Raw genomic sequence first — 108503 nt, 5'->3', positions numbered from 1 at the left:
GGTACACACCGTGGGCGATCCAGCGGAGCGGCGGCAGGGTCAGCAGCGCGCCCAGGACGGCCCAGCCTCTTCCGGCGCTCAGCAGCAGCTTGGCGACGGCCTGCGCACCGCCCTGGATCACGCCGGAGGGAGTGACCCACAACAGTTCGTACTCCGCTCGCTCCCGGGTGGCACCGAGGGCGTCCATCTCCGCGAACTGCCACGGGGTGATCTCACACCTCGGCCGGATATGCCGTTCGGCGAACTGGACTGAGGAGGTGCAGAAGGCGCAGTCTCCGTCATAGATGAGCACAGGTCGCGTTCGCATGGCCTCATCATGCCGCACAGCAGGGCGGCGACGTCCGTGACGTACTGCGCGTGCCCGTCCGGGGCGACGACACGGCCGGGACCTCGCGGGTGAACGGGCGTGCCCGCCCTAGTCTGGGGCGGCCAGACCGCTGTCGGCCGTGCCGTACGCCCTGGACACCCCGAACCATCGGGGCCTGTCCGCATCGCAGGCAGGCGGGCGGGAGCACTCTCGGACCCAGGAAGTCTCACCTTCGTGCCCACCCCTCTCCCCCGCCGCGCCGCACTCTCCGCGCTCGCCGGTCTCGTTGCCGGTCCGCTCGCCGGGTGCGGCTCGGTCGCCCCTGACGCCGCGCCGCGGGCCCCCTCCGGGGGAGCACCCTCCTCTTCCGAGCACACCGAACAGGCCGAACAGGCCGCACAGGCCGCGCATCGAAGGGAACAGGCATTCGGCGAGCTTGAGCAGAAGTTCGACGCGCGGGTGGGCGTGTACGCGGTCGACACCGGCAGCGGGCTGACCGTCTCACACCGCCCGGACGAGCGCTTCGCCTACGCCTCGACCTGCAAGGCGCTCCTGGCGGGTGCCCTGCTGAGGACATACAAGCTCCCGAAGCTCGACCGGCGCATCCGGTACGGCCCGGACGATCTCGTCGCCAACTCCCCGGTCACCGGGCAGCACGTGGACACGGGGCTCACCCTCCGCGAGCTGTGCGACGCGGCCGTCCGCCACAGCGACAACGCCGCGGCCAATCTCCTCTTCCGTGAGCTAGGAGGCCCCCGTCGCCTCCAGGACGCACTCGTCGCTCTCGGCGACCGCACCACCCGGTGCGACCGCATCGAGCCCGATCTCAGCGAGGCCGCGCCCGGCGATGTCCGCGACACCAGTACGCCCCGCGCCCTGGCCGGCGATCTGGGCGCCTATGCGCTCGGCACCGCTCTCGACGCGGACCGGCGGGCCGTGCTGAACGCCTGGCTGGAGGGCAACACCACGGGCGACGCCCTCATCCGTTCGGGTGCTCCGGCCGGATGGGTGGTGGGCGACAAGACCGGCACGGGCGGCTACGGCACGCGCAACGACATCGCCGTCGTACGGCCGCCCGGCTCCGCGCCGGTCGTCCTCGCCGTGCTCTCGCGCCGTGACGTCCGTGACGCGGAGCCGCAGGACGCCCTAGTCGCGGAGGCGGCCCGCGTCGCGCTCGACGCCTTCGCCCGGGGGAACCGTCCCCCTGAGGGCGCTCAGGGCCGGTAGCGGAGCGGATGGTCGGCGGGCACCTCGGTCAGCACGATGCGGTGGCCGTCCGGATCGGCGATCCACATCTCGATCAGGCCCCAGGGTTCCTGGAGGGGTGGGCGGAGGACCCGTGCCCCACGGGCCGCGATCTCCTCGTGCGCGGCCGCGCAGTCGTCGACCTGCATCCAGAGCCGCAGGGTGTCGGTCGGCGGTACGTCCGAACGCCCGGACACCTCGAGGAAGCCTCCGCCGAGGAAGTACACCGTTCCCCGGTCGGGGCCGGTACCGAACTCCCGGTAGACGGGCAGCCCGAGCGTCCGTCCGTAGAAGTCGCGGGAGGCCTCCGGGTCTGCGGGCCTCAGCAATACCCTGCTGCTCAGTACATGCACCATGGCCCCGACCCTACGCGGGGCCGGTACGGGCTGCGGCGTACCTCGTCAGGAGGACTCCACGGCGGCTCTGATCCGCTGTCCGAAGGCAGGGGCGTCCTTCCGCGCGGCGGCGGCGGCGAACCCGACGAGGAGTTTTCCCACGCCGTGGCCCTCCAGGTCGTTGAAGATCCGCACCCGCGTCCGGCCGTCCGAGAGGGGCTCCAGGTCGTAGCCGCCTTCCCGGGCCGTCACGAGGTTGGACGAGAGTTCGTTCCAGCGGATGCGGGTCGGAGCGGCGAGTTCGCTGATCCGGAACTCACGCCGGGTCGTCATCCCCGCGTCCTTCACCGTGCTGCGGAAGACAGTGCCCACAGCGGTCGGGCCGGCCGGGGACTTGGCGATGTTCTGGACACGGGGGCTGAACTTCCTGTCGTTCTCGCCGTCCGCCAGGAAGGCGAACACCTCTGCGACAGGGCGGTCGATGTCGACCGTCGCCTCGAACCGGGGCATGAGGTTTCCTCTCGTACGACGGGCGCGGCACACCGCGTGGCACACCCTGAGTGACGCCGACTCCCAGGATCCGTGCTCCGGCCACGGTCGGCAGCCGGACCGGCGTCTCCGGCGGGCAATCGGGTGTCTCCGCTCCCGCGCCGGGTGGCCGCGGGCCGCCGCCCGGCGCGGGAGCGGTCCGCTAGCTCCTCGACCCTGCCGGTCCGGCTCGGCACCTGAGTCCGCACCGGTCCGGTGCGGCCCGGCGGACAGGAACCGCCGGGCCGCACGGATCACCTGCCCGGGTTCAGTGGGCGATGGTGTCGATCAGCTCGCGTGCGCCCTGGCGCAGCAGGGCGACGGCCACGGAGGTGCCGAGGGTGGCGGGGTCGAGCGGTCCGGCCCACTCGTGCGCGTTGAGGACGGTCTTGCCGTCGGGGGTGAACACGCAGGCGCGCAGCGAGAGGTCTCCGTTGCGGTGCGAGGTGGCGTACCCGGCGATCGGTGAGTTGCAGTGGCCCTGGAGGACGTGGAGGAACATGCGCTCGGCCGTGACCTCCCGGTAGGTGCCCGGGTGGTTGAGGACACTCACGGCGTCGATGGTCCGGGTGTCGTCCTCGCGGCACTGCAGCGCGAGGACGCCCGCGCCGATGGGCGGGCACATCGTCTCCGGGGTGAGGACGTCGCTGATGACGTCGGGGCGGCCGATGCGGTGGAGGCCCGCCACGGCCAGGAGGAGCGCGTCGGCCTCCCCCGCGGCGAGCTTCGCCAGTCGCCGGTTGGCGTTCCCGCGGAACGGTACGCAGTCCAGGTGGGGGTGCGAGGCGGCGAGTTGGGCTGTCCTGCGGACCGACGAGGTGCCGACGCGGGTGCCGTCGGGGAGCTGGTCGAGCGTGAGTCCGTCCGGGTGGACGAGGGCGTCGCGGATGTCGTCGCGCTTCAGGAACGCGGCGAACGTCGTGCCGGCGGGGAGCGGGCGGTCGGCGGGGATGTCCTTGACACAGTGGACGGCCAGGTCCGCCTCGCCGGCGAGCAGGGCGGCGTCGACCTCCTTGGTGAAGGCGCCCTTCCCCTCGACCTTCGACAGGTCCCCCATCCACTTGTCGCCCGTGGTCCTGACGGGGACGACCTCGGTGGTGATGGAGGGGCTGTGGGCGGCGAGTTCGGCCCTGACGCGTTCGACCTGGGCCAGGGCCATGGGTGAGTCGCGCGAGACGATGCGGATCAGCTCAGGGGCGGACATGGCAAACACGATAGACCGCCGGGACCGTACGGCGGTCCCGCGACGCGTTGCCTGGTGCCCCTTCAGGCCCGCTGTGGTGGGATCGGCGGGTGCGGTTGCCGTCGATTTCCAGCCGCGTTGGAATGACGCTCATCCCGGCGCCCGCACGGGCCCCTGGCATAGTAGGCCGGGCGACAAGAGATGTTTCGGCAGGAAGAGTTGACGCCCTGTCGGCTCGAAGTCCCGGGCAGCCGGGACGGTGCCGGGCACGACGGCGTCCGGCAAGCGGCCGTGTGTGGCCGATTCGGGCCCCTGCGGCCTTGCCTCACTCCCGCGAGGACTGTCAGCCACCCTGAGAGATCCCTAGCATGACCCCTCACGGACACCGACTTCTCTCACCGAGAACCGCGAGGGCTGGATGAGCAACGGGGACACCTCCATTCCGAAGAACATCGACGTGAACGTGCCGAGCGTCGCGCGGATGTACGACTACTACCTGGGCGGCAAGGACAACTACCCTGCCGACCGGGTGGCGTGTGAGCAGCTCCTGGAGCATGTGCCGAGCACCAAGGTCCTGGCGGTGAACAACCGAAGGTTTCTGCGGCGTGTCGTGCACCACCTGGCGTCCGAGTACGGGATCCGGCAGTTCATCGACCATGGATCCGGCCTCCCGACGCAGGACAACGTCCACCAGGTCGCCCAGCTCGTGGACCCCGGCTCCCGGGTCGTCTACATAGACAACGACCCCATCGTCCTGGCGCACGGCAAGGCCATACTGGAGGAGAACGACCGCACGGCGGTGATCCAGGCGGACATGCGGGACACCGAGGGGATCTTCGGCCACCCGGAGGTGCGCCGGCTCATCGACTTCGAGGAGCCGGTGGCCGCCCTGTTCGTGTCCGTACTGCACTGCATCCCCGACAAGGACGATCCGGCCGACCTGGTGCGCCGCACGGCGGCCCGGCTGGCTCCGGGGAGTTTCCTGGTGGTGTGCCAGCTGGTGAGCGAGGACGCGACCACCCGTGACTTCGTCACCGACTTCATGGCGAAGAGCACCGGCGACCAATGGGGACGGGTGCGTCAGCAGGCGGACGTGCACACGTTCCTGGAGGGCCTGGACGTCCTGGAGCCGGGCCTGGTGGAGGTCTCGACATGGCGGCCCGACTCGGACCTCGCGCCGAAGCAGGCGACCCGGGAGTGGATCGAGTTCGGCGGCGTCGCCCGTAAGTGGTGACCTGACGCCCGGTGCCGGGGGCGGCCGAGCCGACGGCTCCCCGGCGGACCGGAGGCGTCACGTCACACGACGACGCCGCCTCCGCCGTAGCGCTTGAGGGCCTCCCACAGCAGGTCCCTGCTCGCGGCCGGGCTCGGTGACTGGGCGCTGAGCGAGTCGAGGATCCAGCGGTACTCGTCCGTGCTCTCCTGCTTGTTCACCGACGTGGCGTTGGTCAGGTGCTCGATGTACGCCACGTCGGGGAGCCCCTCGACCGCGAAGCGCAGATAGGTGATCCCGTTGCCCGGGGACGTGTGCGCGGTCACGTCGAACGGCGCCACCTGCACGATCACATGGGGCAGTTCCGTCATCTCCAGCAGATGGGCGAGCTGCTCACGCATGACCCGGGTGCCGCCGGTGGGGCGCATCAGCACCGCCTCGTCCAGCAGTACCCAGAGCTTGGGCGCGTCCCGGCGCTCCAGCAACTGCTGGCGCCGCAGCCGCAGTTCCACACGGCGCCGGGTGATCTCCTCCGATTCGAGGGCGTGGCCGGAGCGGACCACCGCATAGGCGTAGTCGGCCGTCTGGAGCAGCCCCGGCACGTAGTGGCCCTCGTACGTACGGATGGACGCCGCGGCCTCCTCGAGACCCACCAGGGGCTCGAACCAGTCCGGCAGCACGTCGGCGTAGGTGCGCCACCAGCCGCGCTGTCCGGCCTTGCGCACCAGATCGATGAACTCGGACGTCCTGTCGGGGTCGGTCACTCCGTAGAGCGCGAGGAGGTCGGCGGCGTCGCGCTCCTTGCAAGGCGAGTGTCCGGTCTCCATTCGGCTGATCTTCGCCGTCGAGCACCGGATCCGGTCGGCGGCGACTTCGGGGGTGATGCCCGCCTCTCCCCGCATCCGCCGCAACTGCGCCCCCAGAACCAGCCGCAGCGCTGTCGGGCTGGCCCCCGTGGACGGGGTGAGCGTCGGCTTGCGTGACGGCTGAAGCGGTTCGATGCCGGGCATGCGGACTCCTGAGGACGGGCGTCGTGACGCCAGTGTGCCATCAGGAGCCCCTTCACGGCCCGGCCGATGCGAGAGTGCCGTGCTTTTTCAGCCCTCCTGCCGTGTGTTCAGGGGGTCATGGTGTCGAAGTCGCCGTCCCTGACGCCCGCGAGGAAGGCGCGCACCTCGTCCTTGGTATAGACGAGCGCGGGCCCTTCGGGGAAGCGGGAGTTGCGGACGGCCACGGATCCACCGGGCAGAAGCGCCATCTCCACGCAGTTCCCACTGGGATTGCTGTGATGGCTCTTCTTCCACTCCACGCCGGTCAGGGAGTTGGCGGGAACGCCGTTGTCGATGTGCTGCATACGGTCCGTCCTTTTCGTTGCGCCGACGCGTACGGGTGAGTCAGGCACCCGCGCCGGGTGAACAGGTGTCCTTGGGTCACACCCTTGGGTGCAATTCCGGATGCAATTGCACCGTGGATGCGGACGGCGAGGATACTAGTGGTCATCCGGCCCCCACGGCACCCCTGACCAGGCTTCAGCGGAGAGTGATCAGCGCTCATGTACGCGGAGAGCACGCCACGTCACGGAGCGGCAGCGCCCGCCCCCGGTCCGGCAGGAGGCGGCGCGGACCCGCACGAGGAGCTGGCGCGGGATCTCGGGATCGGCGCCCCTGGGTTCACCACGCGCGGCCTGGGGGCGGATCCGGAGAGCCTGCGGGAGGCTCGCGCCTTCGTCCGTGCCGCGCTCGCGGCCTGGGGCCTGCACGCGTGCGCGGACGAGGTCACCCTGGTCGCGGGCGAGTTGGTGAGCAACGCGGTCTGTCACGGGCTGCCGCCTGCCTCGGGTCACCCCGGGCAGCAGGCCGCCCGGCTCGGCCTCGCCTGCCAGGACGGGACGCTGGTCTGCGCCGTCAACGACCCGAGCCCCGCCCTGCCCGTGCTGCGCCGGGCGGACGAGTCCGTCGAGCGCGGCCGGGGCCTGCGCATCATCGACGCGCTGAGCAGTTCCTGGGGCTGGTCGCGGCCCTCCGGCGCGGGCAAGACCGTGTGGGCGCGGATCCCGGTCGCACCGGCGGGATAGGACCGGCGGGCGGGATCTTCACCACGGGCCCTACAGCCCGGCCAGTGCCGTCCAGGCGTCCGCGAGGAGCGTGTGCCCGAGGGGAGTGGGGTGGACGCCGTCGCCCGCGATGTGCTCACCGCCGCCGGCGTCACGCGCCGCCTGGTTGAGCAGGCCGTCCGCCGCCAGCAGCGTGGCGCCGAACTCCTGGGCCAGCCTGCGGACCACCTGGATCCGGGGGTCGAGGTCCTCGCGCCAGGCCCACTGCTCGTCCCACACCGGCACGAGGAAGGGCTCGATGAGGATCAGCTGGGCGTCCAGCTCCTCCCGTACCTGCGTGAGGATGGCGCGGTAGTCGTCCTCGTACGCACGCGCGGAGGTGACCACGCCGGAGTCGTAGCGGCGCCAGGTGTCGTTCACGCCGATCAGGACGGACACCACGTCCGGCTCGAGGTCCAGGGCGTCCGCACGCCAGCGGGTGCGGAGATCCGAGACGCCGTCGCCGCTGACGCCCCGGTTGACGAAGGTGATCCCGCTGTCGGGCCGGGCGGACCGCACCCGGTCGGCGGCCATCCGGACGTAGCCGTGCCCCAGAGGGGCGTCCTCACCCATCAGCCGTCCCACGTCGGTGATGCTGTCGCCCTGGAACAGGACGGTGGCCGAGCGGTGCAGGTCGATGGTCACGCGGTGCTCCGGGGGTGAGGATCCAGGGGACGACGGAGATGATCCTGCCCACGGAGGCCCCGCTTGATCCGTTCCGGCCCGCGAGGACCCGGCGTGGCCCGGAACGGGCTCAGCGGGCGGCGGCCGGCGCGCGCACCGCGCTGAAGTCGAGGGCGCTCTCCACCTCGAGCAGGGTCTCCTCGGCCACCCGCCGCACCTCGGCCGGTACGTCGCCCTGCTCCTCCACCAGACCGGCGTAGATCGGTGCGTCGGATGCCTCTGCGAAACTCACGTGAACTGCCTATCGATCGGTTATGCCCGCCAATCAGCGGAAACGGGAGCCGAGTGTACGCGTTCGCCTCCGGCCGCCGGGGGGCGGACCCCGGAAACGGACACCGGCCCCCGGAATTCCGGGGGCCGGGGCGACGGGCCGCGTCTCCGTTCCGTGACGGTCGGGCGACCGGTGGTCCGACTATTCGATTCCGACTATTCGATGACGAGCTCGACGTCGATGTTGCCGCGGGTCGCCTTGGAGTAGGGGCAGTACGCGTGCGTCGCCTCGACCAGTCGCCGGCCCGTCTCCCCCTCGAGCTCCTCGGGCAGCTCGACGCGCATGACGACCGCGAGACCGAAGCCCGAGTCGTCCTTGCCGATCGAGACCTCGGCCGTGACGGCGACGTCCTTGGTGTCGACCTTCATCTCGCGGGCGACCGCGCTCATCGCGCTGGCGAAGCACGCGGCGTATCCGGCGGCGAAGAGCTGCTCCGGGTTCGTGCCCTTCCCGTCGCCCCCGAGGGCCGGCGGCAGCGCGAGCGCGAGGTCGATCTGCCCGTCGGAGCTCACCGCCCGTCCTTCCCGTCCGTTGGCGGTGGCGGCAGCGGTGTACAGCGCGTCCATGGGGTGACCTTCTCTCGTACGAGGGTGACCGAGGCCCGGCCACCCCTTGAGAGTTGCACACAATTGAATTGCACACAACCCAATAGTGGGAGGCGGGTTACTCTGGACCCATGACGCCTCCACCGACCCCTGCCCCCGGCCTGCCGGACACGGAACTGCTCAAGCTGGACCACCAGGTCTGCTTCTCGCTGCAGGCGGCCTCCCGCGCGTTCGGCGGCGTCTACCGGGAGGCCCTCAAGGACCTCGGCCTCACCTACCCGCAGTACCTGGCGATGATGGTCCTCTGGGAGCACGGCCCCCTCCCGGTCAAGACCATCGGCGAGCGGCTGCACCTGGACTCCGGCACGCTGTCGCCGCTGCTGAAGCGGCTGGAGACGGCCGACCTCGTCAGGCGTGAGCGCAGCCGGGAGGACGAGCGGTCGGTCACGGTCCACCTCACCGACGCCGGAGCGGGACTGCGTGAGCGGGCGCTCCCCGTGCCCCGCGCGATCCTCAAGGCCACCGGCCTGTCGGTCCAGGAGATCCTGGACCTGCAGAAGACCCTGGCGCGGCTCACCGAATCCCTCGGCCGGGCAGGCTGAACCGGCCGGGGACCGGCCCCCGCGAGAGCGGGCCCGGGCCCGCGTACAGCGCTCGCCGGAGCTCCCGCGCCGAAATATGATGCAGGAACCATCCCCACGCGGAGCGGCCCATGAACCGGCGTCGAACTCCCCGGTCGGCGAGCGCCGAGGACCTGCTCAGCACCCTGCAGCATCTGACCGCGCGCGCCCGGGAAGAGGTGGAGCTGCACCAGGCCCGCGTCGAACTGGCCCAGGCCCTGCAGCGCAAGATGCTGCCCGCCACGCTTCCCGCCTTCCCCGGACTGCGGACGGCCGCCCGCTACGCGCCCGCGCGCGACGGGCTGGACATCGGCGGGGACTGGTACGACAGCTTCGTCCTGCCGGACGGATCGCTCGGCCTCGCGATCGGCGACGTACAGGGGCATGACGTGGAGGCGGCGTCCTTCATGGGGCAGATCCGGATCGCCATGCGCGCCATCGCGAGCTCGGCCGCCGATCCCGGTGAGGTGATGGGCAGGACGAACGACCTGATCCTGTCGATGGACTCCACCCTCTTCGCGACGTGCTCGTTCCTCCGGCTCGATCCGCGGACCCGGGAACTGTGGAGCGCCCGCGCGGGTCATGTCGCTTCGGTGTGGGCGACGGCCGACGGACGCTCGGGCATCACCGCCGACGCGGGCGGGCTCCCGCTCGGCATCGAGATGCGCCAGCACTACCCCGTCACCCGTCGCGAACTCGACGTACCGGGCGCTTTCGTCCTGCTCACCGACGGGGTCGTCGAGGGGCCCTCGCTCACGATCGACGCAGGGCTGGAGCGGATCAGGCGCCTGCTGGGCACCCACGTCGGCGCCGACGCCGAGGAACTGGCGGACCGGGTGCTCCAGGCGGCGGTGTTCACGGGTCACGAGGACGACGCGGCCGTTCTCGTCCTGTGCCACGGCGACGCCTCCCCGGGCCCTGGGTGAGCGCCTTCCCCGGCCGCGCGTGTCACGGCGGCCTGCCGTGACGAGCGGTGTCTTATGAGTGGCGTGATCCGCAGCGAGGGAACCAGACGCCGAGCCGTGCTCGTTCTGCAGATGCTGGGCATCGCCGCCGCCTATTACGCGTCCGGACGGCTCGGTCTCCTCAGGGAGGTCAAGGTCGACGGCTCGGTCGTCACCCCCCTCTGGCCGCCCTCCGGGATCGCGCTGGCCGCCCTGCTGTATCTGGGGACCCGGATCTGGCCCGGCATCGCGCTCGGGGCGCTTCTCACCGTCATCGCCCTGAGTGACGGCCTCACCCTCTGGGGGCTCGCCATCGCCGTGGGCAGCACGCTGGCCCCGCTGTGCTCCTTCCTGGCCCTGCGCGCGGTGGGCTTCCGTACGGAGCTGGACCGCCTGCGCGACGGGGTCGCCCTGGTCTTCCTCGGGGCTCTCGGCGGCATGGTCATCAGCTCCACGGCGGGCACCGTGGTCCAGTTGCTGAACGGGTCGCTGTCGGGGTCCCGGTACTGGGCGGTCTGGTCGGCCTGGTGGGCGGGGGACGCGATGGGCGTGCTCATGGTCACCCCCCTGCTTCTCGTCCTGCGGAAGGCGCGCATGCCCAGGGCGGACGACCGGTGGGCGGAGGCGGTGGCTCTCGCCGTGGTCGCGGTGACGGCGACGACGGTCGCGACCAGGAGCCCGCTGTCCATGATCTATCTGCTCTTCCCGGTGCTCGTCTGGGCGGCGCTCCGCTTCCAGCTGGCCGGCAGCGCCCCCTGCGCCCTCCTGATGTCGGTCATGGCGATCGTCGCCGGAACCGAGGGCGTGGGGCCCTTCGCCGGCCACCCGGTGCTCGAGATCATGCTCAACCTGTGCGTGCTCAACGGCTGCGTGGCCCTCACGGCGCTCCTCCTCGCCGCGATCGTGACCGAGCACAACAACATCCGCCACGAGACGGAGGTGGCGTGCGAGGAGCTGGCCGCCCTCGTGGAGAAGCTCGCACCGGGACCGCAGGGGAGGCTCCGCCGGCCCGACGAACCGCCGGGAGGATGGGATTGAGGGCCCGCCCCGCCCGTGGGCCCGCCGACGCCGACGCGGGCGCGGGTGCCTGAGCCTCAGCCGGTACGCGGAAAGTGCTCCGCCAGGAAGTCGTTGCGGAAGGTTCCGCCGGGGTCGACCCGCTCGGTGAGCCGCTCGAAGTCCGTGTAGTGGGCGTACAGCTCGCGGAGCCGGCCGGGCGGAGTGGTGAAGACCTTGCCCCAGTGCGGCCTGGCGCCGAAGGGCGCGAGGGCCTCCTCGATGGCGCCGAGCACGGGCGTGACGGCGGCGGTGTCCGGCACCCAGGTGAAGTGGAACGCCACGGAGTCCCGTCCCTGCGCCGGGCTCAGCCACAGGTCGTCCGCCGCGACCGTACGGATCTCGCCGATCTGGAGCAGCGGCGAGAACTGCTGCCGGATCCGGTCGAGAGCCTCGTACGCCGCCACCGCGTCGTGCCGGGCCACGAAGTACTCCGACTGGAGTTCCTCGCCGTTGCTCGGGGTGAACTCCAGGCGGAAGTGCGGAAGCCTGGCGTGCCAGGGACCGGGGGCACCCTGCTGCCGTGTGCAGTGCTCCGCCGCCACGCCGGGGACCGGATGCCTGGCTCCGTCCGCGAGCGTGGCGCCGAGCCAGGTCGGCGGTGCGGTGCGGGGGCCGTCGTCCGCGACACGGTGCTTGAGCCAGACCTGGTCGATCGGACCGCCGTGCCATCCGGTGAAGAGGCTCACGCTGTAGGCCTCGGACATCACCTCGTCGAACCGGCCGAGCAGCTGGTCCTGCGGGAGTCCCTCGTACACCCACTGCTGGATCTCGAAGGCCGGTACGAGGTCGAGGGTCAGCCGGGTCACCACTCCGAGCGCGCCCAGGGAGACCACCGAGCCGTCGAAGCCGGCGTCGCCCCGGGCCGACGTGACCATGCTGCCGTCGGCGGCGACGAACTCCAGCGCCCTGACGGCACCGGGCAGGGAGCGGTTCCCCACGCCCGAACCGTGGGTGCCCGTGGCGCACGCTCCCGCGACCGAGATGTGCGGCAGCGAACCGAGGTTGTGCAGCGCGAATCCGCTGTCGTGGAGGATGCCGGTGAGCTCCCCGAAGCGCAGCCCCGCGCTCACCGTCGCGGTGCGGGCCTCCTGGTCGATCTCGACGGTACGCGGCAGGCCCGCCACGGATATCAGGGAGCCGTGGGTGTCGGCGACGGTGTTGAAGGAGTGACCGGTGCCCAGCGCCCTGACCGCCGTGCCCTCGGACACGATGTCCTGGAGCTCCGCGAGGGAGGTGGGCGTGTGCAGCCGCTGCGCGCCGAAGGTGATGTTGCGGGCCCAGTTGGTCCGGCGGGCGGACGGGGCGTGCGCCGAATGGTCGATCATGACTCCGGAGCTTACGCTCCGCCCGGCCCGACCCTCAGGGCTTGCGTCCCACACCGCTGACGGCGTGGGACGGCGGTCCGTCCTGCGCGGTCCGGCCGGGGTCGGGGCGCCACTCCGACGTCCTGACGACGCCCGGCTCGACCAGTTCCAGTCCGTCGAAGAAGGCGGCGATCCGGGCCGGGCCGCGCAGGTGGTACGAACTCGCGGAGTGCGCGTTGTACGCCTCGATCGCCCGGTTCATCGTCTCGCTGGTGTCCGTGCCGTCGGCGAGGACGAGGTAGCTGCCGGATGCGAGCTCACCGAGCAGGCGGGACACCAGGGCCCACGGGTCCTCCTCGTCGGGCAGCTGCCCCATGATGCCGAGCAGCGTCAGCCCGACGGGGCGGTCGAGGTCGAGGGTCCGGGCGGCCTCCTCGATGACGCGGCCGGTGTCGCGCACATCGGCGTCGACGTACGCGCAGGCGCCCTCCGGGGTGCTGGTCAGCAGCGCGCGGGCGTGCGTCAGCACGAGGGGGTCGTTGTCGACGTACACGATCCGGGACTCCGGGGCCGTCCACTGGGCGACCTCGTGGGTGTTGTTGGCCGTGGGCAGCCCGGTGCCGATGTCGAGGAACTGCCGGATCCCCGCCTCCGCGGCCAGGTAGCGCACGGAGCGGGCCAGGAAGGCCCGCTGGTCGCGTGCGATGCCCGCGATGTCCGGGAAGGCCCGGAGGATCATCTCCCCCACCTCGGCGTCGGCGGGGTAGTTGTCCTTGCCTCCGAGCAGGTAGTTCCAGACTCGGGCCGAGTGCGGCACATCCGGCCTCAGCCGGTCGGCCGGTGGCTCTCGGTGATCGTTCATGTCGAAGCCTCACCCACCGCGGTGGTGACGGAACCGGGCGCCCGCCGGGCCGTGACTCCGCGGCTCAGTACGGCAGGGGGCGGCCGGACGGTGTCCGCAGGTCGAGCGGGGGCGGCCCCGTGGGGGGCTGCGGACGGCGCACGATCCGGATGCGGCCCACGGCCACCACCTCCTCCTGGTCACCCGGTATCTGCCCATCCAGCCGCCCTTCACACGTCCGGCGCCCCTCGGGACCGCCCGGAGGCGCTCGCGGATGCGGTTCTGGCGATGTGCGGTGACCCTGGATGGGTGGGGGAAGCCGAGACGAGGAGGATCCGCCATGTCCGCGCTGGACAAGATCAAGAAGATGCTCAAGGGCCACGAGGACCAGGCCGGAAAGGGCGTCGACAAGGCCGGAGACATGATCGACGACCGGACGCAGGGCAAGTACAGCAAGCAGGTCGACTCCGGTCAGGACAAGCTGAAGCAGCAGTTCGGCGCGGACCGGGACCAGGACAACCCGCCCCGGTCCTGACGACCGGAACCCATCGGGTCGCCGTTCGGCCCTCATCCCGGTGCCCGGCCCGGTGACGGCTCACGCCGTCACCGGGCCGGGCGTGCTGTGCGTCCGGATCCGGGAGCGGATCTCGAGCACATGACCGGATTCCTGTTATCGTCCCCGCCGCACAGCGTCTCCCGAGTGTGGGAAGTGACGGAACAGGACCCCGGAAGAGTGAGCAGAGCATGGGCGAGGCACGCGAGACGGCGTTGATCAAGGCCGCGCAGAAGGGCGATCCCGAGGCGCAGGACCGGCTCGTCGCGTCCTATCTGCCGCTGGTCTACAACATCGTCGGCCGGGCGTTGAACGGGCACGCCGACGTCGACGACGTGGTGCAGGACAGCGTGCTGCGCATGCTCCGCGGTCTGCCGTCGCTCCGTACTCCGAAGAGCTTCCGGTCCTGGTTCGTGGCGATCACCATGAACGAGATACGCGGGCACTGGCGTGAGCGCAGGACCGGGGAGATATCCGCGGACCGGGTGGAGGACGGCCACGACGTCGTCGATCCCGCGGCCGACTTCGTCGAGCTGACGATCGTCCGGCTCGGGCTGATCGGCCAGCGCCGGGAGGCCGCCGAGGCCACGCGGTGGCTCGACGACGACGACCGCGAGCTGGTGTCGCTGTGGTGGCTGGAGACCGCGGGAGAGCTGTCCCGGGCGGAGGTCGCGAGCGCCCTCGACCTGTCGCCCCAGCACACCGCGGTGCGTGTCCAGCGGATGAAGGAGCGGCTGGAGGCCGCCCGGGTGGTGGTGCGCGCCCTTGCGGCGGAGCCGCGCTGCGTCCTGCTCGAGGACCTGACGGCCCGGTGGGACGGGGTGCCGTCCGCGCTGTGGCGCAAGCGTCTGGCGCGTCACGCGCGCGAGTGCACGGTGTGCGCGGGCCACAGGTCCGGCCTGGTCCCCGCGGAAGGCCTGCTGGTGGGGCTCGCCCTGGTACCCGTGGCGGCGTCCGCCGGCGGCCCGGCCACCGACGTCCTGCCGACGGCGTTCCTGCCGGCGGCGGCCGTGGCCGGACCCGGTCGTGCCGCGCGCCGGCGGAACGGCGCCAGACGCCGCCGCCGCACCACCGTGGCCGCCGGTCTCACGGCGGTGGCGGTCCTGGGGGGCGGAGGAGCCGCGGTCCACCTGTACACGGACGACACGGGCGAGGGCCCGGCGACCGCCGTGGCTCCGCTCACCGGCCCGTCGGCGTCGGTGACGACATCGGCGTCACCCTCGGCGCCGCCCTCCTCCCCCACCCCCTCGGCCTCGTCGGCCTCCCCGTCGCCGTCCGCGACATCGCCCTCCCCGGCCAGGAGCCGGAGCACCTCGGCCGCTCCCGAGAAGACGCAGCGGCCGCGCACACCGTCGTCCGCCCCGGCTCCGGCGCCGAAGATCTCGTCCGCCCCGTCGGTGGCGGACGAGGTGATCGCTCTCGTCAACGAGGAGCGGGCGAAGCAGGGCTGCTCGGCGGTCAGCGGCAACAGCCTGCTGACGAAGGCCGCGTCAGGTCATTCCGCCGACATGGTGGCGAGGGACTACTTCTCGCACACCTCGCCGGACGGGACCGACCCGGGCGCGCGCATCACCGCCGCCGGGTACCGGTGGAGCACGTACGGCGAGAACATCGCCAAGGGACAGCAGACCGCCGCGGCGGTGATGGACTCCTGGATGAACAGCGAGGGCCACCGGGCGAACATCCTCAACTGTTCCTTCAAGGAGATCGGGATCGGCAGGGAGGACTCGTCCGGCGGCCCCGTGTGGACCCAGAACTTCGGCGCCGCTCTCTGACACCCGTGGTCCGGGACACCGTCATGCCGCCGAAACGGACAGGTAGCACACCCTCCATGTAAAAGATCTAGGCTGGGCACGAGCCAAGGCCGAAGGCGTCCGCCGGCGAAATCGTCTTCCCCGCGGACAGGAGCACGGTGCCCACGCCTTCCCCTCTCGCCACCCGACTCCCTCCTTGGCTGGCCCACGCCCTGCGCGCCCAGCGCGGACCTGTCCCGTGGAACGCGGCGCTGCGCGGGGCGCTGGCCGCCGTGCCGTTGCTCGTCGCGGTACTGGCGGAGCGGCCGACCGCCGGTGTCCCGGCCGCCCTCGGCGCGATGCTGGCCGGTATCAACGACCGGCCCGGCAGCCGCCGCGCCTCGGTCGCCCGCCTGGGTCTGCCCGCCGTGGCCGGGGCGGCCGGTCTGCTGCTCGGCACCGCGCTCGCGGCAGCCGTGGGCGGTGGCCGGTCGCTCGTCGTCCTGCCGCTCGCTTTCGGGCTGCTGGGTCTGGTCGCGGGGGCGTTCAGTTCGACGGGGCCCGTCGCGTCCTCCTGCGGCACGCAGGTGCTGGTCGCGGTCGTGATCGGGGCCGGTATGCCGCTGCCGGAGCCCGGCCCGGTGCGCGCGCTGCTCTTCCTGGCCGGCGCGGGATGGCTGCTCCTGCTCCGGCTGGTGCTTCCGTCGCCGGGCGGCCTCGGCCGCGGGCCGTACCGGCTCGACGGCGAGCGGGAGGCGGTCGCCGCGGTGTACGAGGCGGTGGCGGGCCTGCTGCGGGCCGTAGGAGGCCCCGGAGCCCGCGCGGGGCGCGCGGCGCTGAGTGCCGCGCTCGACCATGCGCAGGACGCTCTGGCCGGTCCCCGGCTGCGGCGCTACGCGAGCTCCGCGGCGGAGCGCCGGCTGCACGCCCGGTTCGCGGCGGCGTTCCCTCTGGCCGAGGCAGCGACCGCGCTCGCCTGGGCCGGTGAGCCGCTGCCCGCCAGGATCGTCGAGGGTCCTCGCCGGCTGGCGGCCGCGGTGCGGGCCGACGGACCCTGCGGCCCGCTGGCGGCGCCGCCCAGGACGGACGCCGGTCTACGGGCGCTGGACGAGGCCCTGCTGCGGGCGGCGGCGTCCTTCGACCGCCCTGCCGGGACGCCGCCGGGCAGGCGCGACCCGCGCTCGTACGTGTCGGTCCTGCGCCGGGTGTGGAGCGCGGCGGGGCGTGAGTACGGCCTCCGGGTCGCGCTGTGCTGCGCGACGAGTACGGTCGTGGCGCAGTGGCTGCATCACGACCACTGGTACTGGCTGCCCGCCACCACGGTGTTCCTCGTCAAGCCCGATCTCGGGCCGCTGGCCTCGCGGGTGATGTGCCGGGCGGTGGGCACGGCCGTGGGTGCCGCCGTCTTCGGTGCCGTGGCCCTGGCGGCTTCGGGGCCCGTCCCGCTGGTCGCCTCGGTGGCGCTCTGCGGCGCGCTCCTACCGGTGGCCACCCGTCACTTCGCGGTGCAGACGGCGGTGGTGACCGTCCTCGTGCTGTCCCTGGTCGTGCTCGGCGGTGAACCGCCCGCCTCCTGGGGGCGGCTGGTGGAGTCGCTCCTGGCCTGCGCGACCGTGCTGCTCGTCGGGCACCTCCCGCTGCCGGGCCGGCGGGGTCACGCCGTACGGGCCGCTCTCGACACGGCGGTGGGCGCGGCGCACCGCTATGTGGGGCATGTCCTGGAGGCCCGCGAGGACCACGCCGGGAGGGCCGCCCTTCGCAGGGACGCCTACCGGTCGCTGGCGGCGGCTCGTTCGGCGATCGATGTCTCGGCCGCCGAACTCCCGCCGGTGGCAAAGCATTCGGCCGGGTCGGCGGGTGTCGCGGGCGCGCTGGAACGGCTCATCGACACCACGACGGCGTGTGCGGTGCAACTGGACCACCCGGCCGCCGAACTCCCGTCCCCGCACGCCGAACTGCTCGCCACGCAGCTGTCCGAGCTGGACCGCGCGTGGGCGGCCCCCGCGCGATGAGCGCGGTTCCTGGGATGTTCCGCGTGATCGCTGCACTGCGGTGTGGTGCTGGACCGTCCCGACCCGGCGCTGCCGGCCCGGTTCTACGCGGGAACGCGGCGCGCGGCCGACGGGTGTCGCGGATCCGGCCGGGCATCCGTTCTGTCTGCCGCGCCACTGACCTCGGGTGCCCGCGTCGTACGGGCCGGGCACCCGAGGCGGGGTCAGCGGCCGATCAGGGTCAGGGCGGTGCAGGTGCCGCCCACCGTGCCGACGGTCAGGACGGTCCAGGCCACGCAGCGGGCCCTGAGCCGGTCGTAACGCGCGGTGTACTCGCCCCGTAGTTCCACGGCGCGGCCGGCGATCCTCGTGAGCGTCTCCCGGCAGACCTCCATCCTGTCCGCCTCGTAGACGCGTTCGACGTCCTCACGCTGGGCGGTGGTGAGCCAGGGCAGCGCGTCGGTGAAGCGGCGGGCCTGCCGGCGCGCCTCCTCCACCTCGGCGTTCCAGAGCAGATAGCCCTCCACCTGGGCGAGGCCCCGGGCGCTCTCCTTGTCCGGCTTCACGTGCTCCTCCTCTCCTCGGCCCGTCGCTCCGGGGATCAGACCTGCTTGTCCCCGGGAGCCACGGTGACGGAATCGTGAGGACGGGTCGCCTCCTCCTCCAGGGCGCGGATCGCGGGGTAGTGCAGGTCGAACGCCGGCGATTCGGAGCGGATCCTCGGCAGCGTCAGGAAGTTGTGCCGCGGCGGCGGGCAGGACGTGGCCCATTCGAGCGAACGGCCGTAGCCCCAGGGGTCGTCGACGCCGACCTGCTTGCCGTACTTGGCGGTCTTCCAGACGTTGTACATGAACGGAAGCATCGACAGTCCGAGGAGGAACGAGGAGATCGAGGAGATCGTGTTGAGGGTGGTGAAGCCGTCGGCGGCGAGGTAGTCCGCGTAACGACGCGGCATGCCCTCGGCACCGAGCCAGTGCTGCACCAGGAAGGTGCCGTGGAAGCCGACGAACAGCGTCCAGAAGGTCATCTTCCCGAGCCGCTCGTCCAGCATCTTGCCGGTGAACTTCGGCCACCAGAAGTGGAATCCGGCGAACATCGCGAAGACCACGGTGCCGAAGACGACGTAATGGAAGTGCGCGACCACGAAGTACGAGTCCGAGACGTGGAAGTCCAGCGGCGGCGAGGCCAGGATCACGCCGGTCAGACCACCGAAGAGGAAGGTGACCAGGAAGCCGACCGACCAGAGCATCGGTGTCTCGAAGGACAACGACCCCTTCCACATCGTGCCGATCCAGTTGAAGAACTTCACACCGGTCGGCACCGCGATGAGGAAGGTCATGAAGGAGAAGAACGGCAACAGCACGCCGCCCGTCACATACATGTGGTGCGCCCACACCGTCGCCGAGAGGCCGGCGATGGCGATCGTCGCGCTGATCAGGCCGATGTAGCCGAAGATCGGCTTGCGGCTGAACACCGGAATGATCTCCGAGACGATCCCGAAGAACGGCAGGGCGATGATGTACACCTCGGGATGGCCGAAGAACCAGAAGAGGTGCTGCCAGAGCAATGCGCCACCGTTCGACGCATCGAAGATATGGGCGCCGAATTTACGGTCGACCTCCAGCGCGAGCAGCGCGGCGGCGAGAACCGGGAAGGCCAGCAGGACCAGAACACCGGTCAGCAGGACGTTCCAGGTGAAGATCGGCATCCGGAACATCGTCATGCCGGGGGCGCGCATGCAGACGATCGTGGTGATGAAGTTGACCGTACCGAGGATCGTGCCGAAGCCGGAGAAGGCCAGACCCATGATCCACATGTCTCCCCCGACTCCCGGAGAGCGGATCGCGTCGGTGAGCGGGGAGTAGGCGAACCAGCCGAAGTCGGCCGCGCCCTGCGGGGTGAGGAAGCCGGCCACGACGATCAGCGAGCCGAAGAGGTACAGCCAGTACGCGAACATGTTCAGCCGCGGGAACGCCACGTCGGGCGCGCCGATCTGCAGCGGCATGATCCAGTTCGCGAACCCGTTGAACAACGGTGTCGCGAACATCAGCAGCATGATCGTGCCGTGGATCGTGAACGCCTGGTTGAACTGCTCGTTCGAGACGATCTGGTCACCCGGACGGGCCAGCTCGGCGCGCATGACGAGCGCCAGGATGCCACCGACGATGAAGAACGCGAACGAGGTGACCAGATACAGCGTGCCGATGGTCTTGTGGTCGGTGGTGGTCAGCCACCTGATGACCATGTTCCCCGGCTGCCGACTCCGAACAGGCAGTTCGTCCTGGTAGGCGGCATCGGCTTCCGCCGATACTGAGGGACCCCTCGTCGTCACTGCGGCACTCCTTCGGTCGACGGCCGACTGCTGACTCGGCGACCAGGATGGACTCCCCGCGGCGGAACCGCAGGTCATCTCCGTGCGCACTGCACCAGTGGCGGCAAACGACACTCCACTGGCCGATGGTGGTCACTGCTGTGTTGACGCGTGGGCGCTCCCGGGGAGGCGGACGCGCCCCTCGGAGCGGTCCGCCTCCGGGCGGGCGGCCTCGCCCTCAGGCCGTGGCCCAGTCGCGCATCGCCTTCCGCGAGGCGAAGTCGGCGACGTTCTTGTCGAGCGGATCGTCGGTGTACTGGTGGATGCGCCAGTCCGCTTCGATCCGCGGCGCTGCCGCCTTGCCGTAGTCGGCGATCCAGAGCCCGTCGCCCGCGTACGAGCTCGTGTCGTGGTTGAGCCAGAAGGTGCGGTTGCAGTAGAGCAGGACTCGGTGATGGGGCCTCAGCCTCTTCACCTCGCGGATGAAGCGGTCCTTGTCCGCGCTGCTCGCGTGCGTCCCCTCACCGGTCTGCTCCCAGTCGACGGCGAGGAGGTCGCCCTCCTTCTCCGGTGCCTTGTCGAGGAAGTACTCCGCCTGCTCCTTCGCGTTCCCCGGCCAGAGGAAGTGGTAGAAGCCGACGACGCAATCGGCGTCCCGGGCGCGTTTCACCTGGCTCTTCAGCCGCGGATTCACATAGGTGCGGCCCTCGGTCGCCTTGACGAAGACGAAGTCCGAGCCGTCCGTGTCGTACTCCGGCTGGAAGGCGCTGACATCGACGCCGTGCAGCACGGGCACCACCTCCAAGTGGGGCATTGTGGTTCCGTTTCTCTCTCCCATACGTGCCCACCCGGCGCCGTCCCATCCTCCGCCCGGTTGCTGAACCGATTCGGCGCCCCCGGAATAGGGGCTGTGGCGCCGGGGTTGGTGATCCGGCGAGACCCCCTCACTCCAGGCACTCGGCATCGGAAGGTCGGACGTCATGAAGATCGGCATCATCGGCGCGGGCAACATCGGCGGCAATCTCACCCGGCGGCTCACCGCGCTCGGGCACGACGTGTCCGTGGCCAATTCGCGTGGGCCCGAGACCTTGAAGGAGCTCGCCGAGGAGACGGGCGCCACTCCGGTCAGGGCGGCGGAGGCGGCGCGGGGAGCGCGGGTCGTCGTGGTGACCGTGCCTCTCAAGGCGGTCCCCGGTCTGCCCTCGGACCTCCTCGGGGAGGCGGCGGACGACGTCGCCGTCATCGACACGGGAAACTACTACCCGCAGCGTGACGGCCGTATCGCCGCCATCGAGGGCGGGCTGACGGAGAGCCGGTGGACCGAGCAGCAGATCGGCCACCCGGTGATCAAGGCGTTCAACGGCACGTACGCCCAGGACATCCTCGACAAGGGGCAGCCCCAGGGCGCGCCCGGCCGGCAGGCGCTCCCCGTCGCGGGGGACGACGCGGCGGCCAAGCGGACCGTGCGGGACCTGATCGACGAGCTGGGCTTCGACACCGTGGACGCGGGCGGCCTCGACGACTCCTGGCGCCAGCAGCCGGGCACACCCGTCTACGGGAGCCGGGGCGACGCGGACGCCATCGCGAAGGCGCTGGCCGACGCCTCCCCCGAGCGCACCGCCGAGTGGCGTGCCTGAGCGGCACCGCGCCGCGCACCGGCGGGCCCGGTGCGCGGCGCGGTCGTGGGAGCTCCGGTGCTCAGCTCTCCGCAGGGAGGCTGTCCATGAAGGAACTGACGGAGAACACGGCGCGACCGGGCCCGGGGGGACCGTATCCGGGCGGTGAGGACAGGCCGTACTCCTCCATGGTCGAGCGGTAGGCGTCGAGCAGCCTGATGTGGTACTCGAGCGGCGCACCGTCGGGGTTGGTCTTCCCCAGGGGTGTCGTCGGCTCGGGGCACCAGGTGGTGAAGCGCGGGGTGATGCCGTGCGACATGAAGAAGCGGAGGCCTTCGGTGGTGGACGCGATGGCCTCGTCGACGGTCGTGAAGCCGAAGGGCTCGGCCATCTCCACACCGGCGACGAAGTTGGGGATCACGTTGCGGGCACCGAAGACCTCGGCGGAGTCGAGGATGCGGCGGTGCCATTCGTCGCGGCCGACGTAGCGTTCCTTGCCCGGGCAGTACAGCTCGAACAGCCTTCGGTCCCACACCTCGTAGTTAGGGTGGTAGATCTGCACGCCGTAGTCGTGGAAGCGCTGGACGTCGGCCTTGGGGAGCGCCTGGGCGACGACCTTGCCGGTCCAGCGGCCGGGGAAGCGTTCCTCGATCGCCTTGGCGTAGTGCCCGTAGAAGTCGGCCTCGTCGCGGCCCTGGATGTGGGACGTGATGGCGCCGCCGGTGAGTGTGTAGGCGGTGGTCGTCCTGGCGGTGTCGTGGCGGTCGATGATCTCGAGGGCCTCGAGCACCTCCTCGACGTCCTTCACGCCCGTGTAGGGGCGGCCCGCCGCCTTGTGCTGGCGCCAGTTGTGGTTGATGTCGCAGTACTGGCACTCCTCCTTGGCGCCGAAGTACTGGCAGACCCGGAAGACCGTGAGGTAGATCAGATAGCCCCACTGGATGGTGGGCGCCACCTCCATGACGGACTTTCCGTTGGACAGGGTCTGGCGGTAGTAGTCCGGCATCGGGGGCAGGCCCACGTCGGAGATGCGGATCCCGTCGAGGTAGAGGCCGAGGACGCCGTCGGACCCGGCCGCGACGCGGTACGGCGAGGCGGGGTTGACCCGCACCGACACCACCGTACGGCGGAGGTCGTAGGGGCCGCCGGTGAGCACGATCTCCTCGGGCGGTCGGCGCAGCGCCGCGGCGCCCAGCTCGGGCAGCGTGCCGTGGTCGAAGGAGAAGATGAAGTACGACTTGGGCTTGATGTCCCCGTGCTCGTTGTCGCTGAGGGCGGAGTCGTCGAACGCCATGCCGCCGCGCAGCAGGTCCTCCTTGAGAACGGCCTCTCTCGGTACATGGGGGAACCGCTCCATGAGCTGCTCCACCAGACGCGTCCGGTCGCCGGTGACGGCGGTGCGGGTGGGGCCGGTTTCACTGGGGCTTGGCATGTGCGGGCTCCTCGGGTCCGGTGTTCAGGACGCTGTTGCGTGTAGGCCACACTGTCCAACGAACCAGCGTCGCCGAGCGTTCGCGGATGATCCGTCCGGCTTACGCGCGATGCCCGGGCCGGCCCAGGACGAGGAGTACCTCACATGCCCCGCACCATGTCCGTATCCGACAGCATCCTGATCCGGGCGGCACCGTCCGCCGTGTACGAACAGCTGAGCGATCCCAGGGTGATGGGCCGCTGGAGCCCGGAGAACCTGGGTGCGCGGATACTCGGGGATCCCGGTCGGACGCATGTCGGCATGGTCTTCGACGGGCGCAACAAGCGCGGATCCTTCCGCTGGACGACCAGGTGCACGGTGACGGCCGCCGACCCCGGGGAGAGGTTCGCCTTCCGGGTGCACGCGATCGGGGTGCGGCGGCCTCGGCTGCCCGGTGCCATCGCCCTGTGGGAGTACCGCCTGGAGGCGGTCGACGGATCCACCCGGGTCACGGAGACCTGGACCGACAACCGGCGGGCGTGGCCCGATTTCCTCGCCAACGCCTTCGACCGGGTCGCGACGCGCGGTCATACGTTCGCGGAGTTCCAGCGCGGGAACATCCGTACGACGCTGGAGCGTCTCAAGGCGGCGCTGGAGCAGCACGGCCCGGAGGAGGGCGGCGGGAAGGCGCCGCACCGGGGGTGAGCCCCGGCCGGGGACCCTAGGAGATGCCGCCGGGCATCACGATGCGGGTCAGGGCCTCGGCCGTCGTGGGGACCACGGGTATGAGGACGCCGACGCCGGTGACGTCCAGCAGCCTCGTGACGTGTGACGGTACGGCGGCCAGGGTCAGGGACCCGTGCCGGTCCTTCGCGTACCGCAGGATGCTGATCATCGCGTTGAGGCCGGAGGAGTCGCAGAACTCCACGGATTCCAGGTCGAGCACCAGGTGCGGTCTGCCCTGTCTGATCAGTTCCAGGGATCTGGTCCGCATGGCGGGAGCACTGTCCACATCGATCTCGCCGGCGACAGTGAGGACGGCGATGCTCTCCGCCGGATGCCGGACGGTGAGCGTGAGGGTCTCGCTGTGGGTCATGGGGTGTCAGTGCTCCAGGCCTGGAGCGGGCTGCCGTCACGGAGGAAGCGGCGCTGGCCCGCTGGAAGATCACGCATCGGATGTCAACTGCGAAACCTTACCCTATGGCAACTATTGCCATGCGGAAACTAACCTGTGGGCCGACTGTGGCCACGGATGCCGTGGCAGACAGGGGTACGATATCCGGGGCCACGCGTGTGTCCCGGAACCTTTTCCTGGCTTTCCATACCAGCGCGTCGAATGCCCGGCTCATTCGCCCGGTCCGGTGGCCAGACGGACGAGCGAAGCGATGCCGGATCGGAGTGTCATCAATATGGGCCTGAACCCCGAACCCGATCACCGGTCCAGGGATGCGGCCCGTGAGGGTTCCGAGTTCGTCGAACTCCTCGAGGTCCTCTGGGAGCACGGGCGTGAGGCGGTGCCGACCGGCCCGGTCTCCCCCTCCCAGCTTCGCGTGCTGTACACGCTGGACCGCGAGGAGGGCATCAATCTGCGGATGCTCGCGGAGGCCCTCGGGTCGGCCTCACCCTCGGTCAGCAGGCTGTGCGACCGCCTCCAGGCCACCGGATTCGTGGAGCGCACCCCCAGCCCCGTGAGCCGGCGGGAGCTGGAGCTCCGCCTGACCAGCCACGGCAAGGCGTACCTCGTCGACCTGCGTACACGCAGGGAGGAAGTGCTGATGTCCACGATCGACGCCATGCCGACGAAGGCCCGGCGTTCGCTCCTCGAAGGGCTCAGAGCCTTCCGCAACGCGGCCGCCGGCTCCGGACAGGACAGCGGCGGGGCGAGACCCTTGCGGTCGACCGGATGAGCCCGGCCGGTCCTCCGCCCCTCACCATCGGTCAGGCGGACGCGTCACCGGTGGAGGACTGCCGGCCGAACCAGTCCAGGCAGACCACCAGGGCATCGTCGTCCAGCGGCGCCGGACCTCGGTAGTCCCGCAGATCGCGGAGCACCGCAAGCGGCACCTGACCGGACGGCAGGAAGCGGTGCGCGGACAGCGACCGCGCCAGGGCACGCTCGCTGTAGCGCTCCCCGGCCGCCGACGTGCTGTCGTAGACGCCGTCGCTGCCGATGAGCAGCCGGTCGCCCGGTTCCACGCGGAAGTGCTCCGCGACGTACTCCGTCTCCTCGAACATGCCCAGCGGGAGCTGCGCGTCGAAGTCGACGGCCGAGACATCGCCTTCCCTCAGCCGCCACATGCGCGGGGATCCCGCGTCCACGGCTTCGACCTGGCCGGTGGCCAGATCGAAGCGCAGCAGCAGGACCGACGCGTGCAGCGCGCCGCGGTACTGGGCGTAGACGGCCTGATCGGCGAGGCTGGCCTGCCCCGGGAGGTCGAGGCCGGCCCGCCGGGCGTTGCGCAGCGCGTTGACCACGAGGTTCGTCAGCAGCGCCGCCTCCATCCCCTTGCCCATGCCGTTGGTCACGGTGAGGGTGAGGTGATGGGCCGAGACCGACCAGTCGAAGTTGTCGCCGAAGATCGCGTACGCGGGTTCCAGGTGGGCGCCCAGCGAGAATTCGGGACGGGCCACGGAACGGCCGGGCAGCAGCTGCCACTGCATCTCCGCGGCCAGGGTCAGCCGTGTGGCACGGCGGGCGAGGAGATAGAGGTCGGTGTCCCGTTCGGCGACGAGGATCTCGTGGCCGAGCGCTTCGCAGATCTGCTGCATCTCCGCGAGGCTCTCCGAGGAACAGCTCGCCTCCGGCGCCGTGAGGGTCAGCACCCCGAGCCGGTCGCCCCGGACGGTCACCGGCAGGTGCGCGGTCACGGGACCTTGCGTCGCCCGCGACTCCACGTACGGCTCCTGGGCTCCGAAGGCGCGACCCTGAGGGCTGTCATGGATGTGCACCGGTTCGGCGAGCGGCGCCTCGGACACCACCTGAAGTGTGGTCATGCCGTAGTCGGCGAGCCGCAACTCCACGCTCCGTACGCCGTACTGCTCGCGCAGAGCCGCCGTGACGACGTCGAGGAGCAGATGGGGTGCGGCCTTGCGCAGCTCCCGCTCGACGGCAGCGAATCTGTCCACGTGATCCTGTTTCTCATCGTGCTGCGCCGGGACCCGGACCGCCTGGGGGGGGTCCCGGCCGTCGGCTTCCAGCCTACGGGTCCTGTGCCCGATCCAGCGCGGCGCGCCCGAAAGGTCGCACCGGTGGCCGGTGCTCCCATCTTACGATGCCAGGAGACAACTGTTTCCACGCAGCAAGAAATTTGGCGACTTCACGCATGGGCTCTCCGGGGCGGGGCAGGGGCTGGTCACGAAGTGCGCTCAGCACCAGGGAGGGTGGAACACACAGTGATTGCTGAACAGACCGCCGGGACCGTACCGGCTGACGGGGCGACCGCTACGGAGACTGCGCCGGGACACGTCGGTGAGCTGCCCTGGATCGAGGACGCGGGCAAGGTGGCCCCGAAGGACGCGCGCGCTCTGTCGATGCTGTTCTTCGAGCAGTTGCAGGTCCTGGAGGAGGGCACGCACGAGTACCAGTACGCGCGCAACACCCTCATCGAGATGAACATCTCCCTCGTCCGGTTCGCCGCGCGTCGTTTCCGCAACCGCGGCAGCGGTGACATGGAGGACATCACCCAGGTCGGGACGATCGGCCTCATCAAGGCCATCGACCGGTTCGAGCTCTCCCGGGAGGTGGAGTTCGCCACCTTCGCCGTCCCCTACATCGTCGGTGAGATCAAGCGGTTCTTCCGGGACACGACCTGGGCCGTGCACGTCCCCCGGCGCCTCCAGGAACTCCGTGTCGATCTGGCCAAGGCGAAGGACGAGCTCGCCACGCTCCTGGACCGCGACCCGACGGTGAAGGAACTGGCCGAGTACATGGACCTCTCCGAGGAGGAGGTCACCGAGGGCGTCATCGCGTCGAACGGCTACACCGCGGGGTCCCTGGACCTTCCGACCGACGGCAGCGAGACCACCGGCGCGGCGACGCGTACCTTCGCCGACATCCTGGGCGAGCCGGACGCCGCCATGGAGACGGTGGAGAACCTGCACGCCCTGGCCCCGCTCCTCAAGGAGCTCGACGAACGCGAACGCCGCATCATCGAGATGCGCTTCGGACAGGAGATGACGCAGTCACAGATCGGCGCCGAACTGGACGTCTCCCAGATGCACGTCTCCCGCCTGCTCACCCGCACGCTGGGCAAGCTCCGCAAGGGGATGCTGGCCTGACCCGGCTTCCGGCCACGCGCCGGCACCGGCGGCCCGCCCACGGAATCCGGGCCCGTCGGCCGCCGTGGGTCGAATATCGCTGTCCCGGCCGCCCGTGGACGTGCAGACTCGCTCTCCATGACGGACATGCGCGCATTCCGGGAAGCGGTCGGCCAGTGGGCGGCCGGTGGCCCCGGCGGGCCGGCGGGTGCACTGGCGGCTCGGCTGAGCCTGCGGACGGCGGTGCTGCTGGAGGGACCGAGCGACCTCGCGGCGGTCGAGGCCCTGGCAGCGCGACGGGGCCGGGACCTCGCCGCCGAGGGGGTGTGCGTCGTACCGATGGGCGGCGCCATGAGTGTCGGACGCTATGCCGGTCTCCTCGGACCACCCGGTCTCGGTCTGCGCCTGAGGGGGCTGTGCGACGAGCGCGAGCAGCGCTTCTACGACCTGGGCCTGCAGCGGGCACGAGCACCGCGGCAGGGCTTCTACGTGTGTGTCGCGGACCTGGAGGACGAGCTCATCCGCGCGCTGGGCACCGCGAGGGTCGAGGAGGCCATCACCGCCGAGGGCGACCTGCGGTCCTGGCAGACCTTTCTGCGCCAGCCGGCCCAGCACGGGCGTCCCCGCGAGCAGCAGTTGCGGCGCTTCCTCGGCACGAAGAAGGGCCGCAAGATCCGTTACGGCCGCCTCCTGGTGGAGGCCCTCGGCCCCGGAGAGGTACCGGCCCCGCTGGACGCACTCATCACCGGCCTGTGACCTGCTACCGGCCGCTCGCCTCCCAGTGCGAGGGCCGGGTCAGGGAGTCCGGCAGCTTCGTTCCGGTGTTGCCCTTCGCCGCGTTGAGCTGGGCCTGGGTGAGGAAGAGGGCACCGGTGAGGTCGGCGTCGGACAGGTCGGCATCACGGAAGTCGGCACCGATGAGCTCCGCCCGCCGAAGGTCGGCTCCGCGCAGGTCGGCGGCGATGAGGTAGGCCCCGCGCAGCTCGGCTCCACGCAGGTCGGCCCCTTCGAGCCGGGCTCCGATGAGGTCGGCTCCGCGTCCTCCGCGCCTGCTGCGCCGCGGGACGGTGGCGCGTTCGAGCTCCCCGGCGCGCAGCAGCAGGGCCGCGGCCATGTCCCGGTGCGCGGAGACATCCAGCTCCGCGAGCTCACCGGCGGGCAGGCGGGTGAGACGTTCGGTCGCTTCGAGGGCGTCGCGGAGGCCGGCGTACAGACCGGTGGCGGCCGGCAGGGTGAGGGCCTCGGTGAGATACCAGAGCAGTTCGTGAAGCTGCCTCATCACCGGGAAGACCTGGAACATCTGCTGGGCGGTCCCGGCGGCGGTCCGCCAGTCCCGGCCGCCATACGTCTCCTGGGAGACCTTCTGGCCCGCGCCGAAGCAGTCGTACACGGTGCAGCCGGAGAAGCCCTCCGACCGCAGCCGGGTGTGGATGCCGCAGCGGAAGTCGTCCGCCAGATTGCGGCAGGGTGTCCCCGCTTCCTTGTTGATCGCGAAGTCGGCCGATCTGGTCAGCGTCAGCGCGACGCAGCACAGCCCGAAACAGCTCGCGCAGTCGGCACGCAGGGCGGCGCGTCCGGTGACGGATACGGCGGTCGGGTCGGCCTCGGACACGTGCGTGGTTCCTCCGGTGTGCGGTCTCCGTCAATCCTACGGGCGCCCGTGGATCCGGCGGCTTGTCAGTGCGGAGTTGCACACTTGGCGAGAGGGGCACGGCGTCGGTGAAGGGGACAGCACATGAGCGCGTCGCAGGAGCAGGAGGGGGGATTCGAGCCCGCGACCGGTGACGGCCCCGTGGCCCCCGGGACCGGTGACCGACGCGCCGGAGAGGTGCGGACCGCCTTCGAGGGGTTGCTCCAGATCCGGCGGCTGACCGGTGCGGGACGTGCGGATCCCGAGGGTGTGCCCGCCCCCTGGGAGCTCCACCGGCCGCTGCGCGCGATGGCGTTGACTCTGGAGGCCGCCGGGATACCGGCGTCGGCGGTCGGCCCGTCCGGGGAGCGGACCGCCACGGGCTATCGCGTGTGCGAGGGCGAGGCGTCCGGCTCGGTGCGGGTCGAGTGGGCCGGCCCGCCGGGCAGCGGGGCGGCGCACGGGGAGGAGGAGGCGCTGGCCGGGTGTGCCGCGGTGCTGCGGCGGCTGGGGTGGACGGCTCTGCTGTACCGCGGGCCGCGGCGCCGCCGCTTCCTGGAGGTCGAGCCTCCTCCCCCGGCGCGGACTTGAGGCCGTTCGGCAGCGGTTGCGAGGGCATTGTCAGACCCATGAGGGATGCTTGACGGTCCGACACCTCTGACCGGGAGATGCTGAGATGCACGAAGCCGAAATCACCGCGGCCCAGGCGTACATCCGTCTGCTGGCGGCCACGCGCGCCGCCCTCGCCGACCCGGCCGACGCGCCTCTGTACATGCCGTTGCTCGCCTCGCCGATCGAAGAGGCGGACGAGGCTCTGCGGAGCGCGGGCCTCGCGGGCAACGAGGACCGGCTCTTCGCACTCGTACGCGAGCTGCGGCCGAGCCTGACGGGTTCCGGGCGCTGACTCACCCGCTGCCGTACAGGAGGGAGCCGGGGGTGGTCAGGATCTCCCCCGTCTCCAGCCAGGTCTTCAGGCCGGACAGGATCATCGGCCAACCGCCGTACAGGTCCTCGCAGGCACCCTCGCGCAGTTCGTCGTGGGTGACGGTCAGCCGGCAGGAGTCCCCGACGGGCTCGATCTCCCAGGTGACCCTGGTCGGGCCCTCGCTCCGCGCCTCGTCGCTCCAGAGCGCCACCATGCTCTGGACGAGCCTGCGCGGCGGATCGACCTCGATGTTCCGGCCCTCGCCGAGCGAGCCCGGAGCGCCGGGGGCGCCCATCTCGAAGCGCGAGCCCTGGGTCCAGTCGGAGATGACGCGGGCGCCGAAGTTGTACTTGCTTCTGATCTCGGGATCGGTGATCGCCTCCCAGAGGCGTTCGGGAGTGGTGCGGATGTAGCTCTCGAAGACCTTTTCCACGGGATTCTCCAGTCGGCTCTCATCGAGGTCGCCGGGCCCGGCGGCCAGGGCTCGGCGACTTGCCCGCCGCCCGGTTCCGGACCGGCGGATCTGCACCGGAGCAGGGAAGCGCGGGCCTCCGGTGCACCCAGTGTCCGCCCGTCGCGGTGGATGAGCGCGTCGACCGACAGCAAGCGCTTTCACCGGGATGCGGTGAATTGATTCAAATCGCCTGGAAACTTGACTGACCGCTTGACTAGCATCAGTGACCAAACCTAGCGTACGTTCCGGATGAAACGATTCACATCCCGATCCTGACCGGTCGCCGGATGACTCTGCTTACGAGGTGTTCATGTCTGATGTGTCGGCCGTCAAGGCAGCTCTGAAGTCTCAGGTCATCGAGACCCCCTCCTGGGGCTACGGCAATTCGGGGACCCGCTTCAAGGTCTTCGCCCAGCCCGGTGTGCCGCGCGACCCGTTCGAGAAACTGGCGGACGCGGCACAGGTGCACGCCTTCACCGGGGTGGCTCCCAAGGTGTCGCTGCACATCCCCTGGGACAGGGTCGAGGACTACGCGGCGCTGACCCGGTATGCCGAGGGGCTCGGCCTGCGGATCGGTGCGATCAACTCCAACGTCTTCCAGGACGACGACTTCAAGCTGGGCTCGGTCACCCATCCGGACCCCAAGGTCCGCCGCAAGGCCACCGACCATCTGCTCGAATGCGTCGACATCATGGACGCCACCGGCTCGCCCGACCTGAAGCTGTGGTTCTCGGACGGCACCAACTACCCGGGCCAGGACGACATCGCGGGCCGTCAGGACCGTCTGGCCGAGGCTCTCGCCGAGGTCTACGAGCGGCTCGGTGACGACCAGCGGATGCTGCTGGAGTACAAGCTCTTCGAGCCCGCCTTCTACACCACGGACGTCCCGGACTGGGGCACCTCGTACGCCCACTGCCTCAAGCTCGGGCCGAAGGCCAAGGTCGTCGTCGACACCGGCCACCACGCTCCGGGCACGAACATCGAGTTCATCGTGGCGTTCCTGCTGCGCGAGGGAAAACTCGGCGCGTTCGACTTCAACTCCCGTTTCTACGCGGACGACGACCTGATGGCGGGCGCCGCGGACCCGTTCCAGCTGTTCCGGATCATGCATGAGGTGGTCAAGAACGGCGGCCTGGAGGCCGCCGCCGACGTCAACTTCATGCTCGACCAGTGCCACAACATCGAGGCCAAGATCCCGGCCGTGATCCGCTCGGTCACCAATGTCCAGGAAGCGACCGCGAAGGCCCTGCTGATCGATGCGGAGGCCCTGGCCGGCGCGCAGCGCTCCGGTGATGTCCTGGCCTCCAACGGAGTGCTGATGGACGCGTTCAACACCGACGTGCGGCCGCTGCTCGCCGAGGTCCGCGAGGAACTCGGCCTGGCGCGCGACCCGTTCGCGGCGTACCTCGCCTCCGGCAATCAGGAGCGCATCGCCGCCGACCGGGTCGGTGGCGAACAGGCGGGCTGGGGCGCCTGAGCCCAAGCCCCGCTCCCCCGCCTCGTGCCTCCGGCTGTTCCCTCTTCCCGGCCGGCGCTCCGCTCCCCCGCGCCCCTTTCCCCGCCGGCGCTCCCGCCCGCATCCTCTTCCCGAAGGAACCCTCATGACGTCCGCGACGCACACCGAGGTCGCCGCGCTCCTGGAGCGCGCCCACCGGATCGGCTCCGACCCCCGCAACACCAACTACGCCGGGGGCAACGCCTCGGCCAAGGCGACGGGGAGCGACCCGGTCACCGGTGGCGAGGCCGAACTGCTCTGGGTCAAGGGCTCGGGCGGCGACCTCGGCACGCTGACCGAGGCGGGGCTCGCCGTGCTGCGACTGGACCGGGTGCGGGCCCTCAAGGAGGTGTACCCGGGGGTGGAGCGTGAGGACGAGATGGTCCCGGCCTTCGACTACTGCCTGCACGGCAAGGGTGGTGCCGCTCCCTCGATCGACACCGCGATGCACGCCCTGGTCGAGGCGGCGCACGTGGACCATCTGCACCCGGACTCCGGGATCGCGCTGGCGTGCGCCGCCGATGGCGAGAAGCTGACCGCCGAGTGCTTCGGTGACAAGGTGGCGTGGGTGGGCTGGCGCCGGCCCGGCTTCCAGCTGGGTCTCGACATCGCGGCCGTCAAGGAGGCCAACCCGCGGGCGGTAGGTGTCGTCCTGGGCGGCCACGGGATCACGGCCTGGGGTGAGACCTCCGAGGAGTGCGAGCGCAACGCCCTCTGGATGATCCGTACCGCCGAGACGTTCCTCGAGGAACACGGCAGGGCCGAGCCGTTCGGCCCCGTACTTCCCGGCCGGGAGGCTCTCGAGGAGGAAGCGCGGCGTGAGCGGGCCGCAGCGCTCGCTCCGGTGATCCGCGGCCTGGCGTCCACAGACCGTCCCCAGGTCGGGCACTTCACCGACGCCGCGCCCGTGCTGGACTTCCTCTCGCGCGCCGAGCACCCGCGCCTCGCCGCGCTCGGGACGTCGTGCCCGGACCACTTCCTCCGTACGAAGGTCAGCCCGCTGGTCCTCGACCTGCCCGCCGCCGCGCCGCTGGAGGAGGCGGTGGCCCGGCTGGAGGTGCTCCACCGGGAGTACCGGGAGGCGTACCGGGCGTACTACGAGCGCCACGCCGCGCCCGACTCGCCCGCGATGCGGGGCGCGGACCCGGCGATCGTGCTGGTGCCCGGCGTCGGCATGTTCTCGTTCGGCAAGGACAAGCAGACCGCACGGGTCGCCGGGGAGTTCTACCTCAACGCAGTCAATGTGATGCGGGGTGCGGAGGCCGTCTCCTCGTACGCGCCGATCGAGGAGTCGGAGAAGTTCCGCATCGAGTACTGGGAGCTGGAGGAGGCCAAGCTCCGCCGGATGCCGAAGCCGAAGGCGCTGGCCACGCGGGTCGCGCTCGTCACCGGGGCGGGGTCGGGCATCGGCAAGGCCATCGCGCACCGGCTCGTCGCGGAGGGCGCGTGTGTGGTCGTCGCGGATCTGAACACCGTGAACGCGGAGGCCGTCGCCGAGGAGCTCGGTGGTCCGGACAAGGCGGTCGCGGTGACCGTGGACGTCACCTCGGAGGAGCAGATCGCCGCCGCCTTCAAGGCCGCCGCTCTCGCCTTCGGCGGGGTGGACCTGGTCGTGAACAACGCCGGGATCTCCATCTCCAAGCCGCTGCTGGAGACCACGGCCCGGGACTGGGACCTGCAGCACGACATCATGGCGCGGGGTTCGTTCCTGGTCTCCCGCGAGGCGGCTCGGGTGATGCGGGCCCAGAATCTCGGCGGCGACATCGTCTACATCGCGTCCAAGAACGCCGTGTTCGCGGGCCCGAACAACATCGCGTACTCGGCCACGAAGGCCGATCAGGCACACCAGGTGCGTCTGCTGGCGGCGGAGCTCGGTGAGCACGGCATCCGGGTCAACGGGGTCAACCCGGACGGGGTGGTGCGGGGATCCGGCATCTTCGCGGCGGGCTGGGGAGCCCAGCGTGCGGCGACCTACGGCATCGAGGAGGAGAAGCTGGGCGAGTTCTACGCCCAGCGCACGATCCTCAAGCGCGAGGTTCTCCCTGAGCATGTCGCCAACGCCGTCTTCGCGCTGACGGGCGGCGATCTCACCCACACCACCGGCCTCCACATCCCGGTCGACGCCGGTGTGGCGGCGGCCTTCCTTCGCTGACCATGTGCCACCTCGCCGTGCCCCGTGCGCTGTTCCGTACGTGCTCGGGGCGCGGCTCGGCCCGGATCGGATGAGACCTTCCATGTCTGTGACCTCACTGCACGACCCGGTGTTCGCCGCGGTGGACCTGGGCGCCACCAGCGGCCGCGTGATCACCGGCAGGGTCGGCCCCGGCGTGCTGGAGCTGACCGAGGCGCACCGCTTCGCCAATACGCCGGTCCGGCTCCCGGATGGGCTCCACTGGGACGCGCTCGGCCTGTACCAGGGCATGCTGGACGGGCTGCGGGCGGCCGCGCGCCGGTCCCCGGTGACCTCCGTGGGCATCGACACATGGGCCGTGGACTACGGCCTCCTCGACTCCGACGGGTCCCTTCTCGGGCTCCCGTACCACTACCGCGACGAGCGCAACGCGCCCGCGGCCGAGGAGGTGCTGGCCGGCATCGAAGCACGGGAGCTGTACGGCATCGGCGGGTTGCAGCACCTGCCGTTCAACACGGTCTTCCAACTGGCGGCCCACCGCTCCACGGCTCAGTGGCCGGCGGCCCGGACGCTGCTGCTGATGCCCGATCTGCTGGTGTACTGGCTGACGGGGTCGGTGGGTGCGGAGGTGACCAACGCGTCGACGACCGCGCTGTTCGACGCGCGCTCCGGCACGTGGTCCGACGCGCTGATCGCACGGCTCGGGCTGGAGCGTTCCCTGTTCCCGCCCCTGCGCGAGCCGGGACAGCGGGCGGGCACTCTGCTTCCGCACGTGGCGGAGTTCACCGGTCTGCCGCCGGGGACGCAGGTGACGACCGTGGCCTCGCACGACACGGCGTCAGCCGTGGCCGCGGTCCCCGCGACCGGGCCGGGATGCGCGTACGTGTCGTGCGGTACCTGGTCGTTGGCCGGCCTCGAACTGGACGCGCCGGTGCTGACCGAGGAGTCGAGGGCCGCGAACTTCACGAACGAACGGGGGGTGGACGGCACGGTGCGCTACCTCCGCAACATCATGGGGATGTGGCTGCTGGAGGAGTGCCGTCGGACGTGGGAGCGCTCCGGTACGCCCACGGGCCTGCCGGGGCTCCTCGCGGAAGCGGAGCGTGCCCGGCCGTTCGCCGCCGTGATCGACCCGGACGATCCGGTGTTCCTGGCGCCGGGTGACATGCCGTCGCGGATCGACGCCGCTCTGGCCCGGACGGGGCAGAAGGCGCCGGACGGGCAGGGCGGGTATGTGCGGTGCGTGCTGGAGAGCCTGGCGCTGGCCCATCGGAGGACGCTGCGGCGGGCCGCCGCGCTGGCGGGGCGTGAGCTGACACGGATCCACCTGGTCGGCGGAGGTTCGCGCAACGCGCTGCTGTGCCAGTGGACCGCCGACGCGACGGGGCTGCCGGTCACCGCGGGACCGGCCGAGGCGACCGCGCTCGGCAATGTGCTGCTCCAGGCGCGGGCGCACGGCCTGGTGGGTGGACTGAGCGAGATGCGGAGCCTGGTCGCGCGCACGCAGGAACTGCGCCACTACTCCCCCCGGGGGGACCGGGGGGCCTGGGACCGGGCGGCGGGGCGGCTGGAGGCCGGCGGCTGAGCCCGTCCGGCGCCCGGCCCCGGCCCCCGCCGCCGGCTTGAGCGGCGGGGCCGGCCGGGACGGGCGGCAGGGCCCAGCCGGGAACTCGGTGCACCGGCCACCGGCCACGGGCCACGGGTTCAGGATCGGGGCCAGAAGGCCCGCCCGGCGGGCGGGGAGGTCAGGCCGGGGCCAGGCCCAGTTCCTGGTCGCCGAGCGGCTCGAAGTGGCGTGCCACGTCGGCAGCGGTGACGTCGCCGAGCTCGGCGGGACTCCATCGCGGGGTGCGGTCCTTGTCGATGATCCGGGCGCGTACGCCCTCCACCAGGTCATGTCCGGCGAACGCCCGGCAGGAGACACGGAACTCCTGGTCGAGAGCGGCTTCCAGGCCGGCGAGCCGCTTCGTCCGGCGTACGGAGGCGAGGGTGACCTTGAGCGCGGTCGGTGAGGCGGTGAGGAGCCCCGCAGCGGTCTCCTTGGCGGCCGGGACGCCGCTGTCCGTCAGCCGGTCGATGATCTCCTCGACGGTGTCGGCGGCATAGCAGGAGTCGATCCACTCGCGCTGGGCGGCCAGCTCTCCGTCCGGTGCGTCGGTCGCGTACCGGCGCACGGTGGCCGTGACCTCGGCGGGCGTCCCACTGGTGGCGAGTGCGGTCGTGAGGTCGGCGAGACGGTCCGACGGGACGAAGTGGTCGGCCAGTCCGCACAGGAGGGCGTCGGCCGCGCCGACGGCCCTGCCGGTGAGTGCGAGGTGGGTACCGAGCTCGCCCGGTGCGGCGGCCAGGAGGTAGGTGCCCCCGACGTCGGGAACGAACCCGATCCCGGTCTCGGGCATGGCGACGCGTGAGCGCTCGGTGACGACACGCACGTCGCCGTGGGCCGACACCCCGACCCCGCCGCCCATCACGATGCCGTCCATGAGTGCCACGTACGGCTTGGGGAACCTGGCGATCCGGGCGTTCAGCCGGTACTCGTCACGCCAGAAGTCCACGGATGCGCGTCGGCCGGCACGGGCGTCCTCGTAGATCGACCGGATGTCGCCTCCCGCGCAGAGGCCCCGCTCACCGGCCCCGGCGATCACGACGGCCGTGACGGCGTCGTCGTCGGCGGCCAGGGTGAGCGCCTCGTCGATGCCGCGCACCATGGTGTGGGTGAGCGCGTTCAGGGCGCGGGGGCGGTTGAGGGTGATGTGGAGGATGCGGCCCTCGGTGTGCAGCAGGACGGGTTCTTCGTCGTTCATGTGTGCGCTCCGGTCAGCCGTGGACGATCTCTGCTGCCATTCTGCGACGGCCCTCGCGGAGCCCTGGCGCCGGGTCGCCCGTGAAACCGCTGTGGCACTCCCGCATCGCGGGCTCGACAATTGAGACCGATGGGCCGCGACGTCCAGCAGCCCCGCCGGACGACCTCCGGAGAAGGCATGACCGACTCTTCACGGCGAGCAGACGGCGACGCAGCGTCGCCGCCCCGGTCCGATCGGCGCGATGCCGGTGGGACCGGCATCGAGGAGCGCCTCGCCCTGAACCGCACAGGCAGCTTCGAGTGGGACCTGGACGCGGAGACGCTGGACATCGACGAGGCGGGGCTCGTGGTCTTCGGCCTGGACCCCTCGACCTTCGACGCGCGGCCGGGGATCGTGCTCCAGCGGCTGGACGCCACGGACCGCGCGCGCCTCGAAGCCACTGTCGACGAGGCGATCTCCGGGGGGAGCGACTCGTACAGCGTGCACTTCCAGGTGCCCCTGGAGAACGGGGACTGGCAGTGGACACACGTCCAGGCGCGGATCCTCCGGTCGGAGGACGGCCGGGCACACCGTGTCATCGGTGTGGTGCGGGACGCGACGGCCGAGGTCACCCATTCGGCCTTCGTGCTGGATGTGGAAAAGCGGCGGCGCCGCCAGACGAGCATCGTCGAACGCACCACCGCCGCGATGTCACGTGCGGTGACCGTCGACGATGTCACGGCTGCGCTCACCGGCCCGGGCGGCCTCGTCGGGATCGGCGCGGACGGGCTGGCCCTCGGGCTGGTGGAGAACTCCGCCCTCAAGATCATCGCGCTGAGCGGTGACTCGGTGGAGGTGCTCGAAGGCCTGGGTTCCGGGCAGCTCGACGCCACACTTCCCCTCGGGGACACCATCCTCAGCGGGCGCCCCCGCTTCATCACCTCACTGGGATCGCTGATCCGGCGCTATCCGGCGCTCGAACCCCACATCGGCCGGCTGAACTTCCAGGCCGTCGCCTACCTTCCGCTGATCGCCCAGGCCCGCTCGCTGGGCGGCCTCGCCCTCTTCTACCGCGAACGCACGGTGTTCAGCGCCGACGAGAGGATCCTGTGCCTGGGCCTGGCGGCCATCGTGGCCCAGTCCCTCCAGCGGGCGATCCTCTTCGACGAGGAGCGCGAATTCGCCACCGGCCTCCAGTCGGCCATGCTTCCGCGGCGGATCCAGGAGATCGAGGGCGGCGAGATCGCGGTCCGGTACCACGCGGCGTGGAGCGGGCGGGAGGTCGGCGGCGACTGGTACGACGTGATCACACTCCCCAGGGGCCGTATCGGGGTCGTGGTGGGCGATGTGCAGGGGCACGACACGCATGCGGCGGCGATCATGGGTCAGCTGCGCATCGCCCTGCGTGCGTACGCCGCCGAGGGGCACCCCCCGGCGACCGTACTGGCACGGGCTTCCCGCTTCCTGGCCGAGCTGGACACCGACCGGTTCGCGACGTCGACGTACGCACAGGTGGATCTCGCCACGGGAGCGGTGCGCGTGGTGCGCGCGGGCCACTTCGGGCCGCTGATCAGGCATACGGACGGACGGGTGGGGGTCCCGCAGGTGCGTGGGGGCCTGCCGTTGGGCCTCTCCTCGGATTTCTGGGACGAGGAGTATCCGGAGACCCGGCTCGATCTGGTGCCGGGCGAGACTCTCGTCCTGTACACGGACGGGCTGGTCGAGGAGCCGGGCGCAGATGTGGACTCGGGGGTCGCCGCGCTGATCCACGAGGTGAGCGACGGGCCCGACGGCGCCGAGGCGCTGGCCGACCATCTCTCGGACCGGTTGTGGGAGCGGTGGGGCTCGGGGGACGACGTGGCCCTGCTGGTCCTGCGGCGCAGCCCGGACCTCGGGTCGCCGCGTGCTCCCCGGCTGCACCAGTACATCCATCAGGCGGATCCGCAGGGGCTGTCGGAGGCCCGGTCGATCGTGCGTCAGGCCCTGACGGACTGGGACCTGGCGACTCTGGCGGACGACGCGGAGCTGGTCACCGGTGAGCTGTTGGTCAATGTGCTGCTGCACACGGAGGGCGGGGCGGTACTGACGCTGGAGGTACTGCCGGAGCCCGTCCGGCGCATCAGACTGTCGGTCCAGGACCGCTCCAGCGTCTGGCCACGGCGCCGCACCCCGGGCGAGACGTCGACGTCGGGGCGTGGCCTGCTGCTCCTGGACGCGGTCGCCGAGCGCTGGGGCATCGAGCCCCGGGGCGAGGGCAAGGCCGTCTGGTGCGAGATCGGCCCCCTGTCCTGATCCCCCTGTCCTGATCCCCCTCCTGATGCCCTCCCCCGGCTCCCGTCTCCTGATCCCGTCTCCTGATCCCGGGACTGCGCCGGGCCGCGGCTGAGACAGCCGGTCGGGAGGCTGGAGTGCGAGGGGCCGCCGGGGCCGTGCAACGCGACGGGGGCGCACCGCAACAGAGTTGTCGCGGTGCGCCCCCGCCCGGCGCGGCGGTGTTCTTCCACCACCGCGCCGGGATGCCTGGGTGGCGTCAGTGCTGCGCGGTACGGCGCTTACGGACGGACCACAGGATGCCGCCGCCGGCGAGGAGAACCGCGACAGCGGCTCCACCGATGACGGGCGTGGCCGACGACGAACCGGTCTCGGCGAGGTCCGGAGCACTGCTGCTCGGCTCCGCCGGGGCAGGCGCGGCCTCCGTGGCGGTCTCGCTCGGCGTCGCACTCGGCTCAGGGGTCTCCGAGGCCGGCGGCTCCGTGCTCGGGGCCTCCGAAGGCGTCGCCTCGGTCGGGGTGGGCGACGGGCTGTCGTCCTCACACACCGGAGCGGTCTTCGTGTCGTCGAAGGAGTACCGGTCGCTGTCCCCGGCCTTGACGACGAGGCGGACGGTCAGCTCCTTGTCGTGCTCGGGGAGCTGGAGCGGCGTCTTGGTGCTGAACTCACGGCCGAACTTGGTCGTGGCAAGCAGATCGTCGCCGCCCACGACGGAAACGGTCACCTCGTTGGTGGCGTTGCCCGAGTAGGCCGTCAGGTTGAGCGTCACTTCGGAGCAGGTCACGGCCCAGGTGGGGGTGTGAGCTGCGGCCGGACCTGCGGAGAGGACTCCGCCGGCCAGGCCGACTACCGCGGCGGCCGCGAATGCTCCCGCGCCGCGCCACGATCTCCTGGGTATGGTCATGGATTCTTCCTCCATATGAGTTCACCGCTGGGATGGCGGTGGGGCGCACAGTACTGCCCTCCGCACCAGGGGACGCACCCGCCCCATGTCTCAGTGATGCGCCAACCATGCCCACATCACCGCTACTTGGGACATGACGGACACGCCAGGATGGCCGGAAGCCGTTGGCCTCACGGTCGCCCCGGTCGACTGTGAGGGTGGTTTCAGAGGGACTTGTGCATGATGTGCAGCCCGACATAGCCCTGCGTGGGGTGGTTGAACCCCTCGGGCAGGGTCCCGATGACCTCGAATCCGAGGGAGCGGTACAGCCCTACGGCGTGGGTGTTCGTCTCCACCACGGCGTTGAACTGCATGGCGCGATATCCCGCCGTACGCGCCCAGTCCACGGTGTAGGCGCACAGGGCCCTGCCCACGCCCCGGCCGGAGTGCTCCGGAGCGACCATGTAGCTGGCGCTGGCGATGTGCGAGCCGTTGCCCATGTGGTTCCTGTTCATCTTGGCCGTACCGAGGACGGTCCCGGCCTCGTCGACGGCGACCACCGTGCGCCCCGGCTCCGGGAGGAGCCACCAGCCCTGGGCATCGTCCTCCCCGAGGTCCAGAGGGAACGTGAAGGTCTCCCCCGCGGCGACGATGGTATGGAAGAACGGCCAGATGGCGGGCCAGTCCTTGTCCGTGGCTTCTCTGATCAGCATGGAGGCCAAGATGCCCGGCCGAACGGCCGTAAGCAATTCCTTAACGGTCCCCGCGCCCCGGTCTGCGCAGGCCGATCCGGACGAGCAGCCCTCGCCGGGCATCGGGCCTTCCCGCGGGCCGGCTCCGGACGCGGCGACTCCCGGCGGGGCGGAACGCGGGACCGTGCCCGGGGCGCGGCGCGGGGCGGAGCTCGCGCGCCTGCTCCAGCTCAAGCGTCAGATTCACCCGGCGCCAGAGGATCTCGTCCGGGTCGTCCGCCAGCATCAGCCTCTCCATGGCTTCCCTCCCGGACGCGGACCCCGGGCGGCCGAAGACGGAATCGGGCTGCACCCGGACCAGATAGGCCCGCTCGTACGGATCGTCGACCACCTCCGCGAGCTGGACCGGGTCGAGAGCGGATGCCTGGAGCGCCGCACGCGTCCACGGGTCCTCCGATCGGCTCAGCAGCCGGTCGACCCTGCGTGAACGCCAGTTGCGCGCTCGCCGGTCGATGCCCGCGTCCAGCATGGTCCGCATCCCCGCCGGACTCTTCCCCGTGATCAGACCGGGCTCCCTGGCGGCAAAGGCGAGGAGCTCGTCCACCAGGTAGAGCCAGACCACCGCGCGGTAGCGGTTCAGGTAGAAGGCGACCGGTGAGACGCACCCGACGCGGGCAAGGCCGGTGAAGCGTACGGGCCTCACGCCGAGGAGCGCGGCCGCCTCCGCCGTGCCCGCTGTGCGCACCTGGTCCTGGAGCGATCCGGGAAATCCCGGTAGCTCGCGCAGCCGGTCGATCTCCTGTTGGGCGACGCGTGGTCTCTCCCCCGCCGTCGAAGGTTCTGCGGCGATCAGCCCCAGATGGACGGCAAGATCGAACTCGCCGCGCTTCAACGACAGTTCCCGAGCCGCTCGCCCTGCGGGCACGCCCACGGGCGCGGCCCCGGCGGTGTGCGTGCGGGTGGTGGCTTCCGTAACGGTCATGACCGTCCTCCCCCGTGAGGTCGAATACTCTCCGTGACCACGGTAGCCCGGGGAGGAATGATGCGGGCAGCCTGTGGACAACTCCTCGATCTCCACAGGAACCGCAGGTCAGAGATGGTCTATACGCTCGGCCTCCTGGCGGGCCGTCACGCCGAGGTGCTCGCCCACCCGGTTGACCAACAGGGTCATCTCGTAGGCGACCTGGCCGACATCGGCCTCGGCTGCGGTCAGTACGCACAGGCAGCTGCCGTCCCCCGCAGCCGTCACGAAGAGCAGCGCCTCGTCGAACTCCACCATGGTCTGGCGCGCTTTCCCCGCGCCGAAGTGACGCCCCGAGCCCCGGGCCAGGCTCTGGAGCCCCGACGAGACCGCCGCCAGGTGTTCCGCGTCCTCCCGGGCCAGACTCGTACTGGCCCCGGTCACCAGCCCGTCGTTCGACAGCACCAGCGCGTGCTGGATGTGCTCCACCCGGCCGGTGAGATCGTCAAGCAGCCAGTCAAGTCCCCGGTCCAGCGCCATGTGCTCGTCCTCCCCGTTCATCAGTTCCCCACGTTCCGCGCAAGCCTTGCCTACGGCTCCCCTGCGGGCAAGCGCCTCCCCACTCCGGGGGTGCTGCTTCGCGCCACCGTCGGCCGGACGCGTGCAACGCTCCGTCCGTTCCGCTCGGGTCCCGGCTGCGCGATCATGTCCGTATGGCCGACGACCACACACACGTCCAGGACTTCTTCGCCTCGCGGGCGGCGGACTGGGACCGTCGTTTTCCCGACGACGGCCCCGCCTTCGCCGTCGCGGTCGGTGAGCTCGGGCTGCGCCCCGGCGGCTCGGTGCTCGACGCCGGCTGCGGCACGGGACGGGCGCTGCCGGCGCTGCGTGACGCAGTGGGGCCCGGGGGCACGGTTCTGGGAGCCGACGTGACGCAGGCGATGCTCGCCGCCGCCCTGCGAGCGGGGAGGGAGGCGAGCGGCGCCCTTCTGCTGGCCGACGTCGCACGGCTTCCGCTGCGTGCGGGAGTCCTCGACGCCGTCCTCGCCGCCGGGCTGATCTCTCATCTCCCGCGGCCCGAGCAGGGGCTCGGGGAGCTGGCGCGGGTGGTGCGCCCGGGCGGCCGTCTCGCTCTGTTCCACCCCATCGGACGTGCGGCGCTGGCCGCACGGCACGGCCGGACCCTCTCGGACGACGATCTCCGGGCCGAGCCCCGGCTGACGCCCCTGCTGGCCGGGGCGGGCTGGCGGCTGGAGTCCTACGCCGACGAGGACAGCCGTTACCTGGCGGTGGCCGTGCGGACCGGCTGACCGGGCGTCACCGGTACGGCCTCGGTGACCTGCCGCACCTGGCGCACCTACGGCCGCGCGCCCGCCGAACGGGCCTCGACGACCGGGCGCGCCCGCCCGGGTCACTCCGCGGGTGCGTCCGATGGCCGGCCGTGCGGCACGGGGCAGCCGCGCACCCCAGGAGTCGGGAACGTGCCGAGCCGGGCCAGCTCGTAGCCGTCCGGATAGCCCTTGATCTCGGGGTTCTGGCGGGCGTAGTGCGGAACGGAACGCGGCGGCAGGAGCCGTACGGCGCGGGCCCTCAGCCGCAGGGCACCGCGGGTCAGCCCACGGGCGACGGGGCCGGGACGCTCGTACCGGAAGGCCCGCAGCAGCGAGTCGTCGAGCAGGGCCAGGCTCGCCCTCCGGACGAGTGGCGCGAGCGGGCGCGGGTACCAGGAGCCCATCAGGGCCAGAGTGGCGTCGGAGACCGCCCGCGCGCCCTCGTCCCAGCCGAAGTGCTCCTCCTCGTAGGAGTCCAGGGTGCGCTCGAAGTCCTCGTACGTCTGCGGCACGTCCTGGATGCCCATACGGGCGCCGAGTGTGCGGTAGTACGCGGCGAAGGCGCGCAGCTCGTGGCCGGACAGCCGGCGCCAGCCGTAGGAGTCGAGCCAGCGTTTGGGGGTGACGACGAACGTGCACAGCACATACCGCATGTCGTCGTTGCTGATGTCGTAGCTGCGGTGCATGCGGTTGATCCGCCGGACGGCCGTGCGCCCCTTCTCACTGTCGAAGCCGTGCTCGACGACGGCGTCGAGAAGAAGTGCGGTGTCGTCGTACCTCTTCTGTGAACGTTCCGTCAGTTCCCCCGTCTCCGCGAGCAGTCGCCCGATGCTGGGGACCGCGTAGGTGCGGTACAGGGCGAGTTCGAGAGCGCGGGTGATGTCCCAGGGAAATTCGTACGAGACGGTGAGCCGGTAGATCTCCAGGAAGTCCCGCTCGGGGTCCAGCCGCTGGATCTGCTTCAGCCGTTCGAACCGCTCCACCATGCTGTCCCCCTCGTCGGCCGGAGTCACAACCCTACGGGTCACGGGCGGGCGGGCACCACGGTCCGAGTGGCTCTGTGGCGCGCCCCGGCGACCGGCGGCGGTCTCCGGGTAGGTGGTCGTTCTCGCTTGTCAGGGCCTCGACGACAGGGTTACCGAGTAGTTAAGGTGCGCCGACGGAACAAGCGACCAGGGATGAGGGTGGGTGCTGTGGCTGCGACGGACGACACGGTCGCCGACGACGACGCGCTGTTTGTACTGACCGCGGTGCTGCTGACCCCCGCGCAGTTCCCGAGCGTCCTGGGCGACGACTACGTGGCCGCGTGCGCCGCGCTCGGTCTGGAGCCGTACGCCGAGGGGTACGGCCTCGTGCTCGGCCAGGACAGCGACGGCGCGCGGTGGACGGTGGTCGTGGAGGACGTCTCGCTGGTGGCCGTCGCCATCGCCTCGTGGGACTGCGGGATGGAGTACGACCTCTCCCCCGACGACCGCTCGGTGGTCTGCGCGCTCCCGGGGTGGCCGCTCGCCCTCGCGGTCGCCGCGCCCGGCGTCCCCGAGCCGCACGACCCGGTGCCCGGCCCGGACGACGAGGGACAGGCGCCGCTGACACCGCCGGACACCGAGGTCTGGGGAGCGCCCCAGCGGCGCCTCGGGGCGGACGAGATCGCCCTGCAGTGGGCGGCCTGGCGCGATCAGATCGACGACGAGACCGCGTTCGGGCGGTCCGGGGAGCCCGGTACCGGCGGCGAGCCCCGGGCCGGGGCGGAGAAGGAGAGCGCGGCCGAGCCCGCCGGATCGGGGCAGCATCCCGGCGTACGCATGGCGCTCGAAGCGGCGCGGGCGTATGTCGGCTCGCCGCCGCCGCCCGGCCGGATCCGCTCGGCGTTCGCCCCCGGCGGGGCCCGTACCCTGCGGGTCGACGGGCCGGGCTGGTCCCTGGTGGCCAGGACCGACGACATCGCGTTCCTCCTGCTGGACGAGGAACCGGGCGAGATCATTCCGGTGGGCCGCGGCCCCGAGCTCCCGGGCCTGCTGAAGTCGCTCGACGAACTGGCCGTCCGGCCGTCCTGACCCGTGTGCGACATACGGGCCAGGACGGTCCGTGCGCCCTACACGCGCTCCAGCGGACGGTGCGGCTCCACGGGCAGCTCCACCTCGACCGCGTCGCCGGGCCGCACCACGCCGCCCGTGGTGACGACCCCCATGATCCCGGCCTTGCGGACGACGGTGCCGTCGTCCGCGCGGCCGACGACCTGTTTGAGCAGCCCGTCCTGGAAGTGGTCGATCTGCAGGCATGGGTTCCGCAGGCCCGTCACCTCGACGACGGCTTCGTCGCCGAGGTGGAGCAGCGTGCCCACGGGGAGGGCGAGGAGGTCGATCCCGCTGGTGGTGACGTTCTCCCCGAGGTCGCCCGGGCCGACCTCGAAACCCGCGTCCGCGAGCTCGGCGAAGAGCTCCTGGTGGATGAGGTGGACCTGCCGCAGGTTGGGCTGCGTCGGGTCCTGGGCGACCCTGGAGCGGTGTTTCACCGTGACACCGGCGTGGACGTCACCCTCCACGCCGAGTCCGGCAAGCAGCGTGACGCTCTCCCTGTTCGGCTTGGTGAAGGAGTACACGCCGTTGCTGCTCACCGCGGTGACCGAGCTGCTCAGCGCCCTATCTCCTTACGGCTGATCCTGCGGAGCCTGCGCCTCTGCGACGGGTCGAGCATCAGGTACCCCACCGTGGGTACGCCGATGAGCACCAGCAGCGACCACCAGAATCCGATGAACGGAATCAGGACGACTGCCGCGACTACTCCCCCGATGGCGATCTTTGCACCGTTCGACATGATCCATGCCTCCTCCGCGGCCGGAGCCGCTCCTGCTGGGACAACGCCTGTGCGCCCCCATCCGTTCCGGCTCGGGACGCACAAGCTCTGCGGCGGTCTACCTGAGCGGCTCGCCGACCTCGTGCATGTGCTCCAGCGCCTGCCGGTAGGACTCGATGATTCCCGTCTCCGCGTACGGCATCCCGATCGATGCGCAGTGCGCCTTCACCAGCGGCTGCGCCAGCCGCAGGTGGGGGCGAGGCATGCTCGGGAAGAGGTGGTGCTCGATCTGGTAGTTGAGGCCGCCGAGGAACCAGTCGGTGAGGGCGGCGCCCCGCACGTTGCGCGAGGTGAGGACCTGGCGCTGCAGATGGCCCCAGCGGTCGCCGTCGGGGTCGGGCATCTCCATGCCCTTGTGGTTCGGTGCGAAGGCCATGCCCAGGTGGAGGCCGAACAGCGCGTGGTGCACGAGGGCGAACACGAGGGCCTTGCCCGGGGACATGACGCTCAGCAGCAGCGTGGCGTACAGCGCGAGGTGGCCGGCCAGCAGAAGACCCGACAGCGCCCGTTCACGGGCGGGCTGCCGTCGAAGGAACTGGAAGCCGTAGATCTTGAGCGCGATGCCTTCGAGGAGCAGCATCGGGAAGAAGAGCCGCGCCTGGTTGCGGGTGAGCCAGCGGGCGAAGCCCTCGCGCTGGGCGGCCTGTTTCTGGGTCCACACCAGGGCGCCCACCCCGACGTCGGGGTCCTTGTCCACGTGGTTCGGGTTGGCGTGGTGGCGTACGTGCTTGTCGTTCCACCAGGCCTCGTTCATGCCGAGGAGCAGATTGGCGTGGACGAGGCCGATGACACGGCCCGTCCTGCGGTCGCCGGATATCTGGGCGTGCCCCGCGTCGTGCCCGAAGAAGGCCGTACGTGTCCACAGGACGGCCAGCGGCAGGGCGAGGAAGAGGTTCCACCAGGTGTCACCGAGGACCGCCATGCCGGTGATCACGGCTCCGAGTGCGATGAGGTTGGCGGCGATGCCCGCCGCGTACCAGCCGGTGCGCCGTTCCAGGAGCCCCTGCCCCTTGACGGTCTTCAGGAGCGGCGCGAAATCGCTTCCGGGGAGCGGCGCGACGGCCGGCCCCTCCGATCCGTCGCGGGGGTGTTGCGCAACGGTGGCTGCTGGGGGCATGACGTCTCCGGTTTCTGGGCATCTGCGCTGACCTCGTCAAACGTACGGAGAGCGGGCCTGCGCCAGCCATGGCGCCATCACCCCGGACGTGCGGGGGCAATCCCCCGTGTGCGGTGGTGGTGCGGGCTGTACCTCGGGCTGCGGAAGACAGAAATGAGTGAGGTGGATCACTGGGCGTTTCCCCCGGAACGGGCCGTGGGTGGAGTACCCTCGGCGAACCCCGGGCTCACTAGTCAAATTTGAGGAATTCGACATCGCTGTGCACAGACTCCCTGCGGCAACACTCGACGAGATCTCCGAACTGTCCCGCTGCTCCGCGGTCTTCCTCCCCGCGGACCCGGCCCGTACCGGCCTGATCGCCTTCTGGAACGCGGACGGTAGCACCCCTCCTGGTGATCGAGGGAGTGCGGAGGAGCTGACGATCGTCGGGAGCGACGTCCGCCCTTACGTGGTCCCGGCGTTGATGGTGCCGGTGCGGGAGGCGCTGCCGGTCCTGACACGGGCGCGGGCGTACGCTCACGCTTCTCCCTCCGCGGCCTTCTGGGGTGCCGCCGGGGTTCTCGCGCTCCAACTCGTCGCCCGCGGACTGCTGCTGCCCGGACTGAGCGCCACGGACCACGACGCCTGGCGGGCCGGGCCGCTGACCGCGGAGGATCTCGAACGGGTCCGGGTGCTGGCCGCTTCCATGCCGCCGGAGGCCCATGCCGTGCCCCTCGACGTGGCGGCCGACCCCGTGATGCTGGCCGAGCCGGAGTCGCTGCTGCGGTCCTTCCTCGACGCGGTGGTGGACGGAATGCCCCGCACACCGGCGGCCGAAGGCGTCACGGGCACACCGGCGTTCGCGGCCCCGGGCCCGCGACGCCTGCCGGGGCTGCGGTCCTGGGCGGCCGATGTGGCGGCCGGTCACGACGCGGGCGTACGGCTCTCCCTGCGTGTCGAGGTCTCGGGGCTCGGTGACGCGGACGGCGAGGGGGACTCGGACCGCCCGCCCTCGTTCCGCGCGGTCCTGCAGATCCACAGTGTCCAGGACCCCGCTCTCGTCGCCGACGCGGCGGACGTGTGGGCCGACCGCTCCCCCGCCGCGTCGCTGTTCGGCCCGCGCGCCCGCATGGACGCCCTGCTCGCCCTGCGGCGCGCCGCCCGGGCCTGGCCTCCGCTCACGCCCCTGCTGTCGGCGGCGGTCCCGGACGCGGTCGAGCCGGCCGACGAGGAGATCGCGGAACTGCTGGGCCCCGCGGCCAGGGCGCTCGCGGCGACGGGTGTCCAGGTGCACTGGCCCAGAGGCCTGACGGGGAAGCTCACCGCGCGGGCGGTGATCGGCCCGCAGGACGACGGCGCCGGGGCGGCCGCGCGCACCGGAGCGGACACGCCGTCGTTCCTGTCGGCCGACGCGCTGCTGGCGTTCGACTGGCGTTTCGCGCTGGGCGGCACGACCCTGAGCCGCGCGGAGCTCGACCGGCTCGCGGAAGCGGGCAGACCCCTGGTCAGGCTGCGCGACCAGTGGGTGCTCGTCGACCCCGAGGACGTCCGCCGGGCCCGGAGGTCCCAGGACCACAAGGTCACCCCGATCGACGCGCTGGGCGCCGTGCTGACCGGGACCGCGGACGTCGACGGGCACCGCGTGGAGGTGGCGGCGACCGGCTGGCTGGAGCAACTGCGGGAGAGGATCGCCGACCCGGAGTCGGAGGGCCGCCGCACGGTCGGGCAGCCGGCCGCGCTCGAAGCGAGTCTGCGCGACTACCAGCTGCGCGGCCTGAACTGGCTGCACACCATGACCTCGCTCGGCCTCGGCTGCTGCCTCGCCGACGACATGGGACTGGGCAAGACGATCACACTGATCGCGCTGCATCTGCACCGCCAGGGCGTCGAGTCCGCCGCGGGGCCGACACTCGTGGTGTGCCCCACCTCCCTGATGGGCAACTGGCAGCGGGAGATCGAGAAGTTCGCACCGGGCACACCGGTACGCCGCTTCCACGGCGCGTCGCGTTCTCTGGAGGGCGTGTCGGACGGCGAGTTCGTCCTCACCACCTTCGGCACCATGCGTCTCGACGCGGCCCGGCTGGCGCAGGTGTCGTGGGGCATGGTCGTCGCCGACGAGGCACAGCACGTCAAGAACCCGCACTCGGCGACCGCCAGACAGTTGCGCACCATCGGTGGGCGGGCCCGCGTCGCCCTCACCGGCACCCCGGTGGAGAACAACCTCTCCGAGCTGTGGGCCATCCTCGACTGGACGACACCCGGTCTCCTGGGGCGGCTCGGTACGTTCCGCACCCGCTATGCGAGCGCGGTGGAGGGGGGCAACGACCCGGCCGCGGCGGAGAGGCTCGCCGCGCTGGTCCGCCCGTTCCTCCTCCGGCGCCGCAAGTCCGACCCCGGCATCGCCCCGGAGCTCCCGCCGAAGACGGAGACCGACCGCGCCGTCTCGCTCACGGCGGAACAGGCCGGTCTGTACGAGGCAGTGGTGCGCGAGACACTCGACGAGATCTCCGGCGCGGACGGCTTCGCACGGCGCGGCCTGGTCATGAAGCTGCTGACGTCGCTCAAGCAGATCTGCAACCACCCCGCGCAGTACCTCAAGGAGGAACAGCCCCGGATCGTGGACCGGTCGGGGAAGGTGGAGCTGCTGGACGAACTGCTGGACACGATCCTCGCCGAAGGGGCGAGCGTCCTGGTGTTCACGCAGTACGTGCAGATGGCCCGGCTCCTGGAGCGGCATCTGGCGGCCCGCGGGGTCCCCACGCAGTTCCTGCACGGCGGCACGCCGGTCGCCGGGCGGGAGGAGATGGTGAACCGTTTCCAGGCGGGCGAGGCCCCGGTGTTCCTGCTGTCGCTCAAGGCCGCAGGTACGGGGCTCAATCTCACCCGGGCCGGTCATGTCGTGCACTTCGACCGCTGGTGGAATCCGGCCGTGGAGGCGCAGGCGACCGACCGTGCGTACCGGATCGGGCAGACCCAGCCGGTGCAGGTGCACCGGCTGATCGCCGAGGGCACCGTCGAGGACCGGATCGCCGCCATGCTGGCCCGGAAGCAGGGGCTCGCGGACGCGGTCCTCGGCAGCGGAGAGGGCGCGCTGTCGGAACTGAGCGATGCGGAACTGGCCGAACTGGTCGAACTGCGAGGGGGCGCACGATGAGGAACAAGGGTGAGGGTCCGGAGCGCACGTTCGCCGCGCTACCGCCCGCGCACGGTCGCGGATTCGCCTCCTCCTGGTGGGGGCTGGCCTGGTTGAAGGCCCTGGAGGACACCGCACTCGACGGCCAGCAGCTCAAGAAGGGCCGGAAGCTGGCCCGGGAGGGCGGGGTCGGAGCGGTGTCCGTCAGGCCCGGCCGGCTCACCGCGGTCGTCCAGGACCGTGACTCGACGGCGTACCGCAGTGATGTGCTGCTCCAGGAGCTGACGGACGAGGAATGGGACCGCTTCCTGGACATGGCGTCCGAACGGTCCGGGCACATCGCCGCCCTGCTGGACCGCGAGATGCCTCCGCACCTGGTGGAGGACGCGGCCGCGGCGGGCCTCCATCTGCTTCCGGGGATCGGTGATCTGGAGCCGGAGTGCAGCTGCGAGGCCTGGGACCACTGTCCGCACTCGGGCGCCCTCTGCTACCAGGTGGCGCGGCTCCTCGACCAGGACCCCTTCGTGCTGCTGCTGTTGCGGGGACGCGAGGAACGCCGGCTGCTCGACGAGCTGCAGGTGCGCAGCGCCGCCCGGGCGGGGCGCCGGGCGGATGACGAGGCGTCGGCGGAGGACACCGTCGCGGGCCCGGCGTCGCGCGGTGTGCGGGCCGACGAGGCGTACGCGGCGCGGGACATCCTGCCGCCACTGCCCCCTCCCCCGGCCCTGCCGCCGGAGCCGGGCCTGCCGCCGTCGCTGGACACGGAGACGGATCCGGCCGACGGTGTCGATCCTGCGGCACTGGAGTTCCTGGCCGCGGACAGCGCCGTACGGGCGTTCGCGATGCTGGCGGAGGCACTCGCGGCGGGCCACGGACAGCAGCCCCCGGCAGCGGTGCTGACGCGGGGACAGGACGCCGTGCGGATGGCGGCCGACGGCCGGCCCGACAGCCGTCTCGCTGCACGCCTCGGTGCGGCGGCCGGCCTCGGTCCCACCGCTCTCGACATCGCGGTGCGGGCCTGGCGGTACGGCGGGGCGGCGGCACTGACGGTGTACGACGAGGAGTGGCTGCCAGGACCGGAGGACCTCGCCCGTGCGCGGGCGCAGCTCGCCTCGGCGTGGGAGGAGGGCGAGGGCCCGCGGCTCCGCGCCACGGACAACCGCTGGACCGTGGTGGGTTCGGACGCACAGCTGCGGTACGGGCCCGACGGGCGCTGGTGGCCGTACGCCAAGGAGCGGGGCCGGTGGGTCCCCGCCGGGCCCGCGGAGGACGATCCGGCGGCCGCTCTGGCCGGGGCTCTGCCCGTCTCCTGAGGACGACGGCCCGACGGTGTACGGGCGGCGCCCGGCGTGGAACCGTAGGGTGGGGCGGCGCGTGTTGTGCCGTGAACCGGACGACGTCCTACGCACAGGAGTGCTGATGCAGCGCAGACGGATCCTTCAGGGCGCCGCGGTCACGGCCGCCGCGGCGCTCCTTCCGGCCTCGGCCCGCGCGGTGGCCTCGCCGACGGCGGACACGGACTACCCGGACGCACAGTGGTATCCGGCGTCCGCGTCCAACTACACCGCTTCGAACCGGCCTTCCGAGTATCCGGTGGACCGTGTCGTCATCCACGTCGCCCAGCAGACGTTCACCGAGACGATCGGCATCTTCCAGAACCCGGCCAAGAAGGTGTCCGCCCATTACGTGGTGCGGTCGGGGGACGGGTTGGTGGCGCAGTGCGTGCGGGAGCGCAACGTCGGCTGGCACGCGGGGAACTGGGACTACAACACGCGCAGCATCGGCATCGAGCACGAGGGCTGGGTCGATCAGCCGTCGTACTTCACCCACGCGATGTACGAGCGGTCCGCGCGGCTCACGGCGGACATCTGCGACCGCTACGGCCTGACCAAGGACCGCGCGCACATCATCGGCCACCACGAGGTGCCGGGCAGCGACCACACCGACCCCGGGGTCAACTGGGACTGGGTCCGCTACATCCGTCTCGTCAACCTGGTCTGACCTCCGGGCGGGCGGCGGGGGCCCACCGCCCGCCGGGGGTCACGGCGGTGCGTCAGACCCCCGCGTTGCGCCAGACCGTGAGGTCCAGACTCATGTACTTGCTCGGGGAGTCCTCGCTCGAGAAGCCCTGCACCGTCACCAGACCGATGTGGCCGGTGCCCGTGAAGACGCAGACCTGGCGGCCCTTGGACAGCTTCTCGGTGGCGATGTTCTCGGTGAACCTCGTGTCCGCGCGGCAGGTTTCGAGCGAACCCCGCTGGGACGGGTCGAGCAGCACCAGCTTTCCGTCGGTGGCCTCCGCGTCGAGGTATCCGCCCGTGTCGTAGGAGAGTTCGTATCCCTCGTCCTCGCCCTCCTGGGGCCTTACGTCCTCGTCGGCGAGGGTGAGGTGGTAGCCGGCGGTGAGGTTGATGCCGTTGTACTCGGCGGGCTCGGGATCGGCGTTCTCCTGCGTCTCCCCGTCCGACGTGTCGGCCGGCTTCGCGTCGGGTTCCGGGGCCTCGCTCGTCCCCTTCTCCTGTCCGCCCTGGGGCGAACTCCCGCTCTCCGTCCGCTTCCCGTCGTCCTTGTTCAGCAGGTACACGGTGCCGCCGCCGGCGACTCCGAAGACCAGCGCGGCCGCGAGCGCGATGAACAGTCCGCGCTTGCCCGCGCCCTTCCGGGACGCGGGGCCCTGGTTCATGGGGGCGGGCCCGGGGTGCCCGGGGTAGGGCTGTGCGTACGTGGGCGCGTAGGCCTGGCCCGGAGCACCGGCCGGCTGCGTGGGGTGGTGCGGCTGCTGGGGCCGGTAGGCCTGTGGCGGCCCGAATCCCGGGGGCGGGGTCGCCGGTGCCTGGGCGGCCGGCGCGGGGGACGACGGCGCGGTGGGCGCGTACACGGCGCCCGGTGCGGTGGGGGCCGAGGCCGGAGGTGGCGGGGTCTGGACGGGAGCGGGTGCGGCCGTTCGTACGGTGATGTCGGCGGCCACCGGCGCCGGAAGCCAGTCCTCGGGGCGGCGCAGGACCGTCTCCGCGTTCGCGGTCCGGCACAGCTCGATGACCTCGGCGATCGACGGCCTTCCGGCGGGGTCCTTCGTGAGGCAGCGGGTGACCAGTTCCCTCAGCCGCGCCGGGACGCCGCTGAGGTCCGGCTCCTCGTGGACGATCCGGTAGAGCACGCCGTGCGAGGTGCCCTCGCCGAAGGCGGGGTTCCCGGTGGCGGCGTACGCGGCGACCTGTCCGAGGGCGAAGATGTCGGTGGCCGGGGTCACCTTGCGTCCGGCGGCCTGTTCGGGCGCCATGAACGAGGGGGTGCCGATGGTGACGCCGCTGCCGGTGAGTGAGGTCGCGTCGGCCGCGTAGGCGATGCCGAAGTCGATGACCCTGGGGCCGTCGGCGGCGAGCAGCACGTTGGAGGGCTTCAGGTCGCGGTGGACGATGCCCGCGCCGTGGATGACGTGGAGCGCCTCCGCCATGCCGGCGATCAGCAGGAGCACCGCCTGTACGGGCAGCGCTCCGTGCGCCGCGACGGCGTCGGCGAGCGAGGGCCCCGGCACGTAGGCGGTGGCCAGCCAGGGCTGCGCGCCCTTCGTGTCGGCGTCGATCACGGGCGCGGTGAACAGGCCCTGCACCCGCTGCGCGGACTGCGCTTCCTGGGCGAAGCGACGCCGGAACTCCGCGTCCTCACCGAATTCGGGGCGGATCACCTTGATCGCCACGGGCCGCCCGCCGGGCGTGTACGACAGATAGACCTTGCCCATCCCGCCCGCGCCCAGCTTGGCCGCGATCCGGTACCCGGCGATCGTGGCCGGGTCGTCCCCCGCCAGTGGCTGGAAGATCTGGGCGCCGTTGCTCCGGCCCTGCTGCTGACCACTCATCTACTTGTATCTCCCCCGAAGAGCACTGATGGCGAACGGCACCCTATCCAAGTGGAGGGGAACCTTCGCCTCCGCCTCGTTCCCGACGTGAGGCCCCGGTGTCGCGCACGTCCTCCGCGCGCCCCTTCTCCGCGCCTTCTCCGCCGTCCTCCGAGGCGTCCTGGTCGTCCACCGGCGGAGCCATGGGCACTCCGCCGCGCAGTCGTTCCAGGTCGGAGGCGCGGACCTGGATGACCAACAGCGCGATCAGCGCGGCGATGCAGGCGACGGAGGCGGCGGCGATGAACGCGCTCGACACACCGGAGGCGAGCACCTGGTCGCCCCAGGGTGAGGGGAGCTCACCCGTTCTGCGGAACTGCAGTTGCTGGGCGGGGGTCGCCTCGGACAGGAAGCGGGGAATCTGGTCCGTCGCCTCGTTGCGGCTGGCCGTACCGAACACCGTGACCAGGATGGACAGACCGAGCGAACCGCCGACCTGCTGAGTGGCGTTGAGGACGCCGGATGCGGCTCCGGCCTCTCTCGGCGCCACCCCCGAGACCGCCATCAGCGTCAGCGAGACGAACTGCATGCCCATGCCGAAGCCGAAGACCAGGATGGGCCCGAGGATGCTGCCCAGGTACGTGCTGTGGGCATCGGTCCGGGTGAGCCAGGCGAGCCCCGCCGCCGCCAGGATCGCACCGGTCACCATGAAGGGCTTGGGCCCCCACCTGGGCAGCAGCCGCGAGGCGAGCCCCGCGCTGATCGCGATGATGGCGCTCACCGGCAGGAACGCGAGGCCGGCGCGCAGGGGGCTGAAGTCGAGGATGTTCTGCACGAACAGGGTCAGGAAGAAGAACATGCCGAACATCGCCGCGGCCAGGCACAGCATCATCCCGTAGGCGCCGGCACGGTTGCGGTCGCGGAACATGCGCAGCGGCGTGATGGGCTGCCTGGACCGGCGTTCGACGGTCAGGAAGACGAAGAGGAACACCACGGCGCCACCGAAGGACGCGAGCGTCAGCCGGTCCGTCCAGCCGTCCTCGGAGGCCCGGATGAAGCCGTAGACGAGCAGCACCATGCCCAGGGTGGACGTGAGGGCGCCGAGGAGGTCGAAGTGGCCGGGGTGGCGCTCGGACTCCTTGATGTGGCGGGGTGTCGCGAGGGCGATCAGCAGGCCGATGGGGATGTTGACGAAGAGCACCCACCGCCAGTCGAGCCACTCCACGAGCAGGCCGCCGGCGAGCAGACCGATCGCGCTCCCGCCCGCCGACACCGCGGCGAACACCCCGAACGCCCGGTTGCGCTCCGGGCCTTCGTGGAACGTCGTGGTGATGAGGGAGAGGGCGGTCGGTGAGGCGATCGCACCGCCGACCCCTTGCAGGGCGCGCGCTGCGAGCAGTTGCCAGGATTCCTGGGAGAGGCCGCCGAGCAGGGAGGCCACCACGAAGAGCAGTACGCCGAAGATGAAGACTCTGCGGCGTCCGAGGATGTCGCCCAGCCGACCGCCCAGCAGAAGCAGTCCGCCGAACGTCAGCGTGTAGGCGTTGATCACCCACGACAGGCTCTCGGTCGAGAACCCGAGGGACCGCTGGATGTGCGGAAGGGCGATGTTGACGATGGTGACGTCGAGAACCACCATCAGCTGGCACGAGGCGATGACGAGCAGGGCTATTCCATTGCCGTGGCCCCGCTCCGGGGATGCGGCAATCGGCGCAGACTTCGCTCGAGATCCGGTCATAGCGTGAGGTGCCGTACGAGTCAGCGGTGAACAGAAACGTTCACTCATCGACGTTAGGACGGACCCGACCCGACCGCCAATCGATCACATGACCGACGCACGCACGCCTGGACGCACGGTCGTTCGACGGCCCCGCCGGACATGAGCGGCCGGCGGGGCCAGGGGACGGAGCGGGGCGCGGGATCAGGTGAAGTTCACGTCGCTGCAGAGGAAGTACGTCTGGTCCATGTGCGACGCCTGCCAGATCGTGTAGACGACATGACGGCCGCTGAGTCCGGAGGTGCTCACCGGGATCTCGTAGTTCTGGCTGGGACCGTAGCTGCCCGTCTCGGCGACCAGCTGAAGGTCACCCCAGGTCAGCGCCTGCGTGGCGGGGTCGAAGCCCTGCCGGGTGACGTACACCTGGAAGTAGTCGGCACCGTGGCTGGCCTGGTCGTAGAGCTTCACGGTGAAGTCGTCGGTGATGTCCGTGGTCTTCCACGCACCGACGGTGTCGAGGGAGTTGTACCGTCCGCTCTCCGTCCGGCCGCCGCTGCACAGCTGGCCGTCGGGTACGGCGGCCGGGAAGTTGCCCCCGGACCCGTTGCGGTACAGGCCGTTCCAGTTCCACATGGCGTTCGGGTCGGCCTGCCACGCCTGCCAGCACATGGGGTCTTCCTGCGCCATGGCCGGGTTCTGGAAGTCATCGCCCCAGCGCAGCCAGCAGCCGTAGTTGCGGGAGGCGGGATCGACGACGGAGCCGTGGGCGCTCGCGGTGCCCGTCCAGGGGAGGAGACAGAGGACGGCGGCGACGAACACGCCGCACAGGCGCAGCGCCCAGCCGCCTAAATTGACGCGATCATGACAGATCATGGTGCGATCTCCATTCCGAGGGGAGGTGGGGGGATCCACCGGCGTGGGAGCGCTCCCGCGCCACTTGGGCTTTGCCCCGCCACTTCCACCTCAAACATGCCCGACGCGACATCACCAGTAATGCCGACGACCTCCGACCGCGTGCCCCACGGCCCCCAGGATCCAGAGGGCGAGCCCGATCACGAGCAGGATGATCCCGATGGTCCACAGGACACCGACGCCCGTCACCAGGCCGAGAATCAGAAGGATGGCTCCAATGATGATCATGGCTGCCTCCGGTCACCGCACCCCGTACGACGTACGGGGATATATGTGAGGATATGCCCGCACGGGCCTCCGTGCCCAGCGTGCTCATTCGCTTCTGGGAACGGCCGGATTCGCCGGCCTCAATCGCGGGGCAGCAGAGTTCCCAGCGGTCCGAGGTCCAGGTTCAGGTCCTCGGGCCGCACCCCGTGCTGCTCGCAGAGCTCGGCCATCCGCTGGTCGAGCATCATGAGCGTGGTGCCGATCTCGTCCACCTGGCCGTCGGTGAGGTCCCCCTGGTCGATACGGCGAATGGCCTGCCGCTCCATCAGCTGTCGCAGGAGCTCCACCACGGTGAGCACGAGGGCGACGAGATCCCGCCCCAGCTGGTCCTGGTCGATATCGAGTCGTGAGCCGGTCACAGCGGGCCTCCGTCCGCCCAGGGAGCCGGAATCCGCTCGTTGACGGACGACAGCAGGGCGTGGAGCGACACCCGGACGAGCGGAACGTCCGCGATCGCGATGACCAGGTCACCGCTGACCACCACACCCGTCGCCAGAAGGCGGTCCAGCAGATCGACGAGCGGAACCCCGATGGGCCCGCTCAGGGGCTCGGGCTCGTCCCAGGGCACCACCTCGCGCTCCATCGCTACACCTCACCGACGAAGGAGTAGGGCACCCAGGGCCCGGAGACGTCGATCCGGGCACCGGTGGTCTCCCGCAGGGCCCGGGCGAGGGCCTGGAGCTCCGCTCCGCGGCGCTCAGGCACCAGGTAGGTCGCGTTGAGCACCTGGGTGTGCCCCTTGTCCACGAGCTCGGGGGCGTGCAGCCGCAGCCTGCGCCCCGCGGCGGACAGGGCCCCGAACGCGGTCTCCACCGTCCCGGCCAGCCGGAGGGCGTCCTCATGCCGCCGCTCGCGCCTCGCCTGCACGCCCCGCTTCCGCTCCAGATAGGCGAGACCGGCTCCCGGGGCAGGACGGGAGCGGGCGGCCGGCGCCTCCGCACGGAGCGGAGAGGCGACCGGGTCGGACGCCGGGAGGTCGGCCATGTAGACCTTCACCCCCCATTCCGAGTGACCTGCGGTGCGCTTCAGGGCGGAACGGAAGCGCTCGGTCTCGTCGAGGAGGGCCTGACGGGCCCGCTCCTCTCCGTGATAGAGCGTGGCGAGCGGCAGCGGGACGGTGGGGCACGACGCGGCGGCTGCCGACACCACGTCGTGGTGGGCGCGTGCGTACCGTTCCAGCTCGCCCCGGTCCGCCATGCGGTCCTGCCAGACCTCGTCCGTGAAATCGGCCGCTCGGACGGTCTGCACGATCGCCGTCAGCGCGCCGAACCGCAGTCGGCTCAGCGGTTCGCCCGCCGCGACGCCCGGCAGGCCCGCGAAGGCGGCCGGATCCGGTGCGTCGCACACGGCGAATACGTAGAGGGCGCTGTCGTCCGTCGCCCGTCCGGGTCCCCGCTCCGTCATCTGGTACGACTCTCCCTGCTCATCAGTGGTCCGACGTCTCGTCCGTCTTCGACTCGAGCGCCTCGAGACGCTCGCGCAGTTCACGGTTCTCGTCCTGGAGGGAGTTGCGGGCCGCGCGCGAACTCAGCGCCGGATCCGTCTCCCACCAGTCGATCCCGGCCTTCTTCGCGGTATCGACGGATGCCACGAACAGGCGAAGCCGGATGGTGAGCAGCTCGATGTCGAGGAGGTCGATCTTGATGTCACCCGCGATGACGATGCCCTTGTCGAGGACTCGTTCGAGGATGTCCGCGAGGTTGCTGTTCGGCGGCCCCGGGATGGGGTACGCCTCCCGTCCGAGGTCGAGATCCGTCACCTGGACGACCTCCGTCCGCGACTCCTCCTCGGCGCGGGCTCCTCGTCCTCCTCGTCCTCGTCCTCCTCTTCGGGCTCCTCGTCTTCCTCTTCGTCCTCGTACTCGTCCTCGGGCTCGTCTTCGTCTTCGTCTTCGTACGCGTCCTCAGGCTCTTCTTCGTCCTCGTACGCGTCCTCGGGCTCTTCCTCGTCGTCCTCCTCTTCGTCCTCGCCCTCCTCCGGCTCTTCCTCGTCCTCGTACTCGTCCTCTTCGGAGTCCTCGGGCTCCTCGTTCTCGGCTTCCTCCTTCTCCATGGCCTCCTCGTGCGACACGACGACTTCGCCTTCGCGAATTTCTCCGCGCCAGCCCTCGGGTTCGTCGTCGGTGAGCGTGACGAACTTCTGGAAGAGTTTGAAGTCGAGTCGCATACGACGGCCCTGCACGCGCCACAGGTTGCCCGTCTTCTCGAAGAAGCCGGAGGGGTAGTACTCCACCACCAGCACGATCCGGGTGAGACTCGGCGCCAGTTCGTGGAAGCTGACACATCCACGGGTCGAGCCCTTGGCCCCTTCGGAGGTCCAGACGATCCGGTCGTCAGGCACCTGCTCCTGGACCGTGGCCTTGAATCCGCGTGAGGAGGGGCCGATCTTGACCTTCCAGTCGCTCGACATCTCCTCACTCATCGAGACGCTCTGCACGCCCTTCGTGAAGCCGCTGAACTCGTCGTACCGCGTCCAGTGGTCGTAGGCGGTGCGGAGAGGGACCCCTACGTCGAGGACCTCGATGATGTTCATGGACTTACCGCCGCCGGGCTTGCCCTTGCCCTTGCCGCCGCCACCACCCCCGAAGGTGTCCTTGGCCTTGTCCACGACTTTGTCCTTGACGTCGCCGGCCTTCTCCGAGACGAAGGCCTTCACCGGAGATTCGCCCTGCATCACACGAGAAGCGATCGAGGGCAGCGAGCCGCCGTTCTCCGCCACATCGGTGAGTTTCCCCGTGAGGCCGGTCAGCTTGTCGCCCGCTTTCTGCGCGAGCTTCTCCGTCTGCGCGCCGAGAAAGTTCGTGAACTCCCCGCGGAGACGGTCGAGACCGGACTCGTCCGCCTCGGGTTCTTCCCTGTCCGTCCTGGCCATGGCTGTCTACCTCCGCCGTTCGCCGCGCTGGGACGCGGTTCGCTTCGATGACGTGGTCTTCTTCGCCGAAGTGGTCTTCCGGGCCGACGACTTCTTGGCCGAGGCAGACTTCTTGGCCGGCGCCTTCTTCGCGGCGGACTTCTTCGCCGCGGACTTCTTCGCCGGTGCCGACTTCTTGGCAGGCGCCGCTTTCTTCTTGGCGGGCGCGGACTTCTTCGCGGCGCTCTTCTTGGCCGGGGCGGCCTTCTTGGCAGGGGTCTTCTTCGCCGCGGCCTTCTTAGGAGGCGTCTTCCCGGCGGCGGACTTCTTCGCGGCGGGCTGCTTCCTGGCCGCCGACTTTCCGCCGGCCCCGCGAGCGTCCTTCCGCGGCTGCTCCGGCTCCGCCTCTTCCTCGTCGTCCTCTTCGTCCTCTTCTTCGTCCTCGTACTCGTCCTCGGGTTCCTCTTCTTCCTCGTCCTCGTACTCGGGCTCGTCGTCGTACTCGTCCTCGTACTCCTCCTCGCCCTCGTCCTCGTCCTCCTCGTCGGGCTGCCCCAGCCGCGCCGTCCGGTCGCTCAGTGCGTCGGCCAGCGAGTTCATGCGCCGGTCCGCCGCCGCCGTCAGCGCCTTGCGGCCGGATTCGAGGACCTCGCCCCTCAGCTGCTCCTGGAGTTCGGCGAACTGCGGCACCTCGCCCAGCCGGCGCATCCCTTCGGCGGCCAGCTGGCGTGGTTCCAGGCCGAAGCGCCTGCCCGCCAGATAGGTGGCGACGGAGAGTGCCAGACGGCCCTTCTTCGTACGACCCAGTACGTATCCGCCCACGACAGCTGCTGCGAGCGTCACCTTCGTCTGATCTTCCATGAGTGAGTCACCTTCGATGGTTCGGCGCGGGGTGGGCCCGGCCGGCGTACAGCCGGTCGAGCAGCTCCGCCTCTTCCCGTTCGAACTCCTCCAGGCCGACGTTGCCGTCCTCCAGCTCCTGGTTCAGCGCGGCGAGTTGTGCCCGGATCACGCCGGGGTCGTGCAGCTCGCGGTCGGCGGCGTCGTTCACCTTCTCCGCCACCCAGATCACGCCGCGGACCGGCGCGAGGGGCAGCAGGAGCAGGCCGGTGAGCAGTCCCATGTCAGACCCTCGCGGCCGTCGGCCGCAGGCCGCTGGAGGAGACGAAGCTGTAGCAGGGCAGTGGTCCCGCGACGCGGATCTCCGCGCGGTCGCGCTGCGCGTCGGCGAACCGCCGCACCGTCTCCCTGAAGGCGTCGCTCTCGTCCCGGTCGACCAGGAACGACACGTTGAACGCGCATCCATGGACCTCCGGGCCCGGGACAACCGCACGGGCCAGGGGCGTGAGCCGTTGGAGCAGCTTGTTCCCCGCCTCGGCCGCCCTGCGGGACAGAGCGGTGGCCACGGCCTCACCCAGCCGCACGTTCGCTTCGTACCCGGGCCGCCGTCGGACCTCGTCACGCAGACGCCGTACGTTCTTCTCCTCCGCGACGACGGCGGCGAGCGAGTCCTGGGCGGGCAGCGCCTTCACATTGAGCTCCACGCCCCGGCCGAGGTGGCGGAGGGTGGCGAGGTGCTCGGCCTCCGACCCGGCCAGCTGGGCGGTGACCGATGCCTCGTCCGGCGCGACCACGCCGAACCTCATGGGCAGCACCGGTCCGCTGTCCGAAAGGCGCAGCAGCACGTCCTGATGCGCCATCAGGTCGCGTCGGCGGGCCCGTAGCTGTGGTGGTGCCTCGCTCACGACGGCGGTGACACGCCCGTCGCCGGCGAGTCGCAGCTCGGCCGGGGGGCTGCCCACGCCGGCCGCGCCCGGCGGGAGCGCCTCTCCCGCCGGGATGATCGCGTACACGTACACACCGCTGTCGGTCACGGCTCAGGCCTCCGCACGTCGGCGTCGGCTCGCCCCGTCACGCGCGGGCGCACGGCGCTTCTTCGGCCGCTCCTTCTGGTCGTCGTCGTCCCCGTCGCCGGCGCCCACGGCGTTGCGGACGGTGTCACCGACGGACTCGGCGGCCCTGCGGACCTTGCGCTTGCCGACGGACTTGGCGACGCCTCCGCCGAGCAGCTCGGGGACGGTGGTGCTGCCCGAGTCGCGTTCCAGGTCGAGTCGGTTGCACGCCTCGGCGAAGCGCAGGTAGGTGTCCACACTCGCCACGACGATGCGCGCGTCTATCTTGAGGATCTCGATGCCGACCAGTGAGACCCGGATGAACACGTCGATGACCATGCCGCGGTCGAGGATGAGTTCCAGGACGTCGTAGAGCGTGCCCGCCCTGGGCGCGCAGGGGACGACTTCGTCGGCGTACATGGTCGGGGTGGTCATGGGGGTGTCCTTCCGGGTGAGGGGCGAGACGGGTCATTGGTCGGCGGAGCCACGCCGGTAGCGGCGGACCCTGCTGTACTCCACGAGTTCGCCCCGCTCGTCGATCTGCACCTCGTAGGAGGCGAGCAGACTCGTGGTGTCCGGGATGCGGGGCACTTCGAGTACGTCGACGACGACACGCCATCCGTCGTCGTTCCGCCGCACGGCCGAGACCCCCTCGGCGGGATGACAGATCAGTCGTTCCAGGCTCTCGCTGGCGGCACGGGCGGCGTGCTCGGGGCCGCGGCGGGACGAGGCGCGTGGGGCGGCCGTCCTGGTCCCCGTTCCGGCCGACGTTTTCGTTGTGTGCCCGGAACGGGCTCGACGATTCTCTGCCATGGGATCCAGTCTGATCAGGATCGGTTCCGGCGCACCTCGACGACGGTCCGGCGGCCGGCGGGGGCACTCACCCTTTCGCCGGTCCGGCGGGACGCGGCACCCGGGAGGCGTGCACAGTCGTAGACATGAGCGAGAGCCGCGGCCCCGCCGGGCCCGATGAGGAGCACGTACGGCCATCCGGGGTGGACGACACGACGGTCGAGGCGCTCGGAGCGCTGGCGGAGGCGTTGGAGGGGGTGGAGCGTGCGCGGGGGCAGCTCTACGGATTCCATCAGCTCATGGGCGGTGCGGACCTGACGCTGGACCGGGCGGTCGAACTGCTCCGGATGGGTGGCCACACGGCGCAGGCCGATCTGGTGGAGCGGGAGATCCTGGGCCGGAACGTGATCCCGGGCTGCTGGACCTTCCAGATCGTCGAGGCGTACGACGACACGTACTACCGGCCCTTCGTCGCGGTCGAGGAGCGGGTGCGCCAGGAGCTTGTGGGAGGGCGGCGGCATCTGTACGAGGCGGAGATGAAGGAAGCCCGCCGTACGCACGGGCACCCCCAGCACACGGCGCGGCCGTGACCGTGGATCCGGGGGACGCGCTGCGGCGGATCGCGTTCCTCCTGGAGCGGTCCCAGGCCGCGACGTACCGGGTGAAGGCCTTCCGTACGGCGGCGGAGGCGGTCGGTTCCATGGGCGGGGAGGAGGTCGCCCAGCGGGTGGCGCACGGTTCGCTGGAGACGGTACGCGGCATCGGGCCGAAGACGGCCAAGGTGATCCGTGAGGCGGTCGAGGGGTCGACGCCCGCGTACCTCCAGGCACTTGAGGAGGAGGCGTCGGGGCCGTTGGCGTCGGGCGGTGAAGCCCTCCTCGCGGCGCTGCGGGGTGACTGCCACATGCACTCGGACTGGTCCGACGGGGGCAGTCCGATCGCGGAGATGGGCAGGGCGGCGGCCGGGCTGGGGCATGAGTGGGCGGTGCTCACGGACCACTCCCCCAGGCTGACCGTGGCCAACGGCCTCTCGACCGAGCGCCTTCTCGAACAACTGTCCGTGGTGGCGGAGCTCAACGAGCGGTGGGCGCCCTTCCGTCTGCTCACCGGAATCGAGTGCGACATCCTGGACGACGGTTCGCTCGACCAGGACCCCGACGTGCTGGAACGGCTCGACGTGGTGGTCGTCTCGGTCCACTCGAAGCTGCGCATGGACGCGGCGGCTATGACCGAGCGGATGCTCGCGGCCGTACGCAATCCGCACGCGGACATCCTCGGGCACTGCACGGGGCGGCTCCTCGGCGGGAAGAAGCGGCCCGAGTCGCGGTTCGACGCGGAGCAAGTCTTCGCAGCGTGCGCCGAGGCCGGCACGGCGGTGGAGATCAACTGCCGCCCGGAGCGGCTCGATCCCCCGCGTGAGCTGCTGCGGAAGGCGGTCGCCTCCGGTGCTCTCCTCTCGATCGACACCGACGCGCATGCGCCGGGGCAGCTTGACTGGCAGCCGTACGGGTGCGCGCGGGCGGAGGAGTGCGGAGTGCCCGTGGAGCGTGTCGTGACCACCTGGCCCGTGGAGCGGCTCCTGGACTGGGCGGGGGAGAAATCCCGCCGATAGCGGCCGGGGCCCGGGTGCGGCGGCGTGGACAGGCTGGTTGCGGCCGTTCGGCGTAGAGTCGATCACGGTTGTCCATGTGACTCCGGGGCATGCCGGGGCAGGAGGAAAGCCATGTCACCTCACCACACGGGCCCTTCCCTTCCGCGGGCACGCGGGAACCTGTCCGCAGGTGTGATCGGCTATCTGCGGGACGAGGGCGCTCTGCCCGATCCGGAGGCCGCCGGAGTCGCCGATCCCTTCGGCGACGACCTTCAGCTCGCCCTGTACGTCTGCTACGAGCTGCACTACCGCGGATTCGGCGGCGTACGCCCCGAGCTGGAGTGGGACCCGCCCCTGCTCGCGGTCCGCGCCGCGATGGAGGACCGTTTCCTGACGGCGCTGCGGCACGACGCCCCGGTGGGATCGAGCCTTGACGAGGTGCTGGACGGTCTGCTCGTGGAACCGGTCCGGGGTACCGGCGTCTCGTGGTTCCTCCAGGACCGGGGCGAGCTGCGCCACCTGCGCGCGTACGCGGCACAGCGGTCGCTGTACCACCTCAAGGAGGCCGACCCGCACGCCTGGGTGCTGCCGCGTCTCAGCGGCCGGGCGAAGGCGGGCATGGCGGCGATCGAGTACGACGAGTTCGGCGCCGGGCGCGCGGACCGTGTCCACGCCCAGCTGTTCGCCGACCTCATGACCGATCTGGGTCTCGATACCGCGTACGGCCGCTATCTGGACGAGGGCTGCGCGCCCATGCTGGCCCTGGTGAACCTGATGTCGCTGTTCGGCCTGCACCGTCGGCTGCGCGGTGCGCTGGTGGGCCACTTCGCCGCGGTCGAGATCACCTCCTCCCCGGCGTCGCGGCGCCTCGCCGACGCCATGAAGCGCGCCGGCGCGGGTCCGGCGGCGGAGTTCTTCTACACCGAGCACGTCGAGGCGGACGCGGTGCACGAGCAGGTGGTCCGCCGCGACGTGATCGGCGGGCTGCTCGCGGACGAACCGGGTCTGGCGGCCGACATCGCGTTCGGCATCACCGCCACCTCGTTCGTCGAGGACCGGCTCGGAGACCGGCTGCTCAGGGACTGGCAGGTCTGAAGTCCCCTGACCCGTACCGCCGGCGACGCACCGATTGGAGTCGCAGATGTCCGCAGATGTGGCCGAGGGCACCCCTGTCGCCCGTGTGATGACCCTTCCCGGGGTGTACGCGCCCCAGCACGACACCCGCCTGCTCATGGCGGCCCTGAACCGCGAGGAGATCGGCCCGGGCACCGAGGTCCTGGACATCGGAACGGGCAGCGGCGCGCTCGCCCTGCACGCGGCGCGGCTGGGGGCGCGGGTGACCGCTGTGGACGTCGCGCGGCGGGCCGTGGCGACCGCCCGTCTGAACGCGCTGCTGCACCGTCGCCGTATCACCGTACGGCGCAGTGATCTTCTCGCGGCGCTGCCCGGCCGCTCCTACGACCTGGTGATCTGCAACCCGCCCTATGTGCCCTCGCCGCTCGGGCGGCTCCCCGGGCACGGGGCGGCGCGGGCCTGGGAGGCGGGGCGCGACGGCCGGGCGATCCTCGACCGGGTCTGCGGGACCGCCCCGGCCGCTCTCCGTCCCGGAGGGCGTCTCCTGCTCGTCCACTCGGGCCTGTGCGACAGCGATGTGACCCTGCGGCGCCTCTCGGACGCCGGGCTCGAGGCGCATGTCAGTGACCGGGCCCTCGTGCCGCTGGGGCCGGTGCTGCGCTCCAGACTGCGGTGGCTCCGGGAGACGGGGCTGGTCGACGGCGGGCCGACGGCGGAGGAACTGGTGGTCATCCGTGCCGAACACGCCTGAGCGCCCGTGCCGGATCACCCTCGGCGACGAGGGGCCGCTCCTGGTGGAGGGGCCGGTGGAAGTCACCTGTGCCGACGGCAGCGTCGCGGTCTCCGACCGGTTCGTCGTGGCCCTCTGCATGTGCCGGCGCAGCCGGATGTATCCGTGGTGCGACACCAGCCACCGGCGCCGTACGCGGCCGGGCGAGCGGTCCCGCCGGCCGGCGGACTGAGCTCCCTCACTCCTCGGCGCGCAGCCGCGTCCGCTTCACCCCGCGCAGCCGGCGGGAGACCTCCCGGAGCCGCGGGTGGCGTTCGTGGGCCTCGGCGGAACGGCGGTCCAGCTCCTCGGCCAGGCGCTCCGTGCGCTTGTCGATGTCGAGTTCGTCGAGGATGCGGTCGACCTCCGCGAGCAGTGCGCCGTGCAGCTGCCACTGCCGGGGGTGTTCCTGTACGTCCTCCAGCAGCAGGTCCGCCACCCGGTCACGGGTCGCACGGCTGCGGGCGAGAGCGTCGGCCAGCCGTTCCTCGGCCTCCTCACCGCTCTCGGCCATCGGTGTGGTGATCATCAACGCGAACCCCTCGATGGCGTCGGACATGTGCCCGAACAACTCCCTGAGGTCCGTGGCGACGTCCTCGGGGAAGAGCGTTTCCTCGGTACGTGCCTTGGCGAGGTCGGTCAGCGTCCGGGTCAGGACGCGCAGCACCACGGCGCAGATCTCCAGCGTGTCGAGCCCCGTCCGCAGGACGACGCGGTAGAGCAGGCCCTGTTTGACGCGGGGGTTGAGCCTGAGGCTCTCCTCGGCCTGCCGCAGGGAGGCGTCGACCTCCACGATGTCGTGGTCGAGGCGGCGGGCTTCGTGCAGGCGCGCGGCGGCCTCCCTTACGGGGTGGTTACCGCCGATCTCGTCGCCCAGGGCCCGGAACATCCTTCCCATCCGCTTCCCCAGGCCTCCGATGGAGGCGCCCGCCGACTCGACCCAGACGGGCGGCGCCAGCAGGAGGTTGAAGAGCAGGCCGACCCCGGCGCCGATCAAGGTCTCCAGGACGCGTTCCCAGGCGGTGGCGGCGACCTGCGACACGCCGAGGACCAGCATCGCGCTGATGGCCACCTCGGGTACGAACTCGTTGACCCTGACCAGCCGGCCGATCAGCAGGGAGGTGAAGATCGTCAGCCCGAGGCTCCACCAGCTCAGGCCGACCAGGGAGCTGAATCCGCTGGCGATCAGGACCCCGACGACGACGGCGTTCACACGCCGGATCCCGGTGGTGAGCGTGGCGTAGAGCGTCACCTGCACCACGAGGAGCGCGGTGAGGGGCGCGGTGAGAGGCGCGGGATGCGGTGCTGGCAGGACCGTCTGGGCCACCGCGAAGGCGATGACGGCCGCCGCCGTCGACCGCAGGGTCTGGGCCGCGGCCGGTTCGGTGGTGCGCTGGACGAGTTTGACGACGGGCTCGGGCGTGGCGACTGCTGGCATGCCTAGACGGTGCCCCGTTCCGCGGCACCGCAGCGCTTCGGGGACCGGTCGGACTCCGTACGGACGTACACGTGCCGCCGTCGGCACCGGGCTCACGCCCGCGCCTCGCGGTCGCGCGCCCTCGGAGGGATGGTGGAGACATGGCTATCTCACTCACACCCCCGACCGAGACACCTCCGGCGGAGGGCTGCATCAGCGAAGCGCACGTCGAACGCGCGGACGGAGGGATCTGGGAGCACCCGGCCTTCTGGGCGGCCCTGGTGCTGCTGGGTTCGCTCATCGTCGCGGGGTACTTCATCGCGCGGATCTTCGGATTCACGTGAGCACCCGGCGGACCCTGGACGCGCTTCTGGAACGGCACGGCACCACGTACGCGGCCGAGGCGGGCATCAAGCTGCGTGACACCCCGCAGCCGCTGTACCAGCTGCTCGTCCTGAGCCTTCTGCTGTCCGCGCGGATCCGTGCGGACATCGCGGTGGCCTCGTCCCGGGCGCTCTTCCAGCACCGGTTGCGCACCCCGCGCCGTATGGCCGACGCCACCTGGCAGGAGCGCGTCGACGCGCTGGGCGAGGGCGGCTACCGGCGGTACGACGAACGGACGGCGACCCAGCTCGGCGACGGCGCGCTGCTCCTGCTCGACACGTACGGCGGGGATCTGCGGCGACTGCGGCGTGCGGCCGACGGCGACATGGACACGCTGCGGGCGGGGCTCCAGCGCTTCCCGGGCATCGGGCCGGCGGGCGCCGACATCTTCCTGCGCGAGGTGCAGTCGGTGTGGCCCGAGGCGTCGCCCTATCTCGACCCGAAGGCGCTCCAGGGCGCGGAACGGCTCGGCCTGCCCACCACACCGGACGGGCTCGTCCGGCTGGCGAGGGACGAGGACCCGGCCGTTCTCGCCGCGGCGCTGGTGCGGAGCGCGCTGGACAAGGGCTGAGCCCGGTCAGCCCGTCGGCCGCCGCTTGCCCGGCTTGGTGGAGCGGCCCTCCACGAGCGCGCGCCTGATCTGCGCGGCGGTGGCACGGGCGTGCTCCGAGGTGGACGTGCGGTCGGCCACCGAGGTGACGAACCGATGGGTGGGGCGAAGACACCTGCCGCACGGGGTGTCGTCCGTGATCAGGTATCCGTCCTCGCACTGGGGGTCCGTGCAGCGGCCGGGGCCCACGAGCGCCTCGGCGATCTCCTGGGGCGCCCAGCGCCGCCGCCCGTCCTCGTCCTTCTCGTGGAGCGCGTGCGACCAGCGGACGTTCCACCGGCGTTCGAGCCGCTCCAGCAGCTGGTCGGGGGTGCGCCGGGCGAGCTCCTGGTGGATCAGGTCGTGCACCGTACGGGGGTGGCGGTGGCCCAGTGCCTGGACCAGCGGTTGCGGAAGTGCCTGGAGGATGTAGGCGACGGGGTCGCCCGCCGCGCGCTCACGCCACTTGCGGCAGCTGCAGGGCCCCTCGGCGGGCAGCGCGCGCTGGCACCGTCCGCAGCGGCCGCGGCACTCGGCGCAGAGCCCGTTCTCCAGTCCGTCCAGGTGCGGTGCGGGGGCGCGGCCGCAGTCGCGGCAGCAGGCTGCGCAGGGACCACAGAGACGCTCGTCGCCCAGTTTCGTCGTCCACTGCCGCTGCTGGCAGCGGCAGCACAGGACGTTGTTGCAGTACTCGTGGTGGGCGGCGCCCGAGTGCCGTCCGGAGGGCGGGAATGACATGGATACGTTCTCCAGGTGCGTGGCGAGGGCCGGTCAGGTCCAAGCCATGTCGACGAAGCGCGCGCAGGGGCCTCGGACGACGGTATCGCCCTCGTCGGGTCCCGTGCGGCACGGTGCCGCGTTCAGCCGACATTCTCCCGCACCCGGACGGTGCGTGGGGTGGTCAGGGCCGCAGGCCGCTGACGACGTTCGCGGTGGCGGTGATCCCTTCGTGGATGGTGGGAGCCATGCTCGTACCCGCAAGGAAGAATCCCAGCAGGGCGCAGACGATCGCGTGCGAGATCTTCAGTCCTCCGTTACGCAGGAAGATCACTGCGAGGATCAGCAGAAGCAGCACCACTGAGATCGAAATGGCCATGGCCAACCTCCTCCGCCGCGCCGGAATTGCGGCATTCGGCCGCCAGTGTGGCGCAGCGGAGGGGCCGTTCGGCGCACTGGCGTGTCCGCCGAACGGGTGTTGACTCACGGTGACGGGATGCGGCCGTCGGCGCCGGTCAGCCGTCCTGGTGGCCGCCGGGCTCGCGCCGGCGCAGGAACCGTTCGAGACCTGCCAGATCGTCGGTGTTGAGGTGGTCGACGTCGGCGGCGACCAGCTCGTTCCAGACGGCTTCGCGTGCGGGGCCCGCGAGGTCGGGTGTGCCCCAGAAGCGGACCCGTTGTCCGCTCCCGTGGGCCGCCGCGACGAGGGTGCGGAGCCGGTCGCGTTCGGCAGCCGGGAAGGGGCCTGTCCCCTGCCAGCTGAAGCTCGTGGCCCAGTTGCCGCTGATGAGCGGGATGAAGGTGGCGGGGGCCGCGGTGCCGAGATCCTCGGGCCGGCCGTCGTAGAAGGCGTACCGGGTGGTCTGCGCCTCCATGGGGGCGCGGGCCGCCCGGTCTCCCGAGACGACGGCGGTGACGGCGCCGGCGCGGACCCGGCCGTGGGCGGAGCGGGTGAGGAGGGGGCGGTAGCGGCGGAGCACCCGGTCGAGTTCGAGGTAGGTGGCGGCGCCGTCGGTCTTGATGTCGATCAGCAGCTGGAGCGGGGCGGGGCGTCCGGCGTGGACGTGGCCGTGGTGGGCGCGGACCCGGGCCGCCAGAGGGTCGAGGTACAGGGAGACGAGGGTGCGTGCGGGGTCGAGGCTCTCGGCCTCGTGGGCGACGAGCAGCCGGCCGTCGACGAGGAAGATGTCCGCCTCGACGCTGGTGAAGCCGTGCGCGAGCGCGTCGTGGAGGGGCCGCCGGTGCAGGTAGTCGTTGTGGGCGTGGGCCCGGGCCAGGGGCCGGGGGCCACGCGGGCGGGGGTTCGCGGTGAGGTCCGCGGCGGCGGCCTGGGCGGGGATGAACGCTCCCGCGGCGGCCGTGGCGAGGGCGGTGGTGACGACTCTGCGACGGGTCAGGTGTGCCATGGGTCTCCCTGAAGCGGTCGGAGGGGCAGAGCGGGCGGGGGGGACGCGACGAGTATGGAGGCGACGACGGTCCGAAAGGCAGGTACCTGCCAAGAGTTGGGGCGACCGTCGCCCGCGCGTCGGCCGCGCTGCGCCTGCTGTTCCCCGCCCTCCCGGGGTGCGGGGCGGGGGTGCGCCCGACGCTCCGACGCACCCCCGCCCCGCTTCTCCTCACGGAGCCGGCAGCTCCACCAGCCCCGCCACGGCCTCACGGTGGCGCCCGGCGGTGCCGTACGCGATCGAGTCCGCCTTGGCCCGCTTCAGATACAGGTGCGCGGGGTGCTCCCAGGTCATCCCGATCCCGCCGTGCAACTGGACGCACTCCTCCGCCGCGTGCACCGCGACCTCGGAGCAGTACGCCTGTGCCACGGCGACCGCGAGCGGCGCGTCCGGGCTGCCGGTCGCCAGCGCGTCCGCGGCGTTGCGGGCGGCGGCACGCGCGGAGACGACCTCCAGCCAGAGCTGGGCCATCCGGTGCTTCAGCGACTGGAAGGAGCCCACCGGCCTGTTGAACTGATGGCGTTCACGGGTGTGGCGGACGGTCTCGGTCAGGCACCACTCGGCCAGTCCGAGCTGTTCCGAGGCGAGCAGTCCCGCGCCGGCCAGCAGGCCCTTGCCCACCGCCGCGGCCGCGGGGCCCGCTTCGGCGAGCAGGGTCCCGGTGGCCCCGGTCAGGGTGACCGTGGCGAGCGGGCGGGTCAGGTCGAGCGGGACGAGCGGCTGGACGGCGACGCCTGCCCCGCCGGCTTCCACCGCGTACAGGCCCTCCGCGGTGGGCACCAGCAGTACATCGGCCGCCGCCGCGTCCGCGACGCCGGTCACGGTCCGCTCCAGGGTGCCGGTCATCGACGCGGCCGCGTCCGCGGGCGCCGAGGCGAACGGCAGGGCGAGCACGGCGGCCTTGCGGCCCTCCGCCAGGTCCCCGAGGAGTGCGGCGGCGGGGCCGCCGGCATCCGCCAGCGCGAGCAGGATCTCGGTCGCGACGACGGCGCTCGTCAGGTACGGCGCCGGGGCGACGCTGCGGCCGAGCTCCTCCAGGACGACGGCGGCCTCACGATGGGTGGCGCCCTGGCCGCCGAGCTTTTCCGGGACGAGCAGCCCGGCAGCTCCGATCCCGGTGGCGAGCGATTCCCACAACCGCAGGTCGTACGGCGTGTCGGACTCGATCCCGGCGATCACCGCCGGCGCGTCGGCCCGGTCGGCGAGCAGTGAGCGGACGGCGGACCGCAGGTCCTCCTCGGCTTCCGAGTAGAGCAGGTCGGGCGCCTGGGCGGCTTCGTTCTGTGCGGTCATCGGGCGAGATCCTTCCAGGCGACGTCCTTGTCGTTACGGGGCTCGGCGGGCAGTCCGAGGACGCGCTCGGCGACGATGTTGAGCAGGACCTCGCTCGTCCCGCCCTCGATGGAATTGCCCTTGGACCGCAGATAGCGGTAGCCGGCGTCCCGTCCGGTGAAGTCGACCAGTTCCGGGCGGCGCATGGTCCAGTCGCCGTACAACAGACCTTCGTCACCGAGGAGTTCGACCTCGAGACCGCTGATCTCCTGGTTGAGGCGGGCGAACGCGAGCTTCATGCCGGAGCCTTCGGGTCCCGGCTGTCCGGCGACGAGCTGCTGGCGCAGCCGTTCACCCGTGAGCCGGGCGACCTCGGCCTCGACCCAGAGCGTGAGCAGCCGCTGGTGGAGGTCGTGGGTACGCAGGCCGGGCTGTTCGCGCCAGGTCTTCGCGACGGTGCCGATCATGCCGCCCTCGCGGGGGATGCGGGCTCCGCCGATGGAGACGCGCTCGTTCATCAGAGTGGTCTGGGCGACCTTCCAGCCGTCGCCGACCGGGCCGAGGCGCCTGCTGTCCGGGATGCGTACGCCGGTGAGGAAGACCTCGTTGAACTCGGCCTCGCCGGTGATCTGGCGCAGTGGCCGCACCTCGACGCCGGGGTCGGTCATGTCGCAGATGAAGTAGCTGATGCCGCGGTGCTTGGGGACGTCCGGGTCGGTGCGGGCGATCAGGATCGCCCAGCGGGCCACGTGGGCGCTGGACGTCCAGACCTTCTGCCCGTCGACCACCCAGTCACCCCCTTCCTCACGGACGGCGCGGGTACCGAGGGCGGCGAGGTCGGAGCCGGCTCCGGGCTCGCTGAAGAGCTGGCACCACACCTCCTCGCCGACCCACAGCGGGCGCAGGAAGCGCTGCTTCTGCTCCTCCGTGCCGTAGCCGAGGATCGTCGGGGCGGCCATGCCGAGGCCGATGCCGATCCGGCGCGGGTCGTTGTCGGGGGCGCCGGCGGCGGCGAGCTCGGCGTCGACGACGGACTGGAGGGAGCGCGGGGCGTCCAGTCCGCCGAGGCCGACGGGGTAGTGCACCCAGGCCAGGCCCGCGTCGAAGCGCGCCTTGAGGAAGTCGGTGCGGTCGGTCGTGGCCGGCGGGTGGGCGGCCAGCAGTTCCCGGGTGAGGCGCCGGACCTGCGCCGTGTCGAGAGCGGTGCTCATCGGGTGCCTCCTGACGGCAGGACGACGATACGGCCGGTGCTGGTGCCGTCGGCGACCCGCTGGACGGCGCGCGCCGCGTCGGCCATGGGGACGCGCTCGCTGATCAGCGGCTTGATGACGCCCTGGGCGGCGAGCTTGGTGAGCTCGTCGTGGCAGGCGCGGACGGCGGCCGGGTCCTTGGTGTTGTACAGACCCCAGTGGAGTCCGACGATCGAGTAGTTCTTCACCAGGGCGTGGTTCAGGCCGGGGGTGGGGATCTCGCCGCCGGCGAAGCCGACGACGACGACACGGCCCTCGAAGGCGATGCACTTGACGGACTTGGCGTAGGCGTCGCCGCCGACGGGGTCGTAGACCACGTCCGCGCCGCGTCCGCCCGTGGCCTCCTTCACCGCCGCGACGATGTCCTCGCTCCGCCGGTCGATGACCAGGTCGCAGCCCAGTTCGCGGGCGATCGCGGCCTTCTCGGGTCCGCCGACGACCCCGATGACGGTGGCGCCGGCCGCCTTGCCCAGCTGGACGGCCGCACTGCCGACGCCGCCCGCGGCCGCGTGCACCAGGAGCGTCTCGCCGGCCTGCAGGCGGGCCCTCCGGTGCAGTCCGAACCAGCCGGTCTGGTAGCCGATGTGCAGGGCCGCGGCCTCCGCGTCGTCCAGTGCGTCGGGGGCCGGCAGCAGCGCCGCCTCGTCCGCCACGACGTACTCGGCGAATCCGCCGTCGGGGAGGGCGGGGGTGGCGAGCACCCGGCGCCCGTCCTCCGTCACGCCGCAGATCTCCACACCCGGGGTGAAAGGCAGCGGGGGCCTCACCTGGTACTGACCGCGGCAGAGCAGCGCGTCGGGGAAGTTGATGTTCGCCGCGCGCACCTCGAGCAGCACCTGCCCGTCCCCGGGGGTCGGCCGGTCGGTCTCCTCGAGCTCCATCACCTCGCTCGGCTCGCCGTTCCGGTGCACTCGCCATGCCTGCATGAGGGGCCTCCACAACACTGTCGGCATTACCACTGCTCCGCCGCATACTAAGCGGTCGCTTGCCCCTCTGGGAACACCTCTCACCGACCGGCCGCGGAGCCGCCTACGACCGCTTCGGCTTGGCCCTGACGTGCATCCGCTCCCCCTGCGGCCCGAACAGGCTGAGGAATTCGACCGGCTCGTCACCGGCGGGGCCGAACCAGTGCGGGAGCCGGGTGTCGAACTCGGCGGCCTCACCGGGCGCCAGCACCAGGTCGTGCTCGGCGAGCTTGAGCCGCAGCCGCCCGTTGAGCACGTACAGCCACTCGTATCCCTCGTGGGTGCGCTGCTCGGGCGGCTCGGTGCAGGGGGCCTCCTGGATGACCTTGTACGCCTGGAGGCCCCCCGGCCGGGCGGTGAGCGGGAGCGAGGTCTTCGTGCCGTGCACGATCGGCTTCGCCTTGACCCGTGGATCCCCGACCGGGGGCGCCCCGACGAGATCGTCCAGCGGCACCTCATGGGCTCGGGCGATGGGGAGCAACAGCTCCAGGCTGGGCCGACGGCCGCCGGATTCGAGGCGGGAGAGGGTGGAGACGGAGATTCCGGTCGCCTCGGAGAGCCCGGCCAGCGTCACTCCCCGGTCCTTGCGCAGCCGCCTCAGCCGCGGGCCCACTCCGGTGAGCACGGCGTCGAGGTCGGGGTCTTCGTGATTCTGTCCCGTCATGACGTCCATTGCAGAATCGGCAATCCTGTTTGTCAATCGGTACGGTCGCGGGCCTGCCGGCGGGCCGCTCAGCGGGCGAAGAGCTCGAAGGTGACGGCCGGGCGGCCACCGAAACGCTCGGCGGCCGCTCCGGTGGTGCCGGTGAGGAACGTACGGCAGTACGCCTCCGGGTCCTCGTCCGTCAGCACTTCGATGTAGGTGCGGTGGGCCAGCAGCGACCGGACCGACCGCTCGAACCCCGGTGTCGCGTCGGCCGCGTGGGTGGGCCGGTCGGTGCCCGCCACGGCGACCCAGCGCACCCCGTCCCACGGCTCGAGGCCCTGCTCCGCCAGGTCGGTGAAGATCCAGCGGTTCCCCGCGTCGCCCGCCGCGTCCAGGGTGGCCCGGCCGACGGCGCGGTGGTCCGGAGTGTTCCAGGCGACGCCTCCCCAGGTGTCCCTGTGGTTCAGAGTGATGACGAGCTCGGGGCGGTGGCGGCGGATGGCCGCGGCGATGTCGCGGCGCAGAGCCGTGCCGTACTCGATGACACCGTCACGGTGGTCCAGGAACTCCACGGCGGTGACACCGACGGCCGCCGCGCTCTCCCGCTGCTCCCGCTCCCGCAGCGGTGCGCACTCGGCGGGGGCGATGGTGTCGATCCCGGCCTCCCCGCGGGTCGCCAGGAGGTAGGTCACCTCACGGCCCTCGTCGGTCCAGCCGGCCACGGCGGCGGCGCAGCCGTACTCCAGGTCGTCGGGGTGAGCCACCACGGCCAGCGCGCGATGCCAGTCCGTGGGCATGGGTTCCAGCTGCTGTGTCATACCTCGCAGGCTATCCAGCGAAGGGTGACGGATACGTGCATTCCGGAAGCGGTTCGGGGCAGGGACCTGGGAGCCGCTCCGGCCGGACACACCGTACGACCAGGTACGCAGGGCCGGGAAGCAATACCCCCCAGGGTATTATTACGGTCCGGGGCGCCGGGGTGAGCAGACCCCGGGCGGCCCCGCTCCGGCGACCGAAAGGAACCTCGCTCGTGATCAGCCCCGCCTCCCTCTCCCCCACCGAGGCCGCAGCCCGCCTGGAGGAGTTCACCGTCATCGACGTACGGGCCCCCGGCGAATACGCCTCCGGGCACGTGCCCGGCGCGCTGAACATCCCGCTCGACCGGCTCACCGAGGCGGTCCCCGCGCTGAAGTCGGCTTCCGCCCGTGGCTCGCTGCTCGTGGTGTGCGCCTCCGGCGTGCGGTCCACCAGGGCGTGCGAGATCCTCGCCGACGCCGACATCGACGCCGCCACCCTGACCGGCGGGACCTCCGCGTGGGAGGGCGACGGGCACGGGCTCGACCGCCCGGTGGGCGCCCGGGCGACCTGGCCGATGGAGCGCCAGGTCCGCCTCGCCGCCGGTTCGCTGGTGGTGGCCGGCCTGGTGGCGGGCCGGCGCTTCCCGGCGGCGAGGTGGCTGTCGGCCGGCATCGGCGCCGGGCTCGTCTACTCCGCGGTGAGCAACACCTGCGGCATGGCCGCCGCCCTCTCCAAGCTTCCGTACAACCGCGCGCCGCAGTCGGCGGCCGGCCTGGACGCGACGCTGGACGCGCTCCAGGGCTGACCGCGCGCCGGCCAGGGCGTGTTCGGAAAGTGGCGCCGCCCGGCCGCCGGGCGGGCGGGACTCTCGGAACACGCCCTGCGGGACGACCCTCAGCGGTCGCTCTCACCCCGTACGAGGGCGAGCAGCCGGTCCAGTACGCGGGGACCGCCCGCGCGCACACCGTCGTGCTCGTACTCGCTGGTCACCCATGTCCGCAGCCCGCGGATCGAGGACGCGGTGCGCAGCGCGTGGCCGGTGTCGACGTACATGTCGTCGTGATAGACGGCCGCGGCCACCGGCACCTCGTTGGCCGCGAGCCGCTCCGCGTCGTACAGGGCGGGCCAGTCGGTGCGGGCGGCGAGCAGCTCCGCCGTCTCGCGCAGGGGGCGCAGCGCGGGATCGACGTCGAAGTGCCAGGGGTGGATGCTCTCGCCGGTGAAGAGCACCGGGCCGTCGCCGGCCAGGGCGGCCTCGGCGTCGAACTGCGGGAACTCGGCGCGTACGCGTTCGGCGGCCCAGTCGGTGGGCCGTGCGCCCTGTCCGTAGATCGCCTCGTGCATCAGGGCGTACAGCGGGTGGCCGGCGAACGAGGTGGCGGTGCGCATGGCCTCCTGGAAGGCGTCGGACAGCTCGGTACCGTGCGGGCCCTCGACGAACGCGTTCTCCAGGAGGTAGTGCAGCTGGTGGCTGCCGCTGCCCGACCCCAGCATGATGCCGAGGGACTGGAAGCCCTCGGGAGTCAGCGTGTGCCCGGCGCTCTCCGGGCGGTGCTCGGAGAGGTGCGCGGCGATGGCGCGGGCACGGTCGACGTCCTGCGGATAGCGGGCGTAGTGCGCGGCGACCTTCCGCTCGATCCTCGGGTAGGCGGCCCGGTAGACGTCGTCGGCGTGCGCGTCCAGGGAGGGCAGACCGCCGGTGATCAGGACGGCTTCGAGGCCTTCCGGGGCGGCCGAGAGGTAGTGGACGGCGCAGAAGCCGCCGAAGGACTGCCCCAGGACCGTCCAGGGCGCGCCGCCGGTGAGCCCGGGGCGGATCAGTTCGCAGTCGCGGACGATGCTGTCGGACCGGAAGTGGGCCAGATAGTCGGCCTGCTCACGGGCGCCGCCGCGCGACGGCAGCGTCTGCCGGTTGGCGGGGGTGGACAGACCGGTGCCGCGCTGGTCCAGGAGCAGCACACGGAATTCCCGCACCGCCCGCCCCAGCCAGGCCTCCGTACCCACGAAGCGGCGGGCGCCGAAGCCGGGGCCGCCTTCCAGATAGACCAGCCACGGGAGTTGCTCGCCGGCCTTCCCGCTCGCCACGGCCTCCCGGCCGAAGATCTCGATCGTCTCGCCGCCCGGATCGTCGTGGTCGAGGGGGACCGTGAACCGTCGGTCGGTGAGGACGATGCCGGGCTGGCGATAGCTGCTCAAGTGAACTCCTGTATCCGCTGCTTCCCGGACAGTTCAGCACATCGCCGCGTTCGGGCCGGTCGCGGCCCGTGTGCGGTGGCCTCCGGCGCCGCTGCCCGACCGCGTTCCCTCACCCTGCGGTCGAGGGTGAGGGTTGGCCGTTTCGCCGGGATCGCCCCGACCGGACGCATCGGCGGTACGCCTTATCGGCGCTTGCGATTAACCCGCGTGTGCAATTATTGTCTACGCCAGTAACCATCGCACGCGGATCAGCTCGGTCCGACGCAGGAAAGGCTCCACCATGTCCACGGTCCCCACCGTCACGCTCAACAACGGCGTCACGATTCCGCAGCTCGGCTTCGGTGTCTTCCAGGTCCCCGACGACGAGACGACCGCCGCGGTCTCCGCCGCGCTGGAGGCGGGCTACCGCTCCATCGACACCGCCGCCGTCTACGGCAACGAGGCGGGCGTGGGCCGGGCGCTGGCCGACTACGGGCTCGCCCGCGACGAACTGTTCGTGACGACGAAGCTCTGGAACGCGGACCAGGGCTACGACGCCACGCTGGCCGCCTTCGACACGAGCCTGGCCAAGCTCGGCCTCGACCATGTGGACCTCTACCTCATCCACTGGCCCACCCCGGCACGCGACCTGTACGTCGACACCTGGCGCGCCCTGGAGAAGCTGCTGGCCGACGGCCGGATCCGGGCCGCCGGCGTCTCTAACTTCCAGCCCGCGCACCTGCGCCGTCTGGCGGAGGAGAGCTCCCTGGTGCCCGCCGTCAACCAGATCGAGCTGCACCCCGGGCTCCAGCAGAGCGAGCTGCGCGCCGTGCACGCGGAGTACGGCATCGCCACCGAGGCATGGAGCCCGCTGGCGCAGGGCGCGCTGCTGGACGACGAGGCGCTCGTGTCCATCGCCGAACGCCACGCGAAGACGCCCGCGCAGGTCGTGCTGCGCTGGCACCTCCAGCTCGGCAACGTCGTGATCCCCAAGTCGGTGACTCCCGCGCGGATCCGGCAGAACATCGACGTCTTCGGCTTCGAGCTGTCGGCCGCCGACATGGACGCGATCGCGGGCCTGGACCGCGGCATGCGGACGGGACCGGACCCCGACACGCTCAACTGACCTGCGCCGACGGCCCGTTCCCGGGCCGGGGCGGACAGGACCGGGCAGGCGCCTCGCGCCTGCCCGGTCGTGCGTCACGGAGGCGGTTCACGTCTCACGGACACCACCACGTGTCACGCACGCCGTCACGTCTCACGGACGCCGCCAACCGTCACGCATGCGGTGCCGTTTCACGCATACGGTTCACGTCTCACGGACGTCGCCACCTGCCAGGCATGCGGTGTCGTTTCACGCGTGCGCGGGAGTCCCCCGCCGGTAGCTGCTGCCGTCCCGGGGCCGCTCCAGCAGGCCCGCCACCACGAGGTAGCGCCGCAGGGCCGAGCAGTCCTCGTGCACCGTGAGCAGCGCGTCGTTGACCTCGCGCTCGGTGTAGACGCGACCGTGCTCGAAAAGCGTCTGCGCGAGGTGCGCCAGCAGTTGTTCGCGGCGGGCGGGCTTCCGGGGGATCGCCGTCAGGCGCCCCCCGGAGAAGAGGGCGGCCACCTGGTGCGAACTGCGGGGTTCGGAATCGGACATGCGCGGAGCCTCGCAGGCACCCGCCGGCCCGGCAACGCCTTTTCCCACGATCCGAGCGCCGGTTGACGTTCGGGCGGACCGTCGTACGGTGTGACCATTCACTCACGCTTGCGACATGAGGCGGTTCCGCATGGCCCTGTTCGATCTCTCCCTCGATGAACTGCGCTCCTACCGCAGCCGGTCGGTGGAGCCCGGGGACTTCGACGCGTTCTGGTCGGCCACGCTCGACGAGGCACGGACGCACGATCTGGACGCCCGCTTCGAGCGGCGTACGGACACCGGGCTCGTCACGGTCGACGTGTACGACGTCACCTTCGCCGGCTTCGGCGGCCACCCGGTCAAGGGATGGTTCGTGATACCCGCCGGGACCACCGAACCACTGCCGGTGGTCGTGGAGTTCATCGGCTACGGCGGAGGACGCAGCCTGCCCCACGCCCATCTGCTCTGGGCCTCGGCCGGCCTGGCCCACTTCGTGATGGACACCCGGGGCCAGGGCAGCGGCTGGGCCCCGGGCGACACCGCCGACCCGGTGGGCTCGGGCCCGTCGCTGCCCGGGTTCATGACCCAGGGCATCGAGGACCCGGCCACGTACTACTACCGCAGGGTGATCACCGACGCCGTACGCGCAGTGGAGGCGGCCCGTTCACATCCGCTGGCCGACGCCTCGCGCACCGCCGCGATCGGAGCGAGCCAGGGCGGCGGCCTCGCCCTCGCCGTCGGCGGGCTGGTGCCGGACCTGGCGGCCGTCGCCCCGGACGTGCCGTTCCTCTGCGACTTCCCCCGGGCGATCCGGATCACCGACCGCAAGCCGTACCGCGAGATCGGCGACTACCTCAAGACGCACCGGGGCCGGGCCGAGCAGGCCGCCAGGACGCTCGCCTACGTCGACGGGGTCCACTTCGCCGCGCGCGGGCGGGCGCCCGCCCTGTTCTCCGTGGCCATGGAGGACATGACCTGCCCGCCGTCCACCGTGTTCGCCGCCTTCAACGCCTACGCGCACGCCGAGAAGGAGATCGAGGTGTACGACTTCAACGACCACGAGGGCGGCGGCCCGTTCCAGCACGCCGTGCAGCTCGCACGGCTGCCGCGCCTGCTGAAGGCCTGACGCACGCGCACGGCCCGGACCTCTTGACCCACCTCGCGCGCGGAGCCTAGGTTTCCCCGGGAGAAAGCGCTTGCTATCCTGTGGGCGCCCCGATGTCTCCGCCTGAAGGGGTGTTTGTCACGACCAGCAATCCTCCGCACCGGGCCCCGGTGCGGGTCGCGATCGTCGGCACGGGTGCGATCGCGCGGGGCAGCCACCTGCCCGCGCTGACCGCGCTCGCCGCCGGGCAGCCGCTGGAGATCGTCGCCGCGGTCGATGTCGACGCCGCCTCGGTCGAGGCGTTCTGCCGCGACGCGGGGATCGCCGACGCGTACACCGACCTCGACCGGATGCTGGCCGAGCAGCGCCCGGACCTGGTCACGCTCGCCACCCCGCCCCGGTTCCACCGCGACCAGACCGTGGCCGCGCTGCGCGCCGGGGCGTGGGTGTGGTGCGAGAAACCGCCGTGCCCGTCGCTGGAGGACTTCGACGCGATCGAGGCGGCGGAGGGCTCCGGTGACGGGCCGTACGCGGCGATCGTGTTCCAGCACCGCTTCGGTTCGGGCGCCCGGCATGTCGGGGGCCTACTGGCCGGCCAGGCCATGGGCCGGCCGCTGGTGGCTCACTGCCAGACCACCTGGTACCGGGACGAGGCGTACTACTCCGTTCCCTGGCGGGGCAGTTGGAGCAGCGAGGGTGGTGGCCCCACGATGGGGCACGGCATCCACCAGATGGATCTCCTGCTCGACCTGCTGGGCCCGTGGGCGGAGATCAGGGCGATGGCGGGGCGGCTGGTGCACGACGTGGAGACGGAGGACGTCTCCACCGCGCTCGTCCGCTTCGAGAACGGCGCGGTGGCCACCGTCGTGAACAGCGTGCTCAGCCCGGACGAGGTCAGCCGGATCCGGATCGACTGCGAGCGCGCGACGGTCGAGCTCACCCATCTGTACGGGCACGGCAACGCGGACTGGCGGATCACACCGGCCCCCGGCGTCCCGTCCGAGGAGGCGGACGTCTGGCGGGACTTCGGACCCGACGTGCCCAGCTCGCACGAGGCACAGCTGAAGGGCCTGCTGGAGGACCTGCGGGCCGGGCGCCGGCCGCGGAGCAGCGGGCCGGACGGCCGTAAGAGCCTGGAGCTGGTGGCCGCGCTCTACAAGGCGGCCTTCACCGGGGGAACCGTACGGGCGGGTGAGATCGGGCCCGGCGATCCGTACTACGGCGCGCTGCACGGCAACGCCCCCGGCTGGGCACCGCAGTCGGAGAGCCGGCCGGTGGAGCAGCCCGCGGAGGCACCGGCATGACGAAGACAGTGGACCTGGTCCACCGGCACGGCGAGCACCTCTCCGTAACGGCGTCGGAGAGCGGGGTGGAACTGCTGCGCTACGTCTACCGGGCCGAGGACGCGTGGGAGGCCCCGAAGCCGTACATCCACCCCCTGCGCACGCTGTCCGGCCAGGTGGTGACCGGATACCGGCCGAACGACCACCGCTGGCACAAGGGCCTGCAGATGACCGCCTCGCATCTGTCGGGCGCCAATCTGTGGGGCGGCAACAGCTATGTGCACGGCGAGGGGTACCGCGCCCTGCCCGAGCGCGTCGGCTCCATGGCGCACGCCGGCTTCGACGAGGTGTCGGTGGACGACGGCGGGGCGCGTTTCGCGGAGCGGCTGACCTGGCACCCGCGCGGCGGGGATCTCTGGGCCGAGGAGACGCGCCGTATCGAGGTCCACGATGTGGACGCCGTGACCGGAAGCTGGGCATTGACCTGGTCGTCCTCGGTCACCAACCGGCGCGGCGAGCCGCTGCGGTTCGGCAGTCCGACGACGCACGGCCGCCCGAACGCCGGGTACACCGGTCTGTTCTGGCGGGGGCCACGCGCCTTCCGGGACGGGCGGATCATCGGCCCCGACGGTGAGGGGCCGGACATGATGGGGCGGCAGGCACCCTGGCTGGCGTACGGCGGCGAGTACGACGAGGCGGACGGGCACGCGACGCTCGTCTTCGTCCACTCCCCCGAGAACGACCACTCGGGTGCGGGCGGCGCGCATCCGGCGCACTGGTTCGTGCGCGACTCCCCCTACGCGGCGGTCGCCCCGTCGTTCGCCTTCCACCAGGAGCTGGTGCTCGAACCGGGGGCGACCCTGACACGGCGCTACCGGGTGCTGGTCGCCGACGGGGCCTGGGACCGGGAGAGGATCGCCTCCGCGGTCGGAGGGCTCTCCTGGTAGCGGGCTTCGGGGTCCGGGTCCCGCCGTCGGGCCGGCCCGTGCGCCTGGTAGCGGGCTTCGGCGTCCGCGTCCCGGCGTCGGGCCGGCCCGTGCGGCGTACGGACCCGGCGGGCCGGCTCACCCGAGCGCCCGGGCCGGCCGGCTCGCCCCGTGGGGCCCGGCCGGTCCGGTCACAGGCGCCGGTTCAGCTCTTCCCGGCCGGGGAGAGGACGAAGACCGGGATCTCGCGGTCGGTCTTGGCCTGGTAGTCGGCGTAGTCGGGGAACGCCTCGACCGCGCGCTCCCACCACCGGGCCTTCTCCTCCCCCGTGACCTCGCGGGCGACCATGTCCTGCTTCACCGTGCCGTCCCGCAGCTCCACCTCGGGGTCGCCCTGCACGTTGTAGTACCAGACGGGGTGCTTGGGAGCGCCGCCCAGGGACGCGACCACGGCGTACTGACCGTCGTGCTCGACCCGCATGAGGGGGGTCTTGCGGACCTTGCCGCTCTTGGCGCCGCGCGTCGTCAGGAGGATGACGGGCATGCCGCGCATGGTGGTCCCCTCCGTCCCGCCGGAGCTCTCGATGAGCTCGACCTGCTCACGGACCCACTGCGTCGGGCTCGGCTCGTACTCGCCCTCGATCGGCATGACACATGTCCTCTCGTCGGAGTGCTGCGGTCGTGCGTCCATCATGGCTCCGCTGCGGACCGGCTGCGCGCAGGGACACCGGCGTACAGCCTGCCCTCGGGCCGACGTCTCATTCCCTGGAACCCCATGAGACGACTGGCGAGAAATCCCCTCACAGAAACCGGGCCGCTTCAAGCGCATACGTCCATTTATTTCCGATATATGCACTCGCCCCGCTCCAGGGACTTCCGCGCACAGGCCGTACCGTGGGGGCAGCGGAGTAAGCCAAGCCTTACCCCGCTGCACTCTGCCCGTGCTCGTCCGCCCTAAGGAACAACACTCCATGACACGCCCCGTCCGCGTCGCCATCGTCGGAGCCGGTCCTGCCGGAATCTACGCAGCGGACGCGCTTCTCAAGTCCGAGGCCGCCCAGGAGCCGGGCGTATCGATCGACCTGTTCGAGCGCATGCCCGCCCCCTTCGGTCTGATCCGGTACGGAGTCGCTCCCGACCACCCGCGGATCAAGGGCATCGTCAAGGCCCTGCACCAGGTCCTGGACAAGCCGCAGCTGCGGCTGTTCGGCAACGTCGACTACCCCAACGACATCGACCTGGACGACCTGCGGTCCTTCTACGACGCCGTGATCTTCTCCACCGGCGCCGACGCCGACCGCGCGCTCGACATACCGGGGATCGAGCTCGACGGTTCCTACGGCGCCGCGGACTTCGTCGCCTGGTACGACGGCCACCCGGAGGTCCCGCGCACCTGGCCGCTGGAGGCCGAGAAGGTCGCCGTGCTCGGCGTCGGCAACGTGGCCCTGGACGTCGCGCGCATCCTGGCGAAGACGGCGGACGAGCTCCTTCCGACCGAGATCCCCGCGAACGTCTACGACGGGCTCAAGGCGAACAAGGCGCTCGAGGTGCACGTCTTCGGGCGGCGCGGGCCGGCCCAGGCGAAGTTCAGCCCGATGGAGCTGCGCGAGCTGGACCACTCGCCGAACATCGAGGTCATCGTCAACCCCGAGGACATCGACTACGACGAGGGCTCGATCGCCACCCGGCGGGAGAACAAGCAGGCCAACATGGTCGCCTCCACGCTGGAGAACTGGGCGATCCGGGATGTCGGCGACCGTCCCCACAAGCTGTTCCTGCACTTCTTCGAGTCCCCGGTGGAGGTCGTCGGCGAGGACGGCCGCGTCGTCGCCCTGCGCACCGAGCACACGGAGCTGGACGGCACGGGCAATGTGAGGGGCACGGGCCGCCACACGGACTGGGACGTGCAGAGCGTCTACCGCGCGGTCGGCTACTACTCGGAGGAGCTCCCGAAGCTGCCCTTCGACGTGGTCTCCGGCACCGTCCCGCACGCGGCCGGTCGCGTGCTGGCGGGCGACGAGCCGATGCCCTCGGTGTACGTCACCGGCTGGATCAAGCGCGGTCCGATCGGCCTGATCGGGCACACCAAGGGCGACGCGAACGAGACCGTGGCCTGCCTGCTGGAGGACCACGCCGCCGGACGGCTGCCCGTCCCCACGCAGCCGGGCGCCGACGCGATCGTCGACTTCCTGGAGCAGCGCGGTGTCCGGTACACCACCAAGGAGGGCTGGCACCGGCTGGACGCCCACGAGCAGGCGCTCGGCGCCGAGCAGGGCCGTGAGCGCATCAAGGTCGTCGAGCGCGCGGCCATGCTGGACGCGTCGGGAGCCTGATCACCGGCAGCCCCTGCCACGCCCCCGGCACTCCCTCCTCGCGAGGGGGTTCCGGGGGCGCGGTGCGTCAAGGACGGACTGTCACCGTGACCAGCAGGGCGGGTCCGGTGGGCCCGGCGACGGCCGCTCCCGCGCCCCGGTGACGTCACCCGAACGCGATCGGCCCGAGGCCGTAGACTCGCCGAATGGCCAAGTACTTCGACGTGCACCCCGAGAACCCGCAGCGCCGCACCATCACCAACGTGGCCGAGAGCATCCGGTCCGGCGCCCTCGTCGCGTATCCGACCGACTCCTGCTACGCCCTGGGCTGCCAGCTCGGCAGCCGCGACGGGATCGACCGCATCCGGTCGATCCGGAACCTCGACGACCGCCACCACTTCACCCTGGTGTGCCAGAACTTCTCGCAGCTCGGCCAGTTCGTCCAGATCGACAACGACGTCTTCCGTGCGATCAAGGCGGCGACACCGGGGAGTTACACCTTCATCCTCCCCGCCACCAAGGAGGTGCCGCGGCAGCTGCTGCACCCCAAGAAGAAGACCGTCGGCGTCCGGATCCCGGACCACACCGTCACCCAGGCGCTCCTGGCCGAGCTCGGCGAGCCGCTGCTGTCCAGCACGCTTCTCCTGCCGGACGAGGAGGAGCCGCTGACGCAGGGCTGGGAGATCAAGGAGCGCCTCGACCATGTCGTGGACGTCGTCCTCGACTCCGGCGACTGCGGCACCGAGCCGACCACCGTGATCGACTTCTCCGGCGGCGAGCTGGAGGTCGTACGGCGGGGAGCCGGCGACGTGTCCCGCTTCGAGTAACGGGCCCTCCGCACGGTCACTCCGCGCTTCCGGCGTCCTCGCTGAGATGCGCGCACCCCCGGGTGCCTGGTTCGGTGGAGGGGTCCGCTCCGCCGAGCCAGGGAGTGATCATGAGCGAGTCGGAAGACGTCCGGAGCCGCCTCCAGCAGATGCGCGGCCGGGCCGAAGATCTCGAGAAGGCCGCAGAACAGGCCACCGACCCCGAGGAGCGCCGGCGCCTCCAGGACGAGGCACACCAGCTCGAATCCCGGAGCGTGCAGGTCAGCGGCATGGCCAGCGGGGACATCTATCCCATGGAGTAGCCGGGGTCTCGTGGCTCCTCGGACAAGGGCCCGGCCTCCGTTTGCCGTCACCGGGGTGATGTGTTAGTACCGGAATTGAGGTGACATGCGGTGGATACGCGGAGGGCGGGGCACGGGCCTCCCCTCCCCCCGCCCCGCTCTCCGCCCCGGCCTCGTCCGCGCTCCGGGAAGGGGAACCCGTGACGTACATGCGATGGCAGCCGTTCCTGGAGGCCGTCCAGGAACGCGGCGAATATCCATCGAGCCTCGAGGCGGAACGGGCGTCCCGCGTGGTGCTGGCCCTGCTCGGGGCGCATCTGGTCGGTGAGGAGCGGAACGAGCTGGCCGCCCGGTTGCCGGAGACGTTCGCGTTGATCCTCCTGAACCCGTTGCAGGCCGCCGAACCGCTCAGCGCCGAGCGGTTCGTACGGGCGGTGTCCGCCTGGATCGAGGGCGCGAACGAGCAGACGGCCGCCTGGGACACGAGCGCCGTGCTCAGCGTGGTGGCCGACGCCGCGGGCGAGGAACTGCTCCAGCGCCTGCTCCTGCAACTGCCCCCGGGGTACGACCTCTTGTTCGGCCACCCCTCTCCGGCCTGACGGCCGGCATCCGGCTTTCGGCTTTCGGCTTTCGGCTTTCGGCTTTCGGCTTTCGGCTTCAGCCGAGGCCCGCGATCCTGGCGAGCCGCCTCATCGAGTCCACCAGCGCCTCACGGTCGTACGTGCTGGTGGTGACGAGGACCTCGTCGGCGCCCGTCTCCTCGATGACCCGCTCCAGCCCGGCCGCCACCATGTCCTCGGTGCCCGCCAGATGTCCGCGCAGCCCGCTCTCGAAGAGGCCCCGTTCCTTGTCCGTCATGGCCAGCGCCTCGATCCGCTCGGCCGGTGCCAGCGGCGGGAAGGAGCCGTGGGTCCGCGAGTACGCCATGGCCCAGGCCTCCGGCAGCAGCAGTCGGCGCGCCTCCTCCTCGGTCCCGGCGACGGCGACGGTGCCCGCCACGATCACATAGGGCTCCGGGCTCCACGCGGAGGGGCGGAAGCCGCCGCGATAGCGCTCGACTGCCCGTATCAGCTTGTCCCGCCCCCGGAGATCGCCGATCACGAGCGGCAGGCCCGCGGCGGCGGCGATGTCGGCGCCTTCGCCGGTCGCCAGGACGTACGGGGGGATGGGCAGCCCCTCGGCGGGGCGGGCGTGGACCTGGGGGTGGGCCTGCTGGGTGCCGTCCAGCCATCCGAGGAGTTCGGCGAGCTGCGCGGCGAAGGCGCCGGCGTCCTCCTTGTCCCGGCCGAGGGCCCGGCGGATCCCGTCGGTGAAGCCGACCGAGCGCCCGATCCCCATGTCGATCCGGCCGGGGAAGAGCGAGGCGAGCACCCCGAACTGTTCGGCCACGACGAAGGGCTGATGGTTCGGCAGCATCACGCCCCCGGTGCCCACCCTGATGGTGCTGGTCGCTGCGGCGACGGCGGCGGCGAGCACCGTGGGCGCCGATCCGGCCACCCCGGGCACGCTGTGGTGCTCGGACACCCAGAAGCGGTGGTAGCCGAGGGCCTCGGCCGTGCCCGCCAGAGCGACGGTGTCCCGCAGCGCCTGCGGGCCGTCATGGCCCTCCCGGGTGCGGGAGCGGTCGAGGAAGGAGAACCGGGTCGATGCGATGGAAGTGCTCACGCATGGTTCAACGCCTCCGGTGCACCGGGATTCCCGCCCCTGGTCACGCGCCGGCACTCAGCGCCCCTGCTCCCCGCCACTGGGGTTCACCTCGGCACCGGGCGCCGGCGTCGGGGCCACCGGTTCGCGGCCCGTTCCCCGGCGTGGCTCCTGTGCGACGCGCCGGCCCCGAGCCGCACGAGGGCTCCACCGTCCTCGTGGGCCTCAACGGTCTCCGGCTGCTGCGTGAATCGGCCTGGCGGCGCGCCGCCGGGCAGGGCGGCGCCGGGTCACCACGGGAGCCCCGGCCTGCCACCACCGCCGGAGGACGCCTCGTCAGGAGAGTGGCCCCCAGACCCTCGGCCGCTCCACGCGACCCGCCGCCGCGGCGGCACCCTTTCGCCCCTTACATCCTGTTTGACGTTAAAGTTCCCTCGTATCTGCATCCCATGAGGGGACAAGATGACCAGCTCCCGATCCGGCACCGACGTCCCTCAAGGCCCCACCACCGCGGTGAAGATGTCACTGCTCACGCTGACCACCATGGTGGTGGGCTCGATGGTGGGCGCCGGGGTGTTCTCCCTCCCGTCACGCTTCGCGCAGGAGACGGGTGTCGCGGGGGCGCTGATCGCCTGGGCGATCGCCGGTACGGGCATGCTGATGCTCGCGTTCGTGTTCCAGACCCTGGCCGTCCGCCGGCCCGATCTCGACGCGGGTGTCTACGCCTACGCCAAGGCCGGGTTCGGCGAGTACCTGGGGTTCTTCTCCGCCTTCGGGTACTGGGCCAGCGCCTGCGTCGGCAACGTGACGTACTGGGTGCTGATCACCTCGACGGTCGGAGCGGTCTGGCCCGCCCTGGGTGACGGCGACACCGTACTGGCCGTCATCGTGTCCACGGCCGGCCTGTGGGCCTTCTATCTCCTCATCCGGCGAGGGGTGAAGGAGGCGGCGGCCATCAACAGGGTGGTCACCGTCGCCAAGGTGGTCCCGATCATCGTCTTCGTCATCCTCGCCCTGTTCTTCTTCGACGCGAAGGTGTTCGCCGACAACTTCGGCGGCGCCGACTACGCGGGCTCCCTGTTCAACCAGGTACGGGGCACCATGCTAGCCACGGTCTTCGTCTTCCTCGGGGTGGAGGGCGCCAGCGTCTACTCGCGCCACGCGAAGCGCCGGGAGGACATCGGGAAGGCCACCGTCCTCGGGTTCCTCAGCGTCTTCGCCGTCTTCGCGTCGGTGACCATCGTGTCGTACGGCATCATGCCGATGGCCGAGATCGCAGACCTCCGGCAGCCCTCCATGGCGGCGGTGCTGGAGGAGGCGGTCGGGACGTGGGGGAAGGTCTTCGTGAGCGTGGGCCTGATCGTGTCCGTGCTCGGGGCCTATCTCGCGTGGACCCTGATGGCCGCGGAAGTGCTCTTCGTCGCCGCCAAGGACGACGACATGCCGCGCTTCCTGCGCCGCTCCAACTCGGCCGACGTGCCCGTACCTGCGCTGCTGATGACGACGCTGCTGTCACAGGTCGTCCTGGTCATCACCTTCTTCTCCGACGACGCGTTCAACTTCGCCCTCGATCTGACCAGCGCCCTGTCCCTGATCCCGTTCCTCCTCGCCGCGGCGTTCGCCGTGAAGATCATGGTGCGCCCCGATGAACTGACCCGGGGCCGGAGCCAGGGGGGCTATCTGGTCATCAGCGTCGTGGCGACGCTCTACACCGCCTTCCTGCTGTTCGCTGCCGGGCTGAAGTTCGTCCTGGTGTCGTTCATCGTCTACGCGCCCGCCACGATCCTGTTCGCCATGGCCCGCAGGGAGCAGGGACGCCGGGTCTTCTCCCCCGCCGAGCTCGTCATCTGCGCGCTCTCCGTCGCCGGTGCCGTGGTCGGCGTGATCGCCCTGGCCGCCGGCTGGATCAGCCTCTGAGCGGGCCCGGCCCCCTCCCCACCCCCGCACGGCCCTCCATGAACAGGCGCCGTGGCACCCGACCGAAAGGCAGCTTCATGACGAACGCATCCGCCGTGGACGCCGGCCCCGCGCTCGGCGTCCATTCCGAGGTCGGCCGGCTGCGCAAGGTGCTGGTCTGCGCGCCGGGCCTCGCGCACCGCCGGCTCACCCCGAGCAACGCCGATGACCTGCTCTTCGACGACGTGATGTGGGTGGACAACGCCCAGCGGGACCACGCCGACTTCGTCCGCAAGCTCCAGCAGGCCGGTGTCGAGGTGGTCGAACTGCACGACCTGCTGGCGGCGACCCTGACGGACCCCGCGGCCAAGGCGTGGCTGCTCGACCGCAAGATCACCGCCAACGAGGTCGGCCTGGGGCTCGTCGACCCGACCCGCGCCTTCCTGGAGTCACTGGACCCGCGCACTCTGGCGGAGTTCCTGATCGGCGGCATGGCGACCGCCGATCTGCCGGATGCCTACCGGTCCGGCTATCTCGCCCTGGCCCGCGAGTCGACGGGGGTGCGCGAATACCTGATGCCGCCGCTGCCGAACACGCTCTACACCCGCGACACCACCTGCTGGCTGTACGGAGGGGTGACGCTGAATCCCCTGTACTGGCCGGCGCGGCACGACGAGACCCTCCTGATGAAGGCGGTCTACCGCTTCCATCCGGACTTCTCCGGCGCCACGGTCTGGTGGGGCGATCCCGAGGTGGACTGGGGCCAGGCCACCTTCGAGGGGGGCGACATCATGCCGGTGGGCAACGGTGTCGTCCTGATGGGGATGAGCGAACGCACCTCACGGCAGGCCATCACCCAGGTCGCCGCCTCCCTGTTCAGGCAGGGGGCGGCCGAACACGTCGTGGTGGCCGCCATGCCGAAGCTGCGGGCGGCCATGCATCTGGACACCGTCTTCACCTTCGCCGACCGCGACATCGTCACCGTCTACCCGAAGATCATGGACGCGGTCCACACCTTCTCCTTGCGCCCGGGCGACGGTTCACCCGGGGTGGAGGTCGTCGACGAGGGGTCTCGCCCGTTCACCGAGGTCGTGGCCAGGAGCCTGGGCCTGCCGGCCCTGCGGGTGATCGAGACGGGCGGCGACGTGTACGCGTCGGAGCGTCAGCAGTGGGACAGCGGCAACAACGCCGTCGCCCTCGAACCGGGGGTCGTCTTCACCTACGACCGCAACACCCAGACCAACGACCTGCTGCGCGCGGCGGGCGTCGAGGTCATCACGATCGTGGGGGGCGAGCTGGGCCGTGGCCGAGGCGGCGGGCACTGCATGACGTGTCCGCTCGTCCGGGAGCCGGTGGACTTCTGAGCCCGGTCCGGCCGCGGCCGCCCGTGGGGCCCGCGGCCGCGGCTCAGCAGGTGCGGCGTACGTACCCGTCCTCGCCTGCGGGGAGCACGTCCAGGTCGCGCAGGACGAGGGAGATCCTGTCGCCCCAGGTGGAGCAGGCCTCGTCGAAGTCCACGTCGCCCTCTCCCTCGTACTCGATCGCGAAGACCCGGTCGTCGTACGCGTCGGCGTAGGCTCCGCACTCGTCGAACTGGGCGCACTCCTCGGTCACCGCGAAGTCGAAGCCGATCGTGGCGTGCCGGTCGAGCAGGTCGGTGGTGTTCTTCTGCCCGATCGCGAGCCCGTCGTCGTGGGCCCGCGCGGCCAGTGTCTTGGCGAAGGCGGCGTTGTGCTCCTGCGTCAGCTTGCCCTGGGAGCGTTCGAAGGAGTCGAGGTTGTCGGGCTCCACCGCCTGGAATCCTCTCTCCGCACACCCGTCGATCCAGTCGCCGACGATCTCGGCGAGCTCGGTGCGCCTGGCGGCCGTCGAGGTGTCCAGGAGTACCTCGTCCCAGCCCTCGTCGATGATCAGCTCGCCGTCGTCGTCGCGCAGCAGGAGGCCGGGGTGGGTGTCCTTCCACCAGCTCAGCGCGCCGGGCTGCGTCTGGAACGCGTTGACGTAGCAGACGTTGTAGAGGCCGGAGGCGGGTTCGTCCTCACGGTCGCGGGAGACCGCCCGTACCCCTTCGGGCGGCGTGTAGCCCTCGCCGATCTGGTAGTCGAACTCCATTCCGGCGTCCGGCAGGAGCACGTCGGCCGCCCGGGCCGACCGCCCGGATGCGGAGTCTCCTGGCGCCCCCTCAGCGACGGAGCAGCCCATCAGCATGCCCGCCCCCACGACGGCGGCAAGGGCCGCCGCGCGTCCGCGGCGGAAGGACAGGGAAAGGGGGCGGGTGTTCACAGGTGCTCCAGGTGTCGGCATCCGGAAGAGTATCTACGAATCCTCCGTCACCGCGTCGGCGAGCTGCTGCGCCCGGTCGATCTCGGCCATGTGCTCCTCGGCCCACCGGCGTACGGCCGCCAGCGGGACCTCCAGGGACAGTCCGAGGTCGGTGAGGCCGTAGTACACGCGGGGCGGGACGCTGGCCTCCACGCGCCGGCTGACGAGCCCGTCGCGGCACAGGGCCTGCAGCGTGACCGACAGCATCTTCTGCGAGACGCCCGCCATGCGCCGCTGGAGTTCGGCGAACCGCACCTCGTCCGGTGAGGCTTCCGCCAGCACCTTGACGGCCATCGAGGTCCACTTGCCGCCGATCCGGTCGAGGAGCCGCCTGGTCGGGCAGAGAGGGTCGAACAGATCGCCGCGGGCGCCTTCTTCGGGCGTCCGTCCGGCCCGAGGGGGCCGCGTGGTCCGGGGGGTCCGAGGGGTCCGAGGGGTCACCTGGAGCTCACCACCTGGGGTGAAAGTACGGTCTTGGCCGGTCCAGGTTAGTTACCTATCGTTGTGTTGTCACCATTGGTAACCGCCGGGAGGCCGTCATGTCCGTAACTCCGATCCCCTCCTCGGCGGGCCCGGCGCCGGAGCACCGGCTGCACCGGGTCGGTGTCAACGGCGTCGAGCTGAACGTGGCGACCGCCGGGGCGGGTCCTGCCGTGCTGCTGCTCCACGGATTCCCGCACACCTGGCGGCTGTGGACCCACGTCATGGAGGGCCTGGCCGGACGGCACCGGGTGATCGCGCCGGATCTCCGGGGCCTCGGCGCGAGCACGCGTGCCACGGACGGTTACGACCCGGAGAACCTCGCCGAGGACTGCCTCGGCCTGCTGGACGCGCTCGGCGAGCGGTCGGCGTCCGTGATGGCCATCGACGCCGGTGTCCCGCCCGCCTTCCTGCTGGCCATGCGCAGCCCCGGGCGCGTCCGCCGCCTGGTGCTCATGGAGTCGCTGCTGGGCACCCTGCCCGGCGCGGAAGGGTTCCTGGCCCAAGGGCCGCCCTGGTGGTTCGGCTTCCACTCGGTGCCCGGTCTGGCGGAGACCGTGCTGCCGGGCAACGAGGCTGCCTACATCGACTGGTTCCTCGACGCGGGCACCCTGGGGCAGGGTGTCGGGCGCGCGTTCCGGGACGACTTCGTCGATGCGTATGCGGGCTCCGAGGCCTTGCGCTGCGCCTTCTCCTACTACCGCGCCATGCCCACGGGTGCACGGCAGATCCGGGAGGCCGTGGAGGCGGCCGGCTGTCGGTGCCCACGATGGCCGTCGGCGCCCAGCCGGTGGGGAACGCGCTCGAACAGCAACTGCGGCCCGTCGCCGACGACCTCACCGGCCACCTCGTCGAGGACTGCGGCCACATCATTCCGCTGCACCGCCCGGAGGCACTCCTGCGCCTGGTGCGCCCGTTCCTCGCCTGAGACGGCGCCGGGACGGCGCGGAAGCCGGCCGGGGTACGGCGGCCGCGAGGCCTCGCACCCCGGCCGGGACGGTTCATGAGGACGTCAGCTCACCGTGATGTTGGAGCTCCCGCTGCTCTGGTAGCCCTCCGTCGCCATGATCATGTAGTAGTTGAAGCTGCCCAGCGGCATCCCGTAACGGGCCCAGGCGTCGAAGTGGTTGCCGGCGGTGATGCTCCCGCCCGTCCGCTTCGACTGACGGACGCTCCAGTACTGGTTGAAGGTCTTCGTGCCTTCGACGGACGGGGCGTTGACCCGCGTCGTCTGGTAGACGTCGTACGTACCGCCGTCGCTGGTGACGGTGCCCTTGTACGTTCCGGTGGGCCGGTAGGTGCCCCAGTTGTCGACGATGTAGTACTCCACGAGCGGGTTGGCGGTCCACCCGTAGAGAGTCAGGTAGGCGTTGCCGGACGGGTTGAAGCTGCCGGAGTAGTTCACCGTCCGGCGTGCGCCGTTGGCCCAGCCCTTGCCCGCGACGAAGTTGCCGCAGTTGGTCCACGAGGTGCCGTACCTGCCGCCGGACGCCAGGTTCATGGAGACCGAGCCGCCGCCGTCGGTCCAGAACGAGTAGTAGTAGCCGTTGTTGGTGCCCGTCTGGTTCGTGGTGATGACCGTGTCGGCGCGGGCGGTGCCAGGCAGCATCAGTCCGGACGTCGCCAGCGCCAGGGCGCCGGCCCGGCCGATGAAGCCTCTGCGGCTCACCGGCCGGATGGGGGTGTTGTCCTTGGTCACGCTTCCTCCTTGTGACGGCGTGCGGGCAGCCAGGGAGCACGTGGGCCCTACGGCCCTGGCGATGCCGACAGTGTTGAGCTGCACCCGTCAACAGTCAACAGTTTCCGCACGGATTGCGAAACTCTCGATCCCATCGAAGGCGCATCGCTCGCCAATAGCCGCAGGTAGAAGGCAACTTCCGTCACACATAACCGAGTTGACCGGATGGAGGCCCGATCCCACGGAGTGGATTCGGACCTTGAATTCTCGAAAGTTTCGATCCCCTTTCGGATCCCGGGGCGTCCAGCGCTTACGGCGTGCGGCCGTTCTCCGTCCCGGCGACCCGGCGGAGAAGTTCCTCCAGACCGAGGGCGTCGGTGCGCGTCGACGGCACGGTGCACGCGTGGGCGCCGGCCACGGTGCCGTACAGGGCGCAGCGCCGGGGGTGTTCGCCGTTCAGCGTGCCGAGCAGGAAGGCGGCGGCGAAGGCGTCGCCCGCCCCGTTGGAGTCCACCACCGGGGCGGGCGGGGTGACGGCGGGCGTGTGCGTCAGTTCGCCGTCGTACAGCAGGTACGAGCCTTCGGCGCCCGCGGTGGCGACGACGGTCCGGGCCCTCCCCCGGGCGGCGATGTCACGCATGGTGCGCTCGGGGTCGTCGAGGGCCGTGGTGGACAGGAAGACCATGTCTGCCTGGAGGGCGAACGCTTCGTGGTAAGCATCTACGCCGTCCCAGTTGTGCAGATCGGTGGAGATGGTGACACCGGCTTCGCGGAGCACCGGCAGCACGAGGGCGCACGGCTGTGTGATGACGACGTGGGCGTGGCGGGCGGCGGCGGCGAGCGCACGGACGGCCGACTCGTCGAACCGGTCCGATTCCCGTGAGCGGGTGGCGTCGTACAGGGAGAGCCTGCGTCCGTCCGGGCCGACGAGGTTGACCGCGCGCTTGGTTCCGCCCGGCGCGGGGACCGCGGTGAGCGGGATGCCCCGGTCGCGGTGGAGGGCGCGGACCAGGTCCCCCTCGTGGTCGTCGCCGATCATGTCGAGGTGGTGCGTCCGCAGGCCGAGGGCGTGGAGCCCGAGCGAGACGAAGTCCCCGCTCTGTCCGGCGCGGGTCTCGATGCCTGGCCGGATCATGTGGCTGTCGGCGAAGGGGAGCGGGAGTTCGGGGACATGGACGATGGTGTCCACACCCGCACCGCCCAGCACGAGGACGTCGGTCTGCTCGGTCATGAAGGTGGTCGTGCCTCTCTGTTCGGGGTGCCGGGGGCCGGCGCCCGCTCCACGCAGGACGCGCAGGACGGGAGGGTCCGTCCTGCGCGTCGTACGTCCGTGCCGCTGCCCGGGGTGTCGGTCAGCCGGCCTGGGCAGCGGTGTGCAGTGCCAGTGCGCCGCGGGCCGGCACCGTGGCCTGGACGCTGCCGTCGTCGCCGACCGTGACGGTGTTGCCGTCGCAGTCGTCCGGCGAGGCCGCGGCGACGTTGCAGTAGGTGCCTGCGGGCAGGGAGGTCGTGAAGGTCTCCGTCAGGGCGTCGTCCGCGTTGTTGAGGGCGACGAATCCCTTGTCGCCCCGGCCGAAGGCGATCGCGCTGCCGCCGTTGTCCCACCAGTCGGTCAGCTCGGCCGAGCCCACGGCGTTGCGGAAGCCGACCAGGCCCGTGATCGTCTGCTGGGCGTGTGTGTCCGTCCAGCCGTCGGCGCCGCTCGGCGGGCCCGCGTCGGCGTCGGACCACTCGTAGCCGGAGTAGACGTTGGGCGAACCGTACGGCGAGGCGAGCATGAACACGTTGGCGAGGGTGTAGGCGGCGCCGTCCTTGTAGGTCAGCGTCGAACCGTTGCGCTCCGTGTCCCAGTTGTCGACGAACGTACGGGCCGAGGCGCTGCCCAGCTTGCCGTCGGCGACGGACTTGAGCTGGGCGATGCCACCGCTCTGGAAGGCGCTCTTGAGGTGCCCTCCGTATCGGAATTCGTCCACGTCACCGATCTCGGTGTACTCCTCGGGCTGCACGGCTTCGCCGCCGCCCTGGATGACCTCCGAGACCCAGAACCCGGGGTCGCTCATCTTGCCCTTGATGGCGGCGACGTCGTCGGCCGCCATGTGCTTGGCGGCGTCGATGCGGAAGCCGTCGACGCCCATCGACCGCAGGTCGTCGAGGTACGCGGCGATGGTGGAGCGGACCTCTTCCTTCCCGGTGTCGAGATCGGAGAGCCCCACCAGTTCGCAGTTCTGGACGTCGCCGCGGTCGGTGTAGTCCTTGATGTCGGTGCGGCAGGTGTGGAAGTCGGCGTCCCCGAAGTACCCGGGGTAGTCGTACTTCGTGTAGGCGGTTCCGCCGGTGCCCGTCCCGGATCCGGCGGCCATGTGGTTGATCACGGCGTCGGCGACGACCTTGACCCCTGCGGTGTGACAGGCGTCCACCATGGCGGCGAACGCGTCACGGTCCCCCAGCCGGCCCGCGATCCTGTAACTGACCGGCTGGTAGGAGGTCCACCACTGGTCGCCCTGGATGTGCTCGCTGGCGGGGGACACCTGCACATAGCCGTAACCGGCGGGGCCGAGCTGGTCGGTGCAGGCGGACGCCACGTCAGCGTACGGGCGCTCGAACATGGTGACGGTGACGGTCTTCTCGCCGGGCGGCGTCGCCTGCGACTGCCAAGGGGCGAGCGTGGTGAGGCCGGCGACGGTCAGGGCTCCGGCCAGTGTTCCGCCTATGAGGCGGAATCGGTGCTGCATGTGCGGCTCCTTCGACGACAGGGCACAGCTGTGCCCTCGAAGACAGCCACGCGCCAGGCTGCCGTGGGGGGAACGTGTGGAGCCTGCCGCTCCGCCTGTCCGCCGTCAAGGATTTCTGCAAGCTCTTTCAGATTCTTGCGCAACCTCTGCCCACCGCCCCTCACCGCACGTTGGCTTCCACGGTGCGGGGCGAGAAGGACGCGGGCGGCAGGAGTCCGGCGGCCCGCCGCAGCGCCACGGCGTGCCGGGCCAGCTCGGACTCATCACCTCGGTCCGCCGGCATGGACGCCATCAGGGCGAGCCGGTCACGCCAGCTGTTTCCGGCCAGCGGCACGGCGACGGTGTTCATCCCCTCCACCGCCTCGCCGACGCTGTCGGCGCGGCCGAGGGTGCGGATTCCGGCCAGCTCGGCGAGCAGGGCGGCACGGGAGACCAGGGTGCGGCCGGTGAGGCCGGGCAGCCGCTCCTCCGGGTAGAGCGCGCAGACCTGTTCGGTGGTCAGCTGGGCGAGCAGCACTTTTCCCGCCGAGGTGGCGTGGGCGGGGTGGACCCGGCCGGTGTCCAGTACGGCGCGCACCGGGTGGGGCGATTCCCGGCCATCCGTGATGATCACCTGGTCGCCGAGCAGGGCGGCGGTGCCCACCGTCTCCCCCGTGGCGTCGGCCGCCTCGTCCAGCACCTTCCGGACGCGGGCCCGGATCCCGGGGCCGTAGCCGGCCGGGCGGCCCAGCGTGACCAGTTCGGGGCCCGCGGAGTAGCCCCGGCCGGAGGTGTCACGGGTGGCGAATCCGCGCGACTCGAGGGTGCTGAGGACGCGGTGCGCGGTGGAGCGGGCCACCTCCAGCTCCCTGGCGGCGTCGGTGACGGAGAGGGTGTCGTGCGTGAGGAAGAGGCGCATCAGACGCAGCCCGGTGTCCAACGACTCGATGATGTAGCTCTTGGGGTCGGCCACGGGAGGGGTCCTCTCGGTCGTGTCACGGAGGGCGTGTTCCTGGTGCGGCGCCCGTCACCCATGATTCCGTCCCGGCCGGGTTCCGAGAGCCGTTCCGGCAAGCCGCTTCGCGCCGTTCCGGCCTGTGGGACCGCCCTTGACCGGGTGTCAGCCGTACTGCTTGGATCACCCGCATGAAGCGCTGCCAGGAGTTCACGCGACGACGCCATGTCGATCTCGTGCGAACCGCCGGCGCGCTCTGTCCCCGCAGGGGCTGACACCCCCGGGCGGTCCGCTCGCCTCCGCAGGGGCGAGGACGCCTCCACGCCCCGATGCCCGTCTCCGCCGGCCGTGCGGTTCTCCCTGCCCTTCGCGCCGTCGTACACCTCGCTCCCGCCCCTGCCCGTGGGGCCGTCGGCGTGCCCCGGAAGCAGGGCGGCCGGCGACCACGCGCGCATGCCCCTGCCCTCCCGGTGCGTCCGTACCGAAAGGACCTTTCCGCCGTGTCCCTCTCCTCCGCTCCACGCCGGTCCGCTCGCTGGAGGGCCGTCGGCGCCGTGCTCGCGGCGCTCGCCCTCGGCTGCGCCGGGCCCGCCTCGGCCGTCTCCCCCGCGTCGTTCGGCCCGACGCCCCCTCACAACCCGTACGCGGGACCTGACGGCACCGCCACCATGCACGGGGACACGGGTTCCTCCGACACCACACCGCTGGCCGGGCCCGGGGCGGGCGCGCTCTCCTCCGCACGCACCGCTCTGGCCTCGGCCTGCCCGACCGTCCTGGTGGGGGCCGACGGATACCCGGTGGCCCTGTGCACCCCGATCTTCGGCCAGGTGCCCACGGTCCATCTCCTCGATCCCGCCGACGGGTCCTCGCTGACCACGCTGAAACTGACCAAGGGGTCGCTGCTGGGCGGTGTCTACGCCTATATCGACGACCAGGACCGGCTGGTCGTCGCCGACGGCAGCCGCAGCCTGCTCCGCGTCGGGCACCACCGGGACGGCGACGGGGACTGGACCCTGAGGGTCGACCGGAGCCTGTCGCTGGCCTCCGTCGTACCGGAAGGCGACGCGGTAACCGGGCTGGCCCCCGACTGGGACGGCCGCGTCTGGTTCGCCACCGGCGGGGGCGTGGTGGGCACCGCCGACGATTCCACCGGCACGGTGAAGGCGCTCGATCTGCCCGAGGGCGAGCGCGTCGCCAACAGCATCTCCACCGCCCCCGAGGGCACCGCGGTGACCACCACCCACGCCACCTATCTGCTCGCCTCCCAGGGCGGTGCGCCGAAGATCCTCTGGCGCAAGGCGTACGACCGCGGGTCGGCCCGCAAGCCCGGTCTGCTGAGCTGGGGCAGCGGATCGACTCCCACGTTCTTCGGCCCGTCCAAGGGCACCGAGTACGTCGCCATCGTCGACAACTCCGACAGCGCGGCCAATCTCAAGGTGTACCGCACGGCCGACGGTTCGGACGTCTGCTCGGTCCCGGTCCTGAAGGCGGCGAACGGCCCCGGCAGCGAGAACTCCCCGGTGGGCGTCGGCCGCAGTGTCTTCGTCGCGGGGACCTACGGCTATCCGTACCCCGCAGTCCCCGAGGGCGCGGGCACCAGCGTGCCCGCCTCCGCCGACTTCGCGGGCGGTCTGTCCCGGGTGGACGTACGGGCCGACGGGACGGGTTGCTCGCTCGTGTGGGACAACGCCCTGCGGTCGGCTGCCGTGCCCAAGCTGTCGACGGCGGACGGCCGGCTGCACACGGTGGTGCGCGACCCGCTGATCCCCGGCACCAAGGGGACCAGCCTGCTGGACCCGTACCGCTATGTGCAGATCGACCCCGACAGCGGGCGGATCACCCGCTCCGCGAAGGTAGGGGTGGGATCGCTGTACGACACCCTGCAGATGGCGGGCACGGTCGCACCGGACGGCTCCTACCTCCAGGGCACCGTGACGGGAGTGCTGCGTATCACCGCGCGGTGACCGTCCGCGGCGGGCGGGCGAGCTCCCTGCCCGCCGCGGAAGCCGCACGGGAATCCGCGGAGGTCTCGTTCCCTCCGGGCGACTCGGCGTCGTACTGCCCCCGGGCGTTCTCGATGTCCTGGCCGTGCGCCACTCCCCACTCGGCCAGGGCGGAGATCGGGATCAGCAGGGACGCGCCCAGGGAGCTCAGCGCGTACTCGACCGTGGCCGGCACCGTGGGGTGGACGGTGCGGGTCACGAGGCCGTCCCTCTCCAGGTTGCGCAGGGTGCGGGTGAGTATCCGCCGGCTGATGCCCTCGACCGAGCGGTGCAACTCGTTGTAGTGCCGGGGCTCCTGGCCCAGGAGTACGACGATCAGCACACTCCATTTGTCGCCCACCCGACGCAGCACGTCCGTGACGGGGCAGTGCCCGTGCTCCTCGGAGGTGACGGGTGACCCCAGATCGACATCCAGTGCGACGGGAACATTCATGTGCCTTCTCCCCTTCGTTCTCGGCCTCGTCCAAGGTGGACGCAAGCGTCGCACACCAGTGGGGAGCACCGAATGATCGTCGTCACCGGAGTGGCCGGCCGGCTCGCGCAGCTGACCGTCGACCACCTCGTCCAGCGCGTACCGGCCGCCGAGGTCGTGGGGACGTCCCGCACGCCGGAGAAGGCCGCGGGTCTGCCGGTCGAGGTGCGCGCGGCGGACTTCGGCGACCCCCATTCGCTCGTGACGGCGTTCGACGGTGCCGACGCCCTGCTGATCGTCAGCCTCCACCCGCTCCCCGAGCGGTCACAGCTCCAGGCGAACGCCATCGACGCGGCCGTCGAGGCCGGTGTGGGCCATGTCGTCTACACCTCGTTCACCCGGGCCGGCGAGCCGGGCAACCCGGTCGGCGTCTCGCACGACCACCGCCTCGCCGAACAGGCACTCTCCCGGTCGGGGCTGACGTTCACCGCGCTCCGCTTCAACATGTGGCCGGAGATGCTGCTCATGCTGGACACCGCGCGCCGCGCCGTGGCATCGGGAACGCTTCTCAGCAACTCGGGCAGTGGGGGTGTCGGTTACGTGACCAAGGACGATTCAGCCGCGGTCGCGGCAGCCGTGCTCGCCGAAGGCGGCGAGAAGGGCCTGCTGGAGGTCTCCGGCCCCTCGGCCGTCACCGACGCCGAACTCGCCGGGATCCTCACCGAGGTCACCGGCCGCCCGGTCGGCCACCGGGCCGTCTCCGACGAGGCGCTCGCCGCCGGGCTGCTCGCCGACGGCCTGCCCGGGCCGTTGGCGGACGCGCTGGTCGCCAACGGTGCCGCACGCCGTGACGGTTGGTACGGGACGACGACGCACGCCGTCGAGCGGCTGACCGGCCGGCGGCCGGCCTCGCTCGCCGAGTTCCTCACCTCGCACCGCGCGGCCCTGTTGGCCGGCTGAGCACCGGGCCGACCCAACTCCGTTCCTCAAAAGCCTCATTGGCATGCCATACCGATGAGACGCACATCGGGCGATAGATATTAGGTTAGGCTAAGCTTCCTAAACCTGGGGCGGCCCGGGGTGCGCCGTGTCATCAGTGAAGTCAGTGGAGGTATTCGATCCGTGGACGTGCCCGCCGTCAGCCCCTTCCCGGTGCCGGAGCGCACCGTACTCCCCTCACCGCACCCCCCGACGCGGGTATCCCGCGACGTGGTCGTCGTGAAGTTCGGCGGGCACGCCATGGTGGACGAGGCGCTGCAACGGTCCTTCGCGCACGACGTGGTGGAGCTGTGGCGCGCCGGTCTGCGTCCCGTCGTCGTGCACGGGGGCGGGCCGCAGATCAACGCGATGCTCGGCCGCCTCGACCTGGAGTCCCGCTTCGAGGCGGGTCTGCGGGTGACCACCCCGGAGACCATGGAGGTGGTGCGCATGGTGCTCACCGGAAGGGTCCAGCGGGATCTGGTGGGCCACATCAACGCCCATGGGCCCTTCGCCGTGGGCATGACCGGTGAGGACGCGCACACCATGACCGCCGTCCGGCGGCCGGCCTGGGTGGACGGCCGGCCCGTCGACATCGGCCTCGTCGGGGACGTCGTGGACGTGAACCCCGGCATGCTGCGCCTGCTGCTGGAGCAGGGGCACATCCCGGTCGTCTCCCCCGTGGCGCGCGGCGAGGACGGGCAGGTCTACAACGTCAACGCCGATCTCGCGGCGTCGGCCCTGGCCGTGGCGCTCGGCGCCGACCGGCTGCTGATGCTCACCGACGTGGAGGGCCTCTACGCCAACTGGCCGGAGAGCACCGAGGTGATCGGGCGGCTGACCGCCGAGGCCCTGGACGAGCTGCTGCCGGGGCTGGCCAGCGGGATGCTGCCCAAGATGGAGGGCTGCCTGCGGGCCGTGCGGGGCGGTGTGCGCAGAGCGCACGTGCTCGACGGCCGTACGCCGCACGCGGTGCTGCGCGGCACCCTCGACGGGGCCGCCCCCGGGACCACCGTGGTGCCGGACGGCGACCAGGGCGACGGGGCCGCCGCGCGACCGCCCCGGAGCACGCGGCCCTCGCGTACCGCCTGCCGGCCCTGACGGCCGGCGCTCACCAAGTGAGCGCGAGTACGCGGGCGTTACGCCGGGGGTCCAGGGACTGCACCCACTGACGCGGGGCGGGGCGCGAGGCCGCCGCCGTGAACCCGTACCGCAGGAACAGTCCGCCGTCACCGGTGGTCGCCGTGAACAGCGCCCCGAGCGACCGGGCGCGCGCCCGGGCCAGCGTGGCCCGCAGGAGCCCGGCTCCCACGCCGTGCCCCTGCCGGTGGCCCGCCACGCAGAAGTTGTACAGGACGCCCGCGGGTCCGCCGTCCCCCTCCGCCTCGGCCGGGTACTCCCGCAGCCCCACACATCCGTCGAGGGAGCCGCCGGGGCCCTCGGCCACCAGGAAGTCGGCGGCGCGGGCGGCGTACAGCGGGAGGGGGCGCTCACGCAGCGCCCCCGAGCGGACGAACGGCCGTGCCAGGGCGGCGAGTGCGGCGGCGTCCTCCTCGCGGGCGGGTCGCAGCCGGAGCGCGGTCGCGCGCGTCTCCTGCGGCAGCTGGGCGGATCGCGGCGTGACCGTGATCAAGGCTGGTCCTTCCTCGGTTCCGGTCGGCCGCGACTCCACGCCGCGTCGCTCCACCCATGACGGATCAGGATGGAACAGAAGACCATGATTAGGTTAGGCTCACCTAATCATCACGATCTCGTTCTTTCAACTTCTCCCTCATCAGGAGGCGTTCGTGCCCTCAGGGACCCTCAACAGCTGCCCGGAGAGCGTCTTCGCCGCGTTCGGACTGTCCGGCGTACCGGGCACCGACGCGTTCTGGGCCGCGAAACGGGCGCCGTCCTCGGTGCCCGCCGACGACGGCGGCTGGGTGACGCTGTTCCTGTGGCGCGGGTCGCCCGCGACCCTCGACTTCGAGAGCTGGTCACAGCCCGTGCCCCTGCGGCGGTGGGGCGACACCGACTGCTGGTACGCCGAGGTGCGCATGCCCCCGCGGCTGCGGGTGACCTACCGGTTCCTCGTGGACGACGTGCCGTACGCCGACCCGTCGAACCCCGTCGGGGCGGGCGGTGACCGGTCCATCGTCGCGACCCCCGACGCCCCGCACCACCCGCACTGGCCGGCCGTCGGCGCCGACGACGTCCTGCCCGTCCCGAGCACCCGGCTCCGCTGGGCCGGCGGCCGGCTCGGCGGGCGGCGCACCGTGCGGGTCCATCCGGTGGGCGGTGGCGGGCCGGTGGTCCTGCTGCTCGACGGCGACGACTGGCTGTACCTCCACCCGGCCATGACCGCCTTCGACGCGGCCTTCGCCGCCGGCGAGATGCCCGCGGTCACCCTCGTCTTCCTTCCCGCCAAGGACCGCCCGGCCGAGTTCGCGTGCCGGCCGGAGCTCTGGGAGGCCGTACGGGACGAACTGCCGCCGCTGGTGGCCGGATCCGGCGTACCGGCCGACTGGGACCGGCTGGTGGTGGCGGGGCAGAGTCTCGGCGGGCTGAGCGCGATGTACGCGGCGCTGGAGTTCCCCGGGCTGGTGTCCCGTGTCGCCTGTCAGTCGCCGTCGTTCTGGTGGGCCCCCGGGGCCATGGACCGCGCGGACCTCGTGGACGGGCCGGTCGGCGGGGCCGTCGCCGAGCGGCTGCGGGAGCGCCCCGACCTGTCCGGGCTGCGGATCGCGTTCGACGTGGGGGAACACGAGGCCCGGATGCTCCCCCACTGCGAGCTCGCCGAGGAGCTGACCGAGCGGGCCGGGGCCACCGTGCGCGTCTCGCGGTCGGCGTCGGGCCATGACCGGGCGGGCTGGCGGCACGCGCTGCTCAGGGACGTCGCCTGGGCGCTCGCCCGGTAGCGGTCAGCGCGCCACCGCCCTGCAGTAGTCCTCGTCGGAGGCGAGGAGATGACGGTGCGTGTCGTCGGCCGTGACGGCCCCGTCGTCCACGACGAGGACACGGTCGGCGGCGTCCAGCAGGGCGGGGCTGCTGGTGATCACGACGGTGGTGCGGCCCTTGCGGAGCTTCGCGATGTTACGCGCTATCAGCTGTTCGGTGACCGCGTCGACCGCCGTCGTCGGGTCGTGCAGCACCAGGACGTCGGAGTCGGCGGCGAGGGCGCGGGCCAGCGACAGCCTCTGGCGCTGTCCGCCGGAGAGGTTCGCCCCGCGGTCGCGCACCCCGTGGTCGAGGCCCTCGCGGTGCAGGGCGACGACGTCGGTCAGGAGCGACGCCTCCACGGCCTCGGGGACCGTGCGGCTGGTACCCGACGGGTCGATGTTCGTACGGAGGCTGCCGGCGAAGATCTCACCGTCGTACGGGTTGACCAGCATGTGCTCGCGCAGCGCCTCCACCGCCAGCTCCGCGATCTCCCGCCCGCCGACCCGTACGACTCCTCCGTAGGCCCCGGGCGGGACGTTCGCCGCCAGGACCGAGGCGAGATCGGCCGCCGCGCGCGGCTGGTAGGGGGCGATCGCCACGAACTCGCCCGCGCGCACCCGGAAGGTGAGCTCGCGGAGAGAGCCGTACGAGACACCGTCGACCTCCAGGTCTCCGCCGGGGGCCGGGCTGTCCTTCCCCGGGGCCGTCACCGGCGGAGCGGCGAGCACCAGGGCCATCCGCTCGGCCGAGGCGCGCGCCATCATGACGTACTTCGGCATCTCGGAGAACATCTTCAGCGGTTCCATGATGAACTGCGCCAGCCCCACGGCCATGACGAGCTCCCCGACGGTGATGCGGCCCCCGTAGGCGAGCCAGCCCGCCGTCAGGGTCACGGCCGCGGCGAGGACCGCGTTGAGGGCCAGCGCGGTGCCCGCGTACACGCCGTTCACCTTGGCGACGGTGATGGCCTGGCGCCTGGCGTCCGTGCTGACCCTGCGGTACGAGAGGAACGCCGCGTGGTTGCCGCCGAAGCCGTGCAGCGGGCGCAGGCCGGTGATCAGGTCGGCGACCTTGGCTCCCGCCCGGGCCACCCGGGCCTGCTGTTCACGTGTGCTGGAGCCGATCCGCCGGGACATCACGCTCAGCACGGTCAGGATCGCGACGGTCCCCACGACGACGAGCAGGCCGAGCCGGATGTCGGCCAGACCCAGCGCGACCGACGCGACCACGACCGCGACCAGCGAACTGACCAGCAGCGGCACCACCTCGACGATGTCGGCGGTCTGGTCGGCGTCCTCGGTGGCGATGGTCAGCACCTCGCCGGACTTCAGGCCGACGTCCCGGGGCACCGGCTGGAGCCCGCAGGCCGCCACCCGTACCCGCCAGTGGTGTGCCTCGGTGGTGTTGGCCTTCTGCAGGACGCGCATCCCGAACCGCCACGACAGCGAGACGGTCGTGATGATCACGGCCAGGGCGGCGACGGACAGGCCGAGCGAGCCGAGGCTCCGGTCCCGCATCGTGTGCTCGACGATCAGGCCGAGCGCGATGGGGAACGCGGTCTCGCCCGCCTGGTACAGGCCCATGAGGACGGTGCCCCGGACCACCGCGCCGGCGTTGCGGCGCAGTGCGGTCCGGAGGATGTCGGCGCCCGGGCGGGGCCGTCGCACGTCAGGAGTTGTCATCAAGGTGGCGCGCAATCGCTTCAGGGGTTCGGAGGGTGAGCAGATCACGGATCGTGACCACAGGACCGTACTCCCGGCGGAGCAGCCCGATGAGACGCACCGCCAGCATGGAATGGCCGCCGAGGGAGACGAAGTCGCTGACCGCGCTCACCTCGTCGTCGTCGAGGTCCAGTGCCTCGGCGAAGAACTCGCAGACCGTCGTCTCGGTCTCCGTCTCCGGGGCGCGCTCGGCCCCCGTGGTCAGCACTCCGAGCGGCCTGGCCTCCGGGAGCGCCTTGGTGTCGGCCTTCCCGTTGACGGTCAGCGGGATGCCGTCGACCTGGGCGTAGTGGGTGGGGCGCAGGAAGTCCGGCAGTCCGGCGCCCACCTCGGCGGCGACCTCCGCCAGGCCGGAGCCGCTCAGCACCAGATAGGCGGCCAGCCGGTGGGCGCCGTCGACCTGCGGGTCGGGCTGGGCGACCGCGGCGGCGAACCGCACCGCCGGGTGCGCGGTGAACGCGGCCTCCACCTCGCCGAGTTCGACCCGGTGGCCCCGGATCTTCACCTGCTGGTCGGTGCGGCCGAGGTACATCAGGTTGCCGTCCGGCCGGCGGGCCACCAGGTCCCCGGTGCGGTACATGCGCTCGCCGGGCCCGGCGAAGGGGCAGGCGACGAACCGGTCGGCGGTCTGGGCGCCCTGCCCGAGATAGCCGCGCGCGATGCCGATGCCCGAGACGTACAGCTCACCGGGCACCCCGTCCGGCAGCGGCCGCAGCCAGGGGTCCAGTACGTACACCTCGGTGTTGTCGATCGCCACGCCCACCACCGGGTCCTGGCACTCGAAGGTGCCGACGCCGAGGGTGTTGATGGTGTACTCCGTGGGCCCGTACAGGTTGTAGCCGGCCGTCCCCTCGGTCTCCGCCAGCCGCTGCCACAGCGTCGGGGTGACGGCCTCCCCGCCCAGCAGCACCAGTGCGGGGCGCCGTGCGGGGTCGTCGAGCAGTCCTTCGGCGACCAGTTGCTGGGCGTAGGTCGGGGTCACGTTGATGACGTCGATGCGGTGCTCCGCGCAGTACTCGACCAGCCGGGGCGCGTCGCGGCGCAGTTCCTCGTCGCAGATGTGCACCTCATGGCCGTCGGCGAGCCAGAGCAGCTCTTCCCAGGACATGTCGAACGCGAACGACACGGTGTGCGCGATCCGGAAGGTCCGGTGGCCGTGTTCCGCGAGGACCGGTTCGAAGATGCGGCGCTGATGGTTGATCAGCATGTTGGTGAGCCCGGCGTACTCGGTCACCACGCCCTTGGGCTTCCCGGTGGATCCGGAGGTGTAGATCGTGTAGGCGGGATGGCGCAGCCGGTTCGGGTCGTCCGGCGCGTACGTCGTGAACGGTTCGGCGTCGGGCAGGGGGCGGTCCAGTTCGATCAGCTCGCCGGTGAGCCTCGGTGACACGGCGCTCACGGTGAGGATCACGTCGGGACGTGCGGCGTCCACGATCGTCGCGATGCGCTCGTCGGGGTGGTCCAGCTCCAGCGGTACGTAGGCGGCTCCGGTCCGCAGTACGGCGAAGAGGGCCACGATCGAGTCGAGGGAGCGCGGGACCGCGAGGCCCACGGTCCTCTCCGGGCCGATGCCCCGTCCGGCGAGCACACCGGCCACCGCTCGGCTGCGGTCGCGGAGTTGCGCGAAGGTCATCGTCCCGCCCTGTGCGACGAGGGCGATCCGCTCCGGGTCCCGGCCGGCGGCCAGGTCGAACCGGTCGACGACGGTGTCCGTACCGATGTCCGTGCGCTCGGCCGGGCCGGGTACGGGGCCGAGGCCGCGCAGCGCGCCGAGCGGTCCTGTCGCCCGGGCAAGCCCGTCGAGCACGCCCAGGTAGTCGTCGACGAGGCGGCGGGCCTTCGCGGTGTCGCCGTCGCGGTGCTCCAGCTTGACGGTGAGCCGGTCGCCGGGGGTGACGACCCAGGTGAACGGGTAGTGCGTCGAGTCGTCGGCCTTCACCTCCGCGATGCCGTGCCGGGCGTTCATCGCGGCGAGTGCGTCCAGGTCCAGGAAGTTCTGGAGGACGAACAGGTTGTCGAACAGGCCCTCGTGGCCGCCGGCCCGCTGGATCTCGCCGAGGCCCAGGTGCTCGTGCTCCATCGCCTCGACCCTGGCGGCCTGGACGGCCGTGAGGTACTCGCGGACCGTGTCGTGGGGCTGTGCCCGTGTCCACATGGGGACGGTGTTGAGGAGTACGCCGACGATGTCGGAGAGTCCTTCGCCCTCCCGGCCCGAGACGGTGACGCCGAACACCGCGTCGCTCCGGCCCGTGTGGGCGCCCAGCAGGAGGCCGAACGCACCGGTGAGCACGGTGTTCAGCGTGACGCCGTGCGTCCTGGCCGTCTCCCGGAGGAGGTCCGACTGCTCGGCCGAGAGGGTGTGGACGAGCGCGGGCGGCAGGCCGTCGGTGAGGGCGGGCCGCGGGCCGGCGAGGAGCGTGGGGCCGCTCAGTCCCGCCAGGTGCTCCGCCCAGAAGCGCTCCGACACCGCGGGGTCCCTCGCGTCGAGGGCCCGGGCGTACTCCTCGAAGCTCGGTGTGGCGGGCACCGCGGCCGGTGTCCCGCCCGCCAGGGCCGTCTCGTAGGCGTCGAACAGGTCCCGCAGCAGGATCTCGCGGGACCAGCCGTCCCACAGCAGCAGGTGGTAGCTCAGCAGCAGGCCGTCTCGGCCGTCGGGCAGGCGCAGGACGGTCATCCGGATCAACGGCGGCTCGTCCGGGGCGAATCCGGTGTCGCGGTCCCGGGCGCGCAGCTCTTCGGCCTCCGCTTCCGTCCCCAGCTCGACCGTACGCACGTCGACCCGCCGGCCCGCGGCGAGGACCTGGACGGGGTTGCCGTCCGGCCCGGTGGTGAAGCCGGCGCCCACGGCGGGGTGCCGGGCGATGACGTACGCCATGGCTTCGGAGAGCGCGCCGGTGTCCAGGCGCCGGTCGAAGGTGAAGTAGCTCTGTGCGACGTAGTGTCCGGCCGGGCCGGCCATCTGGGCCTGGAAGAACAGGCCGCGCTGGAGCGGGGTGACCGGTGCTGTGCGCTCGGCCGTGGCGGAGGCGTCCGCGAGGCGTTCGAGGGCGGCCAGCCAGTGCCCGGTCACCTCGTCGGGGATGCCGTCGGCGAGGGTGAAGGCCGCGTGCAGGCCGCCGGTCGCCTCGTCGGTCCAGGCGTTGACCTCGACGGCGTAGGGGCTGCCCTGGTCGCCGCCGGTGATGTGCGGGACCTCGGACTCGCTCCCCCGGCCGAGGTAGTTGAACAGCACCTGGGGGCGGGCCGTCAGCAGGGGCGCCGTCTGCGGGTCGAGGTACCGGAGGCGGCCGTAGGCGACGTGCCCCCGCTCGTCGGGCTGGCGTTCGGCGACCTCACGCGCCGCCGCCACGGGGTCGGTGTGCGCGGTGAGCCGCACCGGGGCGATGGA

Annotated in this window: 113 protein-coding genes and 1 pseudogene (2 of these 114 cut by a window edge); 49 read left to right on the top strand and 65 right to left on the bottom strand. The window is 71.5% G+C overall.

The genetic code is table 11. The features are described 5' to 3' along the window. Positions 1–307 carry the 5' portion of a thiol-disulfide oxidoreductase DCC family protein gene (locus ACZ607_RS20550; protein WP_469736481.1) on the bottom strand. Its footprint begins 83 nt before the window's first position, so 307 of the gene's 390 nt are visible here — the first part of the coding sequence; it begins with the start codon at positions 305–307; the stop codon falls past the left edge of the window. Between the two features lie 234 nt (positions 308–541). On the opposite strand from ACZ607_RS20550, the gene bla reads away from it, so the two are divergent. Next, positions 542–1534, top strand: a complete 993-nt coding sequence (gene bla, locus ACZ607_RS20545) for a class A beta-lactamase (RefSeq protein ID WP_469736479.1) — start codon at positions 542–544, stop codon at positions 1532–1534. Here the strand turns inward: bla and ACZ607_RS20540 are convergent. The 3 genes from ACZ607_RS20540 to hemC all read right to left on the bottom strand — a co-directional run bounded on the left by ACZ607_RS20540 (position 1522) and on the right by hemC (position 3619). Next, positions 1522–1908: a VOC family protein gene (locus ACZ607_RS20540; protein ID WP_469736477.1), complete on the bottom strand. Its 387-nt coding sequence runs from the start codon at positions 1906–1908 to the stop codon at positions 1522–1524. The genes bla and ACZ607_RS20540 overlap by 13 nt on opposite strands. A 45-nt stretch (positions 1909–1953) precedes the next feature. Further along, a complete protein-coding gene (locus tag ACZ607_RS20535; protein ID WP_469736475.1) occupies positions 1954–2397 on the bottom strand; it encodes an SRPBCC family protein in 444 nt (147 codons plus the stop codon). Between the two features lie 286 nt (positions 2398–2683). Beyond that, positions 2684–3619, bottom strand: coding sequence for a hydroxymethylbilane synthase (gene hemC / locus ACZ607_RS20530; protein ID WP_469736473.1), 936 nt, complete (start codon positions 3617–3619; stop codon positions 2684–2686). Between the two features lie 397 nt (positions 3620–4016). Here hemC and ACZ607_RS20525 point away from each other — a divergent pair, with 397 nt between their 5' ends. Continuing rightward, complete coding sequence (locus ACZ607_RS20525) at positions 4017–4832, top strand: SAM-dependent methyltransferase (protein WP_469736472.1); 816 nt, start codon at positions 4017–4019, stop codon at positions 4830–4832. 62 nt (positions 4833–4894) lie between these two features. Here ACZ607_RS20525 and ACZ607_RS20520 read toward each other — a convergent pair whose 3' ends face one another. Both ACZ607_RS20520 and ACZ607_RS20515 read right to left on the bottom strand, forming a co-directional pair. Continuing rightward, complete coding sequence (locus ACZ607_RS20520) at positions 4895–5821, bottom strand: helix-turn-helix domain-containing protein (RefSeq protein WP_469736470.1); 927 nt, start codon at positions 5819–5821, stop codon at positions 4895–4897. Between the two features lie 107 nt (positions 5822–5928). After that, positions 5929–6165: a DUF397 domain-containing protein gene (locus ACZ607_RS20515; RefSeq protein ID WP_469736469.1), complete on the bottom strand. Its 237-nt coding sequence runs from the start codon at positions 6163–6165 to the stop codon at positions 5929–5931. A 198-nt stretch (positions 6166–6363) separates the two neighbouring features. Between ACZ607_RS20515 and ACZ607_RS20510 the strand changes: the two genes are divergently transcribed. Then, the gene (locus ACZ607_RS20510; RefSeq protein WP_469736467.1) at positions 6364–6885 is read left to right on the top strand and encodes an ATP-binding protein; all 522 of its coding nucleotides are present in this window, start codon (positions 6364–6366) and stop codon (positions 6883–6885) included. 30 nt (positions 6886–6915) lie between these two features. On the opposite strand, the gene ACZ607_RS20505 is transcribed toward ACZ607_RS20510, so the two are convergent. The 3 genes from ACZ607_RS20505 to ACZ607_RS20495 form a co-directional block, all read right to left on the bottom strand. Then, positions 6916–7548, bottom strand: a complete 633-nt coding sequence (locus tag ACZ607_RS20505; protein WP_469736465.1) for an SGNH/GDSL hydrolase family protein — start codon at positions 7546–7548, stop codon at positions 6916–6918. A gap of 109 nt (positions 7549–7657) precedes the next feature. Next, the gene (locus tag ACZ607_RS20500; RefSeq protein WP_187327294.1) at positions 7658–7819 is read right to left on the bottom strand and encodes a hypothetical protein; all 162 of its coding nucleotides are present in this window, start codon (positions 7817–7819) and stop codon (positions 7658–7660) included. Between the two features lie 194 nt (positions 7820–8013). Beyond that, entirely contained in the window at positions 8014–8424 is a 411-nt protein-coding gene (locus ACZ607_RS20495) for an organic hydroperoxide resistance protein (protein ID WP_469736462.1), read from the bottom strand. A 110-nt stretch (positions 8425–8534) separates the two neighbouring features. Between ACZ607_RS20495 and ACZ607_RS20490 the strand changes: the two genes are divergently transcribed. The 3 genes from ACZ607_RS20490 to ACZ607_RS20480 all read left to right on the top strand — a co-directional run bounded on the left by ACZ607_RS20490 (position 8535) and on the right by ACZ607_RS20480 (position 11005). Then, on the top strand, positions 8535–9005 hold the full coding sequence (locus tag ACZ607_RS20490) for a MarR family winged helix-turn-helix transcriptional regulator (RefSeq protein ID WP_469736460.1): 471 nt from the start codon (positions 8535–8537) through the stop codon (positions 9003–9005). A 110-nt stretch (positions 9006–9115) separates the two neighbouring features. After that, a complete protein-coding gene (locus ACZ607_RS20485) occupies positions 9116–9949 on the top strand; it encodes a PP2C family protein-serine/threonine phosphatase (RefSeq protein WP_469736458.1) in 834 nt (277 codons plus the stop codon). A gap of 63 nt (positions 9950–10012) precedes the next feature. Further along, entirely contained in the window at positions 10013–11005 is a 993-nt protein-coding gene (locus tag ACZ607_RS20480; protein ID WP_469736456.1) for an MASE1 domain-containing protein, read from the top strand. A 56-nt stretch (positions 11006–11061) separates the two neighbouring features. Here the strand turns inward: ACZ607_RS20480 and ACZ607_RS20475 are convergent, their stop codons facing one another. Next, the gene (locus ACZ607_RS20475) at positions 11062–12351 is read right to left on the bottom strand and encodes an FAD-binding protein (protein WP_469736454.1); all 1290 of its coding nucleotides are present in this window, start codon (positions 12349–12351) and stop codon (positions 11062–11064) included. A gap of 34 nt (positions 12352–12385) precedes the next feature. Continuing rightward, positions 12386–13192: an SAM-dependent methyltransferase gene (locus ACZ607_RS20470; protein WP_469736452.1), complete on the bottom strand. Its 807-nt coding sequence runs from the start codon at positions 13190–13192 to the stop codon at positions 12386–12388. Between the two features lie 319 nt (positions 13193–13511). Between ACZ607_RS20470 and ACZ607_RS20465 the strand changes: the two genes are divergently transcribed. The 3 genes from ACZ607_RS20465 (at position 13512) to ACZ607_RS20455 (ending at position 17469) form a co-directional block, all read left to right on the top strand. Continuing rightward, on the top strand, positions 13512–13706 hold the full coding sequence (locus ACZ607_RS20465; protein ID WP_469736450.1) for an antitoxin: 195 nt from the start codon (positions 13512–13514) through the stop codon (positions 13704–13706). Positions 13707–13915: 209 nt separating this feature from the next. Beyond that, the gene (locus ACZ607_RS20460) at positions 13916–15499 is read left to right on the top strand and encodes a sigma-70 family RNA polymerase sigma factor (RefSeq protein ID WP_469736448.1); all 1584 of its coding nucleotides are present in this window, start codon (positions 13916–13918) and stop codon (positions 15497–15499) included. A 137-nt stretch (positions 15500–15636) separates the two neighbouring features. Beyond that, complete coding sequence (locus ACZ607_RS20455) at positions 15637–17469, top strand: FUSC family protein (protein WP_469736446.1); 1833 nt, start codon at positions 15637–15639, stop codon at positions 17467–17469. A gap of 203 nt (positions 17470–17672) precedes the next feature. Here ACZ607_RS20455 and ACZ607_RS20450 read toward each other — a convergent pair whose 3' ends face one another. From ACZ607_RS20450 to ACZ607_RS20440, 3 genes are all read right to left on the bottom strand, one after another. Then, positions 17673–18014 carry a hypothetical protein gene (locus ACZ607_RS20450; protein WP_124279391.1) on the bottom strand — a complete coding sequence of 114 codons (342 nt, stop codon included), beginning with the start codon at positions 18012–18014 and terminating at the stop codon, positions 17673–17675. A gap of 35 nt (positions 18015–18049) precedes the next feature. Next, a complete protein-coding gene (gene ctaD, locus ACZ607_RS20445; RefSeq protein WP_469736443.1) occupies positions 18050–19780 on the bottom strand; it encodes an aa3-type cytochrome oxidase subunit I in 1731 nt (576 codons plus the stop codon). Between the two features lie 217 nt (positions 19781–19997). After that, a complete protein-coding gene (locus ACZ607_RS20440; RefSeq protein ID WP_469736643.1) occupies positions 19998–20549 on the bottom strand; it encodes a glycoside hydrolase family 25 protein in 552 nt (183 codons plus the stop codon). Between the two features lie 190 nt (positions 20550–20739). Here ACZ607_RS20440 and ACZ607_RS20435 point away from each other — a divergent pair, with 190 nt between their 5' ends. After that, positions 20740–21396: an NADPH-dependent F420 reductase gene (locus ACZ607_RS20435; protein ID WP_469736441.1), complete on the top strand. Its 657-nt coding sequence runs from the start codon at positions 20740–20742 to the stop codon at positions 21394–21396. Positions 21397–21457: 61 nt separating this feature from the next. Here ACZ607_RS20435 and ACZ607_RS20430 read toward each other — a convergent pair whose 3' ends face one another. After that, positions 21458–22807, bottom strand: coding sequence for a radical SAM protein (locus ACZ607_RS20430; protein ID WP_469736440.1), 1350 nt, complete (start codon positions 22805–22807; stop codon positions 21458–21460). Between the two features lie 144 nt (positions 22808–22951). On the opposite strand from ACZ607_RS20430, the gene ACZ607_RS20425 reads away from it, so the two are divergent. Continuing rightward, on the top strand, positions 22952–23491 hold the full coding sequence (locus tag ACZ607_RS20425) for an SRPBCC family protein (protein WP_469736438.1): 540 nt from the start codon (positions 22952–22954) through the stop codon (positions 23489–23491). Positions 23492–23507: 16 nt separating this feature from the next. Here ACZ607_RS20425 and ACZ607_RS20420 read toward each other — a convergent pair whose 3' ends face one another. Continuing rightward, positions 23508–23882 carry an STAS domain-containing protein gene (locus ACZ607_RS20420; protein ID WP_469736436.1) on the bottom strand — a complete coding sequence of 125 codons (375 nt, stop codon included), beginning with the start codon at positions 23880–23882 and terminating at the stop codon, positions 23508–23510. Between the two features lie 313 nt (positions 23883–24195). On the opposite strand from ACZ607_RS20420, the gene ACZ607_RS20415 reads away from it, so the two are divergent. Next, positions 24196–24693 (top strand): MarR family winged helix-turn-helix transcriptional regulator, encoded by a 498-nt coding sequence (locus tag ACZ607_RS20415; RefSeq protein WP_469736434.1) that lies wholly within the window; start codon positions 24196–24198, stop codon positions 24691–24693. 31 nt (positions 24694–24724) lie between these two features. Here the strand turns inward: ACZ607_RS20415 and ACZ607_RS20410 are convergent, their stop codons facing one another. Further along, positions 24725–25912 carry a PP2C family protein-serine/threonine phosphatase gene (locus ACZ607_RS20410; protein WP_469736432.1) on the bottom strand — a complete coding sequence of 396 codons (1188 nt, stop codon included), beginning with the start codon at positions 25910–25912 and terminating at the stop codon, positions 24725–24727. Positions 25913–26182: 270 nt separating this feature from the next. On the opposite strand from ACZ607_RS20410, the gene ACZ607_RS20405 reads away from it, so the two are divergent. Continuing rightward, positions 26183–27064 (top strand): SigB/SigF/SigG family RNA polymerase sigma factor, encoded by an 882-nt coding sequence (locus ACZ607_RS20405; protein WP_469736641.1) that lies wholly within the window; start codon positions 26183–26185, stop codon positions 27062–27064. A 117-nt stretch (positions 27065–27181) separates the two neighbouring features. Then, positions 27182–27799 carry a TOPRIM nucleotidyl transferase/hydrolase domain-containing protein gene (locus tag ACZ607_RS20400; protein ID WP_469736430.1) on the top strand — a complete coding sequence of 206 codons (618 nt, stop codon included), beginning with the start codon at positions 27182–27184 and terminating at the stop codon, positions 27797–27799. 4 nt (positions 27800–27803) lie between these two features. Here ACZ607_RS20400 and ACZ607_RS20395 read toward each other — a convergent pair whose 3' ends face one another. Next, positions 27804–28655 (bottom strand): pentapeptide repeat-containing protein, encoded by an 852-nt coding sequence (locus ACZ607_RS20395; protein WP_469736428.1) that lies wholly within the window; start codon positions 28653–28655, stop codon positions 27804–27806. Positions 28656–28778: 123 nt separating this feature from the next. Here ACZ607_RS20395 and ACZ607_RS20390 point away from each other — a divergent pair, with 123 nt between their 5' ends. Beyond that, positions 28779–29264 (top strand): hypothetical protein, encoded by a 486-nt coding sequence (locus ACZ607_RS20390; protein WP_469736426.1) that lies wholly within the window; start codon positions 28779–28781, stop codon positions 29262–29264. A gap of 85 nt (positions 29265–29349) precedes the next feature. Continuing rightward, complete coding sequence (locus ACZ607_RS20385) at positions 29350–29577, top strand: hypothetical protein (protein WP_404076457.1); 228 nt, start codon at positions 29350–29352, stop codon at positions 29575–29577. Between the two features lies 1 nt (position 29578). Here the strand turns inward: ACZ607_RS20385 and ACZ607_RS20380 are convergent, their stop codons facing one another. Further along, the gene (locus ACZ607_RS20380; protein WP_469736424.1) at positions 29579–30031 is read right to left on the bottom strand and encodes an SRPBCC family protein; all 453 of its coding nucleotides are present in this window, start codon (positions 30029–30031) and stop codon (positions 29579–29581) included. A 331-nt stretch (positions 30032–30362) separates the two neighbouring features. Here ACZ607_RS20380 and rhaI point away from each other — a divergent pair, with 331 nt between their 5' ends. The 3 genes from rhaI to ACZ607_RS20365 all read left to right on the top strand — a co-directional run bounded on the left by rhaI (position 30363) and on the right by ACZ607_RS20365 (position 35263). Next, positions 30363–31529 carry an L-rhamnose isomerase gene (gene rhaI, locus ACZ607_RS20375; protein WP_469736422.1) on the top strand — a complete coding sequence of 389 codons (1167 nt, stop codon included), beginning with the start codon at positions 30363–30365 and terminating at the stop codon, positions 31527–31529. A 124-nt stretch (positions 31530–31653) separates the two neighbouring features. Continuing rightward, complete coding sequence (locus ACZ607_RS20370) at positions 31654–33699, top strand: bifunctional aldolase/short-chain dehydrogenase (protein WP_469736421.1); 2046 nt, start codon at positions 31654–31656, stop codon at positions 33697–33699. A gap of 82 nt (positions 33700–33781) precedes the next feature. After that, positions 33782–35263, top strand: a complete 1482-nt coding sequence (locus tag ACZ607_RS20365; RefSeq protein WP_469736419.1) for a rhamnulokinase — start codon at positions 33782–33784, stop codon at positions 35261–35263. Between the two features lie 160 nt (positions 35264–35423). On the opposite strand, the gene ACZ607_RS20360 is transcribed toward ACZ607_RS20365, so the two are convergent. After that, positions 35424–36482, bottom strand: a complete 1059-nt coding sequence (locus ACZ607_RS20360) for an enoyl-CoA hydratase/isomerase family protein (protein ID WP_469736418.1) — start codon at positions 36480–36482, stop codon at positions 35424–35426. A gap of 177 nt (positions 36483–36659) precedes the next feature. Here ACZ607_RS20360 and ACZ607_RS20355 point away from each other — a divergent pair, with 177 nt between their 5' ends. After that, the gene (locus ACZ607_RS20355; protein ID WP_469736416.1) at positions 36660–38753 is read left to right on the top strand and encodes a SpoIIE family protein phosphatase; all 2094 of its coding nucleotides are present in this window, start codon (positions 36660–36662) and stop codon (positions 38751–38753) included. A gap of 238 nt (positions 38754–38991) precedes the next feature. Here the strand turns inward: ACZ607_RS20355 and ACZ607_RS20350 are convergent, their stop codons facing one another. The 4 genes from ACZ607_RS20350 to ACZ607_RS20335 form a co-directional block, all read right to left on the bottom strand. Then, positions 38992–39636: an LAETG motif-containing sortase-dependent surface protein gene (locus tag ACZ607_RS20350; RefSeq protein WP_469736414.1), complete on the bottom strand. Its 645-nt coding sequence runs from the start codon at positions 39634–39636 to the stop codon at positions 38992–38994. 203 nt (positions 39637–39839) lie between these two features. Then, a complete protein-coding gene (locus tag ACZ607_RS20345; protein WP_469736412.1) occupies positions 39840–40328 on the bottom strand; it encodes a GNAT family N-acetyltransferase in 489 nt (162 codons plus the stop codon). Between the two features lie 40 nt (positions 40329–40368). Further along, positions 40369–41289 carry a DUF6397 family protein gene (locus ACZ607_RS20340; RefSeq protein WP_469736411.1) on the bottom strand — a complete coding sequence of 307 codons (921 nt, stop codon included), beginning with the start codon at positions 41287–41289 and terminating at the stop codon, positions 40369–40371. Positions 41290–41397: 108 nt separating this feature from the next. Next, positions 41398–41808, bottom strand: coding sequence for a roadblock/LC7 domain-containing protein (locus ACZ607_RS20335; RefSeq protein WP_129260246.1), 411 nt, complete (start codon positions 41806–41808; stop codon positions 41398–41400). Between the two features lie 173 nt (positions 41809–41981). Between ACZ607_RS20335 and ACZ607_RS20330 the strand changes: the two genes are divergently transcribed. Next, positions 41982–42581, top strand: a complete 600-nt coding sequence (locus ACZ607_RS20330) for a class I SAM-dependent methyltransferase (protein WP_469736409.1) — start codon at positions 41982–41984, stop codon at positions 42579–42581. Positions 42582–42682: 101 nt separating this feature from the next. Here ACZ607_RS20330 and ACZ607_RS20325 read toward each other — a convergent pair whose 3' ends face one another. Then, positions 42683–43588 carry an oxygenase MpaB family protein gene (locus ACZ607_RS20325; RefSeq protein WP_469736639.1) on the bottom strand — a complete coding sequence of 302 codons (906 nt, stop codon included), beginning with the start codon at positions 43586–43588 and terminating at the stop codon, positions 42683–42685. Positions 43589–43795: 207 nt separating this feature from the next. On the opposite strand from ACZ607_RS20325, the gene ACZ607_RS20320 reads away from it, so the two are divergent. Then, the gene (locus ACZ607_RS20320) at positions 43796–44656 is read left to right on the top strand and encodes a hypothetical protein (protein WP_469736407.1); all 861 of its coding nucleotides are present in this window, start codon (positions 43796–43798) and stop codon (positions 44654–44656) included. Between the two features lie 38 nt (positions 44657–44694). Here the strand turns inward: ACZ607_RS20320 and ACZ607_RS20315 are convergent, their stop codons facing one another. The 3 genes from ACZ607_RS20315 to ACZ607_RS20305 all read right to left on the bottom strand — a co-directional run bounded on the left by ACZ607_RS20315 (position 44695) and on the right by ACZ607_RS20305 (position 46572). Next, a complete protein-coding gene (locus tag ACZ607_RS20315) occupies positions 44695–45237 on the bottom strand; it encodes an MOSC domain-containing protein (RefSeq protein ID WP_469736637.1) in 543 nt (180 codons plus the stop codon). Further along, positions 45234–45416 carry a hypothetical protein gene (locus ACZ607_RS20310; protein ID WP_028442276.1) on the bottom strand — a complete coding sequence of 61 codons (183 nt, stop codon included), beginning with the start codon at positions 45414–45416 and terminating at the stop codon, positions 45234–45236. The genes ACZ607_RS20315 and ACZ607_RS20310 overlap by 4 nt, the downstream gene beginning before the upstream one ends. 97 nt (positions 45417–45513) lie before the next feature. Further along, on the bottom strand, positions 45514–46572 hold the full coding sequence (locus tag ACZ607_RS20305) for a fatty acid desaturase family protein (protein WP_469736405.1): 1059 nt from the start codon (positions 46570–46572) through the stop codon (positions 45514–45516). Between the two features lie 259 nt (positions 46573–46831). Here ACZ607_RS20305 and ACZ607_RS20300 point away from each other — a divergent pair, with 259 nt between their 5' ends. From ACZ607_RS20300 to ACZ607_RS20290, 3 genes are all read left to right on the top strand, one after another. Further along, positions 46832–49705 carry a DEAD/DEAH box helicase gene (locus ACZ607_RS20300; protein WP_469736404.1) on the top strand — a complete coding sequence of 958 codons (2874 nt, stop codon included), beginning with the start codon at positions 46832–46834 and terminating at the stop codon, positions 49703–49705. After that, positions 49702–50997 carry an SWIM zinc finger family protein gene (locus ACZ607_RS20295; RefSeq protein ID WP_469736402.1) on the top strand — a complete coding sequence of 432 codons (1296 nt, stop codon included), beginning with the start codon at positions 49702–49704 and terminating at the stop codon, positions 50995–50997. Before ACZ607_RS20300 ends, ACZ607_RS20295 begins: the two co-directional genes overlap by 4 nt. Positions 50998–51103: 106 nt before the next feature. Then, positions 51104–51685, top strand: coding sequence for an N-acetylmuramoyl-L-alanine amidase (locus ACZ607_RS20290; protein ID WP_469736400.1), 582 nt, complete (start codon positions 51104–51106; stop codon positions 51683–51685). 52 nt (positions 51686–51737) lie between these two features. Here ACZ607_RS20290 and ACZ607_RS20285 read toward each other — a convergent pair whose 3' ends face one another. The 14 genes from ACZ607_RS20285 to ACZ607_RS20220 form a co-directional block, all read right to left on the bottom strand. Continuing rightward, entirely contained in the window at positions 51738–53540 is a 1803-nt protein-coding gene (locus ACZ607_RS20285) for a serine/threonine-protein kinase (RefSeq protein ID WP_469736398.1), read from the bottom strand. Between the two features lie 43 nt (positions 53541–53583). After that, positions 53584–55257, bottom strand: coding sequence for an MFS transporter (locus ACZ607_RS20280; RefSeq protein ID WP_469736396.1), 1674 nt, complete (start codon positions 55255–55257; stop codon positions 53584–53586). Between the two features lie 183 nt (positions 55258–55440). Beyond that, a complete protein-coding gene (locus ACZ607_RS20275) occupies positions 55441–56109 on the bottom strand; it encodes a lytic polysaccharide monooxygenase auxiliary activity family 9 protein (protein ID WP_469736394.1) in 669 nt (222 codons plus the stop codon). 111 nt (positions 56110–56220) lie between these two features. Then, positions 56221–56376: a DUF6131 family protein gene (locus tag ACZ607_RS20270; protein ID WP_099177085.1), complete on the bottom strand. Its 156-nt coding sequence runs from the start codon at positions 56374–56376 to the stop codon at positions 56221–56223. Between the two features lie 119 nt (positions 56377–56495). Then, positions 56496–56774, bottom strand: a complete 279-nt coding sequence (locus tag ACZ607_RS20265) for a gas vesicle protein K (RefSeq protein WP_469736392.1) — start codon at positions 56772–56774, stop codon at positions 56496–56498. Beyond that, the gene (locus ACZ607_RS20260; protein WP_469736390.1) at positions 56771–56998 is read right to left on the bottom strand and encodes a gas vesicle protein; all 228 of its coding nucleotides are present in this window, start codon (positions 56996–56998) and stop codon (positions 56771–56773) included. Before ACZ607_RS20260 ends, ACZ607_RS20265 begins: the two co-directional genes overlap by 4 nt. Before the next feature lie 2 nt (positions 56999–57000). Next, the gene (locus tag ACZ607_RS20255) at positions 57001–57819 is read right to left on the bottom strand and encodes a GvpL/GvpF family gas vesicle protein (RefSeq protein ID WP_469736388.1); all 819 of its coding nucleotides are present in this window, start codon (positions 57817–57819) and stop codon (positions 57001–57003) included. A gap of 22 nt (positions 57820–57841) precedes the next feature. After that, on the bottom strand, positions 57842–58174 hold the full coding sequence (locus ACZ607_RS20250; RefSeq protein WP_469736386.1) for a gas vesicle protein: 333 nt from the start codon (positions 58172–58174) through the stop codon (positions 57842–57844). Beyond that, a complete protein-coding gene (locus ACZ607_RS20245; RefSeq protein WP_469736384.1) occupies positions 58171–59286 on the bottom strand; it encodes an SRPBCC family protein in 1116 nt (371 codons plus the stop codon). Before ACZ607_RS20245 ends, ACZ607_RS20250 begins: the two co-directional genes overlap by 4 nt. Before the next feature lie 6 nt (positions 59287–59292). Further along, complete coding sequence (locus ACZ607_RS20240; protein ID WP_469736382.1) at positions 59293–60126, bottom strand: histone protein; 834 nt, start codon at positions 60124–60126, stop codon at positions 59293–59295. A gap of 7 nt (positions 60127–60133) precedes the next feature. Next, positions 60134–60388 (bottom strand): gas vesicle protein GvpG, encoded by a 255-nt coding sequence (locus ACZ607_RS20235; RefSeq protein ID WP_469736380.1) that lies wholly within the window; start codon positions 60386–60388, stop codon positions 60134–60136. A 1-nt stretch (position 60389) separates the two neighbouring features. Continuing rightward, positions 60390–61139 carry a GvpL/GvpF family gas vesicle protein gene (locus ACZ607_RS20230; RefSeq protein ID WP_469736378.1) on the bottom strand — a complete coding sequence of 250 codons (750 nt, stop codon included), beginning with the start codon at positions 61137–61139 and terminating at the stop codon, positions 60390–60392. A 3-nt stretch (positions 61140–61142) separates the two neighbouring features. After that, on the bottom strand, positions 61143–61592 hold the full coding sequence (locus ACZ607_RS20225) for a gas vesicle structural protein GvpA (protein WP_469736376.1): 450 nt from the start codon (positions 61590–61592) through the stop codon (positions 61143–61145). A 33-nt stretch (positions 61593–61625) separates the two neighbouring features. Continuing rightward, the gene (locus ACZ607_RS20220; protein ID WP_469736374.1) at positions 61626–61970 is read right to left on the bottom strand and encodes a gas vesicle protein GvpO; all 345 of its coding nucleotides are present in this window, start codon (positions 61968–61970) and stop codon (positions 61626–61628) included. 125 nt (positions 61971–62095) lie between these two features. On the opposite strand from ACZ607_RS20220, the gene ACZ607_RS20215 reads away from it, so the two are divergent. From ACZ607_RS20215 to ACZ607_RS20195, 5 genes are all read left to right on the top strand, one after another. Beyond that, positions 62096–62539, top strand: coding sequence for a hypothetical protein (locus ACZ607_RS20215; RefSeq protein ID WP_469736372.1), 444 nt, complete (start codon positions 62096–62098; stop codon positions 62537–62539). 2 nt (positions 62540–62541) lie between these two features. Beyond that, the gene (locus tag ACZ607_RS20210; protein WP_469736635.1) at positions 62542–63561 is read left to right on the top strand and encodes a PHP domain-containing protein; all 1020 of its coding nucleotides are present in this window, start codon (positions 62542–62544) and stop codon (positions 63559–63561) included. A gap of 111 nt (positions 63562–63672) precedes the next feature. Next, positions 63673–64635 carry an iron-containing redox enzyme family protein gene (locus ACZ607_RS20205; protein ID WP_469736370.1) on the top strand — a complete coding sequence of 321 codons (963 nt, stop codon included), beginning with the start codon at positions 63673–63675 and terminating at the stop codon, positions 64633–64635. Positions 64636–64681: 46 nt separating this feature from the next. Continuing rightward, a complete protein-coding gene (locus ACZ607_RS20200; protein WP_469736368.1) occupies positions 64682–65365 on the top strand; it encodes a HemK2/MTQ2 family protein methyltransferase in 684 nt (227 codons plus the stop codon). Then, a complete protein-coding gene (locus tag ACZ607_RS20195) occupies positions 65349–65576 on the top strand; it encodes a CDGSH iron-sulfur domain-containing protein (RefSeq protein WP_469736365.1) in 228 nt (75 codons plus the stop codon). Before ACZ607_RS20200 ends, ACZ607_RS20195 begins: the two co-directional genes overlap by 17 nt. Positions 65577–65582: 6 nt before the next feature. Here ACZ607_RS20195 and ACZ607_RS20190 read toward each other — a convergent pair whose 3' ends face one another. Beyond that, positions 65583–66821, bottom strand: a complete 1239-nt coding sequence (locus tag ACZ607_RS20190; protein ID WP_469736364.1) for an FUSC family protein — start codon at positions 66819–66821, stop codon at positions 65583–65585. Positions 66822–66961: 140 nt separating this feature from the next. Here ACZ607_RS20190 and ACZ607_RS20185 point away from each other — a divergent pair, with 140 nt between their 5' ends. Both ACZ607_RS20185 and ACZ607_RS20180 read left to right on the top strand, forming a co-directional pair. Then, positions 66962–67144 (top strand): DUF6480 family protein, encoded by a 183-nt coding sequence (locus ACZ607_RS20185; protein ID WP_469736362.1) that lies wholly within the window; start codon positions 66962–66964, stop codon positions 67142–67144. After that, entirely contained in the window at positions 67141–67755 is a 615-nt protein-coding gene (locus ACZ607_RS20180; protein ID WP_469736360.1) for an endonuclease, read from the top strand. Before ACZ607_RS20185 ends, ACZ607_RS20180 begins: the two co-directional genes overlap by 4 nt. A 6-nt stretch (positions 67756–67761) precedes the next feature. Here ACZ607_RS20180 and ACZ607_RS20175 read toward each other — a convergent pair whose 3' ends face one another. The 8 genes from ACZ607_RS20175 to ACZ607_RS20140 all read right to left on the bottom strand — a co-directional run bounded on the left by ACZ607_RS20175 (position 67762) and on the right by ACZ607_RS20140 (position 74886). Next, positions 67762–68511, bottom strand: a complete 750-nt coding sequence (locus ACZ607_RS20175; RefSeq protein WP_469736358.1) for a hypothetical protein — start codon at positions 68509–68511, stop codon at positions 67762–67764. 163 nt (positions 68512–68674) lie between these two features. After that, positions 68675–68869 carry a hypothetical protein gene (locus ACZ607_RS20170; RefSeq protein WP_099177066.1) on the bottom strand — a complete coding sequence of 65 codons (195 nt, stop codon included), beginning with the start codon at positions 68867–68869 and terminating at the stop codon, positions 68675–68677. 136 nt (positions 68870–69005) lie between these two features. Next, positions 69006–69896, bottom strand: coding sequence for a phosphatidylinositol-specific phospholipase C/glycerophosphodiester phosphodiesterase family protein (locus tag ACZ607_RS20165; protein ID WP_469736355.1), 891 nt, complete (start codon positions 69894–69896; stop codon positions 69006–69008). A gap of 210 nt (positions 69897–70106) precedes the next feature. Further along, positions 70107–71228 (bottom strand): acyl-CoA dehydrogenase family protein, encoded by a 1122-nt coding sequence (locus ACZ607_RS20160; RefSeq protein ID WP_469736353.1) that lies wholly within the window; start codon positions 71226–71228, stop codon positions 70107–70109. Continuing rightward, the gene (locus tag ACZ607_RS20155; protein ID WP_469736351.1) at positions 71225–72418 is read right to left on the bottom strand and encodes an acyl-CoA dehydrogenase family protein; all 1194 of its coding nucleotides are present in this window, start codon (positions 72416–72418) and stop codon (positions 71225–71227) included. The genes ACZ607_RS20160 and ACZ607_RS20155 overlap by 4 nt, the downstream gene beginning before the upstream one ends. Further along, the gene (locus ACZ607_RS20150; protein ID WP_469736349.1) at positions 72415–73383 is read right to left on the bottom strand and encodes an NADPH:quinone oxidoreductase family protein; all 969 of its coding nucleotides are present in this window, start codon (positions 73381–73383) and stop codon (positions 72415–72417) included. Before ACZ607_RS20150 ends, ACZ607_RS20155 begins: the two co-directional genes overlap by 4 nt. A gap of 103 nt (positions 73384–73486) precedes the next feature. After that, on the bottom strand, positions 73487–74095 hold the full coding sequence (locus ACZ607_RS20145; RefSeq protein ID WP_469736347.1) for a helix-turn-helix domain-containing protein: 609 nt from the start codon (positions 74093–74095) through the stop codon (positions 73487–73489). 59 nt (positions 74096–74154) lie between these two features. After that, positions 74155–74886 (bottom strand): PIG-L deacetylase family protein, encoded by a 732-nt coding sequence (locus ACZ607_RS20140; protein ID WP_469736345.1) that lies wholly within the window; start codon positions 74884–74886, stop codon positions 74155–74157. Between the two features lie 212 nt (positions 74887–75098). Here ACZ607_RS20140 and ACZ607_RS20135 point away from each other — a divergent pair, with 212 nt between their 5' ends. Next, complete coding sequence (locus tag ACZ607_RS20135) at positions 75099–75671, top strand: rhodanese-like domain-containing protein (protein ID WP_099177061.1); 573 nt, start codon at positions 75099–75101, stop codon at positions 75669–75671. Positions 75672–75760: 89 nt separating this feature from the next. Here the strand turns inward: ACZ607_RS20135 and ACZ607_RS20130 are convergent, their stop codons facing one another. Continuing rightward, positions 75761–77062, bottom strand: coding sequence for an alpha/beta fold hydrolase (locus ACZ607_RS20130; protein WP_469736342.1), 1302 nt, complete (start codon positions 77060–77062; stop codon positions 75761–75763). Between the two features lie 280 nt (positions 77063–77342). On the opposite strand from ACZ607_RS20130, the gene ACZ607_RS20125 reads away from it, so the two are divergent. Further along, the gene (locus ACZ607_RS20125) at positions 77343–78167 is read left to right on the top strand and encodes an aldo/keto reductase (RefSeq protein WP_469736340.1); all 825 of its coding nucleotides are present in this window, start codon (positions 77343–77345) and stop codon (positions 78165–78167) included. A 228-nt stretch (positions 78168–78395) separates the two neighbouring features. On the opposite strand, the gene ACZ607_RS20120 is transcribed toward ACZ607_RS20125, so the two are convergent. Continuing rightward, complete coding sequence (locus tag ACZ607_RS20120) at positions 78396–78683, bottom strand: DUF2087 domain-containing protein (protein ID WP_469736338.1); 288 nt, start codon at positions 78681–78683, stop codon at positions 78396–78398. A gap of 130 nt (positions 78684–78813) precedes the next feature. On the opposite strand from ACZ607_RS20120, the gene ACZ607_RS20115 reads away from it, so the two are divergent. From ACZ607_RS20115 to ACZ607_RS20105, 3 genes are all read left to right on the top strand, one after another. Next, entirely contained in the window at positions 78814–79788 is a 975-nt protein-coding gene (locus tag ACZ607_RS20115; RefSeq protein WP_469736633.1) for an acetylxylan esterase, read from the top strand. Between the two features lie 92 nt (positions 79789–79880). Beyond that, the gene (locus ACZ607_RS20110) at positions 79881–81071 is read left to right on the top strand and encodes a Gfo/Idh/MocA family protein (RefSeq protein WP_469736336.1); all 1191 of its coding nucleotides are present in this window, start codon (positions 79881–79883) and stop codon (positions 81069–81071) included. Continuing rightward, the gene (locus ACZ607_RS20105) at positions 81068–81997 is read left to right on the top strand and encodes a DUF6807 domain-containing protein (protein ID WP_469736334.1); all 930 of its coding nucleotides are present in this window, start codon (positions 81068–81070) and stop codon (positions 81995–81997) included. Before ACZ607_RS20110 ends, ACZ607_RS20105 begins: the two co-directional genes overlap by 4 nt. Positions 81998–82181: 184 nt before the next feature. On the opposite strand, the gene ACZ607_RS20100 is transcribed toward ACZ607_RS20105, so the two are convergent. Next, the gene (locus tag ACZ607_RS20100; protein WP_469736333.1) at positions 82182–82625 is read right to left on the bottom strand and encodes a nitroreductase family deazaflavin-dependent oxidoreductase; all 444 of its coding nucleotides are present in this window, start codon (positions 82623–82625) and stop codon (positions 82182–82184) included. A gap of 322 nt (positions 82626–82947) precedes the next feature. Between ACZ607_RS20100 and ACZ607_RS20095 the strand changes: the two genes are divergently transcribed. The 4 genes from ACZ607_RS20095 to ACZ607_RS20080 all read left to right on the top strand — a co-directional run bounded on the left by ACZ607_RS20095 (position 82948) and on the right by ACZ607_RS20080 (position 85995). Next, positions 82948–84309 (top strand): FAD-dependent oxidoreductase, encoded by a 1362-nt coding sequence (locus tag ACZ607_RS20095; protein ID WP_469736331.1) that lies wholly within the window; start codon positions 82948–82950, stop codon positions 84307–84309. Between the two features lie 185 nt (positions 84310–84494). Further along, complete coding sequence (locus ACZ607_RS20090) at positions 84495–85115, top strand: L-threonylcarbamoyladenylate synthase (RefSeq protein WP_124279331.1); 621 nt, start codon at positions 84495–84497, stop codon at positions 85113–85115. A gap of 110 nt (positions 85116–85225) precedes the next feature. After that, complete coding sequence (locus tag ACZ607_RS20085) at positions 85226–85417, top strand: DUF6381 family protein (protein WP_099177186.1); 192 nt, start codon at positions 85226–85228, stop codon at positions 85415–85417. Positions 85418–85605: 188 nt separating this feature from the next. Further along, the gene (locus ACZ607_RS20080; RefSeq protein WP_469736631.1) at positions 85606–85995 is read left to right on the top strand and encodes a DUF2267 domain-containing protein; all 390 of its coding nucleotides are present in this window, start codon (positions 85606–85608) and stop codon (positions 85993–85995) included. Between the two features lie 58 nt (positions 85996–86053). On the opposite strand, the gene ACZ607_RS20075 is transcribed toward ACZ607_RS20080, so the two are convergent. Continuing rightward, positions 86054–87061 carry an LLM class flavin-dependent oxidoreductase gene (locus ACZ607_RS20075; protein WP_469736328.1) on the bottom strand — a complete coding sequence of 336 codons (1008 nt, stop codon included), beginning with the start codon at positions 87059–87061 and terminating at the stop codon, positions 86054–86056. Between the two features lie 441 nt (positions 87062–87502). On the opposite strand from ACZ607_RS20075, the gene ACZ607_RS20070 reads away from it, so the two are divergent. Beyond that, on the top strand, positions 87503–88957 hold the full coding sequence (locus ACZ607_RS20070; protein WP_469736326.1) for a basic amino acid/polyamine antiporter: 1455 nt from the start codon (positions 87503–87505) through the stop codon (positions 88955–88957). 77 nt (positions 88958–89034) lie between these two features. Continuing rightward, a complete protein-coding gene (locus ACZ607_RS20065; protein ID WP_469736324.1) occupies positions 89035–90300 on the top strand; it encodes an arginine deiminase in 1266 nt (421 codons plus the stop codon). A 43-nt stretch (positions 90301–90343) separates the two neighbouring features. Here ACZ607_RS20065 and ACZ607_RS20060 read toward each other — a convergent pair whose 3' ends face one another. Beyond that, positions 90344–91219, bottom strand: coding sequence for an endo alpha-1,4 polygalactosaminidase (locus ACZ607_RS20060; protein ID WP_469736322.1), 876 nt, complete (start codon positions 91217–91219; stop codon positions 90344–90346). 33 nt (positions 91220–91252) lie between these two features. Next, the gene (locus ACZ607_RS20055; protein ID WP_469736629.1) at positions 91253–91615 is read right to left on the bottom strand and encodes a winged helix-turn-helix transcriptional regulator; all 363 of its coding nucleotides are present in this window, start codon (positions 91613–91615) and stop codon (positions 91253–91255) included. A 182-nt stretch (positions 91616–91797) separates the two neighbouring features. Between ACZ607_RS20055 and ACZ607_RS20050 the strand changes: the two are divergent. Continuing rightward, positions 91798–92666 (top strand): annotated as a pseudogene (locus ACZ607_RS20050) (alpha/beta fold hydrolase). Between the two features lie 84 nt (positions 92667–92750). On the opposite strand, the gene ACZ607_RS20045 reads toward ACZ607_RS20050, so the two are convergent. From ACZ607_RS20045 to ACZ607_RS20030, 4 genes are all read right to left on the bottom strand, one after another. Beyond that, entirely contained in the window at positions 92751–93437 is a 687-nt protein-coding gene (locus ACZ607_RS20045) for a glycoside hydrolase family 11 protein (RefSeq protein ID WP_469736320.1), read from the bottom strand. Between the two features lie 289 nt (positions 93438–93726). Continuing rightward, positions 93727–94647, bottom strand: a complete 921-nt coding sequence (locus ACZ607_RS20040) for an adenosine kinase (protein ID WP_469736318.1) — start codon at positions 94645–94647, stop codon at positions 93727–93729. A 121-nt stretch (positions 94648–94768) separates the two neighbouring features. Then, the gene (locus tag ACZ607_RS20035) at positions 94769–96148 is read right to left on the bottom strand and encodes an alpha-amylase (protein WP_469736316.1); all 1380 of its coding nucleotides are present in this window, start codon (positions 96146–96148) and stop codon (positions 94769–94771) included. A 160-nt stretch (positions 96149–96308) separates the two neighbouring features. Next, on the bottom strand, positions 96309–97100 hold the full coding sequence (locus tag ACZ607_RS20030) for an IclR family transcriptional regulator (RefSeq protein ID WP_469736314.1): 792 nt from the start codon (positions 97098–97100) through the stop codon (positions 96309–96311). A 173-nt stretch (positions 97101–97273) separates the two neighbouring features. Here ACZ607_RS20030 and ACZ607_RS20025 point away from each other — a divergent pair, with 173 nt between their 5' ends. Continuing rightward, the gene (locus tag ACZ607_RS20025) at positions 97274–97357 is read left to right on the top strand and encodes a putative leader peptide (protein WP_469736628.1); all 84 of its coding nucleotides are present in this window, start codon (positions 97274–97276) and stop codon (positions 97355–97357) included. Positions 97358–97582: 225 nt separating this feature from the next. Then, complete coding sequence (locus ACZ607_RS20020; protein ID WP_469736312.1) at positions 97583–99046, top strand: hypothetical protein; 1464 nt, start codon at positions 97583–97585, stop codon at positions 99044–99046. Here ACZ607_RS20020 and ACZ607_RS20015 read toward each other — a convergent pair. Next, positions 99033–99518: a winged helix-turn-helix transcriptional regulator gene (locus tag ACZ607_RS20015; protein WP_469736310.1), complete on the bottom strand. Its 486-nt coding sequence runs from the start codon at positions 99516–99518 to the stop codon at positions 99033–99035. The two genes, ACZ607_RS20020 and ACZ607_RS20015, sit on opposite strands and share 14 nt — an antisense overlap. A gap of 72 nt (positions 99519–99590) precedes the next feature. On the opposite strand from ACZ607_RS20015, the gene ACZ607_RS20010 reads away from it, so the two are divergent. Beyond that, on the top strand, positions 99591–100457 hold the full coding sequence (locus ACZ607_RS20010; protein ID WP_469736308.1) for an NAD(P)H-binding protein: 867 nt from the start codon (positions 99591–99593) through the stop codon (positions 100455–100457). Positions 100458–100649: 192 nt separating this feature from the next. Then, a complete protein-coding gene (gene argB, locus ACZ607_RS20005; protein WP_469736626.1) occupies positions 100650–101576 on the top strand; it encodes an acetylglutamate kinase in 927 nt (308 codons plus the stop codon). Positions 101577–101586: 10 nt separating this feature from the next. On the opposite strand, the gene ACZ607_RS20000 is transcribed toward argB, so the two are convergent. Continuing rightward, the gene (locus ACZ607_RS20000; protein WP_469736306.1) at positions 101587–102108 is read right to left on the bottom strand and encodes a GNAT family N-acetyltransferase; all 522 of its coding nucleotides are present in this window, start codon (positions 102106–102108) and stop codon (positions 101587–101589) included. A gap of 154 nt (positions 102109–102262) precedes the next feature. On the opposite strand from ACZ607_RS20000, the gene ACZ607_RS19995 reads away from it, so the two are divergent. Next, positions 102263–103372: an alpha/beta hydrolase-fold protein gene (locus ACZ607_RS19995; protein ID WP_469736304.1), complete on the top strand. Its 1110-nt coding sequence runs from the start codon at positions 102263–102265 to the stop codon at positions 103370–103372. A 3-nt stretch (positions 103373–103375) separates the two neighbouring features. On the opposite strand, the gene ACZ607_RS19990 is transcribed toward ACZ607_RS19995, so the two are convergent. Together ACZ607_RS19990 and ACZ607_RS19985 are read right to left on the bottom strand one after the other, a co-directional pair. After that, positions 103376–105076: an ABC transporter ATP-binding protein gene (locus ACZ607_RS19990; protein ID WP_469736302.1), complete on the bottom strand. Its 1701-nt coding sequence runs from the start codon at positions 105074–105076 to the stop codon at positions 103376–103378. Continuing rightward, a protein-coding gene (locus ACZ607_RS19985; RefSeq protein WP_469736299.1) for a non-ribosomal peptide synthetase crosses the window boundary here: on the bottom strand, positions 105063–108503 show its 3' portion. Its footprint extends 7464 nt past the window's final position; 3441 of the gene's 10905 nt are visible here — the last part of the coding sequence; its start codon lies off the right edge, out of view; its stop codon occupies positions 105063–105065. Before ACZ607_RS19985 ends, ACZ607_RS19990 begins: the two co-directional genes overlap by 14 nt.

This window comes from Streptomyces sp. NPDC104381, assembly GCF_055583745.1.
The sequence above is the reverse complement of the archived record's forward strand: the minus strand, read 5'-3'. Positions and strand labels throughout refer to the sequence as shown.

What these genes read in the sequence shown, in the direction of transcription:
- ACZ607_RS20170 (WP_099177066.1), bottom strand. Translation starts at nt 68,869, where the DNA reads ATGGCCATTTCGATCTCAGTGGTGCTGCTTCTGCTGATCCTCGCAGTG.
- ACZ607_RS20145 (WP_469736347.1), bottom strand. Translation starts at nt 74,095, where the DNA reads ATGGACGTCATGACGGGACAGAATCACGAAGACCCCGACCTCGACGCC.
- ACZ607_RS20525 (WP_469736472.1), top strand. Translation starts at nt 4,017, where the DNA reads ATGAGCAACGGGGACACCTCCATTCCGAAGAACATCGACGTGAACGTG.
- ACZ607_RS20140 (WP_469736345.1), bottom strand. Translation starts at nt 74,886, where the DNA reads ATGACACAGCAGCTGGAACCCATGCCCACGGACTGGCATCGCGCGCTG.
- ACZ607_RS20490 (WP_469736460.1), top strand. Translation starts at nt 8,535, where the DNA reads ATGACGCCTCCACCGACCCCTGCCCCCGGCCTGCCGGACACGGAACTG.
- ACZ607_RS20400 (WP_469736430.1), top strand. Translation starts at nt 27,182, where the DNA reads ATGACGGACATGCGCGCATTCCGGGAAGCGGTCGGCCAGTGGGCGGCC.
- ACZ607_RS20190 (WP_469736364.1), bottom strand. Translation starts at nt 66,821, where the DNA reads ATGCCAGCAGTCGCCACGCCCGAGCCCGTCGTCAAACTCGTCCAGCGC.
- ACZ607_RS20365 (WP_469736419.1), top strand. Translation starts at nt 33,782, where the DNA reads ATGTCTGTGACCTCACTGCACGACCCGGTGTTCGCCGCGGTGGACCTG.
- hemC (WP_469736473.1), bottom strand. Translation starts at nt 3,619, where the DNA reads ATGTCCGCCCCTGAGCTGATCCGCATCGTCTCGCGCGACTCACCCATG.
- ACZ607_RS20275 (WP_469736394.1), bottom strand. Translation starts at nt 56,109, where the DNA reads ATGATCTGTCATGATCGCGTCAATTTAGGCGGCTGGGCGCTGCGCCTG.
- ACZ607_RS20350 (WP_469736414.1), bottom strand. Translation starts at nt 39,636, where the DNA reads ATGACCATACCCAGGAGATCGTGGCGCGGCGCGGGAGCATTCGCGGCC.
- ACZ607_RS20460 (WP_469736448.1), top strand. Translation starts at nt 13,916, where the DNA reads ATGGGCGAGGCACGCGAGACGGCGTTGATCAAGGCCGCGCAGAAGGGC.
- ACZ607_RS20345 (WP_469736412.1), bottom strand. Translation starts at nt 40,328, where the DNA reads ATGCTGATCAGAGAAGCCACGGACAAGGACTGGCCCGCCATCTGGCCG.
- ACZ607_RS20340 (WP_469736411.1), bottom strand. Translation starts at nt 41,289, where the DNA reads ATGACCGTTACGGAAGCCACCACCCGCACGCACACCGCCGGGGCCGCG.
- ACZ607_RS20430 (WP_469736440.1), bottom strand. Translation starts at nt 22,807, where the DNA reads ATGCCAAGCCCCAGTGAAACCGGCCCCACCCGCACCGCCGTCACCGGC.
- ACZ607_RS20160 (WP_469736353.1), bottom strand. Translation starts at nt 71,228, where the DNA reads ATGACCGCACAGAACGAAGCCGCCCAGGCGCCCGACCTGCTCTACTCG.
- ACZ607_RS20465 (WP_469736450.1), top strand. Translation starts at nt 13,512, where the DNA reads ATGTCCGCGCTGGACAAGATCAAGAAGATGCTCAAGGGCCACGAGGAC.
- ACZ607_RS20470 (WP_469736452.1), bottom strand. Translation starts at nt 13,192, where the DNA reads ATGAACGATCACCGAGAGCCACCGGCCGACCGGCTGAGGCCGGATGTG.
- ACZ607_RS20510 (WP_469736467.1), top strand. Translation starts at nt 6,364, where the DNA reads ATGTACGCGGAGAGCACGCCACGTCACGGAGCGGCAGCGCCCGCCCCC.
- ACZ607_RS20285 (WP_469736398.1), bottom strand. Translation starts at nt 53,540, where the DNA reads ATGAGTGGTCAGCAGCAGGGCCGGAGCAACGGCGCCCAGATCTTCCAG.
- ACZ607_RS20295 (WP_469736402.1), top strand. Translation starts at nt 49,702, where the DNA reads ATGAGGAACAAGGGTGAGGGTCCGGAGCGCACGTTCGCCGCGCTACCG.
- ACZ607_RS20165 (WP_469736355.1), bottom strand. Translation starts at nt 69,896, where the DNA reads ATGGCACACCTGACCCGTCGCAGAGTCGTCACCACCGCCCTCGCCACG.
- ACZ607_RS20085 (WP_099177186.1), top strand. Translation starts at nt 85,226, where the DNA reads ATGAGCGAGTCGGAAGACGTCCGGAGCCGCCTCCAGCAGATGCGCGGC.
- ACZ607_RS20240 (WP_469736382.1), bottom strand. Translation starts at nt 60,126, where the DNA reads ATGGAAGATCAGACGAAGGTGACGCTCGCAGCAGCTGTCGTGGGCGGA.
- ACZ607_RS20220 (WP_469736374.1), bottom strand. Translation starts at nt 61,970, where the DNA reads ATGGCAGAGAATCGTCGAGCCCGTTCCGGGCACACAACGAAAACGTCG.
- ACZ607_RS20535 (WP_469736475.1), bottom strand. Translation starts at nt 2,397, where the DNA reads ATGCCCCGGTTCGAGGCGACGGTCGACATCGACCGCCCTGTCGCAGAG.
- ACZ607_RS20425 (WP_469736438.1), top strand. Translation starts at nt 22,952, where the DNA reads ATGCCCCGCACCATGTCCGTATCCGACAGCATCCTGATCCGGGCGGCA.
- ACZ607_RS20115 (WP_469736633.1), top strand. Translation starts at nt 78,814, where the DNA reads ATGGCCCTGTTCGATCTCTCCCTCGATGAACTGCGCTCCTACCGCAGC.
- ACZ607_RS20435 (WP_469736441.1), top strand. Translation starts at nt 20,740, where the DNA reads ATGAAGATCGGCATCATCGGCGCGGGCAACATCGGCGGCAATCTCACC.
- ACZ607_RS20310 (WP_028442276.1), bottom strand. Translation starts at nt 45,416, where the DNA reads ATGTCGAACGGTGCAAAGATCGCCATCGGGGGAGTAGTCGCGGCAGTC.
- ACZ607_RS20330 (WP_469736409.1), top strand. Translation starts at nt 41,982, where the DNA reads ATGGCCGACGACCACACACACGTCCAGGACTTCTTCGCCTCGCGGGCG.
- ACZ607_RS20120 (WP_469736338.1), bottom strand. Translation starts at nt 78,683, where the DNA reads ATGTCCGATTCCGAACCCCGCAGTTCGCACCAGGTGGCCGCCCTCTTC.
- ACZ607_RS20015 (WP_469736310.1), bottom strand. Translation starts at nt 99,518, where the DNA reads ATGAATGTTCCCGTCGCACTGGATGTCGATCTGGGGTCACCCGTCACC.
- ACZ607_RS20385 (WP_404076457.1), top strand. Translation starts at nt 29,350, where the DNA reads ATGCACGAAGCCGAAATCACCGCGGCCCAGGCGTACATCCGTCTGCTG.
- ACZ607_RS20035 (WP_469736316.1), bottom strand. Translation starts at nt 96,148, where the DNA reads ATGCAGCACCGATTCCGCCTCATAGGCGGAACACTGGCCGGAGCCCTG.
- ACZ607_RS20390 (WP_469736426.1), top strand. Translation starts at nt 28,779, where the DNA reads ATGAGCGCGTCGCAGGAGCAGGAGGGGGGATTCGAGCCCGCGACCGGT.
- ACZ607_RS20475 (WP_469736454.1), bottom strand. Translation starts at nt 12,351, where the DNA reads ATGATCGACCATTCGGCGCACGCCCCGTCCGCCCGCCGGACCAACTGG.
- ACZ607_RS20260 (WP_469736390.1), bottom strand. Translation starts at nt 56,998, where the DNA reads ATGGAGCGCGAGGTGGTGCCCTGGGACGAGCCCGAGCCCCTGAGCGGG.
- ACZ607_RS20270 (WP_099177085.1), bottom strand. Translation starts at nt 56,376, where the DNA reads ATGATCATCATTGGAGCCATCCTTCTGATTCTCGGCCTGGTGACGGGC.
- ACZ607_RS20360 (WP_469736418.1), bottom strand. Translation starts at nt 36,482, where the DNA reads ATGAACGACGAAGAACCCGTCCTGCTGCACACCGAGGGCCGCATCCTC.
- ACZ607_RS20215 (WP_469736372.1), top strand. Translation starts at nt 62,096, where the DNA reads ATGAGCGAGAGCCGCGGCCCCGCCGGGCCCGATGAGGAGCACGTACGG.
- ACZ607_RS20100 (WP_469736333.1), bottom strand. Translation starts at nt 82,625, where the DNA reads ATGCCGATCGAGGGCGAGTACGAGCCGAGCCCGACGCAGTGGGTCCGT.
- ACZ607_RS20185 (WP_469736362.1), top strand. Translation starts at nt 66,962, where the DNA reads ATGGCTATCTCACTCACACCCCCGACCGAGACACCTCCGGCGGAGGGC.
- ACZ607_RS20125 (WP_469736340.1), top strand. Translation starts at nt 77,343, where the DNA reads ATGTCCACGGTCCCCACCGTCACGCTCAACAACGGCGTCACGATTCCG.
- ACZ607_RS20040 (WP_469736318.1), bottom strand. Translation starts at nt 94,647, where the DNA reads ATGACCGAGCAGACCGACGTCCTCGTGCTGGGCGGTGCGGGTGTGGAC.
- ACZ607_RS20065 (WP_469736324.1), top strand. Translation starts at nt 89,035, where the DNA reads ATGACGAACGCATCCGCCGTGGACGCCGGCCCCGCGCTCGGCGTCCAT.
- ACZ607_RS20305 (WP_469736405.1), bottom strand. Translation starts at nt 46,572, where the DNA reads ATGCCCCCAGCAGCCACCGTTGCGCAACACCCCCGCGACGGATCGGAG.
- ACZ607_RS20110 (WP_469736336.1), top strand. Translation starts at nt 79,881, where the DNA reads ATGTCTCCGCCTGAAGGGGTGTTTGTCACGACCAGCAATCCTCCGCAC.
- ACZ607_RS20025 (WP_469736628.1), top strand. Translation starts at nt 97,274, where the DNA reads ATGAAGCGCTGCCAGGAGTTCACGCGACGACGCCATGTCGATCTCGTG.
- rhaI (WP_469736422.1), top strand. Translation starts at nt 30,363, where the DNA reads ATGTCTGATGTGTCGGCCGTCAAGGCAGCTCTGAAGTCTCAGGTCATC.
- ACZ607_RS20010 (WP_469736308.1), top strand. Translation starts at nt 99,591, where the DNA reads ATGATCGTCGTCACCGGAGTGGCCGGCCGGCTCGCGCAGCTGACCGTC.
- ACZ607_RS20520 (WP_469736470.1), bottom strand. Translation starts at nt 5,821, where the DNA reads ATGCCCGGCATCGAACCGCTTCAGCCGTCACGCAAGCCGACGCTCACC.
- ACZ607_RS20495 (WP_469736462.1), bottom strand. Translation starts at nt 8,424, where the DNA reads ATGGACGCGCTGTACACCGCTGCCGCCACCGCCAACGGACGGGAAGGA.
- ACZ607_RS20175 (WP_469736358.1), bottom strand. Translation starts at nt 68,511, where the DNA reads ATGTCATTCCCGCCCTCCGGACGGCACTCGGGCGCCGCCCACCACGAG.
- ACZ607_RS20245 (WP_469736384.1), bottom strand. Translation starts at nt 59,286, where the DNA reads ATGGCCAGGACGGACAGGGAAGAACCCGAGGCGGACGAGTCCGGTCTC.
- ACZ607_RS20070 (WP_469736326.1), top strand. Translation starts at nt 87,503, where the DNA reads ATGACCAGCTCCCGATCCGGCACCGACGTCCCTCAAGGCCCCACCACC.
- ACZ607_RS20200 (WP_469736368.1), top strand. Translation starts at nt 64,682, where the DNA reads ATGTCCGCAGATGTGGCCGAGGGCACCCCTGTCGCCCGTGTGATGACC.
- ACZ607_RS20280 (WP_469736396.1), bottom strand. Translation starts at nt 55,257, where the DNA reads ATGACCGGATCTCGAGCGAAGTCTGCGCCGATTGCCGCATCCCCGGAG.
- ACZ607_RS20090 (WP_124279331.1), top strand. Translation starts at nt 84,495, where the DNA reads ATGGCCAAGTACTTCGACGTGCACCCCGAGAACCCGCAGCGCCGCACC.
- ACZ607_RS20515 (WP_469736469.1), bottom strand. Translation starts at nt 6,165, where the DNA reads ATGCAGCACATCGACAACGGCGTTCCCGCCAACTCCCTGACCGGCGTG.
- ACZ607_RS20105 (WP_469736334.1), top strand. Translation starts at nt 81,068, where the DNA reads ATGACGAAGACAGTGGACCTGGTCCACCGGCACGGCGAGCACCTCTCC.
- ACZ607_RS20370 (WP_469736421.1), top strand. Translation starts at nt 31,654, where the DNA reads ATGACGTCCGCGACGCACACCGAGGTCGCCGCGCTCCTGGAGCGCGCC.
- ACZ607_RS20255 (WP_469736388.1), bottom strand. Translation starts at nt 57,819, where the DNA reads ATGACGGAGCGGGGACCCGGACGGGCGACGGACGACAGCGCCCTCTAC.
- ACZ607_RS20080 (WP_469736631.1), top strand. Translation starts at nt 85,606, where the DNA reads ATGCGATGGCAGCCGTTCCTGGAGGCCGTCCAGGAACGCGGCGAATAT.
- ACZ607_RS20290 (WP_469736400.1), top strand. Translation starts at nt 51,104, where the DNA reads ATGCAGCGCAGACGGATCCTTCAGGGCGCCGCGGTCACGGCCGCCGCG.
- ACZ607_RS20205 (WP_469736370.1), top strand. Translation starts at nt 63,673, where the DNA reads ATGTCACCTCACCACACGGGCCCTTCCCTTCCGCGGGCACGCGGGAAC.
- ACZ607_RS20225 (WP_469736376.1), bottom strand. Translation starts at nt 61,592, where the DNA reads ATGACCACCCCGACCATGTACGCCGACGAAGTCGTCCCCTGCGCGCCC.
- ACZ607_RS20415 (WP_469736434.1), top strand. Translation starts at nt 24,196, where the DNA reads ATGGGCCTGAACCCCGAACCCGATCACCGGTCCAGGGATGCGGCCCGT.
- ACZ607_RS20150 (WP_469736349.1), bottom strand. Translation starts at nt 73,383, where the DNA reads ATGCAGGCATGGCGAGTGCACCGGAACGGCGAGCCGAGCGAGGTGATG.
- ACZ607_RS20485 (WP_469736458.1), top strand. Translation starts at nt 9,116, where the DNA reads ATGAACCGGCGTCGAACTCCCCGGTCGGCGAGCGCCGAGGACCTGCTC.
- ACZ607_RS20335 (WP_129260246.1), bottom strand. Translation starts at nt 41,808, where the DNA reads ATGGCGCTGGACCGGGGACTTGACTGGCTGCTTGACGATCTCACCGGC.
- ACZ607_RS19990 (WP_469736302.1), bottom strand. Translation starts at nt 105,076, where the DNA reads ATGACAACTCCTGACGTGCGACGGCCCCGCCCGGGCGCCGACATCCTC.
- ACZ607_RS20540 (WP_469736477.1), bottom strand. Translation starts at nt 1,908, where the DNA reads ATGGTGCATGTACTGAGCAGCAGGGTATTGCTGAGGCCCGCAGACCCG.
- ACZ607_RS20235 (WP_469736380.1), bottom strand. Translation starts at nt 60,388, where the DNA reads ATGGGACTGCTCACCGGCCTGCTCCTGCTGCCCCTCGCGCCGGTCCGC.
- ACZ607_RS20325 (WP_469736639.1), bottom strand. Translation starts at nt 43,588, where the DNA reads ATGGTGGAGCGGTTCGAACGGCTGAAGCAGATCCAGCGGCTGGACCCC.
- ACZ607_RS20095 (WP_469736331.1), top strand. Translation starts at nt 82,948, where the DNA reads ATGACACGCCCCGTCCGCGTCGCCATCGTCGGAGCCGGTCCTGCCGGA.
- ACZ607_RS20355 (WP_469736416.1), top strand. Translation starts at nt 36,660, where the DNA reads ATGACCGACTCTTCACGGCGAGCAGACGGCGACGCAGCGTCGCCGCCC.
- ACZ607_RS20155 (WP_469736351.1), bottom strand. Translation starts at nt 72,418, where the DNA reads ATGAGCACCGCTCTCGACACGGCGCAGGTCCGGCGCCTCACCCGGGAA.
- ACZ607_RS20420 (WP_469736436.1), bottom strand. Translation starts at nt 23,882, where the DNA reads ATGACCCACAGCGAGACCCTCACGCTCACCGTCCGGCATCCGGCGGAG.